Origin of the sequence: Salmonella sp. JXY0409-18, assembly GCF_020268625.1 — a bacterium.
Classification (GTDB): domain Bacteria; phylum Pseudomonadota; class Gammaproteobacteria; order Enterobacterales; family Enterobacteriaceae; genus Salmonella; species Salmonella enterica.
In genome coordinates this window covers 3,850,121-3,965,463 of sequence record NZ_CP084216.1, presented here as the reverse complement: position 1 = coordinate 3,965,463, position 115,343 = coordinate 3,850,121, and the positions used below count along the sequence as shown (strand labels likewise).

At 51.8% G+C, this 115,343-nt stretch carries 109 protein-coding genes, 4 tRNA genes, 2 pseudogenes and 1 other annotated feature (2 of these 116 running past the window's edge); of the genes and pseudogenes, 57 read left to right on the top strand and 58 right to left on the bottom strand.

Translation table 11 applies throughout. The features are described from left to right. The 4 genes from idnR to idnD all read right to left on the bottom strand — a co-directional run. On the bottom strand, nt 1-811 hold the 5' portion of the coding sequence (gene idnR / locus LDB27_RS19295) for a DNA-binding transcriptional regulator IdnR (protein ID WP_001244065.1). Its footprint begins 188 nt before the window's first position; 811 of the gene's 999 nt are visible here — the first part of the coding sequence; its start codon is at nt 809-811; its stop codon lies off the left edge, out of view. A gap of 63 nt (nt 812-874) precedes the next feature. Beyond that, nucleotides 875-2,194, bottom strand: a complete 1,320-nt coding sequence (gene idnT / locus LDB27_RS19290; protein WP_001128349.1) for a gnt-II system L-idonate transporter — start codon at nt 2,192-2,194, stop codon at nt 875-877. Between the two features lie 61 nt (nt 2,195-2,255). Beyond that, the gene (gene idnO / locus LDB27_RS19285; protein WP_000998688.1) at nt 2,256-3,020 is read right to left on the bottom strand and encodes a gluconate 5-dehydrogenase; all 765 of its coding nucleotides are present in this window, start codon (nt 3,018-3,020) and stop codon (nt 2,256-2,258) included. Between the two features lie 24 nt (nt 3,021-3,044). Next, complete coding sequence (gene idnD, locus LDB27_RS19280) at nt 3,045-4,076, bottom strand: L-idonate 5-dehydrogenase (protein WP_000453358.1); 1,032 nt, start codon at nt 4,074-4,076, stop codon at nt 3,045-3,047. 216 nt (nt 4,077-4,292) lie between these two features. Here idnD and idnK point away from each other — a divergent pair, with 216 nt between their 5' ends. Next, nucleotides 4,293-4,823 carry a gluconokinase gene (gene idnK / locus LDB27_RS19275; protein WP_000896756.1) on the top strand — a complete coding sequence of 177 codons (531 nt, stop codon included), beginning with the start codon at nt 4,293-4,295 and terminating at the stop codon, nt 4,821-4,823. A 27-nt stretch (nt 4,824-4,850) separates the two neighbouring features. Here the strand turns inward: idnK and ahr are convergent, their stop codons facing one another. Continuing rightward, on the bottom strand, nt 4,851-5,870 hold the full coding sequence (gene ahr, locus LDB27_RS19270; protein WP_000152563.1) for an NADPH-dependent aldehyde reductase Ahr: 1,020 nt from the start codon (nt 5,868-5,870) through the stop codon (nt 4,851-4,853). A gap of 222 nt (nt 5,871-6,092) precedes the next feature. Here ahr and LDB27_RS19265 point away from each other — a divergent pair. From LDB27_RS19265 to LDB27_RS19230, 7 genes and pseudogenes are all read left to right on the top strand, one after another. Then, a tRNA-Leu gene (locus tag LDB27_RS19265) sits at nt 6,093-6,177 on the top strand. 477 nt (nt 6,178-6,654) lie between these two features. Continuing rightward, entirely contained in the window at nt 6,655-6,879 is a 225-nt protein-coding gene (locus tag LDB27_RS19255) for a CopG family ribbon-helix-helix protein (protein ID WP_031233173.1), read from the top strand. A 108-nt stretch (nt 6,880-6,987) separates the two neighbouring features. Continuing rightward, nucleotides 6,988-7,227: a type II toxin-antitoxin system CcdA family antitoxin gene (locus tag LDB27_RS19250; protein WP_000016243.1), complete on the top strand. Its 240-nt coding sequence runs from the start codon at nt 6,988-6,990 to the stop codon at nt 7,225-7,227. Between the two features lie 2 nt (nt 7,228-7,229). Next, a complete protein-coding gene (locus tag LDB27_RS19245; protein ID WP_001199743.1) occupies nt 7,230-7,538 on the top strand; it encodes a CcdB family protein in 309 nt (102 codons plus the stop codon). A gap of 421 nt (nt 7,539-7,959) precedes the next feature. Beyond that, nucleotides 7,960-8,261: pseudogene (locus LDB27_RS19240) on the top strand (Arm DNA-binding domain-containing protein); the annotation flags it as partial. Nucleotides 8,262-8,622: 361 nt separating this feature from the next. Further along, nucleotides 8,623-12,138, top strand: coding sequence for an AAA domain-containing protein (locus tag LDB27_RS19235; RefSeq protein ID WP_000342548.1), 3,516 nt, complete (start codon nt 8,623-8,625; stop codon nt 12,136-12,138). A 292-nt stretch (nt 12,139-12,430) separates the two neighbouring features. Next, nucleotides 12,431-13,855 carry a DNA cytosine methyltransferase gene (locus tag LDB27_RS19230; RefSeq protein WP_001288392.1) on the top strand — a complete coding sequence of 475 codons (1,425 nt, stop codon included), beginning with the start codon at nt 12,431-12,433 and terminating at the stop codon, nt 13,853-13,855. 42 nt (nt 13,856-13,897) lie between these two features. On the opposite strand, the gene LDB27_RS19225 is transcribed toward LDB27_RS19230, so the two are convergent. From LDB27_RS19225 to LDB27_RS19205, 5 genes are all read right to left on the bottom strand, one after another. Continuing rightward, the gene (locus LDB27_RS19225) at nt 13,898-15,106 is read right to left on the bottom strand and encodes a type II restriction endonuclease (protein WP_000015682.1); all 1,209 of its coding nucleotides are present in this window, start codon (nt 15,104-15,106) and stop codon (nt 13,898-13,900) included. Between the two features lie 123 nt (nt 15,107-15,229). Then, on the bottom strand, nt 15,230-15,556 hold the full coding sequence (locus LDB27_RS19220) for a DeoR family transcriptional regulator (RefSeq protein WP_223173016.1): 327 nt from the start codon (nt 15,554-15,556) through the stop codon (nt 15,230-15,232). Nucleotides 15,557-15,966: 410 nt separating this feature from the next. Next, nucleotides 15,967-16,683 (bottom strand): YebC/PmpR family DNA-binding transcriptional regulator, encoded by a 717-nt coding sequence (locus tag LDB27_RS19215; protein ID WP_001529887.1) that lies wholly within the window; start codon nt 16,681-16,683, stop codon nt 15,967-15,969. A 559-nt stretch (nt 16,684-17,242) separates the two neighbouring features. Beyond that, nucleotides 17,243-18,874 (bottom strand): class I SAM-dependent methyltransferase, encoded by a 1,632-nt coding sequence (locus tag LDB27_RS19210; protein WP_000979779.1) that lies wholly within the window; start codon nt 18,872-18,874, stop codon nt 17,243-17,245. A gap of 4 nt (nt 18,875-18,878) precedes the next feature. Continuing rightward, nucleotides 18,879-19,136 carry a YjhX family toxin gene (locus LDB27_RS19205; protein WP_001054380.1) on the bottom strand — a complete coding sequence of 86 codons (258 nt, stop codon included), beginning with the start codon at nt 19,134-19,136 and terminating at the stop codon, nt 18,879-18,881. Nucleotides 19,137-19,623: 487 nt separating this feature from the next. Here LDB27_RS19205 and LDB27_RS19200 point away from each other — a divergent pair, with 487 nt between their 5' ends. The 3 genes from LDB27_RS19200 to LDB27_RS19190 all read left to right on the top strand — a co-directional run bounded on the left by LDB27_RS19200 (nt 19,624) and on the right by LDB27_RS19190 (nt 22,162). Next, entirely contained in the window at nt 19,624-20,232 is a 609-nt protein-coding gene (locus LDB27_RS19200; protein ID WP_000864856.1) for a DUF1062 domain-containing protein, read from the top strand. A 351-nt stretch (nt 20,233-20,583) separates the two neighbouring features. Continuing rightward, a complete protein-coding gene (locus LDB27_RS19195) occupies nt 20,584-21,495 on the top strand; it encodes an STM4504/CBY_0614 family protein (protein WP_000556783.1) in 912 nt (303 codons plus the stop codon). A 205-nt stretch (nt 21,496-21,700) separates the two neighbouring features. Then, nucleotides 21,701-22,162: a DUF302 domain-containing protein gene (locus LDB27_RS19190; protein WP_015406155.1), complete on the top strand. Its 462-nt coding sequence runs from the start codon at nt 21,701-21,703 to the stop codon at nt 22,160-22,162. Here LDB27_RS19190 and LDB27_RS19185 read toward each other — a convergent pair. After that, on the bottom strand, nt 22,159-22,833 hold the full coding sequence (locus LDB27_RS19185; RefSeq protein ID WP_000588686.1) for a dienelactone hydrolase family protein: 675 nt from the start codon (nt 22,831-22,833) through the stop codon (nt 22,159-22,161). The genes LDB27_RS19190 and LDB27_RS19185 overlap by 4 nt on opposite strands. Before the next feature lie 349 nt (nt 22,834-23,182). Between LDB27_RS19185 and uxuR the strand changes: the two genes are divergently transcribed. Beyond that, nucleotides 23,183-23,956 (top strand): Uxu operon transcriptional regulator, encoded by a 774-nt coding sequence (uxuR, locus tag LDB27_RS19180; RefSeq protein WP_000841654.1) that lies wholly within the window; start codon nt 23,183-23,185, stop codon nt 23,954-23,956. Here the strand turns inward: uxuR and trpS are convergent, their stop codons facing one another. Next, nucleotides 23,957-24,970: a tryptophan--tRNA ligase gene (gene trpS, locus LDB27_RS19175; RefSeq protein ID WP_001094612.1), complete on the bottom strand. Its 1,014-nt coding sequence runs from the start codon at nt 24,968-24,970 to the stop codon at nt 23,957-23,959. Nucleotides 24,971-25,687: 717 nt separating this feature from the next. Here trpS and LDB27_RS19170 point away from each other — a divergent pair. Together LDB27_RS19170 and LDB27_RS19165 are read left to right on the top strand one after the other, a co-directional pair. Next, a complete protein-coding gene (locus tag LDB27_RS19170) occupies nt 25,688-26,218 on the top strand; it encodes an Hcp family type VI secretion system effector (RefSeq protein WP_000907671.1) in 531 nt (176 codons plus the stop codon). 238 nt (nt 26,219-26,456) lie between these two features. Continuing rightward, nucleotides 26,457-27,191, top strand: a complete 735-nt coding sequence (locus LDB27_RS19165) for an aspartate/glutamate racemase family protein (protein ID WP_000683243.1) — start codon at nt 26,457-26,459, stop codon at nt 27,189-27,191. A 5-nt stretch (nt 27,192-27,196) separates the two neighbouring features. Here LDB27_RS19165 and hypT read toward each other — a convergent pair whose 3' ends face one another. From hypT to mdtM, 7 genes are all read right to left on the bottom strand, one after another. Beyond that, nucleotides 27,197-28,105 carry a hypochlorite stress DNA-binding transcriptional regulator HypT gene (gene hypT / locus LDB27_RS19160; RefSeq protein WP_000383509.1) on the bottom strand — a complete coding sequence of 303 codons (909 nt, stop codon included), beginning with the start codon at nt 28,103-28,105 and terminating at the stop codon, nt 27,197-27,199. A gap of 118 nt (nt 28,106-28,223) precedes the next feature. Beyond that, nucleotides 28,224-29,396 carry a beta-aspartyl-peptidase gene (gene iadA / locus LDB27_RS19155; protein ID WP_001113052.1) on the bottom strand — a complete coding sequence of 391 codons (1,173 nt, stop codon included), beginning with the start codon at nt 29,394-29,396 and terminating at the stop codon, nt 28,224-28,226. A 12-nt stretch (nt 29,397-29,408) separates the two neighbouring features. Further along, the gene (locus LDB27_RS19150; protein WP_000211979.1) at nt 29,409-29,870 is read right to left on the bottom strand and encodes a YjiG family protein; all 462 of its coding nucleotides are present in this window, start codon (nt 29,868-29,870) and stop codon (nt 29,409-29,411) included. Continuing rightward, nucleotides 29,867-30,538: a nucleoside recognition domain-containing protein gene (locus LDB27_RS19145; protein ID WP_000068751.1), complete on the bottom strand. Its 672-nt coding sequence runs from the start codon at nt 30,536-30,538 to the stop codon at nt 29,867-29,869. The genes LDB27_RS19150 and LDB27_RS19145 overlap by 4 nt, the downstream gene beginning before the upstream one ends. An 871-nt stretch (nt 30,539-31,409) precedes the next feature. Next, nucleotides 31,410-32,594 (bottom strand): MFS transporter, encoded by a 1,185-nt coding sequence (locus LDB27_RS19140; protein ID WP_000233257.1) that lies wholly within the window; start codon nt 32,592-32,594, stop codon nt 31,410-31,412. A gap of 219 nt (nt 32,595-32,813) precedes the next feature. Then, nucleotides 32,814-34,085: a DUF445 domain-containing protein gene (locus LDB27_RS19135; protein ID WP_001033023.1), complete on the bottom strand. Its 1,272-nt coding sequence runs from the start codon at nt 34,083-34,085 to the stop codon at nt 32,814-32,816. 86 nt (nt 34,086-34,171) lie between these two features. Beyond that, the gene (gene mdtM / locus LDB27_RS19130; RefSeq protein ID WP_001188918.1) at nt 34,172-35,413 is read right to left on the bottom strand and encodes a multidrug efflux MFS transporter MdtM; all 1,242 of its coding nucleotides are present in this window, start codon (nt 35,411-35,413) and stop codon (nt 34,172-34,174) included. Nucleotides 35,414-35,891: 478 nt separating this feature from the next. Between mdtM and LDB27_RS19125 the strand changes: the two genes are divergently transcribed. Beyond that, nucleotides 35,892-36,845 carry an Rpn family recombination-promoting nuclease/putative transposase gene (locus tag LDB27_RS19125; protein WP_000749996.1) on the top strand — a complete coding sequence of 318 codons (954 nt, stop codon included), beginning with the start codon at nt 35,892-35,894 and terminating at the stop codon, nt 36,843-36,845. Here LDB27_RS19125 and LDB27_RS19120 read toward each other — a convergent pair. Next, a complete protein-coding gene (locus LDB27_RS19120) occupies nt 36,842-36,985 on the bottom strand; it encodes a hypothetical protein (protein ID WP_153247006.1) in 144 nt (47 codons plus the stop codon). The two genes, LDB27_RS19125 and LDB27_RS19120, sit on opposite strands and share 4 nt — an antisense overlap. Nucleotides 36,986-37,025: 40 nt before the next feature. Between LDB27_RS19120 and LDB27_RS19115 the strand changes: the two genes are divergently transcribed. After that, nucleotides 37,026-38,396 (top strand): NAD-dependent succinate-semialdehyde dehydrogenase, encoded by a 1,371-nt coding sequence (locus tag LDB27_RS19115; protein ID WP_225519888.1) that lies wholly within the window; start codon nt 37,026-37,028, stop codon nt 38,394-38,396. A 94-nt stretch (nt 38,397-38,490) separates the two neighbouring features. On the opposite strand, the gene LDB27_RS19110 is transcribed toward LDB27_RS19115, so the two are convergent. After that, nucleotides 38,491-38,634 carry a hypothetical protein gene (locus tag LDB27_RS19110; protein WP_001595639.1) on the bottom strand — a complete coding sequence of 48 codons (144 nt, stop codon included), beginning with the start codon at nt 38,632-38,634 and terminating at the stop codon, nt 38,491-38,493. Between LDB27_RS19110 and yjiS the strand changes: the two genes are divergently transcribed. Further along, a complete protein-coding gene (gene yjiS, locus LDB27_RS19105) occupies nt 38,601-38,765 on the top strand; it encodes a DUF1127 domain-containing protein YjiS (protein ID WP_000397915.1) in 165 nt (54 codons plus the stop codon). The genes LDB27_RS19110 and yjiS overlap by 34 nt on opposite strands. A gap of 76 nt (nt 38,766-38,841) precedes the next feature. Here the strand turns inward: yjiS and LDB27_RS19100 are convergent, their stop codons facing one another. From LDB27_RS19100 to btsT, 6 genes are all read right to left on the bottom strand, one after another. After that, nucleotides 38,842-39,762 (bottom strand): DUF5655 domain-containing protein, encoded by a 921-nt coding sequence (locus LDB27_RS19100; protein ID WP_001280247.1) that lies wholly within the window; start codon nt 39,760-39,762, stop codon nt 38,842-38,844. Nucleotides 39,763-40,172: 410 nt separating this feature from the next. Continuing rightward, nucleotides 40,173-40,814, bottom strand: a complete 642-nt coding sequence (locus tag LDB27_RS19095; protein WP_000438685.1) for a LysE family translocator — start codon at nt 40,812-40,814, stop codon at nt 40,173-40,175. Nucleotides 40,815-40,861: 47 nt separating this feature from the next. Beyond that, nucleotides 40,862-41,677 (bottom strand): AraC family transcriptional regulator, encoded by an 816-nt coding sequence (locus tag LDB27_RS19090; protein ID WP_001128427.1) that lies wholly within the window; start codon nt 41,675-41,677, stop codon nt 40,862-40,864. A 36-nt stretch (nt 41,678-41,713) separates the two neighbouring features. Then, nucleotides 41,714-42,670 (bottom strand): GTPase, encoded by a 957-nt coding sequence (yjiA, locus tag LDB27_RS19085; protein ID WP_000187838.1) that lies wholly within the window; start codon nt 42,668-42,670, stop codon nt 41,714-41,716. A 10-nt stretch (nt 42,671-42,680) separates the two neighbouring features. Then, nucleotides 42,681-42,884 (bottom strand): YbdD/YjiX family protein, encoded by a 204-nt coding sequence (locus LDB27_RS19080; protein WP_000460616.1) that lies wholly within the window; start codon nt 42,882-42,884, stop codon nt 42,681-42,683. Nucleotides 42,885-42,978: 94 nt separating this feature from the next. Continuing rightward, nucleotides 42,979-45,129 (bottom strand): pyruvate/proton symporter BtsT, encoded by a 2,151-nt coding sequence (gene btsT, locus LDB27_RS19075; RefSeq protein ID WP_000379929.1) that lies wholly within the window; start codon nt 45,127-45,129, stop codon nt 42,979-42,981. A 366-nt stretch (nt 45,130-45,495) separates the two neighbouring features. Here btsT and tsr point away from each other — a divergent pair, with 366 nt between their 5' ends. Then, the gene (tsr, locus tag LDB27_RS19070) at nt 45,496-47,157 is read left to right on the top strand and encodes a methyl-accepting chemotaxis protein (protein ID WP_000919521.1); all 1,662 of its coding nucleotides are present in this window, start codon (nt 45,496-45,498) and stop codon (nt 47,155-47,157) included. Between the two features lie 111 nt (nt 47,158-47,268). On the opposite strand, the pseudogene LDB27_RS19065 reads toward tsr, so the two are convergent. Further along, a pseudogene (locus LDB27_RS19065) lies at nt 47,269-47,343 on the bottom strand (GNAT family N-acetyltransferase); the annotation flags it as partial. A 136-nt stretch (nt 47,344-47,479) separates the two neighbouring features. Between LDB27_RS19065 and LDB27_RS19060 the strand changes: the two are divergent. The 7 genes from LDB27_RS19060 (at nt 47,480) to LDB27_RS19030 (ending at nt 54,978) form a co-directional block, all read left to right on the top strand. After that, the gene (locus LDB27_RS19060; RefSeq protein WP_001224219.1) at nt 47,480-50,245 is read left to right on the top strand and encodes a sigma 54-interacting transcriptional regulator; all 2,766 of its coding nucleotides are present in this window, start codon (nt 47,480-47,482) and stop codon (nt 50,243-50,245) included. Between the two features lie 101 nt (nt 50,246-50,346). After that, on the top strand, nt 50,347-50,769 hold the full coding sequence (locus LDB27_RS19055) for a PTS sugar transporter subunit IIA (RefSeq protein ID WP_000820690.1): 423 nt from the start codon (nt 50,347-50,349) through the stop codon (nt 50,767-50,769). A 14-nt stretch (nt 50,770-50,783) separates the two neighbouring features. Continuing rightward, nucleotides 50,784-51,245, top strand: coding sequence for a PTS sugar transporter subunit IIB (locus LDB27_RS19050; RefSeq protein ID WP_000634729.1), 462 nt, complete (start codon nt 50,784-50,786; stop codon nt 51,243-51,245). A 25-nt stretch (nt 51,246-51,270) separates the two neighbouring features. Continuing rightward, complete coding sequence (locus LDB27_RS19045; protein WP_000228866.1) at nt 51,271-52,050, top strand: PTS mannose/fructose/sorbose/N-acetylgalactosamine transporter subunit IIC; 780 nt, start codon at nt 51,271-51,273, stop codon at nt 52,048-52,050. Beyond that, nucleotides 52,028-52,876, top strand: coding sequence for a PTS system mannose/fructose/sorbose family transporter subunit IID (locus tag LDB27_RS19040; RefSeq protein ID WP_000178065.1), 849 nt, complete (start codon nt 52,028-52,030; stop codon nt 52,874-52,876). The genes LDB27_RS19045 and LDB27_RS19040 overlap by 23 nt, the downstream gene beginning before the upstream one ends. Nucleotides 52,877-52,888: 12 nt before the next feature. Further along, on the top strand, nt 52,889-53,950 hold the full coding sequence (locus tag LDB27_RS19035; protein ID WP_000075417.1) for an SIS domain-containing protein: 1,062 nt from the start codon (nt 52,889-52,891) through the stop codon (nt 53,948-53,950). A gap of 17 nt (nt 53,951-53,967) precedes the next feature. Next, nucleotides 53,968-54,978, top strand: a complete 1,011-nt coding sequence (locus LDB27_RS19030; RefSeq protein ID WP_000900317.1) for an SIS domain-containing protein — start codon at nt 53,968-53,970, stop codon at nt 54,976-54,978. Between the two features lie 133 nt (nt 54,979-55,111). On the opposite strand, the gene opgB is transcribed toward LDB27_RS19030, so the two are convergent. From opgB to LDB27_RS19000, 6 genes are all read right to left on the bottom strand, one after another. After that, nucleotides 55,112-57,403: a phosphatidylglycerol--membrane-oligosaccharide glycerophosphotransferase gene (gene opgB / locus LDB27_RS19025; RefSeq protein ID WP_001292725.1), complete on the bottom strand. Its 2,292-nt coding sequence runs from the start codon at nt 57,401-57,403 to the stop codon at nt 55,112-55,114. Nucleotides 57,404-57,685: 282 nt separating this feature from the next. Then, nucleotides 57,686-58,177, bottom strand: coding sequence for a DUF2501 domain-containing protein (locus tag LDB27_RS19020; protein WP_001090318.1), 492 nt, complete (start codon nt 58,175-58,177; stop codon nt 57,686-57,688). 57 nt (nt 58,178-58,234) lie between these two features. Then, nucleotides 58,235-58,972, bottom strand: coding sequence for a DNA replication protein DnaC (gene dnaC / locus LDB27_RS19015; RefSeq protein ID WP_000799924.1), 738 nt, complete (start codon nt 58,970-58,972; stop codon nt 58,235-58,237). Nucleotides 58,973-58,974: 2 nt separating this feature from the next. After that, complete coding sequence (gene dnaT / locus LDB27_RS19010; RefSeq protein WP_000098573.1) at nt 58,975-59,514, bottom strand: primosomal protein DnaT; 540 nt, start codon at nt 59,512-59,514, stop codon at nt 58,975-58,977. A gap of 92 nt (nt 59,515-59,606) precedes the next feature. Beyond that, nucleotides 59,607-60,080, bottom strand: coding sequence for a threonine/serine exporter (locus LDB27_RS19005; RefSeq protein WP_000511329.1), 474 nt, complete (start codon nt 60,078-60,080; stop codon nt 59,607-59,609). Beyond that, entirely contained in the window at nt 60,071-60,847 is a 777-nt protein-coding gene (locus LDB27_RS19000) for a threonine/serine ThrE exporter family protein (protein WP_001674846.1), read from the bottom strand. The genes LDB27_RS19005 and LDB27_RS19000 overlap by 10 nt, the downstream gene beginning before the upstream one ends. Nucleotides 60,848-61,558: 711 nt before the next feature. Between LDB27_RS19000 and LDB27_RS18995 the strand changes: the two genes are divergently transcribed. Then, nucleotides 61,559-62,284 (top strand): response regulator transcription factor, encoded by a 726-nt coding sequence (locus LDB27_RS18995; RefSeq protein ID WP_000936659.1) that lies wholly within the window; start codon nt 61,559-61,561, stop codon nt 62,282-62,284. After that, nucleotides 62,245-62,919, top strand: coding sequence for a DNA-binding transcriptional activator BglJ (gene bglJ, locus LDB27_RS18990; RefSeq protein ID WP_000431546.1), 675 nt, complete (start codon nt 62,245-62,247; stop codon nt 62,917-62,919). The genes LDB27_RS18995 and bglJ overlap by 40 nt, the downstream gene beginning before the upstream one ends. Before the next feature lie 50 nt (nt 62,920-62,969). On the opposite strand, the gene LDB27_RS18985 is transcribed toward bglJ, so the two are convergent. From LDB27_RS18985 to LDB27_RS18975, 3 genes are all read right to left on the bottom strand, one after another. After that, the gene (locus tag LDB27_RS18985; RefSeq protein ID WP_000058271.1) at nt 62,970-63,428 is read right to left on the bottom strand and encodes a YbaK/EbsC family protein; all 459 of its coding nucleotides are present in this window, start codon (nt 63,426-63,428) and stop codon (nt 62,970-62,972) included. Between the two features lie 150 nt (nt 63,429-63,578). After that, complete coding sequence (fhuF, locus tag LDB27_RS18980) at nt 63,579-64,367, bottom strand: siderophore-iron reductase FhuF (protein WP_000331524.1); 789 nt, start codon at nt 64,365-64,367, stop codon at nt 63,579-63,581. 120 nt (nt 64,368-64,487) lie between these two features. Next, entirely contained in the window at nt 64,488-65,552 is a 1,065-nt protein-coding gene (locus LDB27_RS18975) for a GGDEF domain-containing protein (protein ID WP_000211203.1), read from the bottom strand. A gap of 250 nt (nt 65,553-65,802) precedes the next feature. Here LDB27_RS18975 and LDB27_RS18970 point away from each other — a divergent pair, with 250 nt between their 5' ends. After that, nucleotides 65,803-66,039, top strand: coding sequence for a DUF1435 domain-containing protein (locus LDB27_RS18970; protein WP_000941878.1), 237 nt, complete (start codon nt 65,803-65,805; stop codon nt 66,037-66,039). A gap of 31 nt (nt 66,040-66,070) precedes the next feature. Here LDB27_RS18970 and LDB27_RS18965 read toward each other — a convergent pair. The 4 genes from LDB27_RS18965 to rsmC all read right to left on the bottom strand — a co-directional run bounded on the left by LDB27_RS18965 (nt 66,071) and on the right by rsmC (nt 67,608). Continuing rightward, nucleotides 66,071-66,157: transfer RNA gene (locus LDB27_RS18965), tRNA-Leu, on the bottom strand. Between the two features lie 31 nt (nt 66,158-66,188). Beyond that, nucleotides 66,189-66,275 (bottom strand) — tRNA-Leu (locus tag LDB27_RS18960). Between the two features lie 27 nt (nt 66,276-66,302). Beyond that, a tRNA-Leu gene (locus tag LDB27_RS18955) sits at nt 66,303-66,389 on the bottom strand. Between the two features lie 190 nt (nt 66,390-66,579). Next, nucleotides 66,580-67,608 carry a 16S rRNA (guanine(1207)-N(2))-methyltransferase RsmC gene (gene rsmC / locus LDB27_RS18950; RefSeq protein WP_001272293.1) on the bottom strand — a complete coding sequence of 343 codons (1,029 nt, stop codon included), beginning with the start codon at nt 67,606-67,608 and terminating at the stop codon, nt 66,580-66,582. Between the two features lie 102 nt (nt 67,609-67,710). On the opposite strand from rsmC, the gene LDB27_RS18945 reads away from it, so the two are divergent. The 8 genes from LDB27_RS18945 to LDB27_RS18910 all read left to right on the top strand — a co-directional run bounded on the left by LDB27_RS18945 (nt 67,711) and on the right by LDB27_RS18910 (nt 74,195). Next, on the top strand, nt 67,711-68,148 hold the full coding sequence (locus LDB27_RS18945) for a DNA polymerase III subunit psi (RefSeq protein WP_000204003.1): 438 nt from the start codon (nt 67,711-67,713) through the stop codon (nt 68,146-68,148). Continuing rightward, nucleotides 68,093-68,539, top strand: coding sequence for a ribosomal protein S18-alanine N-acetyltransferase (rimI, locus tag LDB27_RS18940; RefSeq protein WP_001092434.1), 447 nt, complete (start codon nt 68,093-68,095; stop codon nt 68,537-68,539). The genes LDB27_RS18945 and rimI overlap by 56 nt, the downstream gene beginning before the upstream one ends. Nucleotides 68,540-68,560: 21 nt before the next feature. Next, on the top strand, nt 68,561-69,238 hold the full coding sequence (yjjG, locus tag LDB27_RS18935; protein WP_000870686.1) for a pyrimidine 5'-nucleotidase: 678 nt from the start codon (nt 68,561-68,563) through the stop codon (nt 69,236-69,238). Between the two features lie 91 nt (nt 69,239-69,329). Then, nucleotides 69,330-70,919, top strand: a complete 1,590-nt coding sequence (gene prfC / locus LDB27_RS18930; RefSeq protein WP_000175965.1) for a peptide chain release factor 3 — start codon at nt 69,330-69,332, stop codon at nt 70,917-70,919. Nucleotides 70,920-71,320: 401 nt separating this feature from the next. Continuing rightward, nucleotides 71,321-71,938, top strand: a complete 618-nt coding sequence (gene osmY / locus LDB27_RS18925) for a molecular chaperone OsmY (protein ID WP_000178963.1) — start codon at nt 71,321-71,323, stop codon at nt 71,936-71,938. Between the two features lie 128 nt (nt 71,939-72,066). After that, nucleotides 72,067-72,228: a DUF1328 domain-containing protein gene (locus tag LDB27_RS18920; RefSeq protein ID WP_225519887.1), complete on the top strand. Its 162-nt coding sequence runs from the start codon at nt 72,067-72,069 to the stop codon at nt 72,226-72,228. A 123-nt stretch (nt 72,229-72,351) separates the two neighbouring features. Next, nucleotides 72,352-73,425, top strand: coding sequence for a patatin family protein (locus LDB27_RS18915; RefSeq protein ID WP_000531540.1), 1,074 nt, complete (start codon nt 72,352-72,354; stop codon nt 73,423-73,425). Continuing rightward, nucleotides 73,422-74,195, top strand: coding sequence for a metal-dependent hydrolase (locus LDB27_RS18910; protein ID WP_000119014.1), 774 nt, complete (start codon nt 73,422-73,424; stop codon nt 74,193-74,195). Before LDB27_RS18915 ends, LDB27_RS18910 begins: the two co-directional genes overlap by 4 nt. Nucleotides 74,196-74,227: 32 nt before the next feature. Here the strand turns inward: LDB27_RS18910 and LDB27_RS18905 are convergent, their stop codons facing one another. Together LDB27_RS18905 and LDB27_RS18900 are read right to left on the bottom strand one after the other, a co-directional pair. Next, nucleotides 74,228-75,091 (bottom strand): YjjW family glycine radical enzyme activase, encoded by an 864-nt coding sequence (locus tag LDB27_RS18905; protein ID WP_001064951.1) that lies wholly within the window; start codon nt 75,089-75,091, stop codon nt 74,228-74,230. Continuing rightward, nucleotides 75,063-76,613, bottom strand: a complete 1,551-nt coding sequence (locus tag LDB27_RS18900) for a YjjI family glycine radical enzyme (RefSeq protein WP_001111695.1) — start codon at nt 76,611-76,613, stop codon at nt 75,063-75,065. The genes LDB27_RS18905 and LDB27_RS18900 overlap by 29 nt, the downstream gene beginning before the upstream one ends. Before the next feature lie 259 nt (nt 76,614-76,872). Between LDB27_RS18900 and deoC the strand changes: the two genes are divergently transcribed. The 5 genes from deoC (at nt 76,873) to LDB27_RS18875 (ending at nt 82,000) form a co-directional block, all read left to right on the top strand. Next, nucleotides 76,873-77,652, top strand: coding sequence for a deoxyribose-phosphate aldolase (deoC, locus tag LDB27_RS18895; protein WP_001519713.1), 780 nt, complete (start codon nt 76,873-76,875; stop codon nt 77,650-77,652). A gap of 123 nt (nt 77,653-77,775) precedes the next feature. Beyond that, nucleotides 77,776-79,098, top strand: coding sequence for a thymidine phosphorylase (deoA, locus tag LDB27_RS18890; RefSeq protein ID WP_000477795.1), 1,323 nt, complete (start codon nt 77,776-77,778; stop codon nt 79,096-79,098). Nucleotides 79,099-79,149: 51 nt separating this feature from the next. Further along, a complete protein-coding gene (gene deoB, locus LDB27_RS18885; protein WP_000816454.1) occupies nt 79,150-80,373 on the top strand; it encodes a phosphopentomutase in 1,224 nt (407 codons plus the stop codon). A 209-nt stretch (nt 80,374-80,582) separates the two neighbouring features. After that, complete coding sequence (gene deoD / locus LDB27_RS18880) at nt 80,583-81,302, top strand: purine-nucleoside phosphorylase (protein WP_000224864.1); 720 nt, start codon at nt 80,583-80,585, stop codon at nt 81,300-81,302. A gap of 206 nt (nt 81,303-81,508) precedes the next feature. Further along, the gene (locus tag LDB27_RS18875) at nt 81,509-82,000 is read left to right on the top strand and encodes an REP-associated tyrosine transposase (RefSeq protein WP_000073957.1); all 492 of its coding nucleotides are present in this window, start codon (nt 81,509-81,511) and stop codon (nt 81,998-82,000) included. 84 nt (nt 82,001-82,084) lie between these two features. On the opposite strand, the gene lplA is transcribed toward LDB27_RS18875, so the two are convergent. Both lplA and LDB27_RS18865 read right to left on the bottom strand, forming a co-directional pair. After that, complete coding sequence (gene lplA / locus LDB27_RS18870) at nt 82,085-83,101, bottom strand: lipoate--protein ligase LplA (protein ID WP_000209773.1); 1,017 nt, start codon at nt 83,099-83,101, stop codon at nt 82,085-82,087. A gap of 33 nt (nt 83,102-83,134) precedes the next feature. Then, nucleotides 83,135-83,779 carry a YtjB family periplasmic protein gene (locus LDB27_RS18865; protein ID WP_000090067.1) on the bottom strand — a complete coding sequence of 215 codons (645 nt, stop codon included), beginning with the start codon at nt 83,777-83,779 and terminating at the stop codon, nt 83,135-83,137. A gap of 116 nt (nt 83,780-83,895) precedes the next feature. Between LDB27_RS18865 and serB the strand changes: the two genes are divergently transcribed. From serB to nadR, 3 genes are all read left to right on the top strand, one after another. Continuing rightward, nucleotides 83,896-84,864: a phosphoserine phosphatase gene (serB, locus tag LDB27_RS18860; RefSeq protein WP_001132983.1), complete on the top strand. Its 969-nt coding sequence runs from the start codon at nt 83,896-83,898 to the stop codon at nt 84,862-84,864. A gap of 83 nt (nt 84,865-84,947) precedes the next feature. Then, nucleotides 84,948-86,330 carry a DNA repair protein RadA gene (gene radA, locus LDB27_RS18855; RefSeq protein WP_001029710.1) on the top strand — a complete coding sequence of 461 codons (1,383 nt, stop codon included), beginning with the start codon at nt 84,948-84,950 and terminating at the stop codon, nt 86,328-86,330. A gap of 150 nt (nt 86,331-86,480) precedes the next feature. Then, nucleotides 86,481-87,713: a multifunctional transcriptional regulator/nicotinamide-nucleotide adenylyltransferase/ribosylnicotinamide kinase NadR gene (gene nadR / locus LDB27_RS18850; protein ID WP_000093829.1), complete on the top strand. Its 1,233-nt coding sequence runs from the start codon at nt 86,481-86,483 to the stop codon at nt 87,711-87,713. Between the two features lie 117 nt (nt 87,714-87,830). Here the strand turns inward: nadR and ettA are convergent, their stop codons facing one another. Further along, on the bottom strand, nt 87,831-89,498 hold the full coding sequence (gene ettA / locus LDB27_RS18845) for an energy-dependent translational throttle protein EttA (protein WP_000046773.1): 1,668 nt from the start codon (nt 89,496-89,498) through the stop codon (nt 87,831-87,833). Nucleotides 89,499-89,706: 208 nt separating this feature from the next. Here ettA and sltY point away from each other — a divergent pair, with 208 nt between their 5' ends. Both sltY and trpR read left to right on the top strand, forming a co-directional pair. Continuing rightward, the gene (gene sltY, locus LDB27_RS18840) at nt 89,707-91,644 is read left to right on the top strand and encodes a murein transglycosylase (protein WP_000373272.1); all 1,938 of its coding nucleotides are present in this window, start codon (nt 89,707-89,709) and stop codon (nt 91,642-91,644) included. Between the two features lie 57 nt (nt 91,645-91,701). Further along, nucleotides 91,702-92,028, top strand: a complete 327-nt coding sequence (gene trpR / locus LDB27_RS18835) for a trp operon repressor (protein WP_000192003.1) — start codon at nt 91,702-91,704, stop codon at nt 92,026-92,028. 101 nt (nt 92,029-92,129) lie between these two features. Here trpR and yjjX read toward each other — a convergent pair whose 3' ends face one another. Continuing rightward, complete coding sequence (gene yjjX / locus LDB27_RS18830; protein ID WP_000554309.1) at nt 92,130-92,645, bottom strand: inosine/xanthosine triphosphatase; 516 nt, start codon at nt 92,643-92,645, stop codon at nt 92,130-92,132. 48 nt (nt 92,646-92,693) lie between these two features. Here yjjX and gpmB point away from each other — a divergent pair, with 48 nt between their 5' ends. Then, a complete protein-coding gene (gene gpmB, locus LDB27_RS18825; RefSeq protein ID WP_000942363.1) occupies nt 92,694-93,341 on the top strand; it encodes a 2,3-diphosphoglycerate-dependent phosphoglycerate mutase GpmB in 648 nt (215 codons plus the stop codon). On the opposite strand, the gene robA is transcribed toward gpmB, so the two are convergent. Continuing rightward, nucleotides 93,338-94,207 (bottom strand): MDR efflux pump AcrAB transcriptional activator RobA, encoded by an 870-nt coding sequence (gene robA, locus LDB27_RS18820; protein WP_000371685.1) that lies wholly within the window; start codon nt 94,205-94,207, stop codon nt 93,338-93,340. The genes gpmB and robA overlap by 4 nt on opposite strands. 211 nt (nt 94,208-94,418) lie before the next feature. Here robA and creA point away from each other — a divergent pair, with 211 nt between their 5' ends. Genes creA through creD form a run of 4 tightly spaced genes read left to right on the top strand, consistent with a single transcriptional unit; the run spans nt 94,419 to nt 98,425 of the window. After that, a complete protein-coding gene (creA, locus tag LDB27_RS18815; protein ID WP_000875811.1) occupies nt 94,419-94,892 on the top strand; it encodes a protein CreA in 474 nt (157 codons plus the stop codon). Nucleotides 94,893-94,904: 12 nt separating this feature from the next. Further along, nucleotides 94,905-95,594: a two-component system response regulator CreB gene (gene creB, locus LDB27_RS18810; protein ID WP_001187050.1), complete on the top strand. Its 690-nt coding sequence runs from the start codon at nt 94,905-94,907 to the stop codon at nt 95,592-95,594. Next, nucleotides 95,594-97,018 carry a two-component system sensor histidine kinase CreC gene (gene creC / locus LDB27_RS18805; protein WP_023214091.1) on the top strand — a complete coding sequence of 475 codons (1,425 nt, stop codon included), beginning with the start codon at nt 95,594-95,596 and terminating at the stop codon, nt 97,016-97,018. The genes creB and creC overlap by 1 nt, the downstream gene beginning before the upstream one ends. 57 nt (nt 97,019-97,075) lie before the next feature. Continuing rightward, nucleotides 97,076-98,425 (top strand): cell envelope integrity protein CreD, encoded by a 1,350-nt coding sequence (gene creD / locus LDB27_RS18800; protein WP_000920387.1) that lies wholly within the window; start codon nt 97,076-97,078, stop codon nt 98,423-98,425. A gap of 57 nt (nt 98,426-98,482) precedes the next feature. Here the strand turns inward: creD and sthE are convergent, their stop codons facing one another. The 8 genes from sthE to arcA all read right to left on the bottom strand — a co-directional run bounded on the left by sthE (nt 98,483) and on the right by arcA (nt 106,759). Next, nucleotides 98,483-99,568 (bottom strand): fimbrial major subunit SthE, encoded by a 1,086-nt coding sequence (gene sthE / locus LDB27_RS18795; protein ID WP_001253782.1) that lies wholly within the window; start codon nt 99,566-99,568, stop codon nt 98,483-98,485. Between the two features lie 41 nt (nt 99,569-99,609). Then, nucleotides 99,610-100,167, bottom strand: coding sequence for a fimbrial protein (locus LDB27_RS18790; RefSeq protein WP_001056983.1), 558 nt, complete (start codon nt 100,165-100,167; stop codon nt 99,610-99,612). 17 nt (nt 100,168-100,184) lie between these two features. Then, a complete protein-coding gene (locus LDB27_RS18785; protein ID WP_001160700.1) occupies nt 100,185-102,722 on the bottom strand; it encodes a fimbrial outer membrane usher protein in 2,538 nt (845 codons plus the stop codon). Nucleotides 102,723-102,767: 45 nt separating this feature from the next. Next, entirely contained in the window at nt 102,768-103,451 is a 684-nt protein-coding gene (gene sthA, locus LDB27_RS18780; RefSeq protein WP_000680514.1) for a fimbrial biogenesis chaperone SthA, read from the bottom strand. Between the two features lie 70 nt (nt 103,452-103,521). Beyond that, nucleotides 103,522-104,067 carry a fimbrial protein gene (locus tag LDB27_RS18775; RefSeq protein ID WP_000482248.1) on the bottom strand — a complete coding sequence of 182 codons (546 nt, stop codon included), beginning with the start codon at nt 104,065-104,067 and terminating at the stop codon, nt 103,522-103,524. 338 nt (nt 104,068-104,405) lie between these two features. After that, complete coding sequence (locus LDB27_RS18770; RefSeq protein ID WP_000811639.1) at nt 104,406-105,077, bottom strand: winged helix-turn-helix transcriptional regulator; 672 nt, start codon at nt 105,075-105,077, stop codon at nt 104,406-104,408. Between the two features lie 384 nt (nt 105,078-105,461). Further along, complete coding sequence (locus LDB27_RS18765; protein WP_000749519.1) at nt 105,462-105,776, bottom strand: hypothetical protein; 315 nt, start codon at nt 105,774-105,776, stop codon at nt 105,462-105,464. Nucleotides 105,777-106,042: 266 nt separating this feature from the next. After that, nucleotides 106,043-106,759 (bottom strand): two-component system response regulator ArcA, encoded by a 717-nt coding sequence (arcA, locus tag LDB27_RS18760; protein ID WP_001194359.1) that lies wholly within the window; start codon nt 106,757-106,759, stop codon nt 106,043-106,045. 95 nt (nt 106,760-106,854) lie between these two features. Between arcA and yjjY the strand changes: the two genes are divergently transcribed. From yjjY to thrC, 6 genes are all read left to right on the top strand, one after another. After that, nucleotides 106,855-106,995, top strand: coding sequence for a protein YjjY (gene yjjY / locus LDB27_RS18755; RefSeq protein ID WP_001541509.1), 141 nt, complete (start codon nt 106,855-106,857; stop codon nt 106,993-106,995). Between the two features lie 399 nt (nt 106,996-107,394). After that, a complete protein-coding gene (locus LDB27_RS18750) occupies nt 107,395-108,081 on the top strand; it encodes a tRNA/rRNA methyltransferase (RefSeq protein ID WP_001266769.1) in 687 nt (228 codons plus the stop codon). A gap of 213 nt (nt 108,082-108,294) precedes the next feature. Beyond that, nucleotides 108,295-108,360 (top strand): thr operon leader peptide, encoded by a 66-nt coding sequence (thrL, locus tag LDB27_RS18745; protein WP_001575544.1) that lies wholly within the window; start codon nt 108,295-108,297, stop codon nt 108,358-108,360. Next, nucleotides 108,296-108,416, top strand: a sequence feature (Thr leader region). It overlaps the preceding gene by 65 nt. Nucleotides 108,417-108,441: 25 nt before the next feature. Beyond that, a complete protein-coding gene (gene thrA, locus LDB27_RS18740; protein WP_023231146.1) occupies nt 108,442-110,904 on the top strand; it encodes a bifunctional aspartate kinase/homoserine dehydrogenase I in 2,463 nt (820 codons plus the stop codon). Between the two features lies 1 nt (nt 110,905). After that, the gene (thrB, locus tag LDB27_RS18735) at nt 110,906-111,835 is read left to right on the top strand and encodes a homoserine kinase (protein WP_000241685.1); all 930 of its coding nucleotides are present in this window, start codon (nt 110,906-110,908) and stop codon (nt 111,833-111,835) included. Between the two features lie 3 nt (nt 111,836-111,838). Next, nucleotides 111,839-113,125: a threonine synthase gene (gene thrC / locus LDB27_RS18730; protein ID WP_000781105.1), complete on the top strand. Its 1,287-nt coding sequence runs from the start codon at nt 111,839-111,841 to the stop codon at nt 113,123-113,125. A 93-nt stretch (nt 113,126-113,218) separates the two neighbouring features. On the opposite strand, the gene yaaA is transcribed toward thrC, so the two are convergent. Both yaaA and LDB27_RS18720 read right to left on the bottom strand, forming a co-directional pair. Beyond that, nucleotides 113,219-113,992, bottom strand: coding sequence for a peroxide stress protein YaaA (yaaA, locus tag LDB27_RS18725; protein ID WP_000906174.1), 774 nt, complete (start codon nt 113,990-113,992; stop codon nt 113,219-113,221). 78 nt (nt 113,993-114,070) lie between these two features. Continuing rightward, a protein-coding gene (locus tag LDB27_RS18720) for an alanine/glycine:cation symporter family protein (protein WP_001113804.1) crosses the window boundary here: on the bottom strand, nt 114,071-115,343 show its 3' portion. Its footprint extends 158 nt past the window's final position; 1,273 of the gene's 1,431 nt are visible here — the last part of the coding sequence; the start codon falls outside the window, past its right edge; it ends in the stop codon at nt 114,071-114,073.

Genomic DNA, 115,343 nt, shown 5'->3' with positions numbered 1-115,343 from the left:
AGATCTGCTCCGGTACGGCCAGTTGACGCTCGCGGCACCACAGTAGAGCGCCCATTGCGATATCGTCATTTGTACAAAAGACGCCATCCACGTCCGGGTGCGCAGTAAGCGCATCACGCATTAGCTGTATCCCCAGATGGATAGAGGAGATAGCGCGGGGATTGATGCGCAACGGCGCCAGCCCCCGGCGCGTCATCGCATCGCAGTAGCCGTGATAACGCTGCTCATCTCGGATATCGTCTTTTGAACCCAGATAGAGGATTTTTCGCCGCTGGCGTTTATCCAGCATGGTACTGACCATATCAAAGGCGGCCTGACGGTTATCAAACCCCACCTCCATATCTAAGCGATCGCCCTGGATGTCCATGAGTTCTACAATCGGAAGGGTTGCTGAGCGCAGGAATTTGACGGTTCTGAGGGTATGATATTTTTCTGAAAGAATAATGCCGTCGATATTGTAAGACAGTAAATTGATAACGGACTCTTCTTCCGAATCGCGATTGTAATTGTAATTCGCAATGAGAGTTTGGTAGTTATGACCCGACGTTACGGATTCAATCCCGGCAAGAATGTCGGCAAACAACTGATTCTGAAAAGAGGGGATCAGCACGCCCAGAGTGTAACTTTGCGCGTTTAACAGCATAGCAGGCGCGCGATTTGGTATGTAGTTAATTTCCTCCATGATCTGCGCAATACGCTCGCCGGTTTCCCTGGCGACTTTTTTCGGCGAGCGGATGTAACGGCTCACCGTCATTTTTGTCACGCCAGCAAGCGTAGCGATATCCTGCAAAGAAATTCTGTGATTCCTCATGTTTTCTCCAGTACCGGGGGCGGGAACGTCGCCCCCATGGTTAATTGGGCTGCGGATGATGAATTAATGCAGAACCGCATTCAGCGCCAGTACGCCCAGCAACCCCATGACAGAAATCAATGTTTCCATAACGGTCCAGGTGCGTAGGGTTTCCCCGACGCTAAGATTAAAATACCCTTTAAACAGCCAAAAACCGGGATCGTTAACATGTGATGCAATAACGCTTCCCGCGCCTGTCGCCAGTACCATTAACGCCGGATCGGCGTGGGTTACGTTAATAATCGGCAATACGACGCCCGCTGTGGTTATCGCAGCCACGGTCGCGGAACCTAACGCAATACGCAGCACGGCGGCTACCGTCCAGCACATTAATAACGGAGATAGCGATGTGCCGGTCATTAATTGCGAGATATATTGGCCCACGCCGCTATCCACCAGCACTTGTTTAAACGCGCCGCCGCCCGCGATGATAAAAACAATCATCGCAATAGCGCCAATGGACTCGCCGACGATATCCATCACCTGCTCAACCGTACGTCCATTGCGTCGCCCCAGCGTAAAAATGGCGATGATAATGGCAATAAACAACGCCACTGCTGGATTACCGATAAATTCGAAGAAAACCCGCACGGCATTCGTTTTTGGCAGCGTGATTTCACATACCGCTGCGATGGCCATCAGAATGACCGGGATCACGGCGGCAAAAATACTGTTCCAGAATGACGGCATCTCTTCTTCACTGAATAGGTGAGGATTAAATAATCCTTCAGGCGGCGCTTTTTCAAATCGCGCCAGTAATTTTGAAAACAGAGGGCCGGCAACAATCACTGTCGGTATGGTAATGATTAACCCATACAGCAGGGTCGTACCGAGATTTGCCTCAAAAATTGTCGCAATAGCGGTAGGGCCGGGATGCGGCGGCAGGAAGCAGTGCGTAACGGATAAGGCGGCGACCATTGGAACCCCGACATACAGCAAGGGCAGTCCCGATGAGGCCACAATCGTAAAAACGAGCGGCAACAGCAGTACGAACCCGACTTCAAAAAACATTGCCAGGCCGACGATAAGCCCGGTGATCACCAGCGCCCATTGCACGCGTTTTTTGCCGAACGTATTAATGAGCGTCGTCGCAATGCGCTGCGCTGCGCCGGTGTCGGAAATTAATCTTCCCAGCATCGCGCCAAAACCGAGGATCATGGCGAGTCCGCCCAGAGTACCGCCAATTCCGTTTTGTATGGAGTGCAGGGCGTCTTGCGCGCCCATCCCTTCGGCAAATCCCACCACGGCGGCAACCAGAACAAGGGCGATAAAGCCGTTAACTTTAAAGCCAATCATTAAGACCAACAGCAGCGCAACGCCTGCCGCAATAATTATTAATGGCATATTCGTCTCTCTTATTAGCGCCAAAATAGCAGCGCTTACGCGCTGCGTCGTATTTCCCTGGTCAGACGGCAACCAGCATACCGCCATCGACAAACAGCAGATGTCCGTTAACAAAGTCGGAGGCTTTTGACGAGAGAAACACCGCTGCGCCAATAAGCTCCTGGGGATCGCCCCAGCGTGCGGCAGGCGTACGTTTGCATAGCCAGGAGGTGAAGGCTTCATCTTCAACCAGCGCTTTGGTCATCTCCGTTTTGAAGTATCCCGGCGCAATACCGTTGACCTGGATATTATGACGCGCCAGCTCCACGCACATGCCGCGAGTCAGCATCTTCACGGCACCCTTCGACGCGGCGTATGGCGTAATCGTGTCGCGGCCCAGCTCGCTTTGCATCGAACAGATGTTGATCACTTTTCCTGCCTGCCGCGCCACCATACGGCGCGTAACGGCCTGAGAGACGAGAAAAACCGCGGTCTGATTTACGGCGATGACGTCATTCCACTCCTGCTCGGGAAACTCAGTAAACGGATGACGGCGCTGGATACCGGCGTTATTTATCAGGACGTCAATGACGCCGATATCTTTTTCGATATGTTCAACCGCAGCTTCAATATCCTGTTTATGGGTGACATTAAAGGGAGCGGCAATAGCCTTTATCCCTTCCTGCTGAAGTTTCGTCACGGCTGTTTCGGCGCGCTCCGGGGTAATATCGTTAACAATAATGCGCGCGCCATAGCGACCAAGACCGGTTGCCAGCAAATAACCAATTCCCTGAGCGGCTCCGGTGATAAGGATATTTTTACCTGCCAGTGAAAAAAGATCGTTCATGATAGTGTCCCTTATTTTACTTTCTCAGAAAACGAGCTGAACTTTTGCCGCCTGTGTTTTGTCTCCGGCAAAGATCAGCGCCGCTTCCAGGTCGGTAAATGGATATTCCGCGCTCAGTAACGGCAGCGGATTGATAACGCGGTTGGCAAGCCAGGAAACCGCAGTATTAAATTCGGTAGTAAAGCGGAAAGAGCCTTTCAGGGAGATCTCTTTGCTTATTACCATCATCATCGGGAAGTTGGGGACTGCGCCGCCCATGCCAACCTGCACCATCACGCCTTTTGCCCGTGTGACTTCCAGACACGTTGAGATTGAGGAAGGATGCCCGGAGACTTCAAAACTGATATCGAAATACCCTTTTTCTGCTTTCCAGCCATCAAGAGAGTCATGCTGTGGGTTTACCAGCGTATCCGCGCCCATCTGCCGGGCCAGCGAGAGAGAACGGGTACTGATATCAGCACATACCACTTCCGCTGCGCCCAGCGTTTTTACCGCGCTAACAATCAGGCAGCCGATAGGGCCAACGCCGGAGATAAAGACGCGTTTGCCTTGCAGATCGCCCGCCTCATGAGCCGCATGAATGGCAACCGCCAGCGGTTCGGCAAAGGCCATGGCTTTTTCGTCTGCCTGTTCCGGCCAGGGAATGCACTGAACGGTATCGACAGATTTAAATCGGGTAAAACCGCCATCGACATGCGGAAAATACATGGCGCTGCCAAAGAAACGCATTTCAGTACAGTGGTTTTCTTCATGCTGCAGACAGTATTTGCAATGACCGCAAGGCTTCGATGGATTAATCGCTACCGGTTGTCCTTCACGTAATAAATCTGAGTCGCTATGAACGATTTTGCCAATCACTTCATGACCTAAAATCATTGGCGCTTTTACTGTAAAATTGCCGACTTTGCCTTCCTGATAATAATGTAAGTCAGACCCACAAATGCCGCCTCGGGTAATTTGTACGAGTGTTCCTTTATTATTCCATTCAATATTTTGTTCCGTAACGGCAACAGCACGCTTACCCGCAACAACGCAGGATTGAGTTTTTACTTCCATAAATTCCTCACTGGTCAGGTAGTTACCCTGAACGCATTTAAGCGGTTTTATTTGTCATTATTTGTGACTTATGTCACGCTGGAAAATTGTTACACTACAATGTTACGCATAACGTGATGTGCCTTAGAGTTCTTCTCTATGGAAATTAAAAAACGTGAAATTGTCGAACGTAGAGGCGTAATATTGTGGTGTGGAATATGACTCAGAGGTATTTAAATGGCCGGAGAAAGCTATATTTTAATGGGTGTTTCAGGTAGTGGTAAATCTTTAATAGGCAGCAAAATTGCAACATTATTTTCTGCGAAGTTTATTGACGGCGATGATCTCCATCCGGCGAAAAACATTGATAAAATGTCTCAGGGAATACCGTTAACTGATGAAGACCGTTTACCCTGGCTGGAACGATTAAATGACGCTTCATACAGTCTTTATAAAAAAAATGAGACGGGATTTATTGTCTGCTCGTCATTAAAAAAACAGTACCGCGATATTTTACGTAAGAGCAGCCCTAACGTACATTTCCTGTGGCTGGATGGCGATTACGCTACCATTCTGCAGCGAATGCAGCGTCGTGCCGGGCATTTTATGCCGCCAGACCTGCTGCAAAGTCAGTTTGACGCGCTGGAGCGACCGTGTGCCGATGAACATGATATTGCGCGTATCGATGTTAATCATGACATCGAGCACGTGACGGAGCAGTGCCGACTGGCTGTACAGGCTTTTCGTCAGGCACTCAGCGCTTCCTGATCATTGTCAAAGCGCTGAGTCAGGCGGTCAGAAGTCAGCTTTTAGCACTACACGATAGCGGGCTTTGCCGTCGCGAACGTGCTGGATAGCCTCGTTGATTTGTGACATTGCGAACAGTTCCGTGGTGGGCGCGACTTTGCTGCGTCCGGCGAATTTCATCAGTTTGCGAAGTTCATATGGCGTTCCGGTTGCCGAGCCTGAGATACTGCGATCGCCGGCTATCAATGTAAACGCCGGTACGGGCAGCGGCTTCAATACCGCCCCAACGGTATGGAAGTTGCCGCCATAGGTCAGCGCTTCGAAGTAGGGTTGCCAGTCGAGATCGACGTTGACCGTGTTAATAATGAGATCGAACTGGCCCGCCAGTGCTTTTAACGCTTCCGGATCGCGGCTGTTCACCACGTTATTGGCCCCCATCGCCAGCACTTCCTGCTCTTTCGATGGATTTGAGCTGAACGCGGTGACTTCGCAGCCCATTGCATGTAACAGCTTTATGGCGATATGCCCAAGCCCGCCAATACCGATGACGCCAACGCGGCTGGTAGCAGTAATATGGTGCATCAGTAGCGGTTTAAAGACCGTAATGCCGCCACATAACAGCGGGCCTGCGGACGCCATATCTATATTCTCCGGAAGAGGAATTACCCACTGCCAGCCCGCGCGAAGCTTCTCGGCAAAACCGCCACGATTGAGGATAGTGGGCACTGCGCCTTCCTGGCAGTTAATTTGATTGCCGCTGATACAGGCATCGCAGTGTCCGCAGCTGCGCGCCGTCCAGCCGATTCCAACGCGCTGGCCGACTTTTAGCCCCTTATCCTGTGCCGCGCTGCCGAGTGCGGCCACCCGACCAATGACCTCATGTCCGGCAACCAGAGGGTATTGAGAGAACCCCCATTCATTGTCGATCATTGACAGATCGGAATGGCAGATCCCGCAGTAGTCGACCCGTACCTCGACATCTTCCGGTTGGAGTTCTCCCGCGTCATATTCATAGAGTTCGAGCTCGCCGCCCGCCTCTTTGGCGGCGTAGCTTTTTATTATCGTCATTGTGTTTCCCTTAATGTGGTGTTGAACTGAAAAGTGTAGAGCATGGAGGCAAGGGACGCCCGGCGTTAATCTGCTGGAGAAGGCGGGAAGTAGCCTGATTATTCTATTTAATACTCAACGCTGCTGAAATTTTCAGCACTTAGCGATACAGGTGTATGCTCGTGCTTGCATGGCGGCGTATGACAGGTATAATCCACAACGTTTTCCGCATACCTCTTCAGTGCCGAAGTGGCGAAATCGGTAGACGCAGTTGATTCAAAATCAACCGTAGAAATACGTGCCGGTTCGAGTCCGGCCTTCGGCACCAAAAGCATGTAAATGGACCTCAATTGAGGTCTTTTTTTATGCCTGAAATCCGCGCCACACAAAGCTTTCCGCGATTTTTCCTTCAACTGAAGTCAATCTAACTCAACCCACATCAACAAGCTTGTGAGTATACTAATGAGTATATTTTCCGATTCTATATTGCTTGTATACTCACGAGATACCAATCGAAGGAGGTCCATCATGACCTAACGGATACTAAAGTTCGTTCTGCGAAACCTGAGGATAAAGAGTATTCACTTGTTGACGGTGACGGCATGTTCCTTACTTGTAAAACCTAAATAGCTGCGCCAAATAGTAGATCACTTTGAGGGAACTCAGCCCGGATTGTGCGATCTGATCAATCGCCAAAAATCACGAATCACCAACCGGACTGAGCGATGCCGATCATAGCACCAATTCCCCGTGACGAACGACGCCTGATGTAGAAAGCTATCCATAATCTTCCGCTAAACAGACCATCAGCGCTCAGATTCCAGTTGAGTTGGCTCTTGCCGTTGAGAATCTGGCTGTAGAGCTGGATCGTTCAAAGAGCTGGGTCATAAAGGAAGCATTACTCTCCATGCTGGCTGAAAGAGAGCGACGTCACCAGAGCATCCAGGCCGGTCTTGCCGATGTGGATGCTGGTCGTGTGGTGAGTCATTCGGATATGGTAGATTTTGCCAACCGTTTAAAGGAAACCTGACAGGCAAAGATGTTGCTATCCGAGATAGTCGCCTCTCATTGCCATTTGCTTAAATACTCCCCATACTAGATACATGTGTTTATTACACGTGTAATTTCAGGAGGCTCTATGTCGGGTATGAGTGTACGACATAAAAAAACAGTCAGTGTCACGCTGGAACCTGCATTGCTTCAGCAAGCCCGTGATGCAGGTATTAATCTGTCTGCGGTGCTTACCGCCGCGCTGAAAGAGGAAATCAGTGCCACAGGCGTTGAACGCTGGAAAGCAGAAAATAGAGCGGGTTTGCAGGAGCTCAATCGTATTGCTGATGAGCACGGCCTTTTATCGGACGATTACAGGACGTTTTAATCATGCAATACATGGTTTATCGCAATAAAGGAAACAGCAAGGCTTATCCTTATTTACTTGATGTGCAAAGCGATATTATTGATGAACTGCATACTCGCATGGTTATCCCATTGTTTCCTGTGAGCAGGTTGGTAAATAACCCAGTTAAGCGCCTCACGCCCACTCTGAATGTGGAAGGTAATGACTATCTGGTGATGACTCACGAAATGGCGAGTATCAGGCTTTCGCAGATTGGTGATGAGGTGATGGACGTTCGTTCCCACAGGCAAACCATCAAAAATGCTCTCGATTTTATCTTTGACGGGTTCTGAATGGCTTGCAGGTCAAATGGAGAGTTGTTCACCGTTCTGGAGGGGACTTGACGCGCTTGAACCTGTGGAAGAAGATGAGGCGTGATTTTAAGTTAGCTGCGTTTTCAGAGAATCGCGCGTGAGTATATATATCGGTTATCTTGTTTTATAATCTTATTTACTACAATAGGTTACGTCGAGAATCGCGGTGCGGCCTTCGCACCAAGTGATGCAATAATTAGCTGCCTAAGGGTGGCTTTTTTGTGTCCATTTCTGTCCAGATTCGTCTATATCTGTCTGTAATTCAAAGATAATTTATTTTTCGCTAATAACCATATTTATTTTATGGTCTTTACGTGTTGGTCATTTTTCATCCATTGACATCCACGCGATCTGGGGGCAAAAAGGGGCAAATCCGGTTCGATAGAGGAGTGACCCCCAAATGGTGCTTACAGATCTCGCAATCCGGCATGCCAGCCGCCTGGCAAGGCATACAGGCTCTTTGACTGCCACGGTCTTTACATTCAGGTGAACCCCAGCGGATCCAAGCTGTGGTATCTGAAATTTCGCTTTGGAAACAAAAAGAACCGTATGGCATTAGGCCCTTATCCGCTCATTTCTCTTGTACTGGCAAGGGAGAAGCAAGCGGATTTAAGTCTGGAACGTGTCAACGCTATTCAGGACGGGTCAGGCATTAATCCGGCGGAAAAACGCAGAGAGGACAAGCGGGGTGGAGAGCCCCTTTATACGTTCGAGTCCGTGGCGCGAGAATGGGGCGCCAGTAACATAATCTGGTCGGCGGAACATTCAACAGCGTTATTTTCTGAGCTTACAGGTTCCAATATTGCACTGAACGCTATCCAGTCGGGCTCACGGGCTTCTGGAACGTGCTACGTAACCGGTAATCCTCTTCTGGTTCAGTTATAACGCTTTTATGTGACATGCAGCATGATATGGTCGTTTTCTGAACTCCGTATAACCTGAGTATTTTTATCGAAGCGTGAACAAAACATTGCAGCCAGCCTTTCAACGTGGACAATAGTTATCCATACGGTGATTTTATATTCGATAAATCAATGGGTTTCATTGAAACATAGGACTGGTAATGGATGACAATGCTTTAGGGTTTGCCTCATACTGGCGCAATTCGCTGGCAGATGCTGAGTCAGGAAAGGGCAGTTTTGAACGCAAAGATGCCAAAAATTTCACTCACTGGCATGGGATAGCGGCGGGACGTCTTGACGAAACGATCGTCGGTAAATTTTTTGAGGGAGAAAAAGACGACGTCGAAACAGTCGATGTCATCTTGCGGCCAAAGGTTTATTTCCGGTTACTGCAGCGTGGAAAGGACCATTCCGCTGGTGCGCCTGATATTGTTACCCCGATAGTGACGCCAGCCCTGTTGAGCCGTGAAGGTTTTTTATATCCGACGCCAGCGACCTCCATTCCCAGAGACCTGCTTGAACCTTTGCCAAAAGGGGCATTTTCAATTGGTGAGATTGGGCAGTATGATAAATATAAAACGACACATACCTCATTCTCTATCAACTTTGATGACAGCGTTGATAAGACCGCCGAAACAGATGAAGAACGAGAAGCACGATATGCAGCCTGGCAGCAGGATTGGCGTCAATATCTGGATGATTCAGAGAGGCTACTGAAGAATGTTGTCGGCGACTGGATTAAAAATCCCGAGCAATATGAACTCGCTGAGCACGGTTATATTGTTAAAACGGCGCAATCTGGCGGCGCCAGTTTCCATATCCTTTCGCTTTATGATCACCTGCTTATTTGCAAAAAGGATGTGCCGCTCTTCAATCGCTTCGCCTCGCGAGAGGTTCATGCTGCAGAGTCATTACTTCCTCCGGAAGCAAAATTCAGCGACAGACTTGGACACTCCGGGGATAAGTTTCCGCTGGCAAAGGCTCAGCGCGATGCCTTAAGCCATTTTCTGGATGCGAGGCATGGCGATATCCTTGCCGTTAATGGTCCACCAGGAACCGGGAAAACCACGCTGGTGCTTTCTATCATCGCCACGCAGTGGGCCCGAGCGGCTCTCGAAAAAGCGGAGCCTCCGGTTATTATCGCGACTTCAACGAATAACCAGGCTGTAACGAACATTATCGAGGCGTTCGGGAAAGATTTTTCCCAGGGCACTGGTGTAATGGCCGGACGATGGTTGCCAGAGCTGAAAAGCTTCGGCGCTTATTTTCCCTCAAGCACTCGTAAAGCCGAGGCCGCCAAAAAATATCAAACTGAAGATTTCTTCAACCAGGTTGAGTCAAAAGAGTATGTAGAGGATGCACTGCTGTTTTATCTGGAGAAAGCTAAGGCAGCCTTTCCTGAAAAAGAGTGTTCATCCCCTGAAAAGGTTATTGAACTCCTGCATGGTCAGTTGGCAGCAAAATCCGAACAACTGGTAAGGCTGAACACAACATGGCAAACGTTAAGCCAGGTTCGGGCAGCGCGTGAGCTTATTGCTAACGACATTAAGCAATATCTCGATAATTTAAATAAATTACTTGTCGGGCAAGAACAAAATGTCACTCTACTAAAAAGTGCTAAAGCGGAATGGAAAAAATATCGGGCCAGTGAATCACTGATCTATCCATTATTTTCATGGCTACCAGCGGTTCGCAGTAAGCGGCAGTACCAAATACAACTGTTTCTCGAAGATAAATTAGGTGCGCTGATTGCGGGAAATCAGTGGTCTGATCCTGAAACCATCGAACGTAATATCGATAGGTTACTTAATTCCGCCGAGCGCGAGCAAACAACCTACCGGCAGCAGATTGACTCCGCGCATGAAATCGTTCTTAAAGAACAGCAGGCGGCTCAGGAATGGCAGAGGCTGGCACTTGATTTAGGGTATGAGGGGGGCGAGGAACTGAGCTTCTCACAGGCAGATGAGCTGGCTGATACGCAGATTCGCTTCCCTGCATTCTTACTGGCGACCCACTACTGGGAAGGTCGTTGGTTGATGGATATGGCCAGCATTGATGATCTGCAGAAAGAAAAGGGCAAGAAAGGTGCTAAAGGAGTAGCCGCTCGCTGGCAACGCCGAATGAAACTTACCCCATGCGTGGTCATGACCTGTTATATGCTGCCCGGCAATATGCAGATAAGTGAACACAAAGGACAACGTAAATTCGAGAAAAGTTATTTATATGATTTTGCCGATTTACTCATTGTCGATGAAGCCGGGCAGGTGCTTCCTGAAGTGGCTGCTGCTTCGTTTGCTCTGGCTAAAAAGGCATTAGTGATTGGTGATACGGAACAGATCCCGCCAATATGGAGTATTACTCCTGCTATTGATATAGGTAACATGCTGGCGGAAAAAATTCTGTCAGGCAGTACGCAAGAAGAGATTACTGAGAAATATACGGCAATCGCAGAGCTTGGTAAAAGCGCCGCATCTGGCAGCGTCATGAAAATAGCGCAGTGTGCTTCACGCTATCAATATGATCCCGAACTGGCACGTGGCATGTACTTATATGAACACCGCCGGTGCTTCGATAATATTATTGGATACTGCAATACGCTTTGCTATCACGGTAAGTTGTTGCCTAAAAGAGGATGTGAAGAGAGCAATTTAATGCCCGCAATGGGTTATCTCCATATTGATGGTAAAGGAGAGCTGGCAAGTAGCGGAAGCCGATATAATTTGCTGGAGGCTGAAACGATAGCGGCCTGGCTGACAGATAACCAGCAAAGTATTGAAGCGTATTATGGTAAATCGCTTCATGAAGTTGTCGGTATCGTGACGCCTTTTAGTGCGCAGGTATCGACCATCAAACAGGCGCTGGATAAACAAGGCATCAGCGCAGGCGCGAATGAAAAGTCGCTTACAGTAGGCACCGTGCATTCTCTTCAGGGCGCTGAAAGAGCGATTGTTATATTCTCGCCAGTCTATTCAAAGCATGAAGACGGCGCGTTTATTGATAGCGATAACAGCATGCTGAACGTTGCTGTCTCCCGAGCTAAGGACAGTTTCCTTGTCTTCGGCGATATGGACCTGTTTGAGATCCAGCCAGCCTCATCTCCGCGGGGATTACTGGCAAAATATCTCTTTGAGTCAGAGAAAAATGCACTCTTTTTTGACTATAAAGAGCGTGAGGATTTAAAAACTTCCGAGACCAAAATCTACACACTCCATGGTGTGGAGCAGCATGATAATTTCCTGAATCAGACGTTTGAAAATACCGGTAAACACATCACGATAGTCTCTCCATGGCTGACCTGGCAAAAGCTGGAGCAAACCGGTTTTCTTGATTCCATGATTGCGGCGTGTTCACGTGGTATTAACGTCACGGTAGTCACTGACAGAAGCTACAACACTGAACATAATGATTTTGAGAAGCGAAAAGAGAAGCAGCAGAACCTCAAAGCGGCGCTGGAGAAACTGAACGCCCTTGGTATTGCGACAAAACTGGTCAATCGTGTTCATAGCAAAATTGTTATTGGTGATGATGGTTTGCTGTGCGTGGGATCGTTCAACTGGTTTAGCGCGACACGTGAAGCGCGATATGAACGATACGATACATCGATGGTTTATTGCGGTGATAACCTGAAGGGCGAGATTGAGGCAATTTACAATAGCCTTGAGAGGCGTCAGGTTTAGGGTGGGAATCTTGATTAGCCATCTTATCGACTGTTTTCCAGCGTAAGATGGCTGTATTACCTGGTGTGATACAAAAACTATATGATTTAGCAAACAATTATGTATGTCTGATACTGTAAGATTCACTGCGCAGTTTGTATGTACGCCCCAGAACAATTGGCAACACTATTGGCTAGCTCTCATAATTAGTACGCTCTGTTGAACGCATATACTGATCAAATATCCAGAACAAATCATTTCATCTGGGTCAAATGAGTGATATATTTTCACCCATAAACCCCGAGGAGGCATTATGTCTGAATTCGATTTATTTGCGCAGGAACTGCTAGAAAAAGCAGAAGCAGAAGAAAAACAACAACAAGAGCGCGACAGGAAGCTGATTGATCGGGTGCTTGAAATTTACGACCAGAAGTATGTCGCAGAACTACTAAGAAAAATAGGTAAAAATGAGTGGAGCCGCGAAACACTTAACCGTTGGGTAAATGGCAAGTGTGAGCCAAAATCGCTCACCATGGCTGAAGAAGCGCTGTTACGGAAAATGTTGCCGGAGCAACCCGCTCATCATCCTGACTATGATTTCCGCTTTATTGACCTGTTTGCCGGTATTGGTGGTATCCGTAAAGGATTCGAGGCCATCGGCGGGCAATGCGTTTTTACCAGTGAATGGAATAAAGAAGCGGTACGTACCTACAAAGCAAACTGGTACAACGATGAAGATGCGCACACATTCAATCTGGATATCCGCGAAGTCACGCTAAGCGGAGAAGAAGGCATCTCAGAAGAGAAAGCCTACGCTCATATCGATCAACATATCCCGGATCATGACGTCCTGCTGGCCGGTTTTCCCTGCCAGCCATTCAGTCTGGCTGGGGTAAGTAAGAAAAACTCGCTCGGACGCGCACATGGATTCGAATGTGAAGCGCAGGGCACTCTGTTTTTCGATGTCGCCCGCATAATCAAGGCAAAGCAACCAGCCATTTTTGTGCTGGAAAACGTGAAAAACCTTAAGAGCCATGACAAAGGCAAAACGTTTAAAGTCATTATGGATACCCTTGATGAATTAGGCTATGAAGTCGCTGATGCCAATATCACAGGGAAAGATGATCCTAAAATTATTGATGGTAAAAATTTCCTGCCACAACATCGTGAGCGTATTGTTCTGGTCGGATTCCGCCGTGACCTTAATATCCATCAGGGATTCACATTAAAGAATATTGATAAATTCTACCCTGAGAAAAGACCAACATTTGGTCAGCTTCTGGACTCTGTGGTTGACAGTAAATATATACTGAGCCCTAAGTTATGGGAATATCTCTATAACTATGCTAAAAAGCATGCTGCCAAAGGTAATGGATTCGGTTTTGGTCTGGTTGATCCGAATAATGAAAATAGCGTCGCGAGAACATTATCCGCTCGTTACCATAAAGATGGCTCTGAAATTCTCATCGACAGAGGATGGGATAAAGAACTCGGCGAAATCGATTTCTCTAATCCAGAGAATCAGGAACAAAGGCCAAGAAGACTGACGCCCCATGAATGCGCAAGATTAATGGGATTTGAACAACCCGGAGGCAAGCCATTCCGAATCCCCGTTTCCGATACTCAGGCCTATCGCCAGTTTGGGAACTCAGTGGTCGTTCCCGTTTTTGAAGCCGTGGCAAAACTGCTTCAGCCTTATATTATGAAAGCCGCTGCTAGTAAGGTGACCAAAAAATAATATAAACAGATCCCCCCGGAATTTATCCGGGGGGAAACAGAATCAAATTATTTCATCGGCATACAATGATTTAGTTTCATCAATAAATGTTTCTAACGAAATAAGATATTCCCGGATAGCTTTTGGGTACTTATCATGAAGGCTACTGGGCACAACTAACCTGACCCTTTCCTGCTGCATCTCTTGAAATTGAGCAACAGAAACACCTTCCTGAAGGGTAAAGAGATAAATATCCTGAATCCTGTCTGCCTCATTTAATATCTGCCGCCAGCGATCTTTACAGGTCGTTTTTACCGCTAACATACGCAGTTTCTGCTCTGGAAAAGCTTCATCGTGATAAGCTTGCGCAGAGGGGAATAAAAAATCTGGTTTCTTATTTCCTTCCGTAACGGCCTGAGTCTCAAAAGTTTTCAGTCCATACTCATTAAAAAGCTGTTCAAGATGCAGCTCCAGTGATTTTCCGGCTCGTGATTTTCGTCTGTTGCTCACGGAATTCGCCAGTGCAATAAATTCATTTACGGAACCAAACCCAGACTGAACTATACCCAGCACATGCATTTCCTCCACCAGCAGAAAAATTTCGTATTCAACACGACGACGTTCAATGAGTTGCTTATCCGGGCCTACGACATTGGGGGAATAGTGAGCTGCTGCATACTGGATAATCTCTTTACCCGAAGGGAAATTTGTTCTCCACTCTTCCGGAAGACAATACCCACTGGAAACCGGTTCTTTTAAAGCCAGACCGCCCAGAATCTCATTTGCGGGACCATAGACTAACGATCCGGGAACAATTTCTCCGAGCGATGACTCAACAATATCTTCTTCTTCAGCGTCATGACACACCCAGATATCAACGCATTGACTATCTGCTCCCTGACGATGATCAAACGCCAATAAGGCCAGTGCCCCCGTGTTTTCAGATATTTGCAGAGGATTCTTTCCTCCTCCCCATCGGGTGATACGCTTTTCATTTCGGGTCTTACCAAAAAAACGTCCATTGTAATAAACGGCTCTGGCCTCACTGTCCGGGCAACTGTGCGAGGAGGTATGTGCATTCAGCGTCACGGACGGGTTAAGATCCCTTGTATGATTAATTGAAGGGAAAAGATGCTCAACAATGCCAGAAGGTATGTAAATGCCAACCTGATGCCCGCCCGTCGCACCGGTATCGTTGGCTGACAGGCGCTTGATGAACATATAGGTGTCACTGGTTGACTTATCTAAAAGCCATGAATGTAGCCCCGACATCATCACTTCCTCGCTGTAAAAATATCTCTGATTTATAGAGGGTTATCCTGCCACAGCTCTGCTTTTGTGAATACTCACGATGTCGTTTTATATGATGTCGTTCTTTTCCTTGTTCTCCCGTATTTAGTTCAGATCCCAAGATACTTTAAAAACCGTTTTCAGGTCGTTTTCTGAAATCTCAGTTAAGAGATTTTCACGTGCCAGGGTGCGCAGGTCATTACGCGCAGTGTTATCCGATACGCCAAGCGCTTCCGCTACGCCTGCCGTGGAATATTTCTTGCCAGGTTCCGCCAGAGTGATGTTCAGGAGTGTGACTTGCCGTCCACTCAGCCGCGATAAGCGCCCAGATTTATACAAAAAAAGATCAATTCGGGCAGCGCGGGCAACCAGATTGTCTACATGCTGTAAAAGCCTTGTCGTAGCTCGATGGATAATACTTGTAGTGGTCAAGTAATCGGCCACGGTTCTCGCACTATAGTCTGTAGCGCGCTGGTGGAGTCACACCTGTAGTCAAGCGACGCATAGAGCGCCAGATGAACCATTACGAGCGCAAGCAGAATTTATAAGGGCGGTGCCTTAAAGAGCACAGGGAGATTGTAAGCAACCCGATATTGCTGGCTTTTGCTTAGCTTGCTGACGGGATTCGTCGGATGAAACATGAAAATTACCTCATGTTTTATATGAGGATTCGACACTATATCAAAACCGGTAACTCTCAACCTTTCAAGGCTATGTGTCAGATCAGGTCGTGACAAGACACATAAATTTAAAAATCTATATATCTGACCAGATAGACTTTTTTATAACAGCTTTATAAATTAAACAAATCTGCCATAGAGACAGATTTGTTTAATTTATAATTAGAGGTTTGCAACGTTATGATATACTTTTTGCACATCATCATCATCTTCAAGGGCATCAATAAGTCCTTCAAAGATTTCTAAATCTTCTGGTGAAAGTTCAACTTCTGATTGAGCAATCATTTCTAATTCTGTTGTTGAAAATTCAGTAATTCCAGCTGCTTTTAGCGCTGCAATTCCTTTGTGCAGGTCTGTCGCTTCAGTATAAATAACGATGTTTCCTTCTTCTTCGGTTACATCACGAACATCAACTTCAGCATCAAGCAAAATTTCAAAAATATGGTCAGGGTCTGTTCCTTTAAATACAATCACTCCAGTATTGTCAAACATATAGCTGACAGCACCTGCCGCTCCGATATTCCCGCCTTTTTTATTAAAAATTGTGCGGATATTAGCAATCGTACGGTTAACATTAGACGTCAACGTTTCAGCGATAACCATTGAACCATTTGGTCCAAAGCCTTCATAACGCCCTTGCACGAACGTTTCATCTCCGCCACCTTTGGCTTTATCAATAGCTTTATCAATAACATGTTTTGGAACCTGTGCTTGTTTCGCACGTTCAATAACGAATTTTAAAGCTGAGTTTGATTCCGGGTCTGGTTCACCTTGTTTAGCCGCAGCATAGATTTCTACACCAAATTTTGCATATACTTTAGACGTTGCACCGTCTTTAGCTGTTTTTTTAGCAACAATATTTGCCCATTTACGTCCCACTGGAAACATCTCCTCAAAAAATTATTTACATTAATGGCAGGTTAATAACCTGCATGTTTTTCTACCGCATTATATCATAATATATAAATTCTCGTCTATGAGAAATAAAAACATCCGGCTTTTACGGGGGATTACTTTGATTTTAACAATAGCTAATATGGTGGATAAGTCATTTTCTAATTTTCTTCTGGTTCTTTTTTTATTCTTAATAATTGAATTGCAGCAATAACGTCTTATTGATGGTGGTTTCGCTCATCAGGTGAGGTGGAACGCTTGCACGTCTTGCGACATATTGTGGCAGAAACTTAATGGCGAAATTAAGAGCCTATCCCATTAGGGCTATTTTACTTGCCATTTTGGACCTGGGCAGTGCTCAAAATCCTCACGTACTACGTGTACGCTCCGGTTTTTGCGCGCTGTCCGTGTCCAAACTGGCTGCGCCAATAACGCCTACTGGGATAGTCTCTAAGACGATATATTCCCGCCTTGAGCCGCGTTAATTTGTTGAATACTTTTAAATGGAGGTATACCTCTTGTAGGCTATACCTCCTGCTTCACGTTATCGCGCGATTAACGCAAATACGCCCCAGCCAAAGTATTCTCGCGTCCAGGTGACGTGACGTTTGGGGGCTACCGTCAGTTCTGTTCGAACCTCTTGCGCAAACTCATCGTCAGGGTTTTCCTCCAGCCAGCGGCGCATGGTCATCCACTTCGCGGCTTCATATCTGTCCCAGCCTTGCGGGTCCGCCAGCACCATTTCCACTACGTCATAGCCGAGTTGGTCGAAAAAGGCGACCAGCTCGGGCAGGGGGCGAAAATCGGCGACAGATGAGACGCCACAGGCGTGGGCGATCTCTTCCGTTGCGGGGATCCGACGCCAGTACGGTTCACCGATGAGAATGATCCCGCCTGGTTTGAGGCTTTTGGCCAGCAGATCTATTGTCCCCGCGACACCGCCCGCAATCCAGGTAGCGCCTACGCAGGCCGCCACGTCATATTTTTCCTCGTCGATATAACCGGCCGCGTCGTTATGAATAAAATGTACGTATTCACTGACGCCGAGCTCTTCTGCACGTTGTTTTGCCTGTGTGGTGAAGAGCGGGCTTATATCAATGCCAGTACCTGTAACACCGTAATCGCGAGCCCAGGTGCAGAGCATCTCACCCGAGCCGCTACCGAGATCGAGAATCCGCGTGCCTGGCTTCATGCGTAACGCATGGCCCAGTGTGGCGTACTTTTCCGCTGTAAACGGATTATGGATACGGTGTTCGCTTTCGCTAATGGTAAAAATACGTGGGATATCCATTGGGTTATTCCTTTTACGGAGGGCAATACCCTCAGAAGTGGATGCTTTTTCAGCCAGCAGCGCAAACAGCTTGCCTGCAAAAGTCTCGCCGACCGGCCAGGTGTGACTGTCCGGGCGCTGCAACACAGTGAAGCCAGCATCACCAAGCAGGCTGATATATTCATCATCGCGCCAGGCCTTCATTTGACTGCCGAAACGGGTGGTACAGCCGTTTTCCGCTATCGCCCAGAACAGCGTTGAGCTGGTTTGGGCCTCTTCATCCCAGGCATTTTCCGTTAACAGCAGATGAGGCACGGCAAGAAACAGGCCGTGCGGACAACGCTGCCAGCCTGGCTGCGCGATGCCCTGGCGTTTAACTTCATCGAAGGTATGCACTTCAACAAGCAGTTTGCCGCCCGGTTTCAACCACTGCGCGCAATGACTGATGAGGCTTTGCGCATCCGCAGCGCTAAAGACATTCAGTTCCCCAAACGTCATCATAATGAAATCAAAAGGTTCCGTGGGGTGGTATGTACGAATATCTTGCTGAATGTAGTCAATATTCAGGTTTGCGGCTTGCGCCTGCTGGCGAGCCCATGTGATGGATGCCGGAGAGAAATCTACGCCTGTGCAGTGAAACCCACGCTCCGCTAACAGGCGGGTATAAAAACCGGGTCCACAGCCGAGATCCAGAATGCGGGCGCCAGCGGGTAACAGACGGGTAATCCATGTTACCTGTTGCTCAATCACGGTTAGCCGACGGCTGGCCCAGTCGTGGTCCTGCGACAGATGATTTTCCAGCATGCGTTGGCTGAAGGCTGGCTCGTCCCAGGGGATTTTGCCTTCATCGGGTAATAGCCGAATGCGATGCGTTGCAAAAATAACGGCGCTGATATCCATCATCATCTCCTTAGCGATTGTCAGGCTGGGCGCGAACGTTGTTCAGCCCGGTTGTATTAATGCGGTAGGGCTGACCATTAACGGATTTGATCAGCTTTTTGGTTTTGAGTTTTTTGAATACAGCGAGCGTGCAATCGGCGAGCAACAGCCCTTCGCGGCTATAGCACTCAACGGCGGTGACGCGGCCTGACGCATCGCGGATGTGCGTAATGCGTCCGCCTTTGGCGAGAACGTGTAAGGTGCGTTGTTCCTGACGGGATAAATTCATACTGAAGAACCTGTTTAATCATCATAGGCAAAACGTGCAAACACACTGCGGTGTCCGCATTCGATTTCGGCGCATTGATAATCAGTCCGGCCTGAAAAGGTCGGGGAACTGATTATCGGATGATGACATTCTCCAGCATCAAAGCCTCGGGTTGAGTTGAAAGGTATTTACGTCGTGAATGATAACACCTGTTTTCTGTAAGTGAATAACCGGGAGTGAAAAGTGTGATCTCAAAGGGAGGATCATGCGTTTAGTAAGTCAGTTGAATAGATACCGCCGCTACCATAATGAATATTGATTAAACTCATATACTCGATAATGGCCGCTTTGATAGTCTCGACGTATCTTTTTAGCCATTGACAGGGTTGTTGCGTTGGAAATCTTTTTTTAACCCACTGAAAAATATCACTTAAATATTTTTCATGCATAAACATTTATGGTCCGCTGAGTTCGGATCCGGTTTTGTATGGGTTAAAAAAGGTACGTTATGAAAGTCATATGGACTGTCACTCCTGTGGGGTATCAGCGCATAGCGAAACGTTGCCCTTCATGCAGCGTAAAACGGGATTTCACGCCTTCTGGGGCATTTCGGGTTAATTCGCAAAAGAAGGTACTCGATGTCTGGAGTATCTATAAATGCACACACTGCGATTACACCTGGAATATCTCCCTGTTCTCGCGCCTGCCAGTCAGCAAAATTAACCGCGATCTTTATTGCCGACTGATGGCGAATGATGCTGCCACGGTGCAATATTTTGCTTATGACAACGCGATCCTGAAGCGAAACAATGCTGAATTATCGGGGCAGCCTGATTTTCACATTCAGGAACGGTGGCTGGTCAGTATCGCCTCCCACAAGCAGGTCAGTATTAGCGTCAGGATTTCCCGTTCTTTTCAGGTCAGCCTGCTGTCGATTTTGAAGAGGCAACTCCTGTTAAGCACAGCCGAAATCAAGAGACGGATTGAAACAGGGCAAATAAGTGGCGTCACGATGAAAATGCTTAAATCGCGAAAACTGAAGAATGCGAAATATGATTTGCAGCTCTCTGTTGAAACACTGTATGACCGGCGAAGGATTGTTCTGACCCGTCGATAAAAACAATAAGCTCACCTTACGTTTAAGTGTGCTGGTATGGCAGTGACGTAACGGAATGAAAGCAGGGCTAAGGGACAGGTGAGCGTTAGTTGAATAACCCTTGTCTGTGGCATTCAGTGAAGACTGAATGCCATGGATAATCCAGATTTTCGCACCAGTGATGATCAGCAGAATGACAAAGGGCGATGGGTTATAATTAACTGTAGAGTAAATAAATATTCACGCAACACCATTAAAAAATAAGAAAAAATGACTCACTGTTGAGCTGATATTAATACCTGAATCACTGAATTAGAGTAATGTGAAGCTATCCATAGCGTAATCTGTTCTGTTGCGGTTAAAGGGGGAGGAATGCACACCTTTAGACCATACTCACTAAGGCATAGCGATCTGTTATATGAAGATATTCCGTTAGAAATACGCGAGCAAATAATATTATTGATTATCAATACGCTAGGAAATTGCTCCTCTTTTTATGATATGACATTATACTGCTATCATAATAGTCATTCTGATGAAGTTTATCGAAGAATATGTAAAACGTTGCGCAAAGAGTATGGCTTATTCACCTTATATGCGCATTCAACGTCATATCTGGATGAAATGAGTAATCTGTTATTAAAAACAGATGATAAAAGAAAGCATATTGATACCATTGAACTTGCTTTTAACTATATAGATACCTACCTTCGGACCTATGAAGTTACGCTTGGGTTAGAACCGGATAAGGCGATTAGTGAATTAAATAATCTATTTCATGAACATGGTTTAAAATATCGATATGAAAATGGTAGAATTGTAAGGTTGCGCAGAATAAAACGGCTTAAAAACATATGTTATTATTTGTACTCCCCTGGAGAGTATGGCTTTGTCGAATATGATCTTATGGAAGCGTATAATCGCCTGATACTTAATGATTTTGCCTGTGTCGTAAAGGAATGTCATGCAGCCTTCAGAAGCGTTATTCTCAGAATTCATGAGAGAAAAGGTATCGTGTATCATGAACAAGATAGTTTAAATACACTAATGGCTAATCTGATGGCGAGAGGCGTTATATCTGCTGAATATGTACATAAATTTCATTTTTTAAGTGACGTGCTGGAGTCAGAAATATTTCTGCCGATGGCGCCAGAAAAATCGCATCATCACTACGCAATGATGCTCCGTATCTCTGAAGAGTTGGCCTGTAGTATCTATTATCTTACTGAGCGGAGTATATTTTTTCTTACCCAGCGGGCTGAAGAAGATGGTGTCTCGCCATAATAATGATCGCGCTGTCGCTCAGTCAGACTGCATCATCTTCATTTAAATTTGTTCAGACGTCGGAATTTTTTGTTCTGCCGTCTGCTTTTTTTAGTGATGAGCTGTTCAGTGCAATAATAAGGGGTACAGTACGATGACTGATTTTTAAACTGCATATCATCTGTGTCGCATTTACTCATGGGTATTGGGTCAGGGAGAGAGAAGAATGAGCACTATTTTAAAGCCTTTTTTATTGGCAATAACCCTGATGTTAATCTTAATAAGGCCTGGCTTTGCAACGGAGGATGGAGCGATAACCATGGTTAAAACCTACAGCGCTTATGACTATTTGCAGACCCGAGCGCGGTTGATGCACGCTGTCGCCGATCACGGTCTGGTGTTATTTGGGGAATTTGACCATGCCAGAGCTGCACAGAATGTTAACCTGAAAATGCCGCCGACAACGGTTCTGGTCTTTGGCAATCCTAAAGGCGGAACGCCTCTCATGCTGGCGCATCCCGAACTGGCACTGGATTTACCGTTTCGGGTGCTCATTAGCCAGCAAGCCGATGGGCGAACGTTGGTCAGTTATCATCCCGCTGAAACGCTGCAACGTTATGGTCTTGATGCCGCAGCCATACAGACTTTGAAAAAACTGGAACAGCTCGTTGAAAAAAGTCTCCACTAAAGCTGAAAATCGGGCGATGTGTTTGCACAAGTGATGTCGCGAATAAATGCGCTCACATCGTCCATTACCTGATGCGATAAGGCGGCATCGAAGGTGGCGCTATCAGCATCACAGAACCCGTGCCGCGCATCGTACATTTTACACTGCACCCGGGGTCGCTTTTCCAGCGCCTGTCGCATGGCGAGGGGATCAAACGCCGGCTCATAACGCGCGATAATAACCAGTGCCGGACAGAGAGGCGCAAGATGAAGGTACTGGCGTATACGGGAACCGTAATAGCAAATGACGCCATCGCATAACCCACTGGCTGCACTTAGCCATGCGAGCGTTGCTCCGACGCTATATCCTACGACGATTAACGTCTCATACTGCGTTCTGAGATCGTGGAGTAACGTGGTAACGACGGCGGGATCAAAGCCGACATTTGCTGAAAAGTGACGGTAAGCCTCCTCCTGCTGTTCATAGCGAAAGGGGGTATGGTGAGGAAACAGCGCGGGAATATAGATGTCGAATCCGCGCGTCATCCATTCATGGCCTGCGCGTTGGATATGAGCGTTAATACCATAAATTTCATGCAGAATAATCGCTGCCCGGCGATGGCGGCTCGACAGACTGGAGGCGTTGCTTCCCCCGGATACGCCTGGGGCGAAAAACACGGTGTCTTTTATCATAACGCGTTCTTGATACAAAGAGAGCGGCTGGATTTTCGCCGATCACGCTATGTCAGAGGCGTTGTTCCTGTCAATGTACAGACACATTTTATGGCCTGATTTTTGGTTGATAAATTTTATATTGGTAAACCAATATGCTGTTCATATTCAGGCATCAGGGCTAAAGGTGGAACATCAGTCGTGTATTGTCTATTGCCTTTCCTTTTATCTGGCCTCACTAGCGAAACGGGGCGCATTATTGTTTTTTTGGTTGACCAGTTTCGCGTTTTTGGTGTGCTACGCGTGCTATCTCTCTTTACAAATGCTATAGTCTGATACCGGGAAATCGCATCGGACGGGCACGACCAATATGAAATCAAACACTTCTCAGCAAAGACCTTACCAGGAAGTGGGCGCAATGATACGGGATCTGATTGTTCAGACGCCGTACCGCCCCGGGGAGCGCTTGCCGCCGGAAAGAGAGATCGCTGAGAGGCTCAATGTGACGCGTACCGTCGTGCGTGAAGCGCTGATCATGCTGGAAATTAAAGGTCTGGTTGAAGTCCGCCGCGGCGCCGGGATCTACGTGCTCGACAGCGCGGATAATAACGAGATGGAAGGCGCTGACGTCAATCACTGTAATGATGCCGGGCCGTTTGAACTGTTACAGGCGCGTCAGTTGCTGGAAAGCAATATCGCTGAATTTGCCGCTCTGCAGGCCACCCGCGAAGACATCATTAAAATGCGCCAGGCGTTACAACTGGAAGAGCGAGAGCTCGCCTCCAGCGCGCCGGGCGGCTCAGAAAGCGGCGATATGCAGTTTCATCTGGCCATTGCCGAAGCGACCCATAACAGTATGTTGGTAGAGCTCTTCCGTCAGTCCTGGCAATGGCGTGAAAATAATCCGATGTGGCTCCAGCTTCATAGCCATCTGGGCGATACGCTTTACCGTAAGGAGTGGCTGGTCGATCATAAGCAGATCCTCGCGGCGTTAATTAAGAAAGACGCCCGCGCAGCGAAGCTGGCGATGTGGCAGCACCTGGAAAACGTGAAGCAGCGTCTGCTGGAGTTTTCCAATGTTGATGACATCTACTTTGATGGCTATCTGTTTGAGTCATGGCCGCTGGACAACGTTGATGCCTGATTATACCTGGAATAGCGTGGGCAGACCCAGTCCACGTTTTACTTCCTGTAGCGTCTTTTGAGTGACCTCATGCGCCCGCTCGCTACCTTTTTTCAGCAATTCCATTAGCATTCCCTTATCCGCAATAAAGGTTGCCCGCCGTTCGCGTATTGGCGCGATCAGTTCTTGCAGGCAGGTCTCCAGCTCATTTTTACAGACACGATCGCCTAATCCGCCTTGTTGATAATGTACTTTCATCGCCGCGACTTTGGCTTTATCCGGATGGAACGCATCCAGCCACGTAAAGACGACGTTACCTTCTATTTTTCCCGGATCGCTAATTTTTAAATGATTGGGATCGGTGTACATCGCGCTGACCGCACGGTGGATGGTCTCTTCGCTGGCGGAAAGAAGCAGGGTATTGCCGAGCGATTTCGACATCTTGGCGCTGCCGTCAATGCCGGGCAGACGGCCCGTATCGCTCAGGAGCGCCTGACAGGGTCGCAATACCGGCGAGGAGAAAAGACTATTCATCTTATGAACGATCTCATTCGTTTGCTCAATCATGGGCAATTGGTCGTCGCCAACCGGTACCATTTCGGCCTTAAAGGCGGTGATATCTGCCGCCTGGCTAATGGGATACGCCATGAACCCGACCGGCAGGGAACGGGTAAAGCCTTTTTGGGCAATCTCATTTTTTACCGTAGGATTACGCTCCACTCGGGCGACGGTAACGATATTCATATACAGCACCGTTAATTCGGCGAGGGCAGGTAATGCGGATTGCAGGCAGATCGTCGTTAGCGCGGGATCGATGCCGACGGCCAGATAGTCAGCTAACACTTGCGGAATATTATCGCGGATTTTTTGCGGATTACTGCCGTTATCGGTGAGTCCCTGCAGGTCGGCAATCAGGACATACTGTTGGTGATCCTGCTGTAGCGCGACGCGCTGGCGCAGTGAACCGACATAATGGCCGAGGTGCAGCGAGCCGGTGGGGCGATCGCCAGTCAGAATGATGGGAAGAGTGTTCATTAAGGACTCCTTTATGCTTACTGTAAAGCCGAAAGACGTCCCGAAACACAGTAGCCGCCTTTCGGCGGCTACTTAAAGAGGGATAGTAATCCGTGCCGCCTTCAGGAAGGCAGCCACCAGCGGAGATGACGTTGCGTAGCGTTGGATCGTTTCGTGTTCATGTGATCTAACGTATCACGACTAAACGTAAGGGTAAAGCGGCTGGCATGTCGTCCGGGCATAAAGTCATATCGCCTGAACAGAGAACATGTTACTGACTTTGAAACGCGATTTTATAATTTGCTGTCCAAAAATACGTGGCGCTGAAAGGCGCATTTTTGATGCAAATCATTTATTACTGTGATAACACTGCGCGCGATAAAAACATTAAATATATTCACATAGTAAATATGTTCTATTGGAATGGTTGTTTTCTATATGACAAAAGTCTAAAAAACCCATTGATGTGAAAAGGAATAAGAATTGTCTATATTCCGATTCTGTGTAATTAAGTAATTTCTCGGATAAAAATAAGAAATGATATTGATATTTCTTTTTTGATATGGTTCTTATAGCGGCTATGGTTATTCAGGAAACGATGCTTGAATGCCTGGCGTAATAGATTTCAGGTCAGTAGCGCTATTGTAAAATGGATTGTTGATGGCAGAAGGTATTTAGCAAGAATCCAGTTATAGCAGATTGTCGGTATTTAATCTGGTATACAGAGACACCAACGAAATGGCTGGAAAATGGAACGTTCTTTCATTGTTGGCGTTCCGTCCTTGTCAGCCTGCTTTGCCGCATGATAATCACGGAGGGGGGATGGACGCCATCTATTTAAAACTGGACGGTATTGAAGGCGAAAGCCGGATCAAAGGTTTTGAAAACCAAATAAAACTTATTGCTTACAACCACAACCCGACGAAGCGGGAGTCCGGCGAAGCGAGAGGGACATATATTGGAGGATTGACGCTGACAAAGCCTGTCGATCTTGCTACGCCTGGCCTCTATGAGCACTATTGTAACGGGAAAACGGTGAAAGAAGGCGTGCTGACATTATGCCGTCGTGATAAGGGCGCAATGCTGCCATTTATTATTTATACGCTCACCAATGTGCGGATTTCACGCATGAGCAATCATGGCGACGCCGAAGGCAGCGCCACGGAGACCGTGGATTTGGTTTATAGCCATATTCGCTGGGATATTCCCGCATTAGCGTCGAAAAGCAAAACACGGCGGCCCCTTCACCGACAGGCGCTGTGGCGATGAGGACAAAACAAGCTTGCGGACTCGCAGTGGGCGATGCTGTATAGCGAAATGGCATTTAGCGGCTTGCGAAGGCTGATGAGCGCTCATGTAACCAATCGATTGCCTGAAAAGGCGATAACGCGTGGCCCTTACACCCGTTATGATTTTTACGCATAGCCGCTAATAAAACGGCATTTTTTATATACACATCAAGTTGATAGTGTGTTTCTGACCTTGACGTAAATAAGCGGGAAAAGCGATGAAACACACCATTGGGATACTGGGGGGGATGGGACCTGCGGCAACGGCGGATATGTTGGAAAAATTTGTTGAATTACGACATGCCAGTTGTGATCAACAACACATCCCGCTCATTGTCAGCTCTATTCCTGATATTCCCGATCGTACAGCATGTCTGTTATCCGGCGGGCCTTCGCCATTCCGTTATCTGGAGCGTTATCTGCATATGCTGGAAGACGCCGGGGCGGAGTGTATCGTTATCCCATGCAACACTGCGCATTATTGGTTTGATGATTTACAGAACGTCGCGAAAGCGCGAATGATCAGCATTCTGGACGCTACCCTGGGGGATATTCCGCCATCGGCGCGGCACGTTGGTCTGCTGGCGACCAATGCGACGCTGGCGACCGGGTTATATCAAAAGAAAGCTCTGGCGCGGGGGCTGACGTTAATTCAGCCGGAAGACGCGGGGCAGGCGTTGGTAATGCAGGCTATTTATACGCTTAAACGTGGCGATAAAACTGCGGCGCAAGCGCTGCTGCTGCCGCAAATCGATAGCCTTATTGCCCGTGGCGCGCAGGCAATTATTATGGGGTGTACCGAAATTCCGCTTATTGTGGCCGGACATGAACGCGCGATAGCGTGCCCGATGATTGATTCCACAGCGTCGCTGGTGCGCGCGGCGATTCGTTGGTATGAGTCCTGGCCGGACACCCGCGCCTCTTTGACCGGGGAACAACGCCTTACCGCCTGATGTGTTTACAGTGCGGCCTGAAGCCCACGCAGGTCGCGCCAAAATGTTTCGGCTACCTGACTCATGCGGGTATTCATGCGATAAGCATAAGCCTGGATCGGGATAACCAGTTCGTCGGCATCAAGCACGATCAGGCGCCCGTCAGTAATCTCCTGACGGATAGCATACTCGGGCAACCAGGCGATTCCGCAGCCGTCCATCGCAACCTGTTTTAACAATTCACTCATCGAAGAGACGAAAAATGTACTGAAACTCAGTTCAGCATGGCGAGTCAGGGTACGATTTATCAGCCGGCCCATATAGGAGTTCTGACTGTAATTAAGCAGGGGAAAGTGCGGCTGCTCAAGCGTATAGCGCGGCTCGCCCCGGCCATTGTTGGCGCAAACCGGAAACAGTCTCGACTCAAACAGGCGGATGTTATCAAACGGCGCTTGTTGCAGGTTTTCATCGTGATAAGAAAAGATAAAATCGCTTTGCCCCTCACGTAACATATCCACCGCCTGGTCGACATCTATCGCCTCAACGGCGTAGGTAAACTGCGTCGGCATCTGCTTAACGATGGTCGGCAACAGGCCGAGGGAGAGCGAGTGGGCGGCGGCAATCTTGATTTTACGCAGCGTATAATCGCTGCCGCCGCGCAGTTCGGTCAGATTACTTTCCAGCTGCTGTAACAGGTGGCGAACCTGGGAGTGAAAGATTTTACCCTGTTCGGAAAGCTGTAGCGGCGAGACCTGTCGATTAAACAGTTCAACGCCCACGGCATGTTCCAGGGCGCGAATCCGCCGGCTAAAAGCGGGTTGCGATACGTTGCGGATAATGGCGGCCTGAGAGAAATTGCGGCACTTTTCCAGCGTCAGAAAATCATATAGCCATTTTGTCTCAATATTGTGCAAACCTGCTCCAGTTACATCCATTTACCGTTATCCTGTCAGCCGCCCGAAAGGGCATTCTACGTCCATTCGGGCGGCTGACAACCGCTTATCCCGTCCTCTTTCAGAATGCCGTGATGGGGCAGCCTGAAACTGGCGGGAATTACGCCGGTTCAAAGGTACCTTTTACGCAGGCTTTCCCCTCATTGACCATGCGTTTGCCGCGCGCATACACCTGCTCAATGCGTAAATCTGCGCTAAAGACAAGCAGATCCGCATCGTTACCGGGACGGATTTCGCCTTTGCTGTCCAGACTGAGGAAGGCGGCTACGCTGGTCGTCAGCGGGCGCAGAGCATCGGTCAGGCTGAATCCGTAGTGGTTAACCAGCGTCTGCAACGTCTCCAGCAAACTTTCGAAGCCCGCGACGCCGATACCCGTCAGATTTCCGGCAGCGTCAAATAGCGGCTGGCTGCCGTTACCGTCTGAACTGAGCGTCACCCGGGAAAGCGGGACGCCGGCTTTTACCGCTCTGGCAATGCCCTCCGCCGGCGCGACGGGATCCGGGATACTGGTGGTAATGTCGATTACGCCGCCTTTAAGCGCAAACGCCAGCGCCTGCTCGAAAAGAGATTCGCTACGGTTGACGTGGGTAGGCAGCAGTTTACCGATCGGCACGTCGCTGTTTTCCAGGATGTCATACAGCGGCTGTAACCCTTTTTTGCTGCTGCCCATATGAAAAACGCTGACACCGGGTTTACCGCCCAGCAGGCCGCCAACGCGTGATTCGGCGGCCATGCTGGCGAGTTGATTCCCGCCGGGCGCGGCGGAACGGTGGTCGGAGACTGCGCATTTCACGCCAATGACGCGATCGATCAGCGCGACGTCTTTTTCTACCGAGCCAGTAATGGTCGGCGACGGAACGTGATAAGCGCCCGTGAGCATCCAGGCGGTGATCCCCTCCTCATTTAGCGCTCGCGTTTTGGCTAACAGCGACGCGGGATGACGGCTGACGGAGTCGGTGCCAAGCAGGCCGACGACCGTTGTTATCCCGGCTTCCGTCAGGCGGCTCAGGGAGACTTCCGGCGTCCGCGTCGTCGGCCCCGCTTCGCCGCCGCCGCCGATCAGATGAACGTGTTGGTCGATAAAGCCCGGGCACAGCATACGACCGCTAAGATTAATCACCGCACAGTCCGGTACGATATCGCCGGGGATGTCAGCGCCGACGGCAATAATTTTGCCATTCGCGAGCAGAACATCGCAGATGCCCCGGTCTTCTGGCGCAAACAGGTGCGCGCCCTGTAACAAGGTAAACTCCGCGGCGGATAAATCAGGCATGATAACTCCTTATTAAACAATAAGCTGCATGACCCAGATCGACAGCAGCGCATTGATGGCGCAGACTGCGATAATATGCGGGTAATATTTGGCGTTGACTTCGGCAGTACCGAGACAGCGGCCGACATTCTGTACCGGGTTTCCCATCAGGTAAATGGCTGGCAGTAGTACGGTAACATCGTGGCCACTTAGCGCGCCGGCGGTAGCCAGACTGGCCGCCACGCCAACGGCGCCGCCCATACTCATCAGCGAAGCCAGAAGCACCGTAGCCGCTTCGCCGGGAAGCCCCCACAACGCCATCACGGGCTGGCAGATATGGCCTACCCAGTCGAGCAGACCGGTAATTTTCAGCGCCTGAATAATGACAAATGCCATGACGACATTGGGTAACAGGTTGGTCGTGGCGATGGTAAAACCGCGGCGTGCGCCATCGATAAACATATCCATGACATTCTTACGTACCTGAGTCGTCATGATTGGGCTCCTTGCGCAGGGTTACGGCGTTCTTCGATGTTAATCCAGATGCGCAAAAGGTTTGCGCCGATAAATTTGAATAGCAGAATGACCACCAGCGGAATGATGACTGACGTTCCCAGAAAGGCGAATACCGCAACGCCGGAGGAGAAATAGTTGGTGATAATAGCGCTGCCGCTGGTCTGCCAGGCGGCAAAAATCACTTTATCGCGTTCTGTGATTTCGCCTTCCTGCGCCAGCTCTTTGGTCATACCCGCCGCGGCGTCGGTATTTTGCAGGTTGGCGATCAGCGCCAGTGAGCAAATGCCGGGAATGCCAAGCAATGGTTTCAGGATGGGTGTCATCAATTGCTGCGCCGCCCGCAGACCGCCCAGTCCATCCGTAATCGCGATGATACCCAGAGAAAGGATAACCGACGGTGCCAGCTCCAGCGCAAAAAGGAAGCCATCTTTCGCGCCCGTTCCGCCCGCGCCGCGAAAGGTCTGCGTACCGGTCACATGACCGAATGACCCGTTGAGTACGGTAAAATCAAAAACGCGCCACCAGCCTTCGCTTCCGGAAAATACGCCGGAAAAGAAAATAATGGTGAGAAAAAACGCCAGGTATCCCTTTATCCCGACCTTTTCTGTATCAAGCGGCATGGCCGCCCCGTCCACTTGTTGCGCCATAGCGATCCCCGAATTTTTTTGATGATGTGTTGGTTGTAGCCACAGGCCAAAAAGCCCGAAACAGAAAGACCTTATCAGCCATAAGGGTAAGGACAAAATGCAAGTATGTATCGTGCTATGCGTTTCTTGCATGGCAGCGCGAAAAATCACCATCCTCGCTACTGCCGGAGGCGCGGGGAACCGTGGACGGTATAACGCGAGGTAAAAAAAGCAAAGAAACAGGTGTTGACGCAGGCCGGAGCCGGGAGCAGGAAAAAGAGGAAATAAATTTGACGTTAGTCAATTTCACGCCACTTAATTATCGTTGTTAAAAAATAGGATTTTTTAACCTAAATTTTACTTTTTACTGTAATTTTTCACGCCTTAAGAGGAATTGTCACGGTCAGGTCAGTAGCCGCTGATGGGTCAGTTTGCGCCCTAAGAATCCTACGGGCAGGTAATAAAAAACGAATCATCTAATTAATTTCATGATGTGATTTATTTATAATTGTGATGATTTGAGAGGAAGCGATAATCATCATAATGGAATATATAGCCAAAATAATTCGAGTTGCTTAAAGGCGGCAAGGGAGTGAGTCCCCAGGAGCATAGATAACTATGTGACTGGGGTGAGCAACGGCCCGTCAGGGCGAGGCCTATGGATGGGCCGGGTAATCCGTAGCCAACACATAAGCCACTTGAAGTATGAAGGGTATATAAAATAATAGGCAGATTGATAACACCAAAAACCATAAAATAAACATGGTTTTTAGTGTCATTTTTAACTTGAAATAACGTGTTGAGGATGTGCTATTAAAAACAGATCCGCATTGCGCCGCGAATAGCGTTAAAGATACAACCCGGTGCGGAGAGCGCGAGTTTACTCTACCGCTTATTCACGTATCACAAACCGTTTTTGTTTTATCTGCTGCGCGGCGCTGATCAGCGCGGCAAAAAAGAGCGCCGCGGCGCCGCAAAGCGTGGCGTTGATAATTGCCGACGCGCCATTGCCTGACAGACTGGCGGCGAGCGGACCGAGAATTTGCCCAATACCATACGTTAGCGTCACCAGGCCTAATAAATTAATATTGCCCGGCGCGCTGAGCTGTCGGGCAAGCGGCATCACCAGCGAGGTTGTGCCCATAAACGTGGCGCCAAAACCAATACTGCTCAGTATTAACAGCAACAACGAGTCGCTGGCGAGAGACAGCAGCACGCAGGCGCTCTGGATCAACAGGTTCGCGGTCAGGCATGGCAGGACGCCCCAATGTTTTGCCGCCCACAGCCAGCCGAAGCAGCCGGGAATGATCGCCAGGCCGACCAACGACCAAAGGTGCGCCGTGAGTAGCGGAGAGCCCGCGCTTTTCGCCATCAGCGGCAAATAGGTAGCGACAATGATGTAGCCGAATCCGGCGAAACCGTACAACAGCGCCAGTTGCCACCAGGGCATAGGCTGATTTTCGATTCTTGCTAAGGGCGCAGGCGGCAGCGCATGAGCGCGGGGGGGAGTCAACATTGCCACGATTAATAGCAATATACCGGCGAGCGCTCCGGCCCCCAGCCATAGCGAATGGGCCGAAAGCGCATAATGTAAACCGCCAATGACATATTCGTTGCCCAGTGCAATCCCGGCCCCGACGCCGGAAAAGAGCGCGGCGATCACAAACGGATGGCGGGTATGATGCAACACAATCATTGATCCAAAAATCATCATTCCCGCACTCGCGACGCCTGCCAGGAAGCGCACCAACATGACGACCGCGGGCTGAGTAAATATCGCCATAGACAGAATAAGAATACCGGTGGCGACCGCCGAAGCCAGCAGCATGGGGCGTAGACGAGAGGGGAGATGAAAAAGGCCAAAGGAAAACAGTAAGCTTCCCGCCAGGTACCCTGCATAATTGGCGCTGGCAATCCACGAGAGTTCGTTAAACGTTAGCTGCTTTTCCGCCAGCATTACCGGCAGCATGGGCGTATACAGAAAGCGGCCAACTCCCATCCCCAGCGTCAATACCATCATACCGAAAAGCGCCGTAAAAATGGGATGGCGAGGTGAAGCGCTCTGAGCATGAACCATGGTTTTTCTCTTTGCTAAAGTAAGGCAGGAATGCCGGATTGTTGTTGTAAATGATAATAAAAAGTAAAATTAATGTTTCAAATTTGCAAGAAAAGAAAGTGAAGCGCAGGCGAATAACGGATTGAGAAGAGGGGCATCGGTGGGAAATGGCATTAAATTAATGCCTCCCGCGTGCGGGGTTTGGCAGTTAATCTGAACGAGAATTGCGCCTTCCCCTTCTTAGATACTGAGCAGTGCCGGTATTTGCGACAGTAAATATAACACCAGACCGATAGCGCCGCCGACCAGCGTGCCGTTCACGCGGATAAACTGCAAATCTTTACCGATATTAAGCTCAATCTGCTGCGACATATCGCGCGCATCCCAGCCTTTTACGGTATCGCTGATGTGGCGCGTCAGGAAGGCGGCGAATTCCGGCGCGACCCGGTGCGCGGCCTGTTCCAGATGACCGTTAAGCGAGGCGCGTAATGCGTCGTCGGCGATCAGCGTCTCGCCAAACCATTGTCCGGCATGAGCGATGCGCTGCTTTACCTTCGAGTCTTCGGCGTTGATATCTGTTTTTAACCACTGACGTAGATCCGCCCAGATCTCGCCGAGATAACGGTTAAACGCCTCATCTTCCTTCAGGTAACTTTTAATGTTTTCTGCCCGGGCAGCCATTTCCGGATCATGTTTAAGTTTATCGATCAGCTTATACGTCGCGCGATCGAAGGCATGACGAATCTGATGCGCGCGGTCGTGACTGATATCATCCAGCAGAGAATTTACCGCGTCGGAGACCAGTTCAGCGCTGTGTTCTCCCAGCCATTCGGTCGGCAGAATCTTCGCTTTTAACGGATGCTCGGTCTCCAGCCAGCGTATGATCTGTCTGGCGATAAATGTTCGGGAACTGTCACGCTGTAACAGGGCGATAAGCTGGGCGATCAGCGTATCGAGTAACACCTGGTGACGATCGTTTTTGGTCATGCTTTCCAGCATCAGGGCGCTGGTGCCGGAAAGATCCACTTTATCAATCGCTTTATGTACCGCTCGCTTGAGCAGCCGCTGAATACGGGCGTCATCGGTCAGTTCCAGAAAGCCGCTCATAATTTGCAGCAGATGCTGCCCGACCCGGCTGGCGTTGTCCGGCTGGCTGAACCAGTTTCCGATAAGCAGCGCGGGTTCATGGCGGCGGATTAGCGCGATCAGCGACTGCGTATCAAGGAACTTCTCCTGCACAAATTGCCCAAGATTTTCGCCGATTCGGTCTTTATTACGGGGAATAATCGCCGTATGTCGTGAAATAAACGGAATGGGAATGCGGCGAAATAGTGCCACCACGGCAAACCAGTCCGCCAGCGCGCCAACCATCGCCGCTTCGGCAATAGCTTTTATGCCCAGCACCCAAAAACTGGGCGGCAGGAAAAGCGTGGTCACAAACGTCGCGGCGGCTATCAGCAACAGTGAGAGCGCCAGGCGTTTGGCGCGTTTGAGTTCGGCGATTTTATTCATAGGGTTAAGGATAGAGCCAGACGGCAGGAACGTGCAAAAAACATCAGATGATTCTGTGCCGGATAAGCCTCTATCCGGCAGAGTGTTTACTTCTCAGCGGCCAGTTCTGCCGCCTCATGCTGGCGCACGCGCTGTAATAATGTCGCCAGGGTGAAGACCACAATCACCCCGGCCACCGCTGCCAGCAGGTGAAACGGCAGTCTCCCGCCGTGAAACCACAGCCAGCGGCCAACTTCGACCGACACCGCCATCACCGTCAGAATCACCATGTTCAGCGAGGCCGAAACCGTCCCTTTTGGCAAGTTGTTGGAGAAAAGCGTGAAGCGAAACAGCGTCGGGAAAATCATTCCAATGCCGAACGCGTACAGGCTGGTGCCCAGCACAGACCAAAGCCAGACGTGCGGCAGAAGAAGATTACCGAGGAGTAATGTCGCCAGCCCGCTTAACTGAATTGGTACGGCGCGCCAGATAAAACGCGGTCGGGTCGGATCTTTCACCAGGCGCACAACGATCATATTGGCCACGATCACCGCGCCGAATACGGGCACCTGCGCCCAGGCGAATTGCGAAGTACTCATCCCGCCGGCATCGATCAGGATCACCGGCGACACCGCCACCCAGCTCATCATCGGGATGTAGCTCAACGACAGCGTCGCCGCCCCGGTGAGAAAAATCGGGTTGCGAAACACATTACGAAAATCGCGCAGTACGCTCACCGCACTGAACGGCACCGCGCCGCGTTGCACCGTTTCTGGCATCGCCAGCAGCAGGCCGCACAACGCCAACAGTCCCATCACCGCAATAATACCGAACAGCACCTTCCAGTGAACGAAGTGCATCAGCGCGGCGCCGGAGAGCGGGCCGATAACCGGAGCGACCAGCACAATGGAGGTAATAATCGCCATCAGCTTAATGGCTTTGGTTTGACCGAAGGCCTCCTGTACCGTGACGTAGCCGACCGTTGCGATAAAGCAAATGCTGGTGCCCTGCACAAAACGGGCAACCAGAAACTGCGTCATTGAGGTCGTCAACAGCGTTGCCGCGCAGGCGAGAGTAAAAATTAATGCCCCTGCGATCAGCACTGGCCGGCGGCCAATCCTGTCGGATAGCGGCCCCAGAAGCCATTGCAACGCCATTCCGCCCGCCAGATAGAGACTGACCGAGGCCGGCGCAAGACTGACGTCAGCATTAAAATCGCGCACGACGTTAATGATGCCAGGCTGAATCAGATCCGTCGTCAGATAGGCGGCAAAATCGTACAAAATCAGCGCCATCGGGAAAAATAACGTTGTGGCGCGTTGGGAGAAAAACTGAATAATCCGTTGCATAAAAAATGCGCTCCATGTCGGAGAACCCCATGATGGGACAGCGAAACTCAATACCGTCATCGTGACGTCAGGCAGGCGATGGAAACAGCGGCTGCGGATGTACTGAATTTCATGTAATCAAAAACGCTGCCGGTGAAAACACAGACAGGAAGAGACGCGTTCTGAATCTCGTCAGAACGTGTGGCGATTACAGATAACAATCAGCACATCACACCTCGGGAAATTTACGTTGCACGGAAAATATACACATTAAGTGTAATTAAATTTTGATGTTAATCAAAAGAGTTTGTCTGGTTAATAAAGATAAAGGCAGGGCGCGCAGGCTGGTATTTTGCGTGTTCAGTTCCGAAAATGCATGTGCATTACAGATAACAGGATTTATCTTCCGTCGCGCCTCGCAATGCTGAAAAGGTACGGATGAGAAAGGAATTTTCAGGAGGTAGAGTCGCAGCATCCTGGTTTGGGGTGATGGAGCGCCATGAAAAAATCGACGACCTCAACACCGCATGATGCGGTGTTTAAAACCTTTTTGCGCCACCCGGAAACCGCCCGCGATTTTATGGAGATTCATCTGCCGGTGTCGTTACGCCAGCTTTGCGACCTGCGGACGCTAAAGCTGGAACCCGGCAGTTTTATTGAAAAAAATCTGCGAGCCTATTATTCCGATGTGCTTTGGTCGCTGAAAACGCGCGAGGGCGACGGTTATATCTATGTCGTGATTGAACATCAGAGCACGCCGGATGCGCATATGGCGTTTCGGCTGATGCGGTATGCGATGGCGGCAATGCAACAGCATCTGGATGCGGGGCATAAGCATCTTCCGCTGGTGGTGCCGATGCTGTTTTATCACGGTGTTGATAGCCCGTATCCTTTTTCGCTGTGCTGGCTGGATGAGTTTGCGAACCCGGAAGTGGCAAGAAGACTCTATGCCGCTGCCTTTCCGCTGGTCGATATTACGGTGGTATCGGATGATGACATTATGCAGCACCGCCGCATTGCGCTGCTGGAGCTCATCCAAAAACATATCCGCCAGCGCGACCTGCTGGGACTGGTTGAACGGATTGCTTCGCTGTTAGTTACTGGTTGCGCTAATGACAGGCAGCTTAAAGCGCTGTTTAATTATCTTATGATTCAGCACGGACACACGCCTCGTTTCACCACGTTTATTCGTGATGTGGTAGGGCATGTCCCGCACACTAAGGAGAGACTGATGACGTTGATAGAGAGGATCCGCGCAGCGGATCGCAGAAAAGGGGAACGGCAAGGAAGACAGGTCGGTCTGGAGGAAGGATTAGAAAAAGGGCTGGAAAAAGGTCAGCGCGTTGCCGCATTGCGTATCGCCAGACAGATGCTGGCGGACGGACTTGACCGCGAGACTGTCCAGCGGTTCACCGGCCTTACGGCTGAAGAGCTTCAGGATGTTAGCCACTAACGCGGTTCCAGTCTGAATGTTGCAGGCCCGGTGATCGCCGGGCAACGCTCTCTGTAATTATCGCTGATAACCGCACGAATATACCGAACTTTACCGATAGCGCCAGCCATCTCTACTACCCTTATTGTTCTGAGCGGCATTTACGGCTGCCTTAATGACGATAACAAGGAGACATGTGATATGGCTTACCAGACAGTGAATCCTGCCAATAATCAGCTCATTAAAGAGTACCCCCCGCACACGGACACGGATATTGAAGCCGCGCTGCAAAAAGCTGACGCGCTCTATCACTCCGACTGGTCCAAAGGAGAGATTGACCAACGTCTGCCGGTACTGCATAAACTGGCTGACTTGATCGACAGCCGTGTTGAAGAACTGGCAAAAATCGCCAGCCAGGAGATGGGTAAGCTCATCGAGCAGAGCCGTGGCGAAGTCAAACTGTGTGCGCAGATCGCTCGCTATTATGCGGATAACGCGAAGCAGTTTCTTGCCCCGGTGCCTTATAAAACCGAGTTTGGCGACGCGTGGGTAGAACATCATCCGATTGGCGTCATCATGGCCGTTGAGCCGTGGAACTTCCCGTACTATCAGTTGATGCGTGTGCTGGCGCCGAACCTGGCCGCAGGTAACCCGGTGCTGGCGAAACATGCCAGCATCGTACCACACTGCGCCGAGACATTTGCCCATCTGGTGCGTGAAGCCGGCGCGCCGGACGGCGCATGGACCAACCTGTTTATTTCCTCCGATCAGGTGGCGAACATCATCGCCGACCCGCGCGTGCAGGGCGCGGCGCTGACCGGATCTGAAAAAGCGGGGAGCGCCGTGGCGGCACAGGCGGCGAAGCACATTAAAAAATCGACGCTGGAACTGGGCGGGAACGATGTGTTCGTCGTGCTGGACGATGCCGATCTTGAGAAAGCGGTGAAAATTGGCGTGCAGGCACGACTCACTAATGCAGGGCAGGTATGTACGGCGGCGAAGCGCTTTATCCTACATGAGAAAATCGCCGATCAATTCCTCAGCCAGTTCACCGAGGCGTTCAGGAAGGTGAAGGTGGGGGATCAGATGGACGCTTCTACCGAACTGGGGCCGCTGTCGTCGAAAGATGCGCTGGAAACATTGACCAGACAGGTCGAGGAAGCGGTGAAAAATGGCGCGACGCTGCACGTTGGCGGCAAGCCGCTGGAAAGCAAAGGCAACTTCTTTGAGCCGACGATTCTGACCAATATTACGCGTGACAACCCGGCGTACTTTGAAGAGTTCTTCGGCCCGGTGGCGCAGATGTATGTGGTGAAAGACGATGACGAGGCGGTAAAACTCGCCAACGATTCCCACTACGGGCTGGGCGGCGCGGTGTTTAGTCAGGATATCGAACGCGCTAAACGCATGGCCTCCCGGATTGAAACCGGGATGGTTTATATCAACTGGCTGACCGACACCGCAGCGGAGCTGCCGTTCGGCGGCGTTAAGCGTTCGGGCTTCGGACGCGAGCTATCGGATCTGGGGATTAAGGAGTTTGTGAACCAGAAGCTGGTAGTGGTGCGCCGCTAATCCCTGTTGCCCCTCTGAAAATGGGAGGGGCCTGGCTTTTTGCAGCGAAGGACGCGGATCTTAAATCAGAACGAAATAAGCGAACAAAACCCCCTCAATTGCCCTCCTTATTTATCCACGTTGCACTAACCGTGCTTTTTATCCCGGTATTGTTTGTACAGACATTCATGATGCCCGCATTTTCTGTTCTATGCGGAGGCCGGTATGGAATTTTACGAGAACCGCCCCAGACAACCATTTATTGGCTTTGTGCAGCTCAGACGGGCGCTAAAAAGGTGGTGGCTGCGTAAGCGGGCCTGTCAGGCGCTGCGACGAATGAGTGACGAGCAGTTAAAGGATATTGGGTTGGAAAGGAAGGATGTGGAATAACAGATAAGAGCCAGTAAAACTGGAAAGGCTGGATAATCTTATCTTAACCTCTCCAGTAGGCGGGTATCCTGGAACGCTAATTTTCTTGCCAGGCTTTCTCGATCAGCAGTTTGGCTTTATCCAGATCATGTTCGTTACGCACAATCAATTCGACGTCGCCGGTTCCCCAGTGGCCAATGTTTGTGACGTCCCGGCTAAATCCTTCTTCAAGCTGGATATGCTGTGGATTGATTTTCAGCCACAGGCGTAGGTGTGGGTCGGTCACGGGATAAACGGCTACGCACAGAAAGTTGCGAATGAGGCGGAAGGCGTCATAGAGCTTAAGCTCTTTAAACTGAACCTCATCACTGAGTGACAGCACATAACTTTTTAGCTGTTCATATAATGAAAGCAGCGCGGGAGAGGCCGAAGAGAGCTGTTCGCGCTGCGTGCGGGTATGGCGTTTGCCGCTGCTGACGGAACCGTTCGCGATGATGTACTGAGGGCTATTTTCGACCACGGCGTTAACCAGTTCCAGCATTAACAGGTCGTCGGCAAAAAGCTTGTAGCGAATCAGGTTGATATTGCGGTTGATTTGCTGAACGGCATGTTCGTCGTATTTATTAAAATCGGCGGCAATACAGATTAACCGTGTGCCGGACCAGTCAATGGCTTTGGCCGCGGTTTTACTTATTTTCTCCATCACCAGCAACTGAAATTCCGCTTTATGATCGAGCAGCCAGTCGAGATAAAACAGCCCCTGGTTAATGACGTTTTCATTGCTGTGGCGTTTATATTCAATAATCACCGGGCAGTTATTTTCGTCGAGGCCGAGGGAATCAATTCGCCCACGATGGGTTTTACCCGTGCGGTATTCGGTCTCGAGAAAGCGGACGCCAAGGAATGTTTCCATATGGGATTCGATCAGCATTTGCAGATCTTTTTCAATGGCTGCGGCTTTGCCCGGCAGTTCTTGTACTTTCCCGCCACCGAGGCGGAAAAGCTGGATATCGCTCATGGATCCCTCCTGAATTTTCTGCGCACTATCATACGTTATGTGAAAAGAGATAAAAGCGGAAATCGGGCTTTTGGAGGTGAGATATGTTATAAGCCCGACAGCAGGTGGTTACCGGGCAGCGGGCCGTAGGTCGGATAAGCGTTAGCGCCATCCGACGCTGTTACAGCAGTTTGCGCATCTTACAGAAGGAAAGTCCAGCTGAAAATCAATGAAAATAAGCCGCTGGATGAGAGGTGATATTATATTTGGTGATGAGAATAAAGCGGCTATTTAGTCGCTTTATTGGTTTCTGGGGGCAGGTTAATTTATGGCGGCGTCGGCATTATAAGAAGGAAAGGGTTCGAATGATGCAGACCCTATTCATCTGCCCGGGCAACGTTGACCACCGTATAAAGCTGCCCCTCATTGATTTAACTTGTAATGAACTGCCACACAATCCAGCAGCCAAAGGCGATCAGAATGCCGCCGGCGGCGCGTTCAATTTTCCAGACAAGATTACCCAGACGACCTTGAATTTGCGGCAGGGCGATAAGCGTTATCAGCAGCAGATCCCAGAGTAACACTACGCTGGTCATCCAGATTCCACATATGGCCTGCTGTGTAACGGTCACGTTTGGGCCCAGCAGGGCGGTCATTAGCGCCAGATAAAACAGAGCATTTTTCGGATTCAACAGCGATGAACCTAGCCCCAGTAATAGTTGTTTTGCCAGTGACGGACATGCCGATGCGGCGTACCGCCACTCCAGCGGCCCGGCGCGGCTTTTCAACAGTTGACGGCCCACCCATAGCAGGTAGGCGGCACCTAATAGTTCGATGATGGTAAAGAGCAGCGGCGTCTGACGTAGTAGCCCTGACCCAATCACCACCAGCAGAATATAGAGCCCATTTCCCGCCGCAATGCCGAGGCACAGCCCGACGCTACCGCGCAGCCGATAGCGTACGGCGTAACCGACCAGCAAAAAGAAGTCCGGACCCGGGCTGAGCAGCGCCATAAAATGCGCCAGCGCCAGTGCGGGAAACGCCGGAGGAAATAACGTTGTAACCTGTTCCATAGTAACCTCAGTGATGATACTGAGGTCAGCCTATACCTGCGGATGCGCTATTTATTGTCGGATATTGATCTGTTCTGCGCGTACTGACGCGGCGTTGCCGCCGTGTAGCTGACGAAGGTTTTGTGGAAATGACTTTGATCGGCGAAACCGGTCTGATAGGCAACATCGGCAATATCGTCCCCGGCGCGCAATCGGTGCCGGGCATATTCAATGCGGGCCATATTGGTAAAGCTGACAGGAGTCAGGCCTGTATCCTGCTTAAAAGTGCGAATCAGAGTCTCCTTACGGAGCGCAAACTCCTGCGCCAGTGTGTCCAGCGTCGGCGGTTCCTGAAGGTTGCTGACTAAGCGGGCAACCAACTGGCGGCTGATGGCGCATGGCGGTTCGGCGTCGGCGCTTTGTAGCGGCAGGGCGCGCAACAGGTGGATAATAAGCGCCGGAAGTCCGGCGGTTTGTTGCTGAGTAATAGACGTCACAATTTGCTGATAAAGCTGGAAAAGCTGCGGGTCCTGCAACTGTGGCTGCGTGGTATGCAGGCGGCTATTCGCCGGCAAATGGGGGAGCTGCGTCAGGCACCAGTCCGCATCGAGATACAGCATATGATAGCTGCGTGGTCGCTCGTGGAGCGGGTTACAACTGTGTGGAGATTGCGGGGGGATCAGGATCAGCTCGCCGGGGCGTAACAGATACTCTTGCCCGTTACTGATGCAGCGGGTTTCTCCTGCGATGATTGCGCCCAGCGACAGTTGTGGGTGGCTGTGGCGCTTATAGGCCTGACGGCTTTCACTGGTGGTACGTAGTTCCAGCCACGGCAGTTGTGGCAGACGCCAGAAGCGTTGGTGAATATCTCGGATAAGGGGCATACAATCTCCTGTGCGGCCCGGCTTTTCTGCGCCCGTTTACTTCCTTAACCCCGCAAATGCCGCTCTGATCTCGTCTTCCGGCAACTGGATCCCGATAAATACCAGCGTGCTGTGCGGCGTTTCGTCGCCCCACGGTCTGTCCCAGTCGGCGCTGTAGAGACGCTGCACGCCCTGGAACAGCAGGCGGTTGGGTTCGCCGTCGATCCACAGCATCCCTTTGTAACGCAGCAGTTTATCCGCTGATTCCAGCAGCAGGTTTTCCATCACCCGCGAAACCTCGCTGATATCCACCGGGTAATCCAGTTCCACCACAATTGACGACACATCGTTCTGTTTATCGGCAATAAAGTGGAAACGCGGTTGGCTTGCCAGCACGTTCTCTTCCAGCATAAAGCCGCTGGTATTAAACAACTGACTCAGGTCAATATCGCCGTGTACCACGGTGTAAACCGGGGCGCGGGCGTTGATACGCGCCAGCCGCTCGCGCAGTTTCTCGCTGTCGCCTGCCACGTCGGTTTTGGTCAGCAGGATACGGTCGGCGTAGCCTATCTGCGACTGGGCTATGGTGAACTGATTCATCTGCTCGTTAGCGTGCACCGCGTCGACCAGCGCAATCACGCCGTCTAACAGGTAGCGTTCGCATAATACGTCATGGGAGAAAAAGGTCTGAATAATCGGGCCGGGGTCAGCCATGCCGGTGCATTCAATCACCAGGCGGTCGAAAGCAATATCGCCGCGGTCGCGGCTGTCGAGCAGGTCTAATAGCGCATCTTCCAGCTCGTTGGAGCGGGTACAGCAGATGCAGCCGTTAGTCAGGGTTTTGATCTGTGTGGCGCGATCGCCAATCAGTTGATCGTCAACGGAGACTTCGCCAAATTCGTTTTCGATAACGGCGATTTTAAAACCATGTTGTTCGTTGAGGATATGGCGTAGTAGGGTGGTTTTGCCGGCACCAAGAAAACCGGTAAGTAGGGTAACTGCAATCGGGGTCATAGTCTCTCCATTAACAACAGCGCATACCGCCTTTGCCATCGCCGCCGTAACGTGCTTGCTGACGTTCGCGGAAGAACTCTTCATAGGTCATGTACGGCTTGTCGGGATGGTTGGTTTTCATGTGCTCGACATAGTTGTCGTAGTCCGGAATACCAATCAACATTTTTGCCGCCTGGCCGAGATATTTTTTTGCCTGACCTAAAGTATCAAACATTCTGCCGTCCTGTTAATGAATAAAGCCGGATGGCGGCTTGCGCCTTATCCGGCCTACACTAGCCGGGATCGCTGTGCGCTACCCGGCATCAGTTTTAGTGGTGTGAAGAGATCTTCACGCCGCCTTCCGGCACGGGCACATACGGGGTTTCTTTGTCGGTACGTTTATCGCTGTTGCGTACCTTCATCCAGGTGGTGAAACCGTAGAAGATAATACTGTACACCACCACCAGGAACAGAATACTCAAACCAGCGTTAGTGTAGTTGTTCACCACGATATGGTTCATGTTGGCAATCTGTTGCTCGGTCAGGTTGGTGCCGTTGGCAATCTTCTCTTTATACAGGTTTGCCATGTAGAAGAAACCTTCCATCTGTGGGTTGGCGCTGAACAGTTTCAGGCCCAGCGCCCAGGTGGTGCAGATCAGCAGCCATACCGCCGGGATCACCGTTACCCAGATGTACTTGGTGCGCTGCATTTTGATCAGTACCACGGTGCTCAACACTAGCGCCACGGCGGCCAGCATCTGGTTAGAGATACCGAACAGCGGCCACAGGCTCTTCACGCCGCCCAGCGGGTCGACCACGCCCTGATACAGCAGATAGCCCCACAAACCGACGCAGCCTGCGGTACCGATGATACCCGCGACCAGAGAATCGGTTTTTTTCAGGAACGGGACGAAGTTACCCAGCAAATCCTGCAACATAAAGCGGCCGGAACGGGTACCCGCATCCAGTGCGGTCAGGATAAACAGCGCTTCGAACAGAATACCGAAGTGATACCAGAAGCCCATATCCGCCATCGGCAGGACTTTGTGGAACACATGCGCGATACCTACTGCCAGCGTTGGCGCGCCGCCTGCGCGGTTCAATACTGACGGTTCACCGATATCTTTCGCCGTTTGCAGGATTTGTTCCGGGGAAATCACAAAGCCCCAGGAGCTGACGGTCGCCGCTGCATGTGCGGTAACGTCTTTCAACTGCGCCATAATCAGCGGCGCGTTCTCGCCGCCCATCTCGTGCAGGTTTGGCATGGTAATGCCCAGACCTGCCGGCGGGGTGTTCATCGCGAAGTAGAGACCCGGTTCAATGATCGAGGCCGCCACCAGCGCCATCACCGCAACAAAGGACTCCATCAGCATCGCGCCGTAGCCGATAAAACGCGCATCGGTCTCACAGGCCAGCAGTTTCGGCGTGGTGCCGGAAGAGATGAGCGCGTGGAAGCCAGAGACGGCGCCACAGGCGATGGTGATGAACAGGAACGGGAACAGGGCGCCTTTCCACAGCGGGCCGGTACCGTCGACATACTGCGTCAATGCCGGCATTTTCAGTTCCGGGTTGAGGATCACAATCCCCAGCGCCAGACCGACGATCACGCCGATTTTCAGGAAGGTAGCGAGATAGTCGCGCGGGGCGAGGATCAGCCATACCGGCAGCAGCGCGGAAACAAAGGCGTAGCCGATCAGCGCGAAGGTAATGGTGGTGTCTTTAAAGGTCAGCGCCGGGCCCCAGTACGGGTCGTGGGCAATCACGCCGCCGAAGTAAATAGACGCCACCAGCAGCACGATACCAATAACGGAGACTTCGCCTACGCGTCCCGGACGCAGGAAGCGCATGTAGATGCCCATAAACAGCGCAATCGGTACCGTTGAGCAGACGGTGAAGACGCCCCACGGGCTTTCGGCCAGCGCTTTCACCACGATTAATGCCAGCACCGCGAGGATGATGATCATGATTAAGAAGCAGCCGAACAGCGCGATGGTGCCTGGAACGGTACCCATCTCTTCTTTGATCATCTCGCCAAGAGAGGCGCCGTTACGGCGGGAAGAGATGAACAGCACCATAAAGTCCTGCACTGCGCCCGCGAGCACCACGCCCGCCAGCAGCCACAGTGTCCCCGGCAGATAGCCCATCTGCGCGGCCAATACCGGCCCGACCAGCGGACCTGCGCCGGCGATGGCGGCGAAGTGGTGACCAAACAGCACGTAGCGGTTAGTCGGCACGTAGTTCAGGCCGTCGTTATTGATAACCGCTGGCGTCGCGCGCGTCGGGTCGAGTTTCATGACCTTCTGGGCGATGTACAGGCTGTAGTAGCGGTAAGCCACCAGATAGACGGAAACGGAAGCGACCACGATCCACAGGGCGCTCACGTGTTCACCCCGACGTAGGGCAACGACCGAGAGGCAGAAAGCACCGATGATTCCGAGAATCACCCAGGGTATGTGCTTGAATATCTTTTTCGTATCCATAGTAAAACCTGGTTGTAAGTTTAATTATCAGCCGAAGCTGGGTGGACATTGAGTTCGTGTTTGAGGAGGTAGATTGACTGCTATGCTGAGAGGATCTTGCCAGATCATCGCGCGCGTAAAGTTAGGTAAATCAGTGAGTGGTTGTATGGCGGTTTAAGCGGTCGGACGTACCGGTAAGCGGTTTCGCGGAGGAGGGCGTGGGCTATTTTATGTGATTGAGATCACGATATAAAATGGGACGATCCTTGTTGCGCGGGGCGTCATGACGACTTCACTGAGCTAATCGTGATATTAATGGCGCGCATCCCATAAAGTTTTCCCTTTCCAGGCCGAAAATTCTGTATCTGTCTAGCGGAAAGAGAAAACATGTTAAAGCGAATTAAAATTGTTACCAGCTTACTGCTGGTATTGGCGCTATTTGGCCTTTTACAACTGACATCCGGCGGGCTGTTCTTCAACTCGCTGAAGAATGACAAAGAAAACTTCACCGTATTGCAAACCATTCGTCAGCAGCAGTCTGCCCTGAATTCAACCTGGGTGGAGCTGTTGCAAACGCGTAATACCCTGAATCGCGCGGGTATCCGCTGGATGATGGACCAGAGCAATATTGGCAGCGGCGCAACTGTCGCTGAACTGATGCAGGGGGCGACCAATGCGCTGAAGCTCACCGAAAAAAACTGGGCGCAGTATGAGTCGTTACCGCGCGATCCACGTCAGAGTGAGGCGGCTTTCCTTGAGATCAAACGAACCTATGATATCTACCACGGCGCGTTGGCGGAGCTTATTCAGCTTCTTGGCGCGGGTAAGATTAACGAGTTTTTTGATCAACCGACTCAAAGCTATCAGGACGCTTTTGAGAAGCAGTACATGGCCTATATGCAGCAAAACGATCGTCTGTACGATATTGCTGTTGAGGATAACAACAGTTCCTACAACCAGGCGATGTGGGTACTGGTCAGTGTGCTGATTGCCGTTCTGGTGGTCATTATCGCCGTCTGGTTCGGCATCAAACTGTCGCTTATCGCCCCGATGAATCGTCTGATTGAAAGTATTCGCCATATCGCCAGCGGCGATCTGGTGAAACGTATTGATGTGGAAGGCTCTAACGAAATGGGGCAACTGGCGGACAACTTACGTCATATGCAGAGCGAACTGGTGCGTACCGTGGGCGATGTGCGCAACGGCGCCAACGCCATTTACAGCGGCGCCAGCGAGATTGCGATGGGCAACAACGATCTCTCTTCCCGTACTGAGCAGCAGGCAGCGTCTCTGGAAGAGACCGCCGCCAGTATGGAACAACTGACCGCGACCGTGAAACAGAACGCCGAAAACGCCCGTCAGGCCAGTCACCTGGCATTGAGCGCCTCTGAAACAGCGCAAAAAGGCGGCAAAGTGGTGGATAACGTCGTACAAACAATGCGCGATATCGCCTCCAGTTCGCAGAAAATCGCCGATATTATCAGCGTAATCGACGGTATTGCTTTCCAGACCAATATCCTGGCGCTGAATGCGGCGGTAGAAGCGGCGCGCGCAGGCGAGCAGGGACGCGGGTTCGCGGTGGTGGCCGGTGAAGTCCGTAATCTGGCCCAGCGTAGCGCGCAGGCGGCACGGGAGATCAAGAGTCTGATTGAGGATTCCGTGAGCCGTGTTGATGTGGGTTCGACGCTGGTCGAAAGCGCCGGTGAAACCATGGATGAGATCGTCAATGCAGTGACCCGCGTGACCGATATCATGGGCGAGATTGCCTCGGCGTCCGACGAGCAAAGCCGTGGTATCGACCAGGTGGGCCTGGCGGTAGCGGAGATGGATCGCGTAACGCAGCAGAACGCCTCGCTGGTGGAAGAATCCGCCGCCGCGGCTGCGGCGCTGGAAGAGCAAGCCAGCCGTCTGACCCAGGCCGTCGCGGTGTTCCGTATTCAACAGCAACAGCAGCGTGCGCGTGAAGTGGCAGCGGTAAAAACCCCGGCAGCCGTGTCGTCACCAAAGGCCGCTGTGGCCGATGGCAGCGATAATTGGGAAACGTTTTAAGGGCGTATGGTGAACAGTCGGCCTACAGATGACCGTAGGCCGAATGAGATGCTCACACTTTTGCCTGATGGCGCTTCGCTTATCAGGCCTGGCAGTCCGCGCAGGCCGATTTTAAACCAGCATCAGGCGCATGGCGCAGCGTGATTTATACGCCAGGCCGTGCGCCGCTTCCTCCTCTCTTTTCTGATATCGCGCGCTAATCCAACGTTGAGTGAAGGTGTGCGGTGATCCACAAAAAATGAATAAAGCAAGAGATTGCACGACAGGAGAGCCTTGTTTCGCGGCATCATAATTGCTGATGTGATAATCGTGAGAGGATACGATGCGCAAAGATGCCCTGCTTGCTTTCCTGATGAACCAAACGGATTTTTTTGATCCGGAAAATGTCAGTGAGGTGTTTACCGCGCGCTATCTGGCGCAGCGTTTTAATATGCAGCGCAATACCGCCAGCCATTATCTGAACCAACTGGTGGCGCAGGGCGTGCTCTGCAAAATCAATACCCGTCCCGTCTATTTCCTGCATAAGCAGGCATTTAGCCAACAGTTTTTTACCCTTTCGCGTAATGAATACGCCAGCGTCGCGGAGCTGTTAGCGCACGGGGAACAGGAGTGCGCGCCGGACGATCACTTTTCCCTGTTGATTGGCCATAACGAAAGCCTGAAGCGCCCGATTGAGCAACTGAAAACCGCGCTTTTTTATCCCGACGGCGGACTGCCGCTACTGATGACCGGCGAAAGCGGCACCGGGAAAAGTTATCTGGCGCAGCTCATGCACGAATATGCCATCGCCCAGGCGCTTCTGTCGCCGGATGCGCCATTTATCAGTTTTAATTGCGCCCAGTATGCGAGCAATCCCGAACTGCTGGCGGCGAATCTTTTTGGCTATGTGAAGGGCGCGTTTACCGGCGCGCAGAGCGACAGACCGGGCGCGTTCGAGGCGGCTGACGGCGGCATGTTATTTCTGGATGAAGTCCACCGGCTGAGCGCCGAAGGGCAGGAGAAGCTCTTTACCTGGCTCGATCGTGGTGAAATTTATCGGGTAGGCGACACCGCGCAGGGGCATCCGGTTTCGGTACGTTTGGTATTTGCGACGACCGAAGAGATACACAGTACCTTTCTGACGACATTTTTGCGGCGCATCCCGATTCAGGTCAACCTGCCGGATCTCCAGCACCGCAGCCGCCAGGAAAAAGAGGCGCTGATCTTACTGTTTTTCTGGACGGAGGCGAAAAAACTCTCGGCCACGCTTATCCTCAAACCGCGTTTGTTGCAGATCCTCAATCAGTATGTTTATCGCGGCAACGTCGGCGAACTGAAAAATGTGGTGAAGTATGCGGTGGCGACGGCATGGGCGAAAAAGCCTGGGCAGGAAACCGTTACCGTGTCGCTGCACGATCTGCCGGATGCCATGCTGTCGGCATTGCCGTCACTAAATGAATCGCTGGCGGACGACACGCCGGTGAGCATCACGCCCGACACGAACCTGACTTGGCTGCTGCGCGCCCGCGACGAGATGCAGGGCATGATCCATGATACGCAGTGTCATGTGCTGGCGCTGTACGAGCTGGTACGTAGCGGGAAAGAGGGGTGGGAGACGGTACAAAAAAGAATGGGCGATGAAATTGAAGCTCTCTTCGATCGTCTGATTTTTACCGGCGACGATAATGTGCACTCCCAGCGGTTGCTGTTAATTACAAGCCAGGTGCGGGAAGAGTTTTATCGTCTGGAGAAGCGTTTCAATATGCAGCTTAACGGCAACTGTATTTACGCGCTTAGCCACTATTTAATCCATCGTACCGCACTGGCGCCTTCTCGTCTCAACAGCGAGCAGATCCGCCAACTGGACGCCTTCCTCGCCCAGAAATATCCGCTGCTGTACAGCTTCTGTTTACAAATTCTGGAGACGCTGGGCCAGAAGCTGGATCTGGAGCCGAGACGCATTGATATGCTGCTGCTGGCGCTTTGGCTGCATAAACAGGGGGCTAACAACCAAAAACAGGTGACGCATGCGGTGATTCTGGCGCACGGCTATGCCACCGCCAGCAGTATCGCCAACGTCGCCAACCGGTTACTGAAAAATACGATTTTTGAATCGTTCGATATGCCGTTGGACGTCACGCCGGAGGCGATAGCGCAGCAGGTGATGCGCTATCTGGAAGGGCACCCGCTCGCCTCTGGCCTGATGATTCTGGTGGATATGGGATCGCTCAAGGCCATTCATCGTCATTTTGATCGCGCGCTTTCCACGCCGGTGACGATTATCAACAACGTATCGACCAGCATGGCCCTGTATGTCGGGGAGCGTATTTTACAGGGGCATTTTATTGAAGAGATCGCCCGCGATATCGCCCGGGATGTGCCGGTCGAGTATCAGCTCTACTGGCCGAAAAGCAACAAACCGCGCGCCATACTGACCACCTGCGCGACCGGTATCGGTGTGGCGACTAATCTTTGCGCATTACTGAGCGCCAGTATTCCGCAGGCGCTGGAGATTGACGTCGTCGCCTGCGATTATGCGATGCTGGCGAGCAATAAAACCCAGGAGCCGGTATTTATGCGCTACGACGTACTGGCGATAGTCGGTACGTTGGACCCGCACATCGCCAGCGTGCCGTGGATTTCGCTCGACTCGCTGATCTCCGGCGAGGGGAATCACTATCTGATGCGGCTGTTTGGTTCGCTGACCACGCCGGAGCAGGTGGCGGAGATCAACAACCTGCTGCTGAAAAACTTCTCGCTCCGACGAGTGATCGAATCCGTCACCATCCTCGACACCAGCAAAGTCATCAACCACGTTGAGCAGTTTCTGCTGCGCTATGAGCATCTGGCGGGCGTTACCGTCTCGAATGAAAGAAAGGTGGCGCTCTATGTGCATATTAGTTGCCTGATTGAGCGTCTGATCCGCCATGCGGGCATTACTGCTTATAGTGGACAACAGTGTCCGGAACAGGAACTGAATCGGCTACGGGAAGCGTTTAGTGTCATTGAGAATAACTACAGTGTCAAAATCCCCACCGCCGAGCTTGGCTATATCCATAATATTCTGACCTTCGAAACAGAACTTATCGAGCAAGATCAACAGTTTTAACGATTCCTCTCTGTTAACCCGCATCTTTTTTCGGCGCGCCACTTTTTCTGGCACGCCGCTTGCTCTCTTTTATCACAGTGGAATGTGTTTTAGAGGTCAGGATGAAGAGACATTATATTTTCGCCAGCCACGGCACGCTGGCCAGCGGGGTTTTAAACTCCGTGGAGCTGATTTTAGGCAAACGGTCAAATGTCTGGACGCTGTGCGCTTACGTTGAAGAGAGCGTGGATTTAAGCCAGCAGGTAGATATGCTAATTGCCCGGATCCCGCCGGAAGATGAAATTATTGCGCTGACAGATATTTTTGCCGGCAGCGTGAATAATGAATTTGTCCGTTATTTATCACGGGAAAATTTTCATCTGCTGGCAGGGATTAACCTGCCGCTGGTTATCGATCTCTTTATGTCGGAAAACGATGGCAATACCACGCATACCATAATGACGGCGTTAGCGGATTCAAAAGAAAATATTCAGTACTGCAATCAAACTATCACCAGCGCCATGCAAAGCGATAAAGATTTTTAAGGGGAGGAAGCGTCATGATTGTTTTTTTACGGGTGGATCATCGTTTATTACATGGACAGGTCGCCTTTTCCTGGACGCAGTACGTTGGCGCAGACTGTATTTTAATTGCCAACGACAGCGTACCTAATGATGACCTGCGTAAAACCACCATTAAAATGGCGAAGCCGCCCGCGGTGAAGCTGGTTATTAAAAATATTGCCGATTCAATTGAAGCGATAAAAAGCGGCGTTACCGATAAATATAAACTTTTTATTGTTGTTGAATCCGTGGCGGATGCGTACCGGCTGGCGCGCGAATTACCCGACATTAAAAGTATTAATTTAGGCGGCACGAAGGTGCGTGAAGGGAGTCAGAATATTGCTAAAGCCATCAATCTGTTAGCGGATGAAATGACTCAACTTCGGGAGCTGGCGGCTGGCGGAGTAGAGATAGAAATTCGGCTGGTGCCTAACGATCGTAAACAACTTTTTGCCTGAGCGGATACCCTCCTGAGGACATATTATGGTAGAGGCGCTTTTACTTGGACTGGTGGCGTTTATCGCCCAGTCTGAATATGCATTAGGGACGTCGCTGATTTCCAGACCTATCGTGACCGGACTGTTAACCGGACTGGTGCTGGGCGACATGGAAACCGGAATTGTGATGGGCGCGACGCTGGAGTTGGCGTTTATCGGTTCCTTTTCGGTGGGCGCGTCGCTGCCGCCGGATGTGGTCACTGGCGGTATTTTAGGTGTGGCCTTTGCGATTAATTCCGGCGCCGGGGCGGAAACCGCGCTGTTATTAGGTTTGCCTATCGCGACACTGGCGTTAATTGTGAAAAATATCTATAACGGAATGTTTATTCCGTTGCTCTGTCATAAAGCCGATGCTTACGCTGAGGTAGGGGATACCCGGGGCATTGAGCGTATGCATTTAATCTCCGGCATTGGGCTGTCGCTGACGTTGGGGATTATCGTCACGGTCTCTTATTTAGCGGGCGTGAATATGGTTAAAGGTTTTCTGGATGCCATTCCAGAATTTATTAAACATGGATTAAGCGTTGCCACCGGTATTATTCCCGCGCTGGGTTTTGCCATGCTGGCGCGCTTATTAATTAATAAAAAGGTCGCCCCCTATTTTTTCCTCGGTTTCGTCTTAATGGCGTATTTAAAAATTCCGGTGACGGGTATTGCGATTCTTGGCGCGATCGTCGCCGTCGTGATGGTCAATATGCCGAAATTTGCGGCCTCGCAACCGGCACCTGCGCAAGGAGCGTCTCATGACGATGAAGATGATTTCTGATAAAGACCGCCAGCAGGCGGAAACCACTGGTCTGGTCACCGCGCGTGATTTACGCCGCGTTTTCTGGCGGTCATTCCAGATGGAGTTTTCCTGGAACTATGAACGACAAATGAACCTGGCGTTCGTCTATACGCTCATTCCGGTATTAAAGAAACTGTATAGCCGAAAAGAAGATCTTGCCGAAGCGCTAAAACGCCATCTGGCTTTCTTTAATACCACGCCGCACATTGTGACGTTGATCCTCGGTATTACCGTGGCGATGGAGGAGAAAAATAGCCAGCAAAAAGAGATGGACGCCAGTTCTATCGATAACGTCAAAGCGTCGTTAATGGGGCCGCTGGCGGGTATTGGCGACTCTTTTTTCTGGGGAACATTGCGTCTTATCGCCACTGGCATCGGTACCAGTCTGGCGCTGAAAGGCAATATTCTGGGGCCGATTTTATTTCTGCTGGTGTTTAACGTACCGCATATTCTGGCCCGATGGTTCTTTACCCGCTGGGGCTATGTGCTGGGAACCGGCGTACTGCAACGTATTCAGCAAAGCGGAATGATGGAAAGCCTAACCTATGGCGCCTCGATTATCGGTCTGATGGTGGTTGGCGCGATGACGGCCTCCATGATTGATATCACCATTCCCATTACGTTTGGTACGGGAGAGGCGAAAACCCATGTTCAGGACATTATTAACGACATCATGCCTTGTCTGCTGCCGTTAATTAGCTTCGCCATTGTGTACTGGCTGTTAGGGAAAAAAGTGAAACCGTTAACCATCATTGGCGGTATTGCGCTGGTGGGAATTTTCGGTTCCTGGATAGGGTTATTTTAAGAGGGATACACAATGTCACCAACCATGCTGACCTATATTAACGAAGAGTCTGACGTCCTGGCGAATATTATTCTCCGCCATCGCCAGTCGCTGGAAGAAGTATCGCGGTTCGCCAGCCAAAAAACGTTACGACGAATCCTGATATTAGCCACCGGATCGTCATTGAATGCCGCCTTTTGCGCCCGTTATTTCTTTGAGCGCTGCGGTATCTCTATCGATATTAAAGAGCCGTACACCTTTAGTCATTATGAGAATAGCGATCCGCAAGCCGATATGGTTATTGCTATTTCCCAGAGCGGGAAAAGCGCTTCTACCCTGGAGGCGATGCGTAAAGTTCAGGCGCAGGGACGTCCGGTATTCGCTCTGACCGCCGATCCGCAAAGCCCTTTTGGCAAGGCCAGCGATTATCCACTGGATATTCTGACCGGGATTGAGTCCGTCGGCTTTGTTACCCGTGGATTTAGCGCGACGGTACTGAATCTGTTGCTTATCGCGTTGTTAATTGCCCGTCAGCAGCAGCGACTGACGGAATCGCAGGTCGAGGAGTATGTGGCGCAGCTTCAACGCATCGCGGCAACCCTGCCGTTGGTTATCGTGCGTACGGAAGCGTTTATTCACCAGCACCAGTCCGTTTTACGAAACGGGACGCGTTTTGTGGCGATAGGCTACGGCGCGCTGGTTGGGGTGGCAAAAGAGTTGGAAACTAAATTTACCGAGACGGTGCGTGTTCCCTCAAGCGGGTTTGAGCTGGAAGCCTATATGCACGGCCCGTATCTGGAAGCCAATGCGGAACATGTGATGTTCTTCTTTGAGGACCGGCCCGACGCGCGCTCCAGGGCGCTACGGGAGTATATGACGCCTGCGGTCGCCAAAACCTTTACTCTCACGCTGGCGAAGGCGGCGCAGGATGACCAGACGCTTGCGCTGGATGTAGCGGTTGATCACCATTTCTCGCCATTGCTGTTGATTGTGCCGGTACAACTCATGGCGTTTCATATCGCCTCACTGAAAGGCATCGACCTTTCGGTACGCATTTTTGACGATTTCGATCGCGTTTTAAAAAGTAAAATCTGAACAATCAGGAGAAAAATATGTTGGGTTTTAATCAGGACGAGTACCTGACGAGTGCTCGTGAGATCATCGCTGCGCGCCAGAAGGCAGAACAGGTTGCTGACGAGATTTATCAGGACGGGTTCAGTTCTTTATTTTTCGCCTCTGTTGGCGGTTCACTGGCGCCAATGATGGCAATTAATGAATTTGCCAAAGAATTAACAACGTTGCCGGTTTATGTTGAGCAGGCGGCAGAATTAATTCATAAAGGAAATAAGCGGCTGAATAAAGACTCTGTGGTTGTTACGCTGTCTAAATCCGGTGATACCAAAGAATCGGTGGCGATCGCCGAGTGGTGTAAAGTGCAGGGAATACGCGTAGTCGCCATTACCAAAAATGCGGACTCTCCGCTGGCGCAGGCGGCGACATGGCATATTCCGATGCGTCACAAAAATGGCGTGGAATATGAATATATGCTGCTGTACTGGCTGTTTTTCCGCGTGCTGTCGCGCAATAACGAATTCGCCAGTTACGATCGCTTCGCCAGCCAACTGGAAATTCTGCCGGCGAATCTGCTGAAAGCGAAACAAAAATTTGATCCGCAGGCTGATGCTATCGCCAGCCGTTATCATAACAGCGATTATATGATGTGGGTCGGCGGCGCGGAGATGTGGGGCGAGGTCTATCTGTTCTCCATGTGTATCCTGGAAGAGATGCAGTGGAAGCGCACGCGCCCCGTCAGCTCTGCGGAATTTTTCCACGGCGCTCTGGAGCTGCTGGAAAAAGAGGTGCCGCTCATTCTGGTGAAAGGGGAAGGGAAATGCCGCGCGCTGGATGAACGCGTTGAGCGCTTCGCCAGTAAGATTACCGATAACCTGGTGGTGATTGATCCGAAAGCGTATGCGCTGGACGGCATTGATGATGAGTTCCGCTGGATCATGGCGCCCTGCGTCGTCTCGACACTGCTGGTTGACCGACTGGCGGCGCACTTTGAGAAATATACCGGCCACAGTCTGGATATTCGTCGCTACTACCGTCAGTTCGATTATTAACAGAAAGGGGCGTGTAGCATATACAGTGCCTGATAGCGCTTCGCTTATCAGGCCTGTGCGCCAGTTTATTGATAAAGATGATGTGTAGGCCGGGTAAGGCGCAGCCGCCACCCGGCATATATGACATTCTCTTTTAACCCTCAACATTCACCACTTTGATCTCCACCATGCCAATCCCCAATTTGCGCGGCGAATGGCCCAAAATATTACCTTCGTTGGTGGAGACGGGAGCGGGCGGCGCAATGACTAAGGTATTCGCGTCCGTCGGGTTGTTGAAATGCAGCGTGATAGTGGACACATCGTGACCCAGCACCAGCGTCTGTTCTTCGTTGCCTACACGTACCGGAATCGGCCGATTCGCGTTGTCGCCGAAGGCTTTGGCGGTGATCACCAGATCAAACTTTTTCGGCAGCGGCGCTTTATATTCGATTTTAACCTCATCGCCCAACTGCGCATTTGACCAGCGCCCCCAGGACTCCGGCCGGGAAATGCCGCTAAACTGCTTCACCTCCTCCGGCGCGCCCGCGACATTAAAGATAAAGCTATCGGCTTTATAACGAATATCGTTATCGACAATCTTTAAGGTATCGACGTTGCCTTTGTAGCGTTCCATATCGATCATCGTGTCTTTAAACGCCGTCTTACCCTGCCACTGCGCTTTATCGACATGCTGTACGGTTTGCTGCCCGCCAAGCTGCCCCTGCGAGACGCACCAGTCGGTGGAGAGCGCCAGCGCCGGCGCCCATAGCTGCGCCATTTTGTAGCAGCGATCGATCCAAACGAAATTATCGCGCGGGGCGAAGTCGGCCAACTGGAACCGTAGCGGAGCGGAGTATTCACTTTCCGGTAACGGCTCGACGCGCTTATCCGATACGCGCAGTAGTAACGGCAGGCGGAAGTGGCTCCCGGAAAACGCGATCATGTTTTTGTCCCGATCGACGGTAAAATCTTTTATCTCTTTCGGGAAATTCCACAGGCGAATGATATCCGGCTTCATCGCCAGCACTTTCTCTTTTACATTCAGGAACACTTCCGACAGCGACTGCCCGGAAAGGCTGCTACGTCCCAGACCGATAAAATTATCGCCGCCGAGAATATCCAGCACCGTTGCGCCGTTGTCCATCGTGTTGCGTTTGACCGCCAGCGTCTCCTGCTGCGGTTTATCGCCGCGCAGAATGAAAAACAGATTGTTGCGATCTTGCTTATTCAGGTATTTCCAGGCCGTATTGTTCATCGCCAGATGGTCGGAAGAGACGACGATAACGGTATCTTTAAACCACGGTGACGCTTTGATTTTGTTGATAAACTCGGCGATGTTTTCCTGGCTGCAACTTACGGCGCTAAAGGACTGGTTGGGCTTGCCGTCGTAATCGTAGCGTTTACGGTTGCAGGTGCGTGAGATAAACCCGTCCGGGTGGTGAGTATCTACGGTCAGCGTAAACAGCGAAAACCGCTGGCCTGAGCGGGAAAGCGCTTCAAATTTCTTCCATGCCTCATCAAGCACCGTATCGTCGTAGAAGCCCCAGTCGTTACGATAAGACGGGTCCGCCACCACCGTTTTTAGCTCTTCAGCGCCATACAGATGATCAAATCCGTGTGATTTCAGGAATACGTCTTTCCCGGCAAAACGCAGGTTAGCGCCCTGCACGAAATAGTTCTGGTAGCCGGAGTTTTTCAGAATATCGCCGAGGCAGATATTCTGCGGGAAGAAGCTGGAAACCGACGCTGAGGCATTGCCCTCAAACGGCGCAAACAGCGGAATACCGCACTGGGAAGCCACCATCCCGGCGATGGTGTAATCCGTTCCCGGCAGTTGCATGGTATGGCTGAAATCCAGCCCTTCATTTTTCAGCGCGCCCAACTCTGGCGTGAGATTGGGGAAAGCGTCATTATCAAAATAGGTCCGTTCCAGGCTCTCGCCGTAGATATAGACCAGATTGAGCTTCGGATTAGGAATGGTTTTTGCTGGTTCTTTATAATAAACGGCAAAATCCGGATCGCCATCGCGCATTTGTGATTTTACCAGTTCGGTGATCTGGCGAAATGCCGGGCTGGCGTCGACAGAACCCAACGCCAGCAGTAACGCCAGCAGGCTGTAACCGACATGATGCGGATGGTGACGGCGGCGGCGTAGTACCCATCCCAGCGCGCCGAATACCGCCACTAACGCCAGGGCAATGCCGATTCCCGGCAGAATATATTTGCCGACTCCCGCTCCCGTCAGACTATTCGTGAGCGTATAAAGCACTGCGTCGTTGATCCCGTCGCCGGTAAAATAGTCGCTGGCATACAGGGTAATATTCAGAATGACAAAAAGTCCCAGCACCGTGAGAGTGGCGGCAAACCACCAGGTGTTACGGCCCGCCTTCCAGGCATATATCAGCACAGAGGCGAGAAACAGAGCGACAGAGAGCAACTCGGACAACTGACGATCCTCAATAAACCAGGCTTATCGCTGGCAGGAAAAAATTTCTAACAATGTAATAGCGATGTCACATTGCTGCAATTCTAATGACTTTACACGGCGCTATTATTTAGAATGAGTTTAGAAAGTTGTTTTTTTGATCGGCATCACTTCCTGACATAGCGGTTAATAACAGGAAAAGACGAAAGGAAAAGTCGGGTTAATGCCGTGCTGGCGGGTAAAGGGCCAAAACACGGCTTTTAACAGGGCGTCCCGGCGTGGCGCACGGTCAGAAAAGCGCAGTCAGGAGAGGAAATTCAGCCCTTGCTGCAACACCAGATCGCAAGCTTTGGTTTTCACCTTTTCCGCCAGCGGCGTACTGCCGATATTATTGAGGTTCAACTGCTGGCCGTCCTTCGTCTTGAGCAACCCTTGCAGGCCGTTCAGGTAGTTAGTGTCCTGCTCCTGCTGTGTAGTATCCAACCCCAACTTGTTCAGAATCTGATTTTTAACGTTTTCCACGTTGGTAGCGGACGCCAGCTTCTGTTTGGCGCAGTACTGCAAAATACCGGCGGCATTATTCATATTATCGGCGCTGAGCGACTGGGCGCCGTTGCTGAGCAGACCGGTTAGCGCCGAAAGCGACATCCCGCCCTGCTGTGAGTTCGTGCCCTGAGCGCTTAACTGACTGGCGGCGCTGGAAAGCGAATCCTGCCAGGAGGCGGCGATACCGCTGGTGGAAATCAGTACGCAGGCGACTGCCGCGCAGCACAGAACATGTTTCGCTGTATTCATGGTAATCACCTGTGTTATGCCAGCCAGGCGTTGTATCGCCCTGGCGCACGTTGCAATTTAATACTCTTTACCCGTCACCCGGCTGCGGTAACTGTCCCAGGTAAAATTAACCCATAAACTGTTGCCGAGGCGCATACGGTCCATGACGCGTTCGCCAAGCATTTTCGTCATCTCTTCCATATTGCTGTTCGTCAACATGCCGGTGGGACGTTTTGACGAGGAACGACGATCGACAATTTGATTGATGATCACTTTTTCATAGCGGGATTCGGTCTGCACGCCGATCTCGTCGATCACCAGCAGATCAACGTTACTCAGATCGTTAAGCAACTGCTCTTCGCTGGTTTCCCGATTGCTGAACGTGTCTTTCATCGCTGACATAATATCCGCTACGGTGATAATCAGTACCGACTTTCCGCGCAGCAGCAGCTCGTTACAAATAGCCGCGGCGAGATGGTTTTTACCGGTTCCAGGCTTGCCAGAAAAGACAAAGCTGGCGATATTGCCGTCAAATTCATCAACGTACTGTCGGGCTTTGCTTAACGCGTTCATTTGTCCGTCGCACTCAACCCGATAGTTATCAAACGAACAGTTTTGATGCAGCGGTCGAATGCCGGAACGGTTAAAGGTGCGCTGCATTTTCATCGCCCGATTTTCCCGCGCCAGCGCCGCCGCCCGGATCTCGCCTTGCTCTTTCTGCCACGCCAGCAGTTCTTCGCCCGTTTTAAACGCCGGTGTAATATGCGCAGGCATCATTTTTTGTAGACGCTGCATCAGGTCGCCAACATTTTTCATCGTTACCCCCTAAAACCTGGTGGAATATGATTGTCAGGTTCGCTGACGCTATTGATGTCGCGCTGCGGCATTCCGCCATTGCTGGAACGGCTGATTTGCACGCTGCGCGCCAGCTTTTGCTGCCACTGGATATGGTGAAAAACCTTACCTTCCGCCTGCCAGTAGGCGATAAACGCCGCCAGCTCTTCTGCGGTGACCGGCTCCCGAAGCGCCACGCCCCAAAGGGCAGCCTGACGCTGAAAATCCGCATCCGGTTGCCAGGCTGGATACATGGCGAATTTTCCGCAGGGAATCGCAACGGGGGCGGCTTCGGGTTCTTCGTAAAATTGCGCGTCTAACGCCACATCGCTTCCCGGACGTGATAACTTTTCTTCAAGCGCCAGCAGTTCAGCCATGCGTGCAGGCGTCACGGCATAAAAGGCAGGCGCATTATTAGCGAATACCGCCACTGCGCCGCCCGTTGACTTCGCCAGCACAGCATGATGATCGTGTAAAAGGGCGTCAATACCGATGACGTCCGACGTTAAAATTCTGGAAGACATAATGTTTCTCAATATGGAACAACAACCGAGAAGGGCGACTGTTTTTATAGTACCACACAGACCTGTAAGAACAGCAGGAGGCGTTCCACCGATCACACGCGGGGGCGTTTGCGGTACAGCCATAATCCCGGTACAGAGAGGCCAATTGAGAGCGCGCCAACAATGGAAGAGGCTTTCAGAAAATTGGTTAGCAGCGTAATCATCATCGGTTCGCTATAGCCCAGATGGCTAATTTTTACTGCGGAAATCATCGCGGTATAGGCGGAAATCCCCGGAAACATCGGGATCACGGCCGCGACGGTAAACACTTTAGGGTGAGCGAGATACCAGCGTGACCACTGAATACCAATACTGCCGACCAGCAGCGAAGCCATAAACGTCGACCATTCGATATTAAAGCCAGCGCTCATCATCAGCATACGCGAGCCATGACCCAGCGCCCCCAGTAGCGCGCACCACGGAAGTGCCCGGTGGGGAACATTAAAGACCATCGCAAACCCGACGGCGGGGATCGCAGACAAGATCATGTCCTGCATTAGCGCCAGTAAAAAGTCGATTATACCCATCCTCGTAGCCCCCATACTGTCATTGACATCACTACGCCCACACAGGTGGCCAGTGTCAACAGGCTGGCGATAGCCCAGCGCGCCAGCCCGGTATTAATATGTCCTTTAAACATATCTGCGACGGAATTAATCAGCGGAAAGCCCGGCACCAGTAGCAGTACGCTCGCCGCCATGGCGATAGTGGGCGTCTGGCTAAAGGCGGGGAGGGTGAGCATCAGCCCGGAAATCGTGGTAGCGACAAAGGCGGTAATGCAAAAATTGATCTGCGGATGTAAATGCCGCTGCGCCAGCATCTGGCGAATATACATGGCTATCATACTGGCGAAAAAGGTGATAACCGCGCCATCCCAGCCGCCATTATTCAGCTTACAAAAGCAGGAGCAGGAAAGACCGACCATAAACGCCACCAGCCAGCGCGGATAACGCAGCGGGCGGAGCTGGCTAAAACGTTTTTCCACGCCTTTGTAATCCAGCAGACGATGTTCCGCGAGGATAACGATATGCTGAACCTCCGTGACGACGTGCATATTAATGCCGCGATCCTGGTTTTTACGTGTCGATGTCAGACATTGTCCGTCTTTAATGGTCGTCAGGACAATGGCGTTAGAGGAGATCGCGCTTTCGACGCTATCCATACCGAGCGCCAAACCGAGGCGGGTGGAAAGCTCATCAACCAGTGCGCTTTCCGCCCCGTGCTGCAATAAAAACAGCCCGCATTGAATACATAACCGTGTTACTGCTCGTTGAATTGATTGCTCTTCTTGCATGACTCGTCCTGTCCGAAAAGACATTTTATGCGCCGCCACTATGACAGAGGCTTCCTTTTTAACACGAAGCGCAGGCATGATGGCGTTGGTTAAGATCAATTTCTTGTTGATAAAAACGTCAACCGCCAGACGCAACGCATAAGCTTTCTGAGACGTGCGCTTCGTCACAGGCAGGATATCCTTATGGGCGACGGTTCTCGTATGTCCGTTTCCAGAATAGAGACATTATGCCAGCCTGGCCGTTCATTTTTGAATCAATGATGTGGTGAATTTTATCAACGATATGCATTAATCGTTTTACAACAATGGCGTGAGCAGCAGGTGTAAAAATAGGCGTGACTTAGTGTAATTTGCAGATATTACATGGATTTTATGGGTGACAGTCAGTATTGTTGGGCTTTTATTTCAGGATTCAGCAATATGTATGAAGGATGAACTCATATTTTAAATTTATTAATATGATGAGTTTCGTTAGAATTACTAATGTGCAAATTTAGTTAATTTAATTGTCTTGCTTCTGGTTTTATGAGTAACTATGCGATAGTGATTTCATGTTTTTGTGCTATGTGGATTGTAGCGCAATCAATGTTATATTTTTAAAAATAAAACAAGGATAATTAATCCACTCGGCTTATATTTCTTTGCGCTCATTGTTAATAGTATTTTTATTAATGGGACAATGAAAAGGGGCGGCGTGGGTGCGGAGGAATTATGCTGCCAGGATGCTGCAAAAATGGACTTATTATCAGTAAAACCCCCCTTATACAGGAAGGCCTTAAAGGGGCTATAACAGGTAATTTCCCCGATTATAAACTGGCGTATTGCCGTACGATAGAAGAGCTAACGCTGCTACAACTACGTCGAAGTAATTTAGTTATTGCTGATTTAGCAGTTAACAATGCCTCTCCCCGTGCTATCTGCGAATATTTTTATAGCTTACTCTCGCAATATCGCGACATACATTGGGTATTTCTGGTTCCTAAATCCAGCTATCCACATGCGGTTGATCTCCTGATGGGCCCCGTCAGCACCTTGCTTTCAGACGAAGAGCCAATCGAGAATCTTATTAGCGTTATCCATGCGGGAAACGCTCGTTCAGAAAGAATAAGCAAAACGTTATTATCGCCTCAGGTACCGTCTGAAATTCAGCAGTCCCACGACAGGCCGATTGTCCTTACGCTGTCTGAACGAAAAGTATTACGCCTTTTAGGAAAAGGGTGGGGCATTAACCAAATTGCGGCATTACTTAAAAAAAGTAATAAAACAATTAGCGCCCAAAAAAATAGCGCCATGCGACGCTTATCAATACACAGTAATGCAGAGATGTATGCATGGATAAACAGTTCTCAGGGAGCCAGAGAATTGAACCTACCTTCGGTATATGGAGAAACCATGGAATGGAAAACAGAATCAGCAAGAGAAATGTTGCGCTCGTAGAAAAATGCGTGATGAGCACCATTGGTATTAAAGGGCTATTTGATGCAATGCCGGATTGCCGACATACGCTTCATATTTTTTCAAAACCATCCGCGTTTTATAAGGCTGCGCTAAAGACGCCGTTTTCTGCCGTTATTTTTTCTCTTTCTGCGTTAAGAACTGAACGCCGGACAGGATTATCCAGCCTGACGGAACTGGCGATAAATTATCCCCATATGCGGCGTCTGGTGATTGCAGATGATGATGCTGAAGCCCGCTTAATCAGCGCGCTATCCCCGCTGCCGCTGGATGGGGTCATCAGCAAAGCGTCGCCGTTGGATGTTTTACAGGATGCCTTATTTACATCGCTTAATAGCGCCCGGCGGACAACGGAGCGTACAGACAATCTTTGGGAGCTTCACCAGAATTGTATGCTTAGTCCAACCGAGCGGGAGATTCTGCGTTTTATGTCGAACGGCTACTCAATGCCGCAAATTGCCGTCCAGTTAGAACGTAACATTAAGACTATCCGGGCGCATAAGTTTAATGTGATGTCCAAGCTGGGCGTGAGTTCTGATGCCGGGTTACTCGATGCGGCGGATATTCTGTTATATCTGCGCGCCGGAGATGCTACCGCGCTCCAGCATCGGGTATAGCCCGTGCCGGATGCGCCGTGCTTGTTCGGGGAGTCCGGGTGTCAGGCACGTTATTGGCACACGTCAACCCAGGTCGCCGATGTCAGTTCAGCCATTCTTTCCGGCGTGATGCGTACCGCGCTGTGCGTGGCGCCTGCGGCAGGCAATACTTCGTTATACCCCTTCAGAGAGATGTCGCAATAAACGGGCAGCGGGTGCTCCAGCCCAAAGGGACATACGCCGCCGACAGGATGTCCGGTTGCATTGACCACTTCATCGCTGCTCAACATACGGGCTTTTGCGCCGAAAGTGCTTTTAAGCTTCTTATTATCCAGGCGGGCATCGCCTTTGGCGACCACCAGGATAATAGTGTCTTTTACTTTAAGCGAGAGCGTTTTAGCTATCTGCCCTGGCTCTACATTGTGCGCTTTGGCTGCCAGTTCGACAGTCGCTGTACTTTGATTTAATTCGATAATTTCAATATCGGGAGCATGATCGGCCAGAAATTGCCGTACAGATTGCAGACTCATTCTTCTCTCCTGAGACCTTACCAATAGCCACGGTAGACCCAAAAATGGCAAAACGTAATTTGGCATACGGAGAGCGCAGCTGTAAATATAATAATGTGACAGGCCAGCAGCAGTAAGCCGTGACGATAACTGAAGGTAACGTAAAGCGGTTTACTTTAGCGTGCAGTCGCCGCACTGCTGTACATCAGGTAAGCGGTAACGTTGACAGCAGGTTCTGCGTACCAGAAGACCGTCGCGCATTACGACGGTCCGCCACAGCGGGTTATCCTGACCGTCGGATAGCTGCTTTTCAAAAAAACAGCGCTGGCGTAGCGTTGCCAGCAGAGCTTCGCCAAGCAGCGGTTTCATCTCAGTCAGATACCAGTTGATTAAATAACCGGTATTGCTCCAGATAAGTTTCGCGTTGATGTCGCCAGTCGCCTCCAGCGCCTGAATGACCGGCTGTAGTGCGGAGACTACCAGCGTTTCCATTCGTTCTTCCGGGGAACGCCCCGTTGCCAGGTTATCCTGATGCACATCAAGCCAGAAACACGCGGCGCGCCCGGTTTCATGAAATTCAACGTGAATATGTTCTGCCGAGACATTGATAGCGCGCGCTTGCGTCAGTAATGCCAGCATCAGCGGCGGCGCCATCAGCCCGATATACCATTGCGCCCACAGGGAGATTAACGGCTTATTTTCACGTGGCAGGCCTGGCATGTGTCGATAGATGTGATCGGAATAGGCGGCCAGCAATGAACGAAACGTCGCGGGGCGCGTCCACTGGGCAAGAGTCATCGCCGTTGGCGGCGGCGTTTCATCCAGCCGAATAAAGTCCAACAGGTGCTCACGGGTAGAGGCGATCGTCTCGCGTACTGCGTCCGCCAGCGAGGCGTCTTCCGGCTGGGGAGCGGCTCGCCAGATAATATCGTCAGCAATCGGTGCGGAACGGTAGGCCATAGCGCAGTTTAATGATGTTAATCTAAATGATAATGATTGCTAATCCTATCGATAGCGATAAACGATGGCAAGCGGTTTATGGTTAACGCTGTTGGCGTAGCACGATTACGCCAGCAGGATTCATAGGGCGCGCATGTCGTCGCTGACCAGAATGTGGTTACGTCCAAGATGCTTGGCTTCGTAGAGCGCTTTATCCGCTTTTTCGATAGCGTCTCCGATATTGCGATCCGCCAGGGGCGCAATGCCGATACTGACAGTGACATTGGTGGCGACGCTTTCGTTAAACATATGCGGGATTTTAAGATCGTATACTTCCTGTCGGATACGTTCTGCGGTAGCGCGGGCTTGCTGTGGTTCGGCGGTGGTCAGCAACACCAGAAATTCTTCCCCGCCAAAACGGCAGACGACATCGCGCGATCGCACGGCGTCCCGAATTGCCGCTGAGACGCGGATTAACGCCTGATCGCCCATCATATGACCGTAGTGATCGTTATACGCTTTGAAATGATCGATATCCAATAGCAGGACGTAGTGTTCATGGCTGCCCGGCGCCTGTAACGTATCCAGCCGATTTTGCAGGCCACGGCGGTTATATAAGCCGGTTAATGGATCAAGCATACTCAGGCCATTGAGGGTTTCCCGCTCGGCCAGCAGCTTAAACATGAGCTGCTGGGCAAAGTTATCGTAGCGTTTCTGGATAACATGTTGAATAGCGATTCCCACCATTGGCAGGGCCAGCAAATAGAGAATTCGCAAACCTTGTTCATTACCGTTCAGCCACAGGCAGACCGCGACTGGCGGTAGCGAATAGAGCGTAAACGCGACGATATTCGCGGCAAAGGCTATCGAGCCGATAAACAGAACGCTAAGCAGGGAAATCAGTAAAAAAGAGAAATCATAATGGCCTAATGCCGGATACTTTAGCGCAATATGCGCCGCCCATATTCCCCCAAAGAGTAGGGAGATAAAGGGGAGATTAATTCTTTTTTGTCCATATTTCCCATGCCATATCAACAGTAATACGCTCAGGACCATTATCCCAATCATTGGCGTGCAAAATACATTGATTTGATAAAGGGGGAAAACGAGAGTAAATAGCGCCGACACGGCGTTGAGAAACAAGAAAAGACGTAAAGAAAACTGATACTTCTTAATACGAAGCGACCGCCAGGATGGTGTTGTCATGGGTAATTGTCGTTATTTATCGGTGATATACACGGAATCGGGCGCCAACATGAAAATAACGTATGAGAAAAGGTCGCCTAAAGCGAGGTGTTGTTGTTTTTACGTTAACAGTCGGACAATTTATCACCTTACTGAATACGTGTCATCAACCGTTAAGTAAAACTCATCTCTTTAGCTTCCTCCCTGGCTGACAAATGAGAAAATATATCATATGATATTGGTTATCATTATCAATTCCAGAGGTGAAACCATGTTGCAGCGAACGTTAGGCAGCGGATGGGGCGTATTATTGCCTGGAGTGATTATTGTTGGACTGGCGTTTATCGGCCTGTCAGCTTATGCGCTGAAGCTGTTGATTGTATCAGGATTGCTACTGTCTGCGCTGATGTTGTATCACAAACAATTACGGCATTTTGTACTGCTGCCATCGTGTATAGCGCTTATTGGCGGCATGATGTTGGCAATGATGAACTGGAATCAGGGATGAAAATGAAGAGACAAAGGAAGGATAAGATAATTGGTGCGAGGGGGGGGACTTGAACCCCCACGTCCGTAAGGACACTAACACCTGAAGCTAGCGCGTCTACCAATTCCGCCACCTTCGCACAGTTATCTTACTTTTTGATATCGCCTCGTTGGTGCGAGGGGGGGGACTTGAACCCCCACGTCCGTAAGAACACTAACACCTGAAGCTAGCGCGTCTACCAATTCCGCCACCTTCGCCCAGTGCGAGCAATATCAACGTGGTTTTGGTGCGAGGGGGGGGACTTGAACCCCCACGTCCGTAAGGACACTAACACCTGAAGCTAGCGCGTCTACCAATTCCGCCACCTTCGCATACCATCGATTCTTGAAAAGAATCACTACCACGGAGGCGCATTCTAGTGGTTTTCAGCTATTCGTCAATAGTTAATTGCATGGGATAGATTGATTGCTGCAAAAATGGGCGCGAGACGTAGGTTGGATAAGACGCCTGGCGTCGCCATCCGGCACATGCAACCAGATGGCGCTGCGCTTATCAGGCCAACTATTTCTTCGCCTGACGGGTCATCACGGTACGATAAACCTTAAAGCGCCCGGTTTGCGCGATGACTTCATGGAAGCCAAAAGTCTCATCCAGAATTTTAGGATAGGGCAGAAAGGCGTTCGCCACGATACGTAACTCTCCGCCGCTGTTCAGATGGCGCACTGCGCCGCGAATGAGCGTTTGCGCCGCATCGAGGCTGGTTTGCATTCCGTCGTGGAACGGCGGGTTGGAGATGATCATGTCAAAACGTCCTTTGACTTCCGAAAAGACGTTGCTGGCGAATACCTCGCCTTCAAGGCCATTAGCGGCAAGCGTGGCGCGGCTGGCTTCCACCGCCGGAGCGCTGACGTCACACAGCGTCAGGCGCACTTTCGGCGAATGGCTGGCCAGCGCGGCGGAAAGCACGCCAGCGCCGCAGCCGACATCCAGCACTTTACCTTTGGTGTGCGGCGTCAGCGTAGACAGCAGCAGTTGGCTACCGACATCCAGTCCGTCGCGGCTGAATACGCCCGGCAACGTTTTGATAGTCAGCCCGTCGATGTTGTACTCGGCCCACCAGGATTCAAGACTAAACTGCGGCTGCTTTTCCAGACGACCATGGTAAAGGCCGCAACGTCGCGCGCTATCTACTTTGTTCAGCGGCGCATAGTCCGCCAGCATCGGTTCGGCGCTACGCACGCCGCTGCGGTTTTCCCCCACGACGAAAACATCGCTGCCCACCGGCATTAGCGACAAAATATTCATCAACTGGAACTGCGCTTCGGGTTTATTTTTCGGCCAGTAGTAGATCAGCGTATCGCAGTCAGCGACATCGCTGGCTTGCGCGACCAGGCTAAAACGGACGTTATCGCCCATCTGGCGGCTTAACGCCTGCCAGTGGTGAAACTGTTGCGTATACGCGCGGCTGGCGGCGCATTCAAAGCGCGCGGGCAGGTCATCCTGCAAATCTCCGGCAAAAAGAATACGGCTTTGTTCGAAATCATCACTGTGGCGCAGCAAGACTTCACTTGCCGGGGTAAAAGCAGACATGGAATGCTCCTTAATTCAGACTGGCGGCGATTATAGTAGTTTGATGGCGGAGATTCGACAGATTTGCTATATTTGCGCCCCTGATTACAGGAGCGTTTCGCTATGACATCCCGACGAGACTGGCAGTTACAGCAACTGGGTATTACGCAGTGGGCGCTGCGACGTCCTGGCGCGCTACAAGGCGAGATTGCGATTTCCCTTCCCGCGCACGTTCGTCTGATCGTGGTTGCAGAGGAATTACCCGCGCTGAACGAGCCGCTAATGCGCGATATTTTACGCGCGTTGACCGTGAGTCCCGATCAGGTTTTATCCCTGGCGCCTGAGCGCGTCGCCATGCTGCCGCAGGGCAGCCGTTGTAATAGCTGGCGGTTAGGAACTGACGCGCCGCTCCAACTCGAAGGCGCTCAGGTCACGACGCCGGCGTTTAATGAACTCCGGGCAAACCCGGCGGCACGCGCCGCACTATGGCAACAAATCTGCGAACATGAACACGATTTCTATCCTCAGCACGACCGATCTCCCCGCAGCCTGGCAGATTGAGCAACGCGCTCATGCGTTTCCGTGGAGCGAAAAAACGTTTTTCGGCAACCAGGGCGAACGGTATCTCAATCTTAAGCTGACCGCTGCTGACAGAATGGCCGCGTTTGCCATTACACAGGTGGTGCTGGACGAAGCGACGCTGTTCAATATTGCCGTCGATCCGGATTTTCAGCGTCGGGGGCTGGGGCGTATGCTGCTTGAGCATCTGATTGATGAGCTGGAAAAGCGCGGTGTTGTAACGCTATGGCTGGAGGTACGCGCCTCTAACGCTGCCGCCATCGCGCTGTATGAAAGTCTGGGGTTTAACGAGGCGACGATTCGCCGCAATTACTATCCCACGGCACAAGGGCATGAGGACGCCATCATCATGGCGTTACCGATAAGCATGTAATAAAAGAGGCAAGGTGTAATGATGAAGTGGGACTGGATTTTCTTTGATGCCGATGAAACGCTGTTTACGTTTGATTCTTTCACCGGCTTACAGCGGATGTTCCTTGACTATAGCGTCACCTTTACCGCTGAGGATTTCCAGGATTACCAGGCCGTGAATAAGCCGCTATGGGTGGATTATCAGAACGGCGCGATTACCTCATTACAATTGCAGCACGCGCGTTTTCAAAGTTGGGCTGAACGGCTAAACGTTGCGCCGGGGCTGCTGAATGACGCTTTTATTAGTGCGATGGCGGAGATCTGTTCTCCTTTGCCGGGCGCCGTTTCGCTACTTAATGCGATTCGCGGGCAGGCTAAAATCGGTATTATTACTAACGGTTTTACCGCGCTACAACAAACTCGTCTGGAGCGCACCGGGCTGCGCGAGTATTTCGATCTGCTGGTGATTTCCGAGCAGGTTGGCGTCGCGAAGCCCGATCCGAAAATCTTTAACTACGCCCTGGAGCAGGCGGGGAATCCTGACCGCTCGCGCGTATTAATGGTTGGCGATACCGCGGAATCCGATATTCTTGGCGGCATTAACGCCGGGCTGTCGACCTGCTGGCTTAACGCGCATCATCGCGAGCAGCCCGCGGGTATTCATCCAACCTGGACTGTGGCGTCATTAAGCGAACTGGAGCAGCTCCTGTGTAAACACTGATTGCCTCCCCCTGGTTGATGGGTAAAATAGCCGCATTTTTCGTATTCAACATGCGTGGTCAAACGCCGCGCTTACTCAAGAAGATTTGACTATGACGTTGTCTCCTTATTTGCAAGAGGTGGCCAAACGCCGCACTTTTGCCATTATTTCTCACCCGGACGCCGGTAAAACCACCATTACCGAAAAAGTGTTGCTGTTCGGACAGGCGATTCAGACTGCCGGTACGGTAAAAGGCCGTGGCTCCAGCCAACATGCAAAATCTGACTGGATGGAGATGGAAAAACAGCGTGGTATCTCTATCACCACCTCGGTGATGCAGTTCCCGTATCACGACTGTCTGGTGAACCTGCTGGACACCCCGGGGCACGAAGACTTCTCCGAAGATACCTACCGTACCCTGACGGCGGTGGACTGCTGTCTGATGGTGATCGACGCCGCAAAAGGCGTTGAGGACAGGACTCGTAAGCTGATGGAAGTTACCCGTCTGCGTGATACGCCAATCCTGACCTTTATGAACAAACTCGACCGTGATATCCGCGACCCGATGGAGCTGCTGGATGAAGTCGAGAACGAGCTGAAAATCGGCTGCGCGCCGATCACCTGGCCGATTGGCTGCGGCAAGCTGTTTAAGGGCGTTTATCACCTTTATAAAGATGAAACTTATCTGTATCAGACCGGTAAGGGCCACACCATTCAGGAAGTGCGCATCGTTAAAGGGCTGAATAACCCGGATCTGGACGCCGCCGTGGGTGAAGACCTGGCGCAGCAGCTGCGCGACGAGCTGGAACTGGTGCAGGGCGCGTCTAACGAGTTTGATGAAGAGCTGTTCCTGGCAGGGGAAATTACCCCGGTATTTTTCGGTACCGCGCTGGGTAACTTTGGCGTTGACCATATGCTGGATGGTTTGGTGGCGTGGGCGCCCGCGCCGATGCCGCGTCAAACCGATACCCGCACAGTGGAAGCCTCGGAAGAGAAATTCACCGGTTTTGTCTTTAAAATTCAGGCCAATATGGACCCGAAACACCGCGACCGCGTGGCGTTTATGCGCGTGGTTTCCGGTAAGTATGAGAAGGGCATGAAGCTACGCCAGGTCCGTACTGGCAAAGATGTGGTGATTTCCGACGCGTTAACTTTTATGGCGGGCGACCGTTCGCACGTTGAAGAAGCGTACCCGGGCGATATTTTGGGTCTGCATAACCACGGCACCATTCAGATCGGCGATACCTTCACTCAGGGCGAGATGATGAAGTTTACCGGTATCCCGAACTTTGCGCCGGAACTGTTCCGTCGTATTCGCCTGAAAGATCCGCTCAAGCAGAAGCAGCTACTGAAAGGGCTGGTGCAGCTTTCTGAAGAGGGGGCGGTTCAGGTATTCCGTCCCATCTCCAACAACGATCTGATTGTCGGCGCCGTGGGCGTTTTGCAGTTTGACGTTGTTGTCGCGCGTCTGAAAAGCGAATACAACGTTGAGGCGATTTATGAATCCGTCAACGTGGCGACGGCGCGCTGGGTGGAAAGCGCCGATGCGAAGAAATTCGAAGAGTTTAAGCGTAAGAATGAAACGCAGCTGGCGCTGGATGGCGGCGACAACCTCACCTATATCGCCCCCACGATGGTTAACCTGAACCTGACCCAGGAACGTTACCCTGACGTTCAGTTCCGTAAAACGCGCGAACACTGATCCCTTTCCGGGCGCGGCATCCGCCGCGCCTTCGTACTTTCCCTGCCTTTTTAACCGCTTACGGAATGTTCTTAAATCCCGCGTTTTTTCTCCGATCTGCCTGTTTTTTATACGCACCGACAAGCGATTTTAAAATTGTGATCTATATTTAACAAAGTGATGACATAAATGTCGGCTTTAATGCCTGTTCAATGCGTGAATATGAGAGCTTAAAGCTGAGATTTGTTTCAGTCACGATATTAATAACTGAAACGGAAGGGTGGCAGGCGACGCGTCGTTACAAATTCACGAATGTGATGCCAGTCATTGACTTCAGAAACCGGTGAGTTTCACCGCATTCAGCAATGCAACCTCGTGTTGCCTGAGCTCAAATTACGAGCAAACTATACAGGACAAAATCGATGACTATGACAAGACTGAAGATTTCTAAAACTCTGCTGGCCGTAATGTTGACCTCTGCCGTTGCGACAGGTTCTGCCTTTGCAGAAAACGCAACAACGGACAAGGCGCAAAGCGGAACCGAAACCGCAGGGCAAAAAGTCGATAGCTCTATGAATAAAGTCGGTAACTTCATGGATGACAGCGCCATCACTGCGAAAGTAAAAGCTGCGCTGGTAGACCATGACAATATTAAAAGCACCGATATTTCTGTCGAAACCAATCAGAAAGTCGTCACCCTGAGCGGCTTTGTAGAAAGTCAGGCGCAGGCTGAAGCCGCCGTGAAAGTGGCGAAAGGCGTAGAAGGCGTGACCTCCGTTAGCGACAAACTTCACGTTCGCGACAATAAAGAAGGTTCCGTGAAAGGTTATGCCGGTGATACGGCCACGACCAGTGAAGTCAAAGCCAAGTTGCTGGCGGACGATCTCGTCCCTTCCCGTAAAGTAAAAGTGGAAACGACCGATGGCGTCGTACAGCTCTCCGGTACTGTTGAAACTCAGGAACAAAGCGACCGCGCTGAAAGCATCGCGAAAGCCGTTGATGGCGTAAAAAGTGTTAAAAACGATCTGAAAGTTCAGTAATTCGTCGTAATTCGTCCTCCCGACGTTTGTCGGGAGGCGTAATGTGCACCACACTAAAAATATCGCGAATGAGTAGCCTGAGCGCTCATATTTAGCGGTCGACATTAACTATGGTAAAGGAGAGGCTTATGTTTCGTTGGGGCATTATATTTCTGGTTATCGCGTTAATTGCCGCCGCATTGGGTTTTGGTGGACTGGCTGGTACGGCTGCCGTCGCGGCGAAAATCGTCTTCGTCGTCGGGATCGTGCTCTTCCTGGTCAGCCTGTTCATGGGCCGTAAACGACCCTAGCAGGCAGCTGTAAAGATATATTGCTATCAAGCCAGTCCAGCGGACTGGCTTTTACGGTTTTAGCCGTTAACGTTTTGCGTTACCTTGTCAGCCTGGAAAAAAATGAAAAACAGGAAGGCAGAGGTGGGCCAGCGAATACCAGTTACGCTCGGCAATATTGCGCCGTTATCATTAACACCGTTCCGGCCAGGCCGTATGGCGCTGGTCTGCGAGGGTGGCGGGCAGCGGGGCATCTTTACCGCAGGCGTGCTGGATGAGTTTATGCGCGCGCAGTTTAATCCTTTCCATCTCTACTTCGGCACATCAGCCGGTGCGCAAAATCTCTCGGCGTATCTCTGCAACCAGCCCGGCTACGGGCGTAAAGTCATTATGCGCTATACCACCAGGCGCGAATTTTTTGATCCGCTGCGATTTGTACGCGGAGGAAACCTTATTGACCTCGACTGGCTGGTGGAATCCACCGCCGCCCGAATGCCGCTGCAGATGGATACCGCAGCGCGCCTGTTCGACAGCGGAAAATCCTTTTATATGTGCGCCTGCCGGGGGGATGATTACACGCCGGGCTATTTTTCGCCGACAAAACAAAACTGGCTTGATATCATTCGCGCCTCCAGCGCCATACCGGGTTTCTACCGTACCGGCGTTACGTTAGAGGGCATCAACTATCTGGACGGTGGCATTAGCGACGCCATTCCGGTTCAGGAGGCGGCAAAGCGGGGGGCGAAAACCATTGTGGTGATCCGCACCGTACCCTCGCAAATGTATTACACGCCGCAGTGGTTTAAGCGTATGGAGCGCTGGCTGGGGGAGAGCAGTCTACAGCCGTTGGTCAACCTGGTGCAGCATCATGAAACGTCCTACAGCGCGATCCAACAATTTATTGAAAAGCCGCCGGGTAAGCTGCGGATCATTGAAATTTATCCGCCGAAACCGCTGCACAGCATGGCGCTGGGCAGCCGTATCCCGGCGCTGCGTGAGGATTACAAAACCGGGCAATTATGCGGGCGTTATTTCCTTGCCACCGTTGGTAAATTGCTCGCCGCAACGCCGCCTCTCTTGCGCCATACGTCGCGGATTGCCGTGCCGGAAACGGTGGTCGTGCCTCCGGCGCCGGTGGCCAATGATACGCATGTGGCGGAGGTCATTAGCGCGCCGCAGGCAAACGACACCACATTTACCGACGAGGATCTGGCGTGAGCTGGCGCTTTATTGATACACACTGCCATTTTGATTTCCCGCCCTTTACGGGCGATGAGCGCGCCAGTATTCAGCGTGCCTGTGAGGCGGGAGTTGAAAAAATCATCGTGCCGGCGACCGAGGCGGCGCACTTTCCCCGCGTGCTGGCGCTGGCGGCGCGTTTCCCGTCGCTTTATGCTGCGCTGGGATTGCACCCCATTGTGATTGAGCGTCATGCCGATGACGATCCTGATAAGCTGCAACAAGCGCTGGCGCAACAACAGAACGTCGTGGCGGTAGGCGAGATCGGTCTCGATCTTTATCGCGACGATCCGCAGTTCACCAGGCAAGAGCGATTTTTAGACGCGCAGCTGCAACTGGCAAAACGCTACGATCTGCCGGTGATCCTGCACTCGCGGCGCACGCATGACAAACTGGCGATGCACTTAAAGCGCCAGGATCTGCCGCGAACCGGTGTGGTGCATGGTTTTGCCGGCAGTCTGCAACAGGCCGAACGCTTTGTGCGACTGGGCTATAAAATCGGCGTCGGCGGCACCATCACCTACCCGCGCGCCAGTAAAACCCGTGATGTTATGGCGCGGTTGCCGCTGGACGCGCTGTTGCTGGAGACCGATGCGCCGGATATGCCGCTAAAGGGGTTTCAGGGGCAGCCGAATCGCCCGGAGCAGGCGGCGCGAGTATTTGATGCGCTCTGCGAATTACGTCCGGAGCCCGCAGAGGTGATAGCCGATACGCTGTATCGCAATACCATTACCTTGTTTCGGCTCTGAGGGCATCGCAGCCGCTGTCCGGCAGGTGACGCTTACAAATATAGCGCCGGCAAAATCAGTTTCGCCACCCCACGCGCGCGCAATCCGTCAGCCAGCTGTTCCACCTCTTGCGGCGTCGCGCCTGGCCAGGCTTTCGCTTCGCCATAGACGCCATGCGCATGAAAGGCATTCAAACGCACCGGAACCTCGCCCAGCGAAGTAATAAACGCCGCCAGTGAATCGATATGCGCCGCATAGTCCACCTGACCCGGGATAACCAGCAACCGCAGCTCCGCCAGTTTTCCCCGCGCAGCAAGAAAGCGGATACTGCGCTTAATATGCGTGTTATCACGTCCGGTCAGACGGTGATGACACTCGCTCTTCCAGGCTTTCAGATCGAGCATTACGCCGTCGCAAACCGGCAGTAGTTTTTGCCAGCCGGTCTCGCTTAACTGACCATTACTGTCCACCAGACAGGTCAGCCGTTGTAACTGCGGATCGGCTTTGATCGCCGTAAATAGCGCCACAATAAACGGTAATTGCGTGGTCGCCTCTCCGCCGCTGACGGTAATACCTTCAATAAACAGCGATGCTTTACGAATATGACGCAGCACATCGTCAACGCTCATGGTTTGCGCCATTGGCGTTGCCCGCTGTGGGCACATTTTCAGGCAGGTATCGCACTGCTCGCAGACGTCCGACCGCCATACCACTTTCCCGCCATCAACGCTGAGGGCGTGATGCGGACACTGCGATACGCATTCCCCGCAGTCGTTACAGCGTCCCATCGTCCACGGGTTATGGCAATTCTTACAGCGCAAATTGCAGCCCTGTAAGAATAATGCCAGGCGGCTGCCTGGCCCATCGACGCAGGAAAACGCAATGATCTTACTGACTAAAGCGCATCTGTTGTTCATGGCTGACTACGCGTGGCTGTCGTTCCAGGATGCGGGTATTACGTGCGGCTTCTTCTCCCAGCCAGGTGGTATTCGTGCGCGAGCCTTCGGCGCGAAATTTCGCCAGATCCGACAGGCGCACCATATAACCGGTGACGCGCACCAGATCGTTGCCGCTGACATTGGCGGTAAATTCCCGCATCCCGGCTTTGAACGCGCCAAGACAAAGCTGAACCAGCGCCTGCGGATTACGCTTGATGGTTTCGTCCAGCGTCAGAATGTCGCTGATCCCGGCATGATAAAAGGCATGGTGCGGTGCGACGGTTTGCAAATGGGTGATAGGGTCCGGTTCATCGCCATACGGCAGACGCGCGCCCGGCGTAGTGCCGATATCGGAACTTATGCCAGACTGGGCATGGAGCAGCGCCCGTTGCTTCCAGCCATACTTCACTGGCGTATTTTCGACGAAATCCGCCAGTTGGGCGCTGATACGGTAGCCCAGCTCGTTCGCCGTTTCATTCTTGCCGTAACGGGCGGTCAGGCCCGCGTTTTCGCACAGCAGGTTCACGGCTTCCGCCAGCCCGTACATACCGAACATCGGCGCAAAACGTTCGGGATCGATCAAACCTTCCTGTACAAGAAAGCTATTCTCAAAGAAATGTGACTTTTCATAGAGGAATTCACATCGTGAATTAATGATGGCGATCTGCTGTCGGCAGTAGTGCGGTAGCGTGCGTGAAAAGAAGTCATCGACAGACGTACTGCGTTCTGCCACGGCTTTCAGGTTGAGACGTACCAGCGTACTGCCGCCGCCGCCAAGCGGTAGCGAGTTATAACAACTGACGATGCCATAATGGCCTTTTGTGAAAATTTTATCATTTACAGGGCCGTTGGAAATGTGTGGCTTACTGCATTCGCAAATGTTTTTGGCGACCTCCAGCAGCAGATCGTCCGGCGTAATTTCCGCATCGTAGATAAACGTCAGGTTAGGCGCCACCTGATTTAGCTCGGCATCAGCGCGCAAAATCGCTCGTGTGACAGGCGTATCGGCAGGGCCAATATTGGCATGCATAAAGGCGTCTGGCAGCGTTCTGTCGAGATAACGCCAGAAACGTTTTATTCGAATATCGATCGCATCTTGTGTTAGAATTCTAACATACGGTTGCAGCAACGCATCAAGCTGGCCGAGATAAACCGGCATGGACGTCACGGAAGGTACGTGATGATACAGAATGGTGAGTAGGGATAACGCATCATCCAGATCTTTCGCGCCTTCCAGTTCCAGCCACTGTGAACCGTTAGCCAGAAATCGGGCGTAATCGGGCAACACGTAGCGCGGTTTGAAGGGGGCGTGCCCCTCAAACATATCGCAAATGACGCCTTCATCCAGCGCCTGGCGGGCATCTTCCGGCAGGGTGGGATAAGGCAGGGCGTTTTCAGCTTCCAGCGCCAGAAAATGGCGTTTTTGTTCAGGCGTGAGCACCGGGCTGGTCACAATTTGCTGGCAACGCTGCTGGAGCGCAGTTTCGCATGAGGCAGGCATCTTCGTTTCCTCTTTATGCCGGGACGATGCGCTATTGTAGAAAATGGCGGCAAACCGACTTTGATCCTGATGCGCTTATCGCTCGAAGAACAGACGGTGACGGCGGGATAATTTGATTCAGATCTCATTACAGTAATGCAAATTTGTACGTAGTTTTCATTAACTGTGATGTATATCGAAGTGTAATCGCGAGTGAATGTTAGAATATTAACAGACTCGCAAGGTGAAATTTTATACGGCAATGCCGTTGGAGAATGTCATGACTGATTTAAAAGCAAGCAGCCTGCGTGCGCTCAAACTGATGGATCTGACCACTCTGAACGATGACGACACCAATGAAAAAGTGATCGCGTTGTGTCATCAGGCAAAAACCCCGGTCGGGAATACGGCGGCGATTTGTATTTACCCGCGTTTTATCCCGATTGCGCGTAAGACTCTGAAAGAACAAGGTACGCCGGACATCCGCATTGCAACGGTGACTAACTTCCCGCATGGCAATGATGACATCGATATTGCGCTGGCGGAAACCCGTGCGGCGATCGCCTACGGCGCTGACGAAGTGGACGTGGTATTCCCGTACCGTGCGTTGATCGCCGGTAACGAGCAGGTGGGTTTTGACCTGGTAAAAGCCTGTAAAGACGCTTGTGCCGCAGCGAACGTATTGCTGAAAGTGATCATCGAAACCGGCGAGCTGAAAGAAGAGGCGCTGATTCGCAAAGCCTCTGAAATCTCCATCAAAGCCGGTGCGGATTTCATCAAAACCTCTACCGGTAAAGTGCCGGTAAACGCTACGCCGGAAAGCGCGCGCATCATGATGGAAGTGATCCGCGACATGGGCGTTTCCAAAACCGTTGGCTTCAAACCGGCGGGCGGCGTACGTACGGCGGAAGACGCGCAGAAATTCCTCGCGATTGCAGATGAACTGTTTGGCGCTGACTGGGCAGATTCTCGTCACTACCGCTTTGGCGCATCCAGCCTGCTGGCAAGCCTGCTGAAAGCGCTGGGTCACGGCGACGGTAAGAGCGCCAGCAGCTACTAAGCTCTGATTTGCCGGATGGCGCTGCGCTTATCCGGCCTACAAATCCAGGCCTGTAGGCCGGATAAGGCGTTAACCGCCATCCGGCGATGTAAGCCTTCTACTCTTTTCCCTCAGGAGGGTACCGTGTTTCTCGCACAAGAAATTATTCGTAAAAAGCGTGATGGTCATGCGTTGAGTGACGAAGAAATTCGTTTCTTTATCAATGGTATTCGTGACAATACTATCTCTGAAGGGCAGATTGCCGCCCTGGCGATGACCATCTTCTTCCACGATATGACCATGCCGGAGCGTGTTTCGCTGACCATGGCGATGCGGGATTCCGGTTCTGTCCTTGACTGGAAAAGCCTGAATCTCAATGGCCCGATTGTCGATAAGCATTCGACCGGCGGCGTAGGGGACGTGACGTCTCTGATGCTGGGGCCAATGGTAGCGGCCTGCGGCGGTTATGTACCGATGATCTCCGGTCGCGGCCTCGGACATACCGGCGGTACGCTCGATAAACTGGAAGCGATCCCGGGCTTCGACATCTTCCCGGACGACAACCGTTTCCGCGAAATTATTCAAGACGTGGGTGTGGCGATTATTGGGCAAACCAGCTCGCTTGCACCGGCGGACAAACGTTTTTACGCCACCCGCGATATTACCGCGACGGTGGACTCTATTCCGCTGATCACTGGTTCCATCCTCGCCAAGAAACTGGCCGAAGGGCTGGATGCGCTGGTAATGGACGTCAAAGTCGGCAGCGGCGCGTTTATGCCAACCTATGAACTTTCTGAAGCCCTTGCTGAAGCGATTGTCGGCGTGGCAAACGGCGCGGGAGTTCGCACTACGGCGTTGTTAACCGATATGAATCAGGTGCTGGCTTCAAGCGCCGGTAACGCGGTGGAAGTGCGTGAAGCCGTGCAGTTCCTGACCGGTGAATACCGCAATCCGCGCTTGTTTGACGTCACTATGGCGCTATGTGTGGAGATGCTGATCTCCGGCCAGCTGGCGAAAGACGACGCCGAAGCGCGTGCCAAACTGCAGGCGGTGCTGGATAACGGTAAAGCGGCAGAAGTCTTTGGTCGTATGGTGGCCGCGCAGAAAGGGCCGAGCGATTTCGTTGAGAACTACGATAAATACCTGCCGACCGCCATGTTGAGCAAAGCGGTATATGCTGATACCGAAGGGTTTATCAGCGCAATGGATACGCGTGCGCTGGGGATGGCGGTCGTCTCGATGGGCGGTGGGCGTCGTCAGGCGTCTGATACCATTGATTACAGCGTTGGCTTTACCGACATGGCCCGTCTGGGCGACAGCATCGACGGGCAGCGCCCGCTGGCGGTGATTCATGCCAAAGACGAAACCAGTTGGCAGGAAGCGGCGAAGGCCGTCAAAGCGGCAATTATCCTTGACGATAAAGCGCCAGCAAGCACACCTTCGGTCTATCGTCGAATTACTGAATAGTTGTATACTGATCTGATCAATTATTTTTGAAGCACTAAGTACGGAGAAGATATGAAACGTGCATTTATTATGGTGCTGGACTCATTCGGCATCGGCGCTACTGAAGACGCGGATCGTTTTGGCGACGTAGGTTCCGACACTCTGGGCCACATCGCAGAAGCTTGCGCCAAAGGCGAAGCTGACAATGGCCGTAAGGGCCCGTTGAATCTGCCTAACCTGACTCGTCTGGGGCTGGTGAAAGCGCATGAAGGCTCTACCGGTAAAATTGCCGCTGGCATGGACGGCAACGCGGACGTTATTGGCGCATACGCATGGGCGCACGAACTGTCCTCCGGCAAAGATACGCCGTCCGGCCACTGGGAAATCGCCGGCGTACCGGTGCTATTCGACTGGGGCTATTTCAGCGATCACGAAAACAGCTTCCCGCAGGAACTGCTGGATAAGCTGGTAAAACGCGCCAACCTGCCGGGCTATCTCGGTAACTGCCACTCTTCCGGCACCGTTATTCTGGACCAGCTCGGCGAAGAGCACATGAAAACCGGCAAGCCGATTTTCTACACCTCCGCTGACTCCGTGTTCCAGATTGCCTGCCACGAAGAGACCTTTGGCCTGGATAAACTCTACGAGCTGTGCGAAATCGCCCGTGAAGAGCTGACCGAAGGCGGCTACAACATTGGCCGCGTGATCGCGCGTCCGTTTATCGGCGACAAGGCCGGTAACTTCCAGCGTACCGGTAACCGTCACGACCTGGCCGTTGAACCGCCAGCGCCGACCGTGCTGCAGAAACTGGTCGATGAAAAACAGGGCCACGTGGTGTCCGTCGGTAAGATTGCCGACATCTACGCCAACTGCGGCATCACTAAGAAAGTGAAAGCGACCGGTCTGGACGCGCTGTTCGACGCGACCCTCAAAGAGATGAAAGAAGCGGGCGATAAGACCATCGTCTTCACTAACTTCGTCGACTTCGACTCTTCCTGGGGCCACCGTCGCGACATCGCGGGCTACGCCGCAGGTCTGGAGCTGTTTGACCGCCGTCTGCCGGAGCTGATGGAGCTGGTGGGTGAAGATGACATTCTGATCCTGACCGCTGACCACGGCTGTGACCCGAGCTGGACCGGTACTGACCATACCCGTGAGCACATTCCGGTGCTGATCTACGGTCCAAAAGTCAAACCGGGCTCTTTAGGTCACCGTGAAACCTTCGCGGATATCGGCCAGACGCTGGCGACCTACTTTGGTACATCGCCAATGGATTACGGTAAAAACATGCTGTGATACCCGTTGTCTTTCGCGCTGTAGATGCGTTGACTTCATTCGCTCACCCCGGTCACATAGTTTATCTATGCTCCCGGGGATTCACGAATTCGTCGCCTTCCTACAACGCGAAATCCTTAGGGTATTTCACTGTTTTTACAGACGTTTTGTAGGCCTGATAAGGCGTAGCCGCCATCAGGCAATAACAACAAATTTAAAGGGAACTGAAGATGGCAACTCCACATATTAATGCAGAAATGGGTGATTTCGCTGACGTCGTATTGATGCCGGGCGACCCGCTGCGCGCGAAGCACATTGCTGAGACTTTCCTCGAAGATGTTCGCGAAGTGAACAACGTTCGCGGCATGTTAGGTTTCACCGGGACTTACAAAGGCCGTAAGATCTCCGTGATGGGTCACGGTATGGGTATCCCGTCCTGCTCCATCTACACCAAAGAGCTGATCACCGATTTCGGCGTGAAGAAAATCATTCGCGTCGGCTCCTGCGGCGCTGTGCGCATGGACGTCAAACTGCGCGACGTGGTGATCGGTATGGGTGCCTGCACCGACTCCAAAGTGAACCGTATCCGTTTTAAAGATCATGACTTCGCGGCTATCGCTGACTTCGACATGGTACGTAACGCAGTTGATGCGGCAAAAGCGCTGGGCGTTGACGCGCGCGTGGGCAACCTGTTCTCTGCAGACCTGTTCTACTCTCCGGACGGCGAAATGTTCGACGTGATGGAAAAATACGGCGTACTGGGCGTAGAGATGGAAGCGGCGGGCATCTACGGCGTTGCGGCTGAGTTTGGCGCGAAAGCGCTGACTATCTGCACCGTGTCCGACCACATCCGTACCCACGAGCAGACCACTGCCGCTGAACGTCAGACGACCTTCAACGACATGATCAAAATCGCACTGGAATCCGTACTGCTGGGCGATAAAGAGTAAGATTGTGCTGTGCCCGGTGGCGCTTCGCTTACCGGGCCTACAACGGCCTGCGGTTGTTACCGGATCGACTTGTAGGCTGGATAAGGCGTAGCCGCCATCCGGCAATCTGCTGTTTATACTGCGGGCCTCATTCCCGAATTACCCTCTCCGCATTGCCTTTTGCTATTAACCCGTTACGTTTGGATTTTGTTTAAGGAATGAACAAAATGTCGAACTATCGTCGTTATTACATTAACGGTGGCACCTGGTTTTTCACGGTTAATCTGAAAAACCGGAAAAGTGATTTACTTGTCCGCCAGATTGCGGAATTACGCTCTGCTATTCGCCGAGTGAAAAATACGAAGCCTTTTCAAATTGATGCTTTTGTCGTGTTGCCTGAGCATCTGCATTGCATCTGGACGCTTCCTGAGAACGATTGTGACTTTTCATCTCGCTGGCGGGAGCTTAAAAAGTTATTTACCAAATCGATAATGCGCCATGACGTGTGGCAGCCACGATTCTGGGAGCACGCGATTCGCGACGAAAAGGATTTTCGCCGACATGCCGATTACCTCTACTTCAACCCCGTGAAGCACGGTTGGGTAAGGCGGGTGCAGGACTGGCCGTTTTCGACCTTTCATCGTGATGTTCGCAATGGCGTTTACCCGGTTTATTGGGCGGGGGAGGTGAGGGATCTTGACGCTGGTGAGTGGCGGTAATGCCGGATGGCGCGTTGCTTATCCGGCCTACAGAAAGCACTCATTTGTAGGCCGGATAAGGCGTAGCTGCCATCCGGCAATTCTTTAACGCACGGCCCCTGCGACCCAACTCGCCAGTTCCCGCAACTCACTCTCCTGTTCCGGAAACGTCGCTATCAGCGCTTCGCACGTTTCCTGTAGTTTATCCGCGCGGTACAAACACCCTTGCAGTCGCCCCGCCAGCGCTTCCAGCGGTGCCGGGTTCAGGCTATCGGTAAACACCTGCGCACGGGTGATATGACCTTTCTCGACGTCAAAATGCAGCTCGACGCCGCCCCAGGTGAAGCGTTCGTCCAGCAGATGGCTGAACGCCGGTGCCTGGCCGAAATTCCACTCCCAACTGCTCTGGCGCGCAAAGGTTTCGGCAAAATTCGGCAGATCCGGCGTTTTATCCGGTGAAATCACTTCCGCGTCGACACGTTCGCCGTAATGAGCGAAAAAGGCTTCCGTGACCGCCTGGCAGACCTGTTGATGGGTGATACCCGGTAATAGCTTGGTAAGATTAGCCACGCGGGAGCGAACGGAGGTAATCCCTTTCGCCGCAAGTTTCTTTTTATCGGGATTCAGATAGTTCGCCAGACGGCTGAGGTCGGCGTTCAATAGCAGCGTACCGTGATGGAAACCGCGATCTTTGGTTTCGCGATAGGCTGAACCGGAGACTTTGCGATCGCCGTCCGGCGTTTTTACGACCAGATCGTTGCGTCCCGAAGCATCGGCCATGACCCCCAGTGAATTCAGCGCCGCGAGCACAATATGGGTGGAGATGGTTTTATCGTATTCCGGTTTACCGGCCATAAAGGTAAAACAGGTATTACCGAGGTCATGGAATACCGCGCCGCCGCCGCTGCTACGGCGGGCCAGACGGACGTTATCTTCTTCCATACGCCGCGTATTACACTCTTTCCACGGGTTTTGCGCGCGTCCAATGACCACCGTATCCGCGTTGCGCCACAGGAACAGCACGCGCTGGGTGGCGGGCATCTGGCGGAAAATGCACTCCTCGACCGCCAGGTTAAACCAGGGATCGTAAGAGTCAGAAATAAGCAGGCGTAATGTAGTCATGGTGGTTTTCCTTACCTTTATTAAGCCGTCATTTTACTCTTTTTCCTCACGCTCTTCCTCTTCCGGAACAGGCTTGCTGGCCGTTAACAGGAAGGGGGACTGCTGCCAGCGGGTGCGTTTACCTTGTAGCAAGGTGCGCGTCAGCACCACGCCTATCGCCAGCGAGAGTAGCAGCATCAGGCGTAGAATGTTGGTGGTGTTATCGACCTGCTTTGCTTCGGTGGCCAGCGTGTGGGTATCCAGCGTCAGACGCAGGTAGCCCAATGGGCCGTTTTTGCCCTGGATAGGCTCGACAATTTGTTGGTTAAAATAGCTGCCCGCTTTTTTGCCATCCAGCGCCAGCCTGTCGCGCACGTTGACGCTTTCGCCAGCGCGAGTAATAAGATCGCCCTGTTCATCATAGACGCCGGCATCCAGAATACGGCTCTCTTGCGTGAGCTGACGCAGCACGGCATTGATGCGATTTTCATCCGGTGTTTCGCTGCGCATCAGCGGGGCGATGTTGAGCGTCACCTGGCGCGCCAGCGTGCGGGCCAGCTCTTCCAGCTGCGGATTGCGCTGTCGCTGGTGGTTTTGACTAAACCAGGACGCGCCCTGCATAAGCGCGACGAGCAGTGTGAGACAGAACAATACAATGACTGCACGATGCAGCCGAAATTTCAGTTTTGCGCGAGCCATATTCCACCTGCTGAAAATTTGAGGCTTAATGTTGCCAGAAGCGATGGTTACAAGGTAGCCTCATGCGTTATTTTCCGCGGGGCGGTTACCGGCCTGAACGATTTACAGGAGCTTTAATGCCTAACATTACCTGGTGCGATCTGCCTGAAGATGTCTCTTTATGGCCTGGTTTGCCTCTTTCTTTAAGCGGCGACGAGGTGATGCCTCTGGATTACCATGCAGGCCGCAGCGGTTGGCTGCTGTATGGGCGCGGGCTGGATAAGCAGCGTTTAACTCAATATCAGACCAAACTGGGCGCCGCAATGGTGATTGTCGCCGCCTGGTGCGTGGAGGATTATCAGGTCATTCGTCTGGCGGGGTCGCTGACGCCGCGTGCGACGCGGCTGGCGCATGAGGCGCAGCTGGATGTCGCGCCGCTGGGTAAAATTCCGCATCTGCGCACGCCGGGGCTGCTGGTGATGGATATGGATTCCACGGCGATCCAAATTGAGTGTATCGATGAAATCGCGAAGCTGGCCGGTACCGGTGAGAAGGTGGCTGAAGTGACGGAGCGCGCGATGCGCGGCGAGCTTGATTTTACCGCCAGCCTGCGTAGCCGCGTGGCGACGCTGAAAGGCGCGGATGCCGATATTTTGCGCCAGGTGCGCGGGAATCTGCCGCTAATGCCAGGATTAACGCAGTTGGTGCTAAAACTGGAAGCGCTTGGCTGGAAAATCGCTATCGCCTCCGGCGGCTTCACTTTCTTCGCCGACTATCTGCGTGACCAGCTACGTCTGACGGCGGCGGTCGCCAATGAGCTGGAGATCATGGACGGTAAATTTACCGGTCACGTTATCGGCGATATTGTGGATGCTGAGTATAAAGCCAATACCTTGCTTCGTCTGGCGCAAGAGCATGATATCCCGCTGGCGCAGACGGTGGCGATTGGCGACGGCGCTAACGATCTGCCAATGATCAAAGCGGCAGGGTTAGGTATTGCCTTCCATGCCAAGCCAAAAGTAAACGAAAAGACGGAGATTACGATCCGCCACGCTGACCTGATGGGCGTGTTTTGCATTCTCTCCGGCAGCATGAACCAGAAATGATTAACCTGCCCAATGGCAAGGCGACCGTAGGCCGGATAAGCGTCAGCGCCATCCGGCAACAGCGTTAACGAAAGAGGTAAAACGTGGCAAAAGCTCCAAAACGCGCCTTTGTTTGTAATGAATGTGGTGCCGATTACCCGCGCTGGCAGGGGCAATGCAGCGCCTGCCATGCCTGGAACACCATTACCGAGGTGCGCCTTGCCGCATCGCCGACGGTGGCGCGTAACGAACGTCTGAGCGGATACGCCGGCAGTGCGGGCGTATCAAAAGTGCAGAAACTGTCTGACATCAGTCTTGAGGAACTGCCGCGCTTTTCTACCGGTTTTAAAGAGTTTGACCGCGTGCTGGGCGGCGGGGTGGTACCCGGCAGCGCCATTTTGATTGGCGGTAACCCCGGCGCGGGCAAATCAACGTTGCTGCTGCAAACGCTGTGCAAGCTTGCCGAGCAGATGAAAACGCTGTACGTCACCGGCGAAGAGTCGCTACAGCAGGTGGCGATGCGCGCGCATCGGCTTGGCCTGCCGACGGCGAATCTGAATATGCTGTCGGAAACCAGCATCGAACAAATTTGCCTGATTGCCGAAGAAGAACAGCCGAAACTGATGGTGATCGACTCCATACAGGTGATGCATATGGCGGACATCCAGTCGTCGCCGGGCAGTGTCGCTCAGGTCCGCGAAACGGCAGCCTACCTGACGCGCTTCGCCAAAACGCGCGGCGTGGCGATCGTGATGGTCGGCCACGTCACCAAAGACGGGTCGCTGGCGGGGCCGAAAGTGCTGGAACACTGTATCGATTGCTCAGTATTGCTCGACGGCGACGCCGATTCTCGTTTCCGCACGCTGCGCAGCCACAAAAACCGCTTTGGCGCAGTCAATGAGCTGGGCGTCTTCGCCATGACCGAACAGGGGTTGCGCGAAGTGAGCAATCCGTCCGCCATCTTTTTAAGCCGTGGCGATGAGGTCACTTCCGGCAGTTCAGTGATGGTCGTCTGGGAAGGTACGCGACCGTTGCTGGTGGAGATTCAGGCGCTGGTCGATCACTCGATGATGGCGAACCCCAGGCGCGTGGCGGTCGGTCTGGAACAAAACCGTCTGGCAATCCTGCTGGCGGTGCTGCACCGACACGGCGGTCTGCAAATGTCGGATCAGGACGTCTTCGTCAACGTGGTCGGCGGCGTGAAAGTCACCGAAACCAGCGCGGATCTGGCTTTACTGCTGGCGATGGTCTCCAGCCTGCGTGACAGGCCGTTGCCGCAGGATCTGGTGGTGTTTGGCGAAGTGGGGCTGGCAGGCGAGATTCGTCCGGTGCCGAGCGGGCAGGAGCGTATTTCCGAGGCGGCGAAACACGGTTTTCGTCGGGCGATTGTGCCTGCCGCCAACGTACCGAAAAAGCCGCCGGAAGGAATGCAGGTGTTCGGTGTTAAAAAGCTCGCAGATGCGTTAAGCGTGTTTGACGACTTATAATTCGCTGTATGCAGCGATGTTGTATAATTTGCCGGATGGCGATGCAATGCGTCTTATCCGGCCTACGGATTGATACGGATTGATGTTGTAGGCCTGATAAGCGAAGCGCCATCAGGCAGTGTTATGCGATTTTTCCAGCAGGAGGCTCTTGTGTCATCGTTCGACTATCTCAAAACCGCGATTAAGCAGCAAGGTTGCACTCTGCAACAGGTGGCTGACGCCAGCGGTATGACCAAGGGGTATCTGAGTCAGTTACTTAACGCCAAAATCAAAAGCCCCAGCGCGCAAAAACTGGAGGCGCTACACCGTTTTCTCGGGCTGGAGTTTCCCCGCCGACAGAAAAACATTGGCGTGGTGTTCGGTAAATTTTATCCATTGCATACCGGACACATCTACTTGATCCAGCGGGCCTGTAGCCAGGTGGATGAGCTGCACATCATTATGGGATATGACGATACGCGCGACCGCGGGCTGTTTGAGGATAGCGCCATGTCGCAGCAGCCCACCGTGTCGGATCGCCTGCGCTGGTTATTGCAAACCTTCAAATACCAAAAAAATATTCGCATCCACGCCTTTAATGAAGAGGGGATGGAGCCTTATCCGCATGGCTGGGACGTCTGGAGCAACGGCATTAAAGCGTTTATGGCAGAGAAGGGAATACAGCCGAGCTGGATCTACACTTCCGAAGAGGCTGATGCGCCGCAGTATCTTGAGCATTTAGGGATTGAGACGGTGCTGGTCGATCCTGAACGCACGTTTATGAATATCAGCGGGGCGCAAATCCGCGAAAATCCGTTTCGTTACTGGGAATATATTCCTACCGAAGTGAAGCCGTTTTTCGTGCGTACCGTCGCTATACTGGGCGGGGAATCAAGCGGCAAGTCTACGCTGGTCAATAAGCTCGCCAATATTTTTAATACCACCAGCGCCTGGGAATATGGCCGCGACTATGTCTTTTCGCATCTGGGCGGCGATGAGATGGCGTTACAGTATTCCGATTACGATAAAATCGCGCTGGGTCATGCACAATATATTGATTTTGCAGTGAAATATGCGAATAAAGTGGCGTTTATCGATACCGATTTCGTCACCACCCAGGCATTTTGCAAAAAATACGAAGGGCGCGAGCATCCCTTTGTCCAAGCGCTGATCGACGAGTATCGCTTCGACCTGGTGATTTTGCTGGAGAATAATACGCCGTGGGTAGCTGACGGACTGCGAAGTCTGGGCAGTTCAGTGGATCGCAAAGCGTTCCAGAACCTGCTGGTCGAGATGCTGAAAGAGAACAACATTGAGTTCGTTCACGTTAAAGAGGCTGATTACGATGGCCGCTTTTTGCGCTGTGTGGAACTGGTGAAAGAGATGATGGGCGAGCAGGGATAAGAACCAATGCCTGATGCGACGCTTACCGCGTCTTATCAGGCCTACAGTTTCACAACGTACTGGAATCGCTGGGTTTGTAGGCCGGGTAAGCGCAAGCGCCACCCGGCATTCAGACATTTATTTGGCAATACGCTTGTACTTGATACGCTTCGGCTCCAGCGCCTCGGCGCCCAGCGTGCGTTTCTTGTACTCTTCGTATTCGGTAAAGTTACCTTCGAAGAATTCCACCTTACCTTCATCCTGATAATCCAGAATGTGGGTGGCGATACGGTCAAGGAACCAACGGTCGTGCGAGATAACCATCGCGCAGCCAGGGAACTCCAGCAGGGCGTTTTCCAGCGCGCGCAGGGTTTCGATATCCAGGTCGTTCGTCGGTTCGTCGAGCAGCAGGACGTTGCCGCCCACCTGCAGCAGCTTCGCCAGGTGCAAACGACCGCGCTCACCGCCGGACAGTTCGCCAACGCGTTTGCCCTGATCGACGCCTTTGAAGTTGAAGCGGCCTACATAGGCGCGGCTTGGCATTTCAGTGTTGCCGATCTTCATGATATCCAGCCCGCCGGACACTTCTTCCCAGACGGTTTTGCTGTTGTCCATCGCGTCGCGGAACTGATCGACCGAGGCCAGCTTGACGGTTTCACCCAGCGTAATGGTGCCGCTATCAGGCTGCTCCTGACCGGACATCATGCGGAACAGGGTCGATTTACCCGCGCCGTTTGGCCCGATGATCCCGACGATAGCGCCTTTCGGCACCGAGAAGCTCAGGTCATCGATCAGTACGCGGTCGCCGTAGGATTTACGCAGGTTGCTGACTTCAATGACTTTGTCGCCCAGACGCGGTCCTGGTGGAATAAACAGTTCGTTGGTTTCGTTACGTTTCTGATACTCAACGCTGTTCAGTTCTTCAAAGCGAGCCAGACGCGCCTTACCTTTCGACTGACGGCCTTTCGCGCCCTGACGCACCCACTCCAGCTCTTTCTCAATGGATTTACGGCGAGCTGCTTCCTGAGACGCTTCCTGCGCCAGACGCTGATCTTTCTGCTCCAGCCAGGAGGAGTAGTTGCCTTCCCACGGAATACCTTCGCCGCGGTCAAGTTCCAGAATCCAACCGGCGACGTTATCGAGGAAGTAACGGTCGTGGGTAATCGCCACGACCGTGCCTTCGAAGTCGTGCAGGAAACGTTCCAGCCATGCAACAGATTCGGCATCCAGGTGGTTGGTGGGTTCGTCGAGCAGCAGCATATCCGGCTTTTCCAGCAACAGACGGCACAGCGCCACGCGACGGCGCTCGCCGCCGGACAGTTTTTCGACTTTGGCATCCCAGTCCGGCAGACGCAGGGCGTCAGCTGCGCGCTCAAGCTGCACGTTCAGGTTATGACCGTCGTGCGCCTGGATAATCTCTTCAAGCCGGCCTTGCTCTGCGGCCAGCTTGTCGAAGTCGGCATCCGGATCGGCGTACAGCGCGTACACTTCATCCAGACGTTTGAGGGCGTTAACCACTTCCGAAACGGCCTCTTCAATCGACTCGCGTACCGTGTGTTCCGGGTTTAGCTGAGGTTCCTGCGGCAGGTAGCCAATCTTAATGCCGGGCTGCGGGCGCGCTTCGCCCTCGATATCTTTATCGAGACCCGCCATGATGCGCAGCAGGGTAGACTTACCGGCGCCGTTAAGGCCCAGCACGCCGATTTTGGCGCCAGGGAAGAAGCTCAGCGAGATGTTTTTCAGAATATGACGTTTCGGCGGAACCACTTTGCCGACACGATGCATGGTATAAACGAATTGAGCCACGTTGGACTTCGCCTCTATGTTTATCGTGATGGTGAATAGATGTCAAAGGCGAAGTGTAGCCTTTTTCCCTGCCTAAGCCCAGCCAGCAGATCGCACTCGCAATAAAAGTAAAAAAGTGTCCGTAACGTGGCGCAAATGGCTATGACTGGTTAGCATAAATTCATTACGCGGCATGATGCTGCATTGGATAACAATTGAGGAAGTGCTTGTGGATAGAGCCAAACCATTTGTCTGGCGTCTCGTCGCCGCCAGCGTATGCCTGCTGACCTTTTGTCACCTCGCGCGGGCCGACTCACTGGAAGAGCAGCGTAACCGCTATGCGCAGATTAAGCAGGCCTGGGACAACCGCCAGATGGATGTGGTAGAGCAGATGATGCCGGGTTTGAAAGATTATCCGCTCTACCCGTATCTGGAATACCGTAAGATCACCGACGATTTGATGAACCAACCGGCGATTGCCGTCACGCAGTTTGTGCGCGCCAATCCAACGCTTCCGCCTGCGCGTACGCTGCAATCGCGCTTCGTCAATGAGCTGGCGCGTCGTGAAGACTGGCGCGGCTTGCTGGCGTTTAGCCCGGAGAAACCCGGCACCACGGAAGCGCAATGTAACTATTACTACGCGAAATGGAGTACCGGGCAAACGGAGGCGGCCTGGCAGGGCGCGAAAGACCTTTGGCTGACCGGCAAAAGCCAGCCGAATGCCTGCGATAAACTGTTCAGCGTCTGGCGGGCCTCCGGCAAGCAAGACCCGCTGGCGTACCTGGAACGTATTCGGCTGGCGATGAAAGCCGGGAATACGGGGCTGGTTACGGTGCTGGCCGGACAGATGCCGGCGGAATATCAAACGATCGCCTCAGCGATCATTACCCTGGCTAATGACCCTAATAACGTATTGACCTTCGCACGCACCACCGGCGCCACCGATTTTACCCGCCAGATGGCGGAAGTCGCGTTTGCCAGCGTCGCCCGCCAGGACGCGGAAAATGCGCGTCTGATGATCCCCTCGCTGGTACAGGCGCAGAAACTTAATGAGGAACAAACGCAGGCGCTGCGCGATATCGTTGCCTGGCGACTGATGGGCAACGATGTGACCGATGCGCAGGCGAAATGGCGCGATGACGCGATTATGCGCTCGCAATCGACGTCGCTTATCGAGCGGCGCGTGCGTATGGCGCTGGGGATGGGCGATCGTCGCGGTCTCAATACCTGGCTTGCCCGACTGCCGATGGAGGCGAAAGAGAAAGACGAGTGGCGTTACTGGCAGGCGGATTTATTGCTGGAGCGCGGTCGTGACGCCGAAGCGAAAGAGATCCTTCATGCTTTAATGCAGAAGCGCGGTTTTTATCCGATGGTCGCGGCGCAGCGTTTAGGCGAAGAGTACACGCTTAAAATCGATAAAGCGCCCGCCAACGTAAACAGCGCGTTGACGCAGGGGCCGGAGATGGCGCGTGTACGGGAGCTGATGTACTGGAACCTGGATAACACGGCGCGCAGCGAATGGGCGAATCTGGTAAAAAGCCGTAGTAAATCTGAACAGGCGCAGCTGGCGCGCTATGCGTTTAACCAGCACTGGTGGGATCTGAGCGTACAGGCGACGATCGCCGGAAAACTGTGGGATCATCTGGAGGAGCGTTTTCCGCTGGCGTATAACGATCTTTTTACCCGCTATACCCGCGGAAAAGATATCTCACAAAGCTATGCCATGGCGATTGCCCGCCAGGAGAGCGCCTGGAACCCGAAAGTAAAATCGCCGGTAGGGGCCAGCGGCTTAATGCAGATTATGCCGGGAACGGCCACCCATACGGTGAAAATGTTTTCGATTCCGGACTACCGCGGCCCCGGCCAACTGCTGGAGCCGGAGACCAACATCAACATTGGCACCAGCTATTTGCAGTATGTCTATCAGCAGTTTGGTAATAACCGTATTTTCGCCTCGGCGGCGTATAACGCTGGGCCGGGGCGCGTGCGCACCTGGCTTGGCAATAGCGCCGGGCGTATCGATGCCGTAGCGTTTGTCGAAAGCATTCCCTTTTCGGAAACGCGCGGCTACGTGAAAAACGTTCTGGCCTATGACGCTTACTATCGCCACTTTATGGGGCAGAAAGAGGCCTTAATGAGCGACTCTGAGTGGCAGCGGCGGTATTAATGCAGACGGGTTATGTTATCATTTGTACTCGTGTAACAGTACAAACGGCGGTATAACATGACCCAGCATTCCCCTTATTCATCGGCTATCGCCGAACAACGTAATCAGGAGTGGCTTCGTTTTGTGGAGTTACTCCGTCAGGCATATGCAGAGGATCTGCATCTGCCTTTATTACAACTGATGCTTACGCCGGACGAGCGTGAAGCGCTGGGAACGCGCGTGCGCATTATTGAGGAGTTGCTGCGTGGCGAAATGAGCCAGCGCGAGTTGAAAACCGAGCTGGGGGCGGGCATCGCCACCATCACGCGCGGGTCAAACAGCCTGAAATCCGCGCCGGTTGAACTGCGTCATTGGCTTGAGAATGTACTGCTGAAAAACGCCTGATTTGCTCGTAGGCCGGATAAGGCGAAGCGGCCATCCGGCGACATCGCCGCGAAATGCCTGATGGCGCTGTGCTTATCAGGCCTACAACATAGCGCAAATAATTATCGATACACCGCGTTATGAAACGGGCTTAACGCCAGGATCACCGCCTGGTAGTAAACGCTGGAGCGCGTTAATTTTCCGGCGGTAAATACGCCAATGGCGCCCTCTTTGCGACCAATCTCGTCAATACCTGTGTACTGCGACATCACCGGGCCAAGCGCTTTCCCCTGGTGGACTCTGTCGAGAATGACGGCGGGCAGCGGCAGCGTGGCCGATCGCGCTTCACCGCGCTGAACGCCGTTATCAATCACCACCCAACTGAAGGTGGCGTCATCGTCAATTCCGGCTTCAATGGCTACCCAGAAATCAGCTTGTGGATGCAGGCGTCGCGCATTATCCACGCGATTTCGTGCGCCAGCACGCGTTTCCTCGCTTCCGAAGGGCTGCTCCGGTACGCCGCTCTCGACGGCGACGGGCGTAATATGGCACGATCCTTCGCCGAAAATCTCTTCAAATGCCTGTAGAATTGCCTGAATTTTGGCAGGATTGGTGGTCGCAGAGATAACCTGGTGCATAATTAAGCTCAGTTTTAAAAATTTATCGCAGTATAACGGAAAAAAAACATGTTACAGGTATACCTTGTTCGCCACGGTGAAACGCAGTGGAACGCCGAGCGACGTATTCAGGGCCAATCGGACAGTCCCCTGACAGCAAAAGGCGAGCAGCAGGCCATGCAGGTAGGAGAACGCGCCCGCAGCCTCGGCATCACCCATATCATCAGCAGCGATTTAGGCCGCACAAAACGCACGGCGGAGATTATCGCCCAGGCGTGCGGGTGTGATATCACCTTTGACTCCCGCCTGCGCGAGCTGGATATGGGCGTGCTGGAAAAGCGCCAGATCGATTCGCTGACGGAAGAAGAAGAGGGCTGGCGTCGTCAGTTAGTTAACGGCACGCAGGATGGCCGCATTCCCGGCGGGGAATCGATGCAGGAGTTGAGCGATCGCGTTCATGCCGCGCTGGCGTCCTGTCTGGAGCTACCGCAGGGCAGCCGACCTTTATTGGTCAGTCACGGTATCGCGTTGGGCTGTCTGGTCAGTACTATACTGGGACTACCCGCCTGGGCGGAACGCCGGTTACGTTTGCGCAACTGCTCTATTTCCCGCATCGATTACCAGGAAAGTCAGTGGCTGGCGTCTGGGTGGGTGGTAGAAACCGCAGGGGACGTTTCGCATCTGGACGCCCCTGCATTGGATGAGCTACAGCGTTAACGGCGAATCGGGATCAGAAATTCGCAGCGCAGGTTGATAGGGCGATCGCCGGTTTTGGTATCTTCTGACGGGTAGTATCGCTCTATATCCTGCCCTTTACGACGGGTCAGATTCAGCATTGGCATACAGGTGCCGTAAACGGTCAGGATAAAATCCTGCACGCCGGTTCCTAACCCTTCATAGGTGAACATGACGTATTCACCACCCTGCAACAGCACAGGATGCGCCGACTGAACATAGCCATCGGCCTGCTCTTGCGGCAGTGCGGTGGTATAGAATACTTCCTGCTCATCGTCTTTCTCCATGCTGGGGCGCGTTTCATTAAGCCCATAAAGCACTGGCGGAATAGTTGGCGAATGACCGAGGAAATCATGCCAGAATTGCACGCGCATTTCGTGGCGGAAGTCGGAAATCTGTTCTAGTGAGCAGGAATAGCTCTGCGTGACGCCAAGGAGCGGCGTATCTTCCAGCGTAACGAACTGATGTTCCGGCACGGTAAACTCGCCCAGCCGTAATGGCGGGCGAATGCCAAAGGCGCTCCATTCCGAGGAGCGACGATACAGCGCTGGCGTCTGGGAAAACTGTTTCTTAAAGGCGCGCGTGAAGGTTTGCTGAGAATCGAAGCGGTACTGAAGAGCAATATCCAGAATTGGACGCGCGGTCAAACGCAGCGCCACTGCTGATTTCGATAAACGACGGGCGCGGATGTAAGCGCCAATGGCGTGGCCCGTCACGTCCTTAAACATTCTCTGCAGGTGCCACTTGGAATAGCCTGCTTTTGCCGCCACATTGTCAAGTGACAGCGGCTGATCCAGATGACCTTCCAGCCAGATTAACAGGTCGCGAATTATGCCAGCCTGATCCATAAAATATCCCCATCCTTTCAACAACGAGCACCCGATATAAGGTAAGAGGATAATAGCATTTTTTGTTCTTTTAGCATTCAGTGTTTTTTTTGAGCTTAAATGCTTTTTTTAGGCAACGTGACAGGTAATTATTCTAATCCTGTGATCTATAACCATTTTATTTTAGAATGTCTAATAATTACGCAACGTAACTTTTATGAATGGTAACAATATGAAATACAAGAGCTTAGTACTTTTCTCAATTTTGTTGCTGCTGGGGCAGAGCGCCCGCGCGGAACAAATTGGTTCAGTCGATACGGTATTTAAAATGTTCGGTCCTGACCATAAAATCGTGGTGGAAGCTTTTGACGATCCTGATGTCAAAAACGTGACGTGCTATGTTAGCCGGGCGAAAACGGGCGGCATAAAAGGCGGATTGGGGCTGGCGGAAGATACGTCTGACGCCGCTATCTCTTGCCAGCAGGTCGGGCCTATTGAACTGAGCGACAAAATTAAGAACGGCAAGGCGCAGGGAGAGGTGGTTTTCAAAAAACGCACCTCATTGATATTTAAGTCATTGCAGGTCGTGCGTTTCTATGATGAGAAACGCAACACGCTGGCGTATCTGGCCTACTCCGACAAAGTAGTCGACGGGTCGCCGAAGAACGCCATCAGCGCGGTGCCGGTCATGCCGTGGCGACAATAACAGGGAAAGAGTATGCAGCAACCGCAGGTCTGGTTAGTCGAGGATGAACAGGGAATCGCCGATACGCTCATCTACACCCTGCAACTGGAAGGGTTTACCGTTGAGCTATTCGCTCGCGGGCTGCCCGCGCTGGAAAAAGCGCGTCAGCAACGGCCGGATGCGGTGATTCTCGATGTGGGACTGCCGGATATCAGCGGCTTTGAGCTGTGTCGGCAGTTGCTGGAACGCCATCCTGCGCTGCCGATTCTTTTCCTGACTGCCCGTAGCGATGAAGTGGATCGATTGCTTGGTCTGGAGATCGGCGCAGATGATTATGTCGCCAAGCCGTTCTCGCCGCGCGAAGTGAGCGCCCGCGTGCGCACGCTGCTGCGCCGGGTGAAAAAGTTTGCTGCGCCGTCGCCGGTGGTGCGTACCGGACATTTTGAACTCAATGAACCGGCGGCGCAGATCGCCTGGTTTGGTACGCCGCTCTCGCTGACGCGTTATGAGTTTCTGCTTCTTAAAACCCTGCTGCTGTCGCCGGAGCGCGTGTACTCGCGTCAGCAATTGATGGATATTGTCTGGTCTGATGCCCAGGAGACCTACGATCGGACGGTCGATACACACATCAAAACCCTGCGCGCTAAACTACGCGCGATCAACCCGGATCTCTCGCCAATTAACACGCATCGTGGAATGGGATACAGCCTGAGGAGCGTCTGATGCGCATCGGAATGCGTTTGCTACTGGGCTACTTTCTTATTGTCGCCGTCGCCGCCGTGTTTGTGCTGTCTATCTTCGTTCAGGAGATAAAGCCGGGCGTCCGCCGCGCGACGGAAGGGACGCTGATTGACACCGCGACGCTGCTGGCGGCGCTGGCCCGCGACGATCTCCTTTCCGGCAACCCGACTGACGGCCAGTTGGCGAAAGCATTCGCCCAACTGCAACATCGCCCGTTTCGCGCCAATATCAGCGGGATCGTCAAAGTGCGTAATGAATACCATGTCTACATGACGGATGCGCAGGGGAAGGTATTGTTTGATTCGGAAAACAAAGCGGTGGGGCAGGATTATTCTCGCTGGAATGACGTCTGGCTTACGCTGCGCGGACAGTATGGCGCCCGCAGCACGGCAAAAGATGCTGCCGATCCCAATAGCACGGTGATGTACGTAGCCGCGCCGATAATCAGCGATGGGCGGATTATCGGCGTCCTGTCTGTAGGTAAACCGAATGCGGCAATGGCGCCGGTGATTAAGCGCAGCGAACGGCGCATTCTGTGGGCCAGCGCCGTTTTACTGGGGATTGCGCTGGCGATTGGCGCGGGGATGGTCTGGTGGATTAACCGCTCCATCGCCCGGTTGACGCGCTATGCGGATTCCGTCACCGAAAACCGCCCGCTTGCGTTACCTGCATTAGGCAGCAGCGAGCTGCGTAAACTGGCGCAGGCGCTGGAGAGTATGCGCATTAAGCTGGAAGGCAAGAATGACATTGAGCAGTACGTGTATGCGTTGACTCATGAGCTGAAAAGTCCACTGGCGGCGATACGCGGCGCGGCGGAGATTCTGCGTGAAGGACCGCCCGCGGAAGTGGTTACCCGCTTTACAGAGAATATACTGGCGCAAAATATGCGAATGCAGGCGCTGGTAGAGACCCTGCTGCGCCAGGCGCGGCTGGAAAACCGACAGGATATCCCTCTCGCGCCGGTTGCTGTTGATGAGCTATTTACGCAGCTTAGCGAGGCGCGCAGTATTCAGTTGGCGGCAAAAAAGATCACGCTTACTCTACGGCCTTCCTCGCTGGTTGTCGTCGCCGACGCGGAGCTTCTGGCGCAGGCGCTGGGCAATGTATTGGACAATGCCATCGACTTTACGCCTGAAAATGGCGTTATCACATTAAGCGCTCAGCCGATGGGGGAGAAAGCGATCCTGCAGGTGACGGATTCCGGCTGTGGTATTCCTGATTTTGCGCTGCCGCGCATTTTCGACCGATTCTATTCGTTGCCCCGTGAAAACGGGCGTAAAAGCAGCGGGCTTGGGCTGGCGTTTGTCAGCGAGGCGGCGCGACTCCTCAACGGTGAGGTGACGTTGTGCAATCGTCCCGAAGGCGGCGTGCTGGCCTCGTTGACACTTCACCGTCACTTCACATAACTTCAAATTCTCCCCACATCGCGTTCTTACACTGCTGGCATTGCAAAGGAGAACGCTATGTTGAAATCCCCCCTGTTGTGGAAAATGATTACGTTAGGCGGCGCCATGATCCTGCTGTTAATTCCCCTGATGATGGTACGGCACACCATCGTGGAACGTGCTGATTATCGAAGCCATGTAGAAGCCGCTATTCGTCAGAGTACCAGCGGCCCGCAAAAGGTTGTCGGCCCGCTGGTGGCGGTTCCGGTGACAGAGCTCTATACCGTGCTGGAAGAGGAGAAAGAGGTCCAGTATAAGCGCAGCTATCTCTATTTTTGGCTGCCAGAGTCGCTATTGGTTGAAGGCAATCAAAACGTTGAAGCGCGAAAAATAGGTATTTATCAGGGGCAGGTGTGGCATACCGATATGGCGATAAAGGCAGAGTTTGATGTGGCCCGTCTGCATGAGCTGAACAGACCGAACATTACCCTTGGAAAGCCCTTTATCGTCGTAGGCGTCGGCGATGCGCGCGGTATCAGCGCAGTAAAAGCGCCGCAGGTGAATGGTGAAACGCTCACTGTAGAACCGGGGACCGGCTTACCGGAAAGTAGAGAGGGCATTCATATCCCGCTGCCGGACAGTCAGTGGGCGACGCGCAACCTGACGTTGGCGATGTCGCTAAATTTAAGCGGAACCGGCAGCTTTTCACTGGTTCCCGTCGGGCGTAGCAGTGAAATGACCCTGACCAGCAACTGGCCGCACCCAAATTTTGTGGGGGATTTTCTTCCCGGTAAACGCGAAATCAGCGGTTCAGGATTTCAGGCCCAGTGGCAAACCAGCCGGTTTGCCACGAATCTCGGCGAACGGTTTGCTGATGTGCAAAAGGTGGATTGGGACAACTTACCGGCGTTTAGCGTCGCTGTATCGACGCCAGCCGATCAGTATCAACTGACGGACAGAGCGACGAAATATGCCATTTTGTTGATTGCGCTAACGTTTATGGCTTTCTTTGTCTTCGAAACCCTGACGGGACAGCGGTTACACCCGATGCAGTATCTGCTGGTGGGGTTATCGCTGGTGATGTTCTACCTGCTGTTGCTGGCACTGTCGGAACATATCGGTTTCACGCCAGCCTGGATCGCCGCAAGCCTGGTGGGCGCGTTGATGAATAGCGTTTATTTGCAGGCGGTGCTGAAAGGATGGCGCAATAGCGTGCTGTTTACGTTAGCGTTATTGGCGCTGGATGGCGTGATGTGGGGATTGCTGCGTTCGGAAGATAGCTCGTTGCTTCTGGGTACCGGCGTTCTGCTACTGGCGCTTGGCGGCGTGATGTTCCTGACGCGCCATCTGGACTGGTATTCGCTCTCTTGTCAGCAACGTAAGTCATTACCGCCAGTAAAAGATGACGAATTACGTTTGTGGAAATAAATCTAACGGGCGCGCGCGTTAACGTTTTCCCGCGCAGCGCCAGAAACTGTGATGCCGTTAGTTATAGGTCAGGTTTAATGTTGCCGTGGCATTCGCTTGCCCGGCCGTTACCGTGGCGGCGGTTTTATAGTAGCGCGCGCTAATTTTCAGGGTGGTCGACATATTCATGGTTCCGCCGCTAACCGTCTGGCTGCCATCGGCATTGGTGGTAATAGCGTGAGTAAAGAGATCAATTTTTTGATTGATTGGCAAACTGTCGGTAAAGAAACCAGCGTCCGGCGCCTGAATACCCAACTGTACGCCAACGCCGGTTGCGCTGGTTGGCGCGCTTGCATTGCTCAACTGGATGACTGAATTATCAGGGTTATTTCCGCTGGCAGGTTGGGCGCTTAACGATGCGGAAATAGCGGTGCCTTGTTCGCAGGTCAATAAGATATCCTGCTCGCCTGTGCCCGCGGTTTGACTATTAGTGAAACTGCCTAAATTGACGCTGCCTAAATCCACGGTGATGGCAGGTGTTTCTACCCGACATCCCATTGCTTTCATAATCAATTGCGTATTCCCCAAATACAGATGGGTCAGGATATCGCCGCCGGAGTCTTCCGTTGCGCTATCGCGAAAAGATACGCGCGCCAGTGGACTTTGGAATGTCGCGGTACCGGAGGTGATCGGACCGCCTAAGGCGACCAGTTCAACATTGTAGGCGGGAGCCATCGCATGGTGTGTTTTATTGCCATCGCCATTATGGTAGGTATTATCGATTGGCATGACATTATCGTAAGGGCCAGCATTCGTTTGGGTTTTAATCGCAATGCCCACGCCGGAAATCCCGGTGCTAAATACCGGCGTGTTGTTCCCGTCATTCGCATTGATTGTCGCTGATGCATTTGACTGCGCGCTACCGGGTTCATATAAAAAACCGACCTTATAATCGCGACTACAGCCATCCATTGTGACTTCGGAGGTGGAAACCCAGCCCGATTGCCACAACACCTCGCCTGCGGTATAGGCGTGGCTATCCACCACAAGCTGCGACGGCGGGGTGATAGTGATCGCGCCTTCATTTCCGGAACGTTTACAGGAAGCGTAACCATAACTGGAGTACGCGAACAGCAGAATAAGCGCCAGATATAACCTTCTCATGAAAAATTCCTGCTTTTATACCAGGTGAAAATAGAAAGATGTTATTGCCATGCGATAGTGATCGTCACAACGGACGTGAAATCCCCTGCCGTGACTTTTCCGTGCGGGGTATACATCCTTGCGGCGACAGGCAAATTGGCTTCATGGGTATTACTGTTGATATCCACCGTGTAAGTGACGTTGTTGGCCAGATTGACCAGACTTTTACCGTCCAGGTTAAAAAGCTGTAATCCTAAATCCTGCGCCGGATTGGCCGCGCTGTTTGCATAAATCGCAGAAGCATAATTTGGATCGGGATAAGGTACGCCATTAAATGAAATCGCGGCTTTTGTGGTCGTTGCCGGGCAATTCGTCATTTTTATGGTGAAAGGAATGGTGGCGGTATTGCCGCCGGCCACAGCGATATCCGCCCGGGCATATTGTCCAAGAGAGAGCGTGTCGGGGACCGTCACGGTACACGGATCGGCATAAATTAATCCCGTAACGTTAATGTCTACGGCATCTGCGGTATTGTATGCCGCGCTGATCGAGGGCGACCATAATGCCAGACCCGTGAACGTTAACAGGGCGGCTAATGCAGCAAATCTGTTCATATTCATCTTTTATCCCACCAGAATCACTGGCATTGCTCGTGTAAGATTTCTACGCCAGAAGCGGAGGGGGAGCTCGGTATACGATAAGAGACCTGACACCGGTCTGCTGCTGTTGGTCCCCACTTCACTAATAACCGCCCTTGTTTTTCCAGTCCGGTTAACCAGGCCTGCCCCGCATCACCAACAAAACTGCTGTGATTGTCTGGTTTTGTTAAAGACGAGACGGTCGCGCCAAAAGGAACAGGCAGATTGTTTATGCGGGTTAATACCATCAATGCCTTGTAACCAATATTGGTTTTATATTCAGCCCTGACCACCGCGCCACGGGTAGGCACCAGCGTTTTACTGGTATCAATGAGCTCAATATTTTTTCTAATGCCAGTCGTATCTAAAGACACTTCATTACGATGGTAAGGCGAAGCATAAGGTACGACGGCATAGCCCCGAAAATCGGTGTCCACGCCCGTTTCGTTATTCACGGGGACACCCGCTGCGCCAGGGGCTTTAACCAATATGATGGTGTCGTCCATTGGCTGGGATAGTGTCAGGCCATTTCGATGTAGTAGTACGCCGCCCTGAACGCCATAATTCAGGCGACGCATATGATTATCGTAGCTATACCCGCCGTTAATATCCGCATACGTCCCGTTATAGGTTGCGCTCACATTACCGCTGGTGGCTTTCTCTTGAGAGGAATAACCTTCCTGAACGCTCCATGAGAGATTTTTCTGTGCCAGCGCTGTTCCGTTTAAACCGACAGTGTGCGTGGTATCGCCGTCTTTCGCGGAGTTCATATTGTAGGTGGCATACGTTGACGGCATAAAGGCATCTAACGGAATACTAATATTGATTGAAATTTGCTGGTCATTACTGTCTTCCGTATCGTCGTCTTCATCCTGAGAATTATCGGCGTTCAGCGTATAAGAATAGTTAATGCCATAGCTTACGTTATGCCATGTGTTGTTATAGCCAATACCTAATGATGTGGTATGAGTGTCATTCCAGTAATCTTCATTATATAAAGTGAGTGAAATGGAACCGTAGATAATGTCTTGCGATAACGACAGGTCGGTGCGATTACGTACATGATCATAGTGACTATTATCGCTATAGGTATCCAGCACATCCTCAAGAGCGTAGTAATCTTTGGTCGAATAACGGTAGCCAGCGACAGTGAAATTGGTGCCTGTTGACTGAATATCTTTGCTGTAACGAATACGCCAGGACTGTCCGGTAAGCGTATCGCTAACCACATCGCCTGCTTTAATTTTTGACCATGAATTGGTGACGTCTAAAGACAATGCGCCCAGATCGCCAAGGTTTAAGCCTGTCCCGATGAGCGCCGCATGATAAATATCATTGCTCAGCGTACTCTCTATTCCGCCATAGGCGGTTATGCCGCCTGCTAATCCGTATAAGGCCGTCAGTTCTGCGAAATTCTGTTGCGCGGAATGCGTATCTGATGAACGCGTGCGGCCTACCGTCAGGTCGTATTTCAGGTGGCCTTCACGCTGTAATACCGGAACGCTGGCGTAGGGCACAATGAAATGCTGTTCAGAACCATCGGATTCTTTGATGGTGACGTACAGGTCGCCCGAACCGCCGGTTGGATAAAGATCATTAATGGCGAATGGACCCGCCGGAACGTTAGTTTTGTAGATGGTATAACCGTTTTGTTCAACGGTTACCTGCGCGCTGCTTTTGGCCACCCCGCGAATGACCGGGGCGAACCCTTTCATACTGTCCGGCAACATATCGTCATCAGAAGAGATCTGTACGCCCTTAAATGAAATACTGTCAAAGACGTCCGCTGGCGTGTTATTTTCCCCAGCGATCAGCTGTCCTTTTAAAAATTCGATATCGCGAGAAACATAGGTGTAGGCAGAATCCCAGCTATTTTGCCCATCGCTATCATGATTCCAGGTTGAGTAGTTACGAAAACGCCATGCGCCAATGTTAATACCTGGGCGCAGGTTAGCGTATTCGCTATTTTCCGTCCGGTTTTCATCAATATCGTGATCCTGCGATCCGGTAAAACTGTAATTCAGCAAAAAAGCATTAATGCCTTCATCCCATTCGCTGGTAGGGACGAATTCTCGCGGGTCGGCGATCAACGCGATTTGAGGGATCGCTAAATCCAGCCGGTTACCGATGACATTAAACTTTGCTACAGCGCCAGCCAGCAGACTAAGATCGGTACACCCGTTTGGGTCATTTTGAAGCTCGGGGAAGTTTTCTGTTTTTACGCCCCACTGCTTGAGTTGTTCAACGCTAAGACACGGCTGTAGGGAGAGCTTATTATCTGCTGATTTTTTATTTTTAAAGGCAATATTTTTTGTTTCAACATTGGTGTTATTAATATAAATATCAACGTTATAGGTGCCTTCTGCCTGCCCCCCCTTTTCGAAAACCGATAGATCGACATTCTCCACGCCCGGTTCATCATTTTCCAACGATAATGGATTAAAATGATCATGCGCTAACGCTGGTTTTATGGAACAGCATATAAAGAGAAACGATAACGCTAATTGAGAACGGGGCTCTACTCTGGAGAATTGCACAGTAAAAGTCCTGAAAGGGTAAAAGTAAAGTGAAGTCGTTAATGGCTAGAATGAACCGGAATGCGGCTCTAAACTCATCCCATAATCGCTGATTAATCGCCACGTTACCGTGCCATGAGGGGCGGCAGTAGAACTCAATTTAAATGACGCTGATGATTTTGGCGGAACGAAGGTCGCTGATTTCACTTCATGGCTGTTAAGCGTCACACTGGCAAAGTTCATATAATAGGGCGTGGGGTTATTTACGGTAATAACATCACCTGCCGTCTGCCATTTTAATTGTTGGCTCTGGCTATCAGGCGTCGATTTTGTTAATGCTGGCGGCCGATATATAAGCTTTATTTGGGTATTAATGGAGATTTCCACGCGGTTCGCGGAGGCATTATCATCAATAGAAGGAATACCCTTAATATTGAGCCAGTACATAGATTCCCGATCTGCAGGTAGGGGGGCGCCAGAGCGAATAACCCGAATGCTGTTCTTTTGCCCGGCATCAAGGCGAAAAAGAGGCGGGGTGATAATAAACGCCTGCTTATTTGTGACCTGGGGATCGGCAACCGATAACCATGACTGAACAAGATTCGCTTTGCTGTCTTTATTCTCTACATTGATTGACGAATCATCATTATTGCCGTCGAAAACCAGTCGGGTTCCGCCAACAACAATGCTGGCATGGGCAACATGGCTTGTCAGTAATACGACCAACACGGATTTCTTTATGTGTTTCATTTTTTACTCTGTAAAGATGTTTTACGCTATGGACTGGCATCCTGCCTGTCCACATCAGGATGAGAATGCCTTACTGATACGAAACGGTATACGTAACCTGAGTGCTAACATCTCCACCGGTTACGGTTGCGGAACCATCGTTTGCCATGGCGGCGTAATAGGTAAAGTCTGCTGTCGAGCCGTCGGTTGGCAGGTTTACTGCGGCATCATCCGTGTTATCTGTCACATCGCTATGTGAGGCGTTCTGAATAGAAATACCGACACCCGCGGCGCCCGTTTCCGATCCTTCGTCCGCGTTTTTGAAGTACGTTGGGTTGGAATCATCTGTTGCGCCGTGGAAGCGGAACATGGCCTGGGTTGGTACGCCAGTCCCTGCTTCCGGGCAGCTAACCAGGCTTACGGTAAACGGCACGTAATCGGTTGTGGCACCTTTTTCCGCGATGCGTTCTTTGCTGTAATTACCTAAATCAATGGTGGTATCCGTGGAGCCATTAACCTGAACCGTACACGCCTGATCGTAAATTTTGCCATTGAACGTAATCGTGTTCTGGGCAAATACCGGTGTGGATGCTACGGCAGTTAACATTGCCAGGATCATAATTTTCTTATTAAACATATTAATTGTTGCCTGATTCTATTCGCTGAAAAATAAAGATAGCTATATAAAATAAAATATTATATTTTACTCTGTATGCGCTTCTTTCTGTTCTGTAGATAAGCAGGCGGCTATTCTACGTATATCAACTATGAACTCAATAAAAATTCTGATGCAATATTGAACGGCAGTCCAGTTTCGGACCCGGTAACAAAGTTTAATAAAATACCACTAAAGAAGTACGCTTGATGACTGGATTTATAGAGCAAGATCTCTTTTTTGATAATAGTTATTATTTCCTGGAGGATTTATTTAACTCTATATTGCTTTATTTTTAAGAATATACGACGCTTGTCCGTTTAAAATGAAACCGGCAGGTTTCGAAGCTCTAACAGTCTTCCATGCAGTATTTTTATATAGTCCCCCGCTTTTAGTTCTGAAAGTACCTGCATGATACGGCTGCGTGAAAGCCCGGTTCTCTGCTGTATGAAGTTCTGTGCGTTGATCTCAAATCGTGAGCTTTCAGGATACGACCACAGTTCAAGTAACAGCGCTTTTATCTGGCTATAGGCGTCCTGCCCGATAAGGTTTCTGTCACGGTTAGTCATGAAAGCAATGCGGTACATCAGGATGTTCGAAATGTCACGCCAGAGATGCTTTTCATCGGCTATTTCCACAAAATCTTTTACTGGGACAGGATAATATTCACAGGTGGTTTCGGCGATAAAAAAGACGTCTGAATTCTCTTCTAACTGGTATAAGTCAGCATAGGCATCTACAAGGCCTAAAATCATTGGTGAGACACCGCAGCCCATTACAATGCTGTCGATACGCCGACATACTTTAATAGCGCCTTTAGTGATTAACAGGATGTGGGATTGATTATCAATCCTGATATCCAGTGTTTTACCGGCCGTAATAGTGACAGGGGAGATGTTTTGAATAACGTGCCGATGAATATTTAAAATGGCTTGCAGGTTTTTTTCTTTCCCTGTGGGACGATACACATTCCCGCCGTTTAACTGCTTCATATCTTCCCCATTATTATGGCTGATAAAGTGGTTGACTATTAAAAGGTAAAGATAAATTTAATATTCACTTAAAATTATAATTAAGTAAATTAAAATAGCCAACAAGAATATTTAAGTCAATGTATTCACCTTATCAATGCATGAGCGACAACGCTGTTTGTAAGGTTAACCATAGTAAATGTGATGATTTTATTTGCAATCATTTTATGACAGCTATCATAGGTACCGTGCTTAACGAGCGCGTAGAGCATACAGGATAGCGAAGCGATGAACATCGCTGTTGGAGGATACGAATGAGAGAAAAGTACAAAATGCAGGCGGGCGGCGTTTTACTGAGCGAAATCGCCGCCTGCCGGAACTCCTCCCGGCGGGAGCCATAAGCGGTTAGCGGTACTGGACGATCAGGCTTTGAATCTCCGGATGATCTTTTAACGACACGTGCCGTACCGTGGCGATTCCATTCATCAACGAAATAGCGTTTCCAGACGGTGTGGCGACTGTCTGCAAATGGGGGATATTATTCCGCAAACATGATACCTCGATATTGCGATCGTGAGGCGCAAGATTACAACCATATTCGACAATCTGACCTTTGAAATGAATAACGCCTGCGGAGACCGGCGCGGTAGCAGCCAGCGCGACTGATGAAGCTGACATCGCTGCACAAAACAGGTAGCAGCATAATGGTGATTTTTTCATCCTTTGAAACCTCACGTCCTGTGAGCATCCCCTTATTTTTTGGGGACTAACAAATCCCGTGTATTACTCTTTAATGTAAATACACAAACTACCTTAACTTTCGCAAGCTGAGATAAACAGCGCTATACGACAATTTTTATGTAAAAGAGTACGTCATAACGGCAGGTCAGGAGGGAAAGCGAGGCCGCTTAGCGGAAGGGGAGCATAAGAAACAGCCAGTAAGAATAACTTACCGGCTGTTTTTACGGTTCGGCGCCTGGGCCGAATTAATCCTGCAGGTCGCCGCAGAAGCGATAACCTTCGCCGTGAATGGTGGCGATGATTTCCGGCGTATCCGGCGTGGATTCGAAATGCTTACGAATACGACGAATGGTAACGTCAACAGTACGGTCATGCGGCTTCAGCTCACGCCCGGTCATTTTCTTCAACAGCTCTGCGCGCGACTGAATTTTGCCAGGGTTTTCGCAGAAGTGAAGCATCGCGCGGAACTCGCTGCGCGGTAGTTTATACTGCTCGCCGTCCGGGCCGATCAGTGAACGACTGTTGATATCCAGTTCCCAACCGTTGAACTTGTAGCTTTCAACGCTACGACGCTCTTCGCTGACGGTACCCAGGTTCATGGTACGGGACAGCAGGTTGCGGGCACGGATGGTCAATTCGCGTGGGTTAAACGGTTTGGTGATGTAATCATCCGCGCCGATTTCGAGGCCGAGAATTTTGTCGACTTCGTTATCGCGGCCCGTCAGGAACATCAGCGCAACGTTAGCCTGTTCACGCAGTTCACGCGCTAACAGGAGACCGTTTTTCCCTGGCAGATTGATATCCATGATCACCAGGTTGATGTCATATTCAGAGAGGATCTGATGCATTTCCGCGCCATCTGTCGCTTCGAATACATCATAGCCTTCCGCTTCGAAAATACTTTTCAACGTGTTGCGTGTTACCAACTCGTCTTCAACGATAAGAATGTGCGGGGTCTGCATGTTTGCTACCTAAATTGCCAACTAAATCGAAACAGGAAGTACAAAAGTCCCTGACCTGCCTGATGCATGTCGCAAATTAACATGATCGGCGTAACATGACTAAAGTACGTAATTGCGTTCTTGATGCACTTTCCATCAACGTCAACAACATCATTAGCTTGGTCGTGGGTACTTTCCCTCTGGACCCGACAGTGTCAAAAACGGCTGTCATCCTAACCATTTTAACAGCAACATAACAGGCTAAGACGTACCGGACACCTAATAAAACTACGCTTCGTTGACATATATCAAGTTCAATTGTAGCACGTTAACAGTTTGATGAAATCATCGTAGCTAAATGCTAGCTTTCATCACAAATTTGCAATATTCCAACTAGTTACGTAAGCCAACTAATAAATGCGATGAATCCAAAGAGCAGGATCTATTTTAAATTAAATTATCCTAAATAAACAGCAGGATAACGATGTTCTGTTAACATAAACAGCAATAGTACAGATACGCAATAGTGTAGCGTCTTTTACGAAATCAAAAATGCTTTTTCAGTGATATCCGTTAAAATTTTGTAAATTTGCGAAGCGTAATATGCTTACAAACGCCAGCTAATTTCCTGTAAATTAGTCAAAAAGAGTAATGAAATGCGTGTAACAATCGTTCTTGTCGCTCCCGCCAGAGCGGAAAATATCGGCGCAGCCGCCCGGGCTATGAAGACCATGGGATTTACTGACCTGCGTATTGTCGACAGCCAGGCGCACCTGGAGCCCGCCACCCGTTGGGTCGCACATGGATCTGGAGATATTATTGATAATATTGAGGTTTTCCACACCCTTGCCGACGCGCTCCACGATGTGGATTTTACCGTCGCGACGACAGCCCGCAGCCGGGCAAAATTTCATTACTACGCTTCGCCCGCTGAACTGGTTCCCTTATTACAGGAAAAATCACGCTGGATGCGTCATGCCGCGCTGGTTTTTGGCCGTGAGGATTCCGGTTTGACCAATGACGAGCTGGCGCTGGCGGATGTATTGACCGGCGTGCCGATGGCGGCGGATTACCCTTCGCTCAATCTGGGACAGGCAGTCATGGTGTATTGCTATCAATTAGCAGGTTTAATGCAACAGACCACAGAATCCGTTGATATTGCTGATGAATCGCAGTTACAGGCGTTACGCGCGCGCCTTTTACGCCTGCTAACGACTCTGGAGGCGGCCGATGACCACAAATTAACCGACTGGCTACAACAGCGAATTGGCCTGCTGGGACAGCGAGATACGGTAATGTTGCACCGTTTGGTCCATGATATTGAAAAAAAACTAACAAAATAACGTGCTGTAATTTTTAAAATAATAAGAGATTACGTCTGGTTGCAAGAGATCATAACAGGGGGAATTGGTTGAAACTAAATATATCGCCAGCAGCACATGAACAAGTTTCGGAATGTGATCAATTTAAAAATTTATTGACTTAGGCGGGCAGATACTTTAACCAATATAGGAATACAAGACAGACAAATAAAAATGACAGAGTACACAACATCCATGAACCGCATCAGCACCACCACCATTACCACCATCACCATTACCACAGGTAACGGTGCGGGCTGACGCGTACAGGAAACACAGAAAAAAGCCCGCACCTGAACAGTGCGGGCTTTTTTTTCGACCAGAGATCACGAGGTAACAACCATGCGAGTGTTGAAGTTCGGCGGTACATCAGTGGCAAATGCAGAACGTTTTCTGCGTGTTGCCGATATTCTGGAAAGCAATGCCAGGCAAGGGCAGGTAGCGACCGTACTTTCCGCCCCCGCGAAAATTACCAACCATCTGGTGGCAATGATTGAAAAAACTATCGGCGGCCAGGATGCTTTGCCGAATATCAGCGATGCCGAACGTATTTTTTCCGATCTGCTCGCAGGACTTGCCAGCGCACAGCCGGGATTCCCGCTTGCACGGTTGAAAATGGTTGTCGAACAAGAATTCGCTCAGATCAAACATGTTTTGCATGGTATCAGCCTGCTGGGTCAGTGCCCGGATAGCATCAACGCCGCGCTGATTTGCCGTGGCGAAAAAATGTCGATCGCGATTATGGCGGGACTCCTGGAGGCGCGTGGACATCGCGTCACGGTGATCGATCCGGTAGAAAAATTGCTGGCGGTGGGCCATTACCTTGAATCTACCGTCGATATCGCGGAATCGACTCGCCGTATCGCCGCCAGCCAGATCCCAGCTGATCACATGATCCTGATGGCGGGCTTTACCGCCGGTAATGAAAAGGGTGAACTGGTGGTGCTGGGCCGTAATGGTTCCGACTATTCCGCCGCCGTGCTGGCCGCCTGTTTACGCGCTGACTGCTGTGAAATCTGGACTGACGTCGATGGCGTGTATACCTGTGACCCGCGCCAGGTGCCGGACGCCAGGCTGCTGAAATCGATGTCCTACCAGGAAGCGATGGAACTCTCTTACTTCGGCGCCAAAGTCCTTCACCCTCGCACCATAACGCCTATCGCCCAGTTCCAGATCCCCTGTCTGATTAAAAATACCGGCAATCCGCAGGCGCCAGGAACGCTGATCGGCGCATCCAGCGACGATGATAATCTGCCGGTTAAAGGGATCTCTAACCTTAACAACATGGCGATGTTTAGCGTCTCCGGCCCGGGAATGAAAGGGATGATTGGGATGGCGGCGCGTGTTTTCGCCGCCATGTCTCGCGCCGGGATCTCGGTGGTGCTCATTACCCAGTCCTCCTCTGAGTACAGCATCAGCTTCTGTGTGCCGCAGAGTGACTGCGCGCGTGCCCGACGTGCGATGCAGGATGAGTTCTATCTGGAGCTGAAAGAGGGGCTGCTGGAGCCGCTGGCGGTTACTGAGCGGTTGGCGATTATCTCTGTTGTCGGCGACGGTATGCGCACGCTACGCGGCATTTCAGCGAAATTCTTCGCCGCGCTGGCGCGGGCTAATATCAATATCGTGGCGATCGCTCAGGGATCTTCTGAGCGTTCCATTTCTGTGGTGGTGAATAACGACGATGCCACCACCGGCGTGCGGGTAACGCACCAGATGCTGTTCAATACCGATCAGGTGATTGAAGTGTTTGTCATTGGCGTCGGCGGCGTCGGCGGCGCGCTACTGGAACAGCTTAAACGTCAGCAAACCTGGCTGAAGAACAAGCACATCGATCTACGCGTGTGCGGCGTGGCAAACTCAAAGGCGTTGCTAACCAATGTGCATGGCCTGAATCTGGACAACTGGCAGGCGGGACTGGCGCAAGCGAACGCGCCGTTCAATCTGGGACGCTTAATTCGCCTGGTGAAAGAATATCATCTACTCAATCCGGTGATTGTTGATTGTACCTCCAGTCAGGCGGTGGCCGACCAGTATGCCGACTTCCTGCGTGAAGGATTCCATGTGGTGACGCCAAACAAGAAAGCGAACACCTCGTCGATGGACTACTACCATCAGCTACGTTTCGCCGCCGCGCAATCACGGCGCAAATTCTTGTATGACACCAACGTCGGTGCCGGTTTGCCGGTGATCGAAAACCTGCAAAATCTGCTGAATGCGGGTGATGAACTGCAAAAATTTTCCGGCATTCTTTCCGGGTCGCTCTCTTTTATTTTCGGTAAACTGGAAGAGGGGATGAGTCTCTCACAGGCGACCGCTCTGGCGCGCGAAATGGGCTATACCGAACCCGATCCACGCGACGATCTTTCCGGTATGGATGTGGCGCGTAAACTGTTGATCCTCGCCCGCGAGACGGGCCGCGAGCTGGAGCTTTCCGATATCGTGATTGAACCGGTGTTGCCGGACGAGTTTGACGCCTCCGGCGATGTGACCACCTTTATGGCGCATCTGCCGCAGCTTGACGATGCGTTTGCCGCCCGTGTGGCAAAAGCTCGTGATGAAGGTAAGGTATTGCGCTATGTGGGCAATATCGAAGAGGATGGCGTGTGCCGCGTGAAGATTGCCGAAGTTGATGGTAACGATCCGCTCTTCAAAGTGAAAAACGGTGAAAACGCACTGGCGTTCTACAGCCACTATTATCAGCCCTTGCCGTTGGTGCTGCGCGGCTACGGCGCAGGCAATGATGTGACGGCGGCGGGCGTGTTTGCCGATCTGTTACGGACCCTCTCATGGAAGTTAGGAGTTTAACATGGTGAAAGTGTATGCCCCGGCTTCCAGCGCGAACATGAGCGTCGGTTTCGACGTGTTGGGCGCGGCCGTCACACCCGTTGACGGCACGTTGCTGGGCGATGTGGTATCCGTTGAAGCAGCGGACCATTTCCGTCTGCATAACCTGGGGCGATTTGCCGATAAACTGCCGCCGGAGCCGCGTGAAAATATTGTTTATCAGTGCTGGGAACGTTTTTGCCAGGCATTGGGGAAAACCATCCCGGTGGCGATGACGCTGGAAAAAAATATGCCGATTGGTTCCGGGTTAGGGTCCAGCGCCTGTTCCGTCGTTGCTGCGCTGGTCGCGATGAATGAGCACTGCGGCAAACCGTTAAACGACACGCGTCTGTTGGCGCTGATGGGCGAGCTGGAAGGCCGTATCTCCGGCAGCATCCATTACGATAACGTCGCGCCGTGCTTTCTTGGCGGTATGCAGCTGATGATTGAAGAAAACGGCATTATTAGTCAGCAGGTGCCGGGCTTTGATGAGTGGCTATGGGTACTGGCTTATCCGGGCATTAAAGTTTCCACCGCAGAAGCACGGGCCATTTTGCCTGCGCAGTATCGCCGTCAGGATTGCATTGCGCATGGACGGCATCTGGCCGGTTTTATTCACGCCTGTTACTCGCGGCAGCCGCAGCTTGCCGCCGCGCTGATGAAAGATGTTATTGCCGAACCATACCGCGCGCGTTTACTGCCGGGCTTTAGCCAGGCGCGGCAGGCGGTATCGGAGATCGGCGCGCTGGCGAGCGGGATTTCCGGGTCGGGGCCGACGCTGTTTGCGCTATGCGATAAACCGGAGACGGCGCAGCGCGTCGCGGACTGGCTGAGCAAACATTATCTGCAAAATCAGGAAGGCTTCGTTCATATTTGCCGGCTGGATACGGCGGGCGCACGAGTAGTGGGATAATCAATGAAACTCTATAATCTGAAAGACCATAATGAGCAGGTCAGCTTTGCGCAGGCCGTCACGCAAGGACTGGGCAAACAGCAGGGACTTTTTTTTCCGCACGATCTGCCGGAGTTTAGCCTGACGGAAATTGATGAGATGCTCAACCAGGACTTTGTCAGCCGTAGCGCAAAGATCCTCTCGGCATTTATTGGCGATGAAATACCGCAGCAAATTCTGGAAGAGCGCGTCCGCGCGGCGTTTGCGTTCCCGGCGCCGGTAGCGCAGGTAGAAAGCGATGTCGGTTGCCTGGAGCTATTCCATGGTCCGACGCTGGCCTTTAAAGACTTCGGCGGGCGTTTTATGGCGCAAATGCTGACGCATATCAGCGGCGACAAACCGGTGACGATTCTGACCGCAACGTCAGGCGATACCGGCGCGGCGGTGGCTCACGCGTTCTATGGCCTGGAAAATGTGCGGGTCGTTATTCTCTACCCGCGCGGTAAAATCAGTCCGTTGCAGGAAAAACTGTTCTGTACGCTGGGCGGCAACATTGAAACCGTGGCGATCGACGGCGATTTCGACGCTTGCCAGGCGCTGGTGAAACAGGCATTTGATGACGAAGAACTGAAAACGGCGCTGGGGCTGAATTCGGCTAATTCAATTAATATCAGCCGCCTGTTGGCGCAAATTTGCTACTACTTTGAAGCCGTGGCGCAACTGCCGCAGGGGGCGCGTAACCAACTGGTAATCTCCGTACCCAGCGGCAACTTTGGCGATTTGACGGCAGGACTGCTGGCGAAGTCGTTAGGCCTACCGGTGAAACGTTTTATCGCCGCCACCAACGTCAACGACACGGTGCCGCGTTTTCTGCATGACGGGAAGTGGGCGCCGAAAGCGACGCAGGCGACCCTCTCGAATGCGATGGATGTCAGCCAGCCGAATAACTGGCCGCGTGTGGAGGAGCTATTCCGCCGTAAAATCTGGCGCCTGACTGAGCTGGGCTATGCGGCGGTGGATGACACTACGACACAGCAGACGATGCGCGAGCTGAAAGCGAAAGGTTATATCTCGGAACCTCATGCGGCGGTGGCGTATCGGGCATTACGCGACCAGTTAAACCCTGGCGAGTATGGCTTGTTTCTCGGAACGGCGCATCCGGCGAAGTTTAAAGAAAGCGTGGAGTCCATTCTGGGAGAAACGCTGGCATTGCCTGAAGCGCTCGCCGAACGCGCCGATCTGCCGCTGCTTTCACATCATCTGCCTGCGGATTTTGCCGCCCTGCGTAAGCTGATGATGACCCGCCAGTAACCATTGCGCCCGGTGGCGCTGTCGCTTACCGGGCCTATGGGGTGGTGTCGATTTGTAGGCCGGATAAGGCGTAACCGCCATCCGGCGATGCCGTTACTGCTCGTAGCGTTTAAAGACCAGCTCGTCTTTTGTGGAGGTTTCTTCATCAAAGAAATACCCTTCACGGTCAAACGCGGTAAGCTGTTCCGGCTTCGTTAAGCGGTTTTCAATAATAAAACGGCTCATCAGTCCGCGCGCTTTTTTGGCGTAGAAGCTTACCACCTTAAACTTGCCGTTTTTCTCATCAAGGAACACGGGCTTAATCAGTTCGGCATTCAGTTTCTTCGGCTTCACCGATTTAAAATATTCCTCGGAGGCCAGATTCACCACCACCCGATCGCCCTGCGCCTCAAGCGCTTCGTTGAGCTTATCGGTAATGATATCGCCCCAGAATTGATAAAGATCTTTGCCGCGCGGATTCTCCAGGCGAATCCCCATCTCCAGACGATAAGGCTGCATTAAATCCAGCGGGCGCAATACGCCATACAAGCCAGAGAGCATACGCAGATGTTGTTGAGCAAAATCAAAATCCGCGTCGTTGAACGTTTCCGCCTGTAGGCCGGTATAAACATCGCCTTTGAACGCCAGAATCGCCTGGCGTGCATTATCCGGCGTAAAATGAGGCTGCCAGTCATGAAAACGCGTGGCGTTGAGATCCGCCAGTTTGTCGCTAATTCCCATCAGCCTGGAAATTTGCGGCGCCGAAAGCTGGCGGGCCTGTTGAATAAGCTGCTGGCTGTGATCCAACAGCTCCGGCTGGGTATAGCGGGTCGTGGCCAGCGGGCTTTGATAATCAAGCGTTTTTGCAGGTGAAATCAGAATCAGCATATCCAGTCCTTGCAGGGAATTTTCTGCGACTTTAGCAAAAAAACGCCGCAGAGTTGACCGATGGTTGCGATTGTCGGCTTAATCGCGCGATGCCGCATCCCAGGTATCTGGCGCCAGTTGTGGTTCGATATCCGGGAAGCGCCGCGGATCGAACTGCGGTCTTACGCCCAGTTTCCGTTGTCGCAGATAATCGCTGGCGAGGGTATACACCACCGGTGAGAGCAACAAAATCGCCGTCAGATTGGTAATGGCCATACAGGCCATGATCATGTCAGCGAGCTGCCATATCAGCGGAAAACTGATAAGCGTACCGGCGATAACCATGCCAAGCGTCGCAAGGCGTAATAGCCAGATGGCCTTTGCGTTATGTAACCGCAGAAAAAACAGATTGTTTTCAGCGTAAATATAGTTGGCGACGATAGAACTGAACGCGAACAGAATGACGATAAGCGCGACAAAACTGGCGCCCCATTCACCGGTCAACGAAACCATTGCATGTTGGAGAAGCTGAATGCCTTCTGTTGACGAGTGGGACGCGTGATTCCCCGCCAGCAGGATAATCATCGCGCTGGCGGTACAGATGATAATGGTGTCGCTGAATACGCCAATCATTTGCACAATCCCCTGCGCGACAGGGTGAGGGGGATACGACGTTGCCGCTGCGGCCGCATTAGGCGTTGACCCCATTCCCGCTTCATTAGAGAACATCCCACGCTGAAAACCGCTGGTAATAGCCTGAGTGAGCGTATATCCGGCTGCGCCTGCCGCGGCTTCCTGCCAGCCAAATGCGCTTTTGACTATCGAGGCGATAACGCCAGGCATTTGCTCAATATGCCAGAGGCAAATGAATACGCTGCCGGCGACCCACAATAACGCGATGAGGGGAATCAGCCATTGCATCAGGCGGGCGACGCCTTTTATGCCGCGAATGATAATTAACAGGGCACAGAACGCCAGAGCAATGCCGGAGATAAGCGGCGGAATGTTGAAGGCGAAATGGAGCGCGCGTGAGACGGCATTCGCCTGCACGCTATTAAAAATCAACCCGTAGGCGACGAGCAGAAAGAGGGCGAAAACCACGCCCATCCAGCGCATTCCCAGCCCGCGCGCCATATACCACGCCGGGCCGCCGCGGAACTGGCCTGTCGGGTCACGTTCTTTATAAAGCTGGGCAAGCGAACACTCGGCGAAGGAGGTCGCCATGCCAATGATGGCCGAGACCCACATCCAGAATACCGCGCCGGGACCGCCTGCGGCGATAGCCAGCGCCACGCCGGCCAGATTACCGCTGCCAATCCGCGCCGCGAGGCTGGTACACAGCGCCTGAAATGACGTCAGGCCGCTTGGCTGC

Bases quoted from the DNA above. Each gene is read 5' to 3' on its own strand.
- LDB27_RS18750 (WP_001266769.1), top strand. From the start codon at position 107,395: ATGCGTGTAACAATCGTTCTTGTCGCTCCCGCCAGAGCGGAAAATATC.
- rimI (WP_001092434.1), top strand. From the start codon at position 68,093: ATGAACACGATTTCTATCCTCAGCACGACCGATCTCCCCGCAGCCTGG.
- LDB27_RS18905 (WP_001064951.1), bottom strand. From the start codon at position 75,091: ATGAACAACAGATGCGCTTTAGTCAGTAAGATCATTGCGTTTTCCTGC.
- LDB27_RS18975 (WP_000211203.1), bottom strand. From the start codon at position 65,552: ATGACAACACCATCCTGGCGGTCGCTTCGTATTAAGAAGTATCAGTTT.
- fhuF (WP_000331524.1), bottom strand. From the start codon at position 64,367: ATGGCCTACCGTTCCGCACCGATTGCTGACGATATTATCTGGCGAGCC.
- osmY (WP_000178963.1), top strand. From the start codon at position 71,321: ATGACTATGACAAGACTGAAGATTTCTAAAACTCTGCTGGCCGTAATG.
- LDB27_RS19095 (WP_000438685.1), bottom strand. From the start codon at position 40,814: ATGGAACAGGTTACAACGTTATTTCCTCCGGCGTTTCCCGCACTGGCG.
- LDB27_RS18920 (WP_225519887.1), top strand. From the start codon at position 72,067: ATGTTTCGTTGGGGCATTATATTTCTGGTTATCGCGTTAATTGCCGCC.
- hypT (WP_000383509.1), bottom strand. From the start codon at position 28,105: ATGGATGTAACTGGAGCAGGTTTGCACAATATTGAGACAAAATGGCTA.
- deoD (WP_000224864.1), top strand. From the start codon at position 80,583: ATGGCAACTCCACATATTAATGCAGAAATGGGTGATTTCGCTGACGTC.
- LDB27_RS19055 (WP_000820690.1), top strand. From the start codon at position 50,347: ATGAAGAGACATTATATTTTCGCCAGCCACGGCACGCTGGCCAGCGGG.
- LDB27_RS19230 (WP_001288392.1), top strand. From the start codon at position 12,431: ATGTCTGAATTCGATTTATTTGCGCAGGAACTGCTAGAAAAAGCAGAA.
- uxuR (WP_000841654.1), top strand. From the start codon at position 23,183: ATGAAATCAAACACTTCTCAGCAAAGACCTTACCAGGAAGTGGGCGCA.
- sthE (WP_001253782.1), bottom strand. From the start codon at position 99,568: ATGAGAAGGTTATATCTGGCGCTTATTCTGCTGTTCGCGTACTCCAGT.
- LDB27_RS19125 (WP_000749996.1), top strand. From the start codon at position 35,892: ATGAAAAAATCGACGACCTCAACACCGCATGATGCGGTGTTTAAAACC.
- LDB27_RS18970 (WP_000941878.1), top strand. From the start codon at position 65,803: ATGTTGCAGCGAACGTTAGGCAGCGGATGGGGCGTATTATTGCCTGGA.
- LDB27_RS18945 (WP_000204003.1), top strand. From the start codon at position 67,711: ATGACATCCCGACGAGACTGGCAGTTACAGCAACTGGGTATTACGCAG.
- creC (WP_023214091.1), top strand. From the start codon at position 95,594: ATGCGCATCGGAATGCGTTTGCTACTGGGCTACTTTCTTATTGTCGCC.
- LDB27_RS19195 (WP_000556783.1), top strand. From the start codon at position 20,584: ATGCACACCTTTAGACCATACTCACTAAGGCATAGCGATCTGTTATAT.
- LDB27_RS19145 (WP_000068751.1), bottom strand. From the start codon at position 30,538: ATGGCGCAACAAGTGGACGGGGCGGCCATGCCGCTTGATACAGAAAAG.
- trpS (WP_001094612.1), bottom strand. From the start codon at position 24,970: ATGAACACTCTTCCCATCATTCTGACTGGCGATCGCCCCACCGGCTCG.
- yjiA (WP_000187838.1), bottom strand. From the start codon at position 42,670: ATGACCCCGATTGCAGTTACCCTACTTACCGGTTTTCTTGGTGCCGGC.
- deoC (WP_001519713.1), top strand. From the start codon at position 76,873: ATGACTGATTTAAAAGCAAGCAGCCTGCGTGCGCTCAAACTGATGGAT.
- LDB27_RS18995 (WP_000936659.1), top strand. From the start codon at position 61,559: ATGCTGCCAGGATGCTGCAAAAATGGACTTATTATCAGTAAAACCCCC.
- LDB27_RS19110 (WP_001595639.1), bottom strand. From the start codon at position 38,634: ATGGTTGTCTGGGGCGGTTCTCGTAAAATTCCATACCGGCCTCCGCAT.
- yaaA (WP_000906174.1), bottom strand. From the start codon at position 113,992: ATGCTGATTCTGATTTCACCTGCAAAAACGCTTGATTATCAAAGCCCG.
- idnO (WP_000998688.1), bottom strand. From the start codon at position 3,020: ATGAACGATCTTTTTTCACTGGCAGGTAAAAATATCCTTATCACCGGA.
- robA (WP_000371685.1), bottom strand. From the start codon at position 94,207: ATGGATCAGGCTGGCATAATTCGCGACCTGTTAATCTGGCTGGAAGGT.
- sthA (WP_000680514.1), bottom strand. From the start codon at position 103,451: ATGAAACACATAAAGAAATCCGTGTTGGTCGTATTACTGACAAGCCAT.
- dnaC (WP_000799924.1), bottom strand. From the start codon at position 58,972: ATGAAAAATGTTGGCGACCTGATGCAGCGTCTACAAAAAATGATGCCT.
- LDB27_RS19165 (WP_000683243.1), top strand. From the start codon at position 26,457: ATGAAACACACCATTGGGATACTGGGGGGGATGGGACCTGCGGCAACG.
- thrC (WP_000781105.1), top strand. From the start codon at position 111,839: ATGAAACTCTATAATCTGAAAGACCATAATGAGCAGGTCAGCTTTGCG.
- LDB27_RS19190 (WP_015406155.1), top strand. From the start codon at position 21,701: ATGAGCACTATTTTAAAGCCTTTTTTATTGGCAATAACCCTGATGTTA.
- LDB27_RS19140 (WP_000233257.1), bottom strand. From the start codon at position 32,594: ATGGTTCATGCTCAGAGCGCTTCACCTCGCCATCCCATTTTTACGGCG.
- LDB27_RS19235 (WP_000342548.1), top strand. From the start codon at position 8,623: ATGGATGACAATGCTTTAGGGTTTGCCTCATACTGGCGCAATTCGCTG.
- yjjY (WP_001541509.1), top strand. From the start codon at position 106,855: ATGACTAAAGTACGTAATTGCGTTCTTGATGCACTTTCCATCAACGTC.
- lplA (WP_000209773.1), bottom strand. From the start codon at position 83,101: ATGACTACATTACGCCTGCTTATTTCTGACTCTTACGATCCCTGGTTT.
- LDB27_RS19080 (WP_000460616.1), bottom strand. From the start codon at position 42,884: ATGTTTGATACTTTAGGTCAGGCAAAAAAATATCTCGGCCAGGCGGCA.
- yjjX (WP_000554309.1), bottom strand. From the start codon at position 92,645: ATGCACCAGGTTATCTCTGCGACCACCAATCCTGCCAAAATTCAGGCA.
- LDB27_RS19170 (WP_000907671.1), top strand. From the start codon at position 25,688: ATGGCTGGAAAATGGAACGTTCTTTCATTGTTGGCGTTCCGTCCTTGT.
- btsT (WP_000379929.1), bottom strand. From the start codon at position 45,129: ATGGATACGAAAAAGATATTCAAGCACATACCCTGGGTGATTCTCGGA.
- gpmB (WP_000942363.1), top strand. From the start codon at position 92,694: ATGTTACAGGTATACCTTGTTCGCCACGGTGAAACGCAGTGGAACGCC.
- arcA (WP_001194359.1), bottom strand. From the start codon at position 106,759: ATGCAGACCCCGCACATTCTTATCGTTGAAGACGAGTTGGTAACACGC.
- LDB27_RS18865 (WP_000090067.1), bottom strand. From the start codon at position 83,779: ATGGCTCGCGCAAAACTGAAATTTCGGCTGCATCGTGCAGTCATTGTA.
- LDB27_RS19100 (WP_001280247.1), bottom strand. From the start codon at position 39,762: ATGAGCGATATCCAGCTTTTCCGCCTCGGTGGCGGGAAAGTACAAGAA.
- thrB (WP_000241685.1), top strand. From the start codon at position 110,906: ATGGTGAAAGTGTATGCCCCGGCTTCCAGCGCGAACATGAGCGTCGGT.
- LDB27_RS19115 (WP_225519888.1), top strand. From the start codon at position 37,026: ATGGCTTACCAGACAGTGAATCCTGCCAATAATCAGCTCATTAAAGAG.
- LDB27_RS18790 (WP_001056983.1), bottom strand. From the start codon at position 100,167: ATGAATATGAACAGATTTGCTGCATTAGCCGCCCTGTTAACGTTCACG.
- LDB27_RS19035 (WP_000075417.1), top strand. From the start codon at position 52,889: ATGTCACCAACCATGCTGACCTATATTAACGAAGAGTCTGACGTCCTG.
- LDB27_RS19245 (WP_001199743.1), top strand. From the start codon at position 7,230: ATGCAATACATGGTTTATCGCAATAAAGGAAACAGCAAGGCTTATCCT.
- LDB27_RS19135 (WP_001033023.1), bottom strand. From the start codon at position 34,085: ATGAATAAAATCGCCGAACTCAAACGCGCCAAACGCCTGGCGCTCTCA.
- LDB27_RS18765 (WP_000749519.1), bottom strand. From the start codon at position 105,776: ATGAAAAAATCACCATTATGCTGCTACCTGTTTTGTGCAGCGATGTCA.
- trpR (WP_000192003.1), top strand. From the start codon at position 91,702: ATGACCCAGCATTCCCCTTATTCATCGGCTATCGCCGAACAACGTAAT.
- idnD (WP_000453358.1), bottom strand. From the start codon at position 4,076: ATGGAAGTAAAAACTCAATCCTGCGTTGTTGCGGGTAAGCGTGCTGTT.
- LDB27_RS19150 (WP_000211979.1), bottom strand. From the start codon at position 29,870: ATGACGACTCAGGTACGTAAGAATGTCATGGATATGTTTATCGATGGC.
- LDB27_RS19000 (WP_001674846.1), bottom strand. From the start codon at position 60,847: ATGCAAGAAGAGCAATCAATTCAACGAGCAGTAACACGGTTATGTATT.
- rsmC (WP_001272293.1), bottom strand. From the start codon at position 67,608: ATGTCTGCTTTTACCCCGGCAAGTGAAGTCTTGCTGCGCCACAGTGAT.
- LDB27_RS19210 (WP_000979779.1), bottom strand. From the start codon at position 18,874: ATGATGATGGATATCAGCGCCGTTATTTTTGCAACGCATCGCATTCGG.
- LDB27_RS19120 (WP_153247006.1), bottom strand. From the start codon at position 36,985: ATGCCGCTCAGAACAATAAGGGTAGTAGAGATGGCTGGCGCTATCGGT.
- idnT (WP_001128349.1), bottom strand. From the start codon at position 2,194: ATGCCATTAATAATTATTGCGGCAGGCGTTGCGCTGCTGTTGGTCTTA.
- thrA (WP_023231146.1), top strand. From the start codon at position 108,442: ATGCGAGTGTTGAAGTTCGGCGGTACATCAGTGGCAAATGCAGAACGT.
- yjiS (WP_000397915.1), top strand. From the start codon at position 38,601: ATGGAATTTTACGAGAACCGCCCCAGACAACCATTTATTGGCTTTGTG.
- tsr (WP_000919521.1), top strand. From the start codon at position 45,496: ATGTTAAAGCGAATTAAAATTGTTACCAGCTTACTGCTGGTATTGGCG.
- LDB27_RS19060 (WP_001224219.1), top strand. From the start codon at position 47,480: ATGCGCAAAGATGCCCTGCTTGCTTTCCTGATGAACCAAACGGATTTT.
- iadA (WP_001113052.1), bottom strand. From the start codon at position 29,396: ATGCCTGATTTATCCGCCGCGGAGTTTACCTTGTTACAGGGCGCGCAC.
- LDB27_RS19090 (WP_001128427.1), bottom strand. From the start codon at position 41,677: ATGCCCCTTATCCGAGATATTCACCAACGCTTCTGGCGTCTGCCACAA.
- LDB27_RS19045 (WP_000228866.1), top strand. From the start codon at position 51,271: ATGGTAGAGGCGCTTTTACTTGGACTGGTGGCGTTTATCGCCCAGTCT.
- LDB27_RS18875 (WP_000073957.1), top strand. From the start codon at position 81,509: ATGTCGAACTATCGTCGTTATTACATTAACGGTGGCACCTGGTTTTTC.
- LDB27_RS19250 (WP_000016243.1), top strand. From the start codon at position 6,988: ATGTCGGGTATGAGTGTACGACATAAAAAAACAGTCAGTGTCACGCTG.
- creD (WP_000920387.1), top strand. From the start codon at position 97,076: ATGTTGAAATCCCCCCTGTTGTGGAAAATGATTACGTTAGGCGGCGCC.
- prfC (WP_000175965.1), top strand. From the start codon at position 69,330: ATGACGTTGTCTCCTTATTTGCAAGAGGTGGCCAAACGCCGCACTTTT.
- LDB27_RS19050 (WP_000634729.1), top strand. From the start codon at position 50,784: ATGATTGTTTTTTTACGGGTGGATCATCGTTTATTACATGGACAGGTC.
- dnaT (WP_000098573.1), bottom strand. From the start codon at position 59,514: ATGTCTTCCAGAATTTTAACGTCGGACGTCATCGGTATTGACGCCCTT.
- bglJ (WP_000431546.1), top strand. From the start codon at position 62,245: ATGGAAAACAGAATCAGCAAGAGAAATGTTGCGCTCGTAGAAAAATGC.
- mdtM (WP_001188918.1), bottom strand. From the start codon at position 35,413: ATGCAACGGATTATTCAGTTTTTCTCCCAACGCGCCACAACGTTATTT.
- LDB27_RS19225 (WP_000015682.1), bottom strand. From the start codon at position 15,106: ATGTCGGGGCTACATTCATGGCTTTTAGATAAGTCAACCAGTGACACC.
- serB (WP_001132983.1), top strand. From the start codon at position 83,896: ATGCCTAACATTACCTGGTGCGATCTGCCTGAAGATGTCTCTTTATGG.
- LDB27_RS19205 (WP_001054380.1), bottom strand. From the start codon at position 19,136: ATGAATTTATCCCGTCAGGAACAACGCACCTTACACGTTCTCGCCAAA.
- LDB27_RS19040 (WP_000178065.1), top strand. From the start codon at position 52,028: ATGACGATGAAGATGATTTCTGATAAAGACCGCCAGCAGGCGGAAACC.
- creA (WP_000875811.1), top strand. From the start codon at position 94,419: ATGAAATACAAGAGCTTAGTACTTTTCTCAATTTTGTTGCTGCTGGGG.
- LDB27_RS19030 (WP_000900317.1), top strand. From the start codon at position 53,968: ATGTTGGGTTTTAATCAGGACGAGTACCTGACGAGTGCTCGTGAGATC.
- creB (WP_001187050.1), top strand. From the start codon at position 94,905: ATGCAGCAACCGCAGGTCTGGTTAGTCGAGGATGAACAGGGAATCGCC.
- LDB27_RS19185 (WP_000588686.1), bottom strand. From the start codon at position 22,833: ATGATAAAAGACACCGTGTTTTTCGCCCCAGGCGTATCCGGGGGAAGC.
- deoB (WP_000816454.1), top strand. From the start codon at position 79,150: ATGAAACGTGCATTTATTATGGTGCTGGACTCATTCGGCATCGGCGCT.
- LDB27_RS18775 (WP_000482248.1), bottom strand. From the start codon at position 104,067: ATGTTTAATAAGAAAATTATGATCCTGGCAATGTTAACTGCCGTAGCA.
- LDB27_RS19020 (WP_001090318.1), bottom strand. From the start codon at position 58,177: ATGAATACAGCGAAACATGTTCTGTGCTGCGCGGCAGTCGCCTGCGTA.
- idnK (WP_000896756.1), top strand. From the start codon at position 4,293: ATGGCCGGAGAAAGCTATATTTTAATGGGTGTTTCAGGTAGTGGTAAA.
- yjjG (WP_000870686.1), top strand. From the start codon at position 68,561: ATGAAGTGGGACTGGATTTTCTTTGATGCCGATGAAACGCTGTTTACG.
- LDB27_RS18900 (WP_001111695.1), bottom strand. From the start codon at position 76,613: ATGCCTGCCTCATGCGAAACTGCGCTCCAGCAGCGTTGCCAGCAAATT.
- LDB27_RS19005 (WP_000511329.1), bottom strand. From the start codon at position 60,080: ATGGGTATAATCGACTTTTTACTGGCGCTAATGCAGGACATGATCTTG.
- LDB27_RS19200 (WP_000864856.1), top strand. From the start codon at position 19,624: ATGAAAGTCATATGGACTGTCACTCCTGTGGGGTATCAGCGCATAGCG.
- LDB27_RS18770 (WP_000811639.1), bottom strand. From the start codon at position 105,077: ATGAAGCAGTTAAACGGCGGGAATGTGTATCGTCCCACAGGGAAAGAA.
- ahr (WP_000152563.1), bottom strand. From the start codon at position 5,870: ATGACGATAATAAAAAGCTACGCCGCCAAAGAGGCGGGCGGCGAGCTC.
- LDB27_RS18985 (WP_000058271.1), bottom strand. From the start codon at position 63,428: ATGAGTCTGCAATCTGTACGGCAATTTCTGGCCGATCATGCTCCCGAT.